The sequence below is a fragment of the Symploca atlantica LB2515 genome (genome assembly GCF_052546295.1).
Genome location: NZ_JBQWMT010000001.1, coordinates 2,972,744 through 3,088,086, shown reverse-complemented (window position 1 = coordinate 3,088,086; position 115,343 = coordinate 2,972,744). Strand labels below are relative to the sequence as shown.

The 115,343-nt window shown below is 43.9% G+C and carries 102 protein-coding genes, 1 tRNA gene, 3 pseudogenes and 1 CRISPR repeat array (1 of these 107 cut by a window edge); of the genes and pseudogenes, 57 read left to right on the top strand and 49 right to left on the bottom strand.

The annotated features are described in order from the left end of the window. On the top strand, nt 1-543 hold the end of the coding sequence (gene ftsH4 / locus ACT7WV_RS12860) for an ATP-dependent zinc metalloprotease FtsH4 (protein WP_445103269.1). Its footprint begins 1,341 nt before the window's first position; the window shows 543 of its 1,884 coding nt (coding positions 1,342-1,884); the start codon falls outside the window, past its left edge; it ends in the stop codon at nt 541-543. A gap of 236 nt (nt 544-779) precedes the next feature. Here the strand turns inward: ftsH4 and ACT7WV_RS12855 are convergent, their stop codons facing one another. Then, nucleotides 780-1,769, bottom strand: coding sequence for a hypothetical protein (locus ACT7WV_RS12855; RefSeq protein ID WP_445103268.1), 990 nt, complete (start codon nt 1,767-1,769; stop codon nt 780-782). Between the two features lie 197 nt (nt 1,770-1,966). After that, entirely contained in the window at nt 1,967-4,630 is a 2,664-nt protein-coding gene (locus ACT7WV_RS12850) for an endonuclease (protein WP_445103267.1), read from the bottom strand. Nucleotides 4,631-5,140: 510 nt separating this feature from the next. Between ACT7WV_RS12850 and ACT7WV_RS12845 the strand changes: the two genes are divergently transcribed. The 5 genes from ACT7WV_RS12845 to ACT7WV_RS12825 all read left to right on the top strand — a co-directional run bounded on the left by ACT7WV_RS12845 (nt 5,141) and on the right by ACT7WV_RS12825 (nt 12,343). Continuing rightward, on the top strand, nt 5,141-5,917 hold the full coding sequence (locus ACT7WV_RS12845) for an MBL fold metallo-hydrolase (protein ID WP_445103266.1): 777 nt from the start codon (nt 5,141-5,143) through the stop codon (nt 5,915-5,917). Between the two features lie 86 nt (nt 5,918-6,003). After that, on the top strand, nt 6,004-6,795 hold the full coding sequence (locus ACT7WV_RS12840) for a glutathione S-transferase family protein (protein WP_445103265.1): 792 nt from the start codon (nt 6,004-6,006) through the stop codon (nt 6,793-6,795). Between the two features lie 222 nt (nt 6,796-7,017). Beyond that, the gene (locus tag ACT7WV_RS12835; RefSeq protein ID WP_445103264.1) at nt 7,018-8,733 is read left to right on the top strand and encodes a helicase HerA domain-containing protein; all 1,716 of its coding nucleotides are present in this window, start codon (nt 7,018-7,020) and stop codon (nt 8,731-8,733) included. A gap of 613 nt (nt 8,734-9,346) precedes the next feature. Next, a complete protein-coding gene (locus tag ACT7WV_RS12830; protein WP_445103263.1) occupies nt 9,347-10,330 on the top strand; it encodes an RNA polymerase sigma factor, RpoD/SigA family in 984 nt (327 codons plus the stop codon). A gap of 1,419 nt (nt 10,331-11,749) precedes the next feature. Continuing rightward, on the top strand, nt 11,750-12,343 hold the full coding sequence (locus ACT7WV_RS12825) for a hypothetical protein (protein WP_445103262.1): 594 nt from the start codon (nt 11,750-11,752) through the stop codon (nt 12,341-12,343). A gap of 63 nt (nt 12,344-12,406) precedes the next feature. Here ACT7WV_RS12825 and fghA read toward each other — a convergent pair whose 3' ends face one another. After that, nucleotides 12,407-13,258: an S-formylglutathione hydrolase gene (fghA, locus tag ACT7WV_RS12820; protein ID WP_445103261.1), complete on the bottom strand. Its 852-nt coding sequence runs from the start codon at nt 13,256-13,258 to the stop codon at nt 12,407-12,409. A 597-nt stretch (nt 13,259-13,855) separates the two neighbouring features. On the opposite strand from fghA, the gene ACT7WV_RS12815 reads away from it, so the two are divergent. Continuing rightward, complete coding sequence (locus ACT7WV_RS12815; RefSeq protein ID WP_445103260.1) at nt 13,856-14,131, top strand: hypothetical protein; 276 nt, start codon at nt 13,856-13,858, stop codon at nt 14,129-14,131. 92 nt (nt 14,132-14,223) lie between these two features. Here ACT7WV_RS12815 and ACT7WV_RS12810 read toward each other — a convergent pair whose 3' ends face one another. Beyond that, a complete protein-coding gene (locus ACT7WV_RS12810; protein WP_445103259.1) occupies nt 14,224-15,333 on the bottom strand; it encodes an S-(hydroxymethyl)glutathione dehydrogenase/class III alcohol dehydrogenase in 1,110 nt (369 codons plus the stop codon). A gap of 448 nt (nt 15,334-15,781) precedes the next feature. On the opposite strand from ACT7WV_RS12810, the gene map reads away from it, so the two are divergent. Both map and ACT7WV_RS12800 read left to right on the top strand, forming a co-directional pair. Continuing rightward, complete coding sequence (map, locus tag ACT7WV_RS12805) at nt 15,782-16,570, top strand: type I methionyl aminopeptidase (RefSeq protein WP_445103258.1); 789 nt, start codon at nt 15,782-15,784, stop codon at nt 16,568-16,570. Nucleotides 16,571-17,665: 1,095 nt separating this feature from the next. Further along, the gene (locus tag ACT7WV_RS12800; protein WP_463424166.1) at nt 17,666-17,887 is read left to right on the top strand and encodes a DUF167 domain-containing protein; all 222 of its coding nucleotides are present in this window, start codon (nt 17,666-17,668) and stop codon (nt 17,885-17,887) included. Nucleotides 17,888-18,118: 231 nt separating this feature from the next. Here the strand turns inward: ACT7WV_RS12800 and ACT7WV_RS12795 are convergent. Continuing rightward, nucleotides 18,119-18,205: transfer RNA gene (locus tag ACT7WV_RS12795), tRNA-Ser, on the bottom strand. A 72-nt stretch (nt 18,206-18,277) separates the two neighbouring features. On the opposite strand from ACT7WV_RS12795, the gene ACT7WV_RS12790 reads away from it, so the two are divergent. From ACT7WV_RS12790 to ACT7WV_RS12730, 13 genes are all read left to right on the top strand, one after another. Further along, nucleotides 18,278-18,646, top strand: coding sequence for a 2Fe-2S iron-sulfur cluster-binding protein (locus ACT7WV_RS12790; RefSeq protein ID WP_445103257.1), 369 nt, complete (start codon nt 18,278-18,280; stop codon nt 18,644-18,646). 15 nt (nt 18,647-18,661) lie between these two features. Continuing rightward, nucleotides 18,662-19,231 carry a thermonuclease family protein gene (locus ACT7WV_RS12785; protein WP_445103256.1) on the top strand — a complete coding sequence of 190 codons (570 nt, stop codon included), beginning with the start codon at nt 18,662-18,664 and terminating at the stop codon, nt 19,229-19,231. A 149-nt stretch (nt 19,232-19,380) separates the two neighbouring features. Further along, nucleotides 19,381-20,205 carry an inositol monophosphatase family protein gene (locus ACT7WV_RS12780; RefSeq protein WP_445103255.1) on the top strand — a complete coding sequence of 275 codons (825 nt, stop codon included), beginning with the start codon at nt 19,381-19,383 and terminating at the stop codon, nt 20,203-20,205. Between the two features lie 212 nt (nt 20,206-20,417). After that, nucleotides 20,418-21,344: a J domain-containing protein gene (locus ACT7WV_RS12775; protein ID WP_445103254.1), complete on the top strand. Its 927-nt coding sequence runs from the start codon at nt 20,418-20,420 to the stop codon at nt 21,342-21,344. Next, entirely contained in the window at nt 21,344-22,576 is a 1,233-nt protein-coding gene (locus ACT7WV_RS12770) for an ATP phosphoribosyltransferase regulatory subunit (protein ID WP_445103253.1), read from the top strand. Before ACT7WV_RS12775 ends, ACT7WV_RS12770 begins: the two co-directional genes overlap by 1 nt. Nucleotides 22,577-22,716: 140 nt before the next feature. Then, the gene (locus ACT7WV_RS12765; RefSeq protein WP_445103252.1) at nt 22,717-22,941 is read left to right on the top strand and encodes an indolepyruvate ferredoxin oxidoreductase subunit alpha; all 225 of its coding nucleotides are present in this window, start codon (nt 22,717-22,719) and stop codon (nt 22,939-22,941) included. 84 nt (nt 22,942-23,025) lie between these two features. Further along, the gene (locus ACT7WV_RS12760) at nt 23,026-23,745 is read left to right on the top strand and encodes an ABC transporter ATP-binding protein (protein ID WP_445103251.1); all 720 of its coding nucleotides are present in this window, start codon (nt 23,026-23,028) and stop codon (nt 23,743-23,745) included. Nucleotides 23,746-23,945: 200 nt separating this feature from the next. Next, on the top strand, nt 23,946-25,121 hold the full coding sequence (locus ACT7WV_RS12755) for a protein kinase domain-containing protein (protein WP_445103250.1): 1,176 nt from the start codon (nt 23,946-23,948) through the stop codon (nt 25,119-25,121). A 227-nt stretch (nt 25,122-25,348) separates the two neighbouring features. Next, nucleotides 25,349-26,818 carry a GUN4 domain-containing protein gene (locus ACT7WV_RS12750; RefSeq protein ID WP_445103249.1) on the top strand — a complete coding sequence of 490 codons (1,470 nt, stop codon included), beginning with the start codon at nt 25,349-25,351 and terminating at the stop codon, nt 26,816-26,818. A 451-nt stretch (nt 26,819-27,269) separates the two neighbouring features. Beyond that, nucleotides 27,270-27,410 carry a hypothetical protein gene (locus ACT7WV_RS12745; protein ID WP_445103248.1) on the top strand — a complete coding sequence of 47 codons (141 nt, stop codon included), beginning with the start codon at nt 27,270-27,272 and terminating at the stop codon, nt 27,408-27,410. 312 nt (nt 27,411-27,722) lie between these two features. Beyond that, nucleotides 27,723-30,479, top strand: coding sequence for a response regulator (locus tag ACT7WV_RS12740; RefSeq protein ID WP_445103247.1), 2,757 nt, complete (start codon nt 27,723-27,725; stop codon nt 30,477-30,479). After that, nucleotides 30,476-31,720, top strand: coding sequence for a hybrid sensor histidine kinase/response regulator (locus ACT7WV_RS12735; protein ID WP_445103246.1), 1,245 nt, complete (start codon nt 30,476-30,478; stop codon nt 31,718-31,720). The genes ACT7WV_RS12740 and ACT7WV_RS12735 overlap by 4 nt, the downstream gene beginning before the upstream one ends. Before the next feature lie 143 nt (nt 31,721-31,863). Then, nucleotides 31,864-32,589 (top strand): gamma-glutamyl-gamma-aminobutyrate hydrolase family protein, encoded by a 726-nt coding sequence (locus tag ACT7WV_RS12730; protein ID WP_445103245.1) that lies wholly within the window; start codon nt 31,864-31,866, stop codon nt 32,587-32,589. Between the two features lie 125 nt (nt 32,590-32,714). Here ACT7WV_RS12730 and ACT7WV_RS12725 read toward each other — a convergent pair whose 3' ends face one another. From ACT7WV_RS12725 to ACT7WV_RS12705, 5 genes are all read right to left on the bottom strand, one after another. Next, complete coding sequence (locus tag ACT7WV_RS12725; RefSeq protein WP_445103244.1) at nt 32,715-33,182, bottom strand: phosphate-starvation-inducible PsiE family protein; 468 nt, start codon at nt 33,180-33,182, stop codon at nt 32,715-32,717. 1 nt (nt 33,183) lies between these two features. Continuing rightward, nucleotides 33,184-34,551, bottom strand: a complete 1,368-nt coding sequence (locus ACT7WV_RS12720; RefSeq protein WP_445103243.1) for a CmpA/NrtA family ABC transporter substrate-binding protein — start codon at nt 34,549-34,551, stop codon at nt 33,184-33,186. A 173-nt stretch (nt 34,552-34,724) separates the two neighbouring features. Continuing rightward, nucleotides 34,725-35,375, bottom strand: coding sequence for a hypothetical protein (locus ACT7WV_RS12715; RefSeq protein ID WP_445103242.1), 651 nt, complete (start codon nt 35,373-35,375; stop codon nt 34,725-34,727). Between the two features lie 55 nt (nt 35,376-35,430). After that, nucleotides 35,431-36,558 carry an MFS transporter gene (locus ACT7WV_RS12710; protein ID WP_445103241.1) on the bottom strand — a complete coding sequence of 376 codons (1,128 nt, stop codon included), beginning with the start codon at nt 36,556-36,558 and terminating at the stop codon, nt 35,431-35,433. Between the two features lie 652 nt (nt 36,559-37,210). Next, nucleotides 37,211-37,861, bottom strand: a complete 651-nt coding sequence (locus ACT7WV_RS12705) for an HAD family hydrolase (protein WP_445103240.1) — start codon at nt 37,859-37,861, stop codon at nt 37,211-37,213. A gap of 379 nt (nt 37,862-38,240) precedes the next feature. On the opposite strand from ACT7WV_RS12705, the gene ACT7WV_RS12700 reads away from it, so the two are divergent. Beyond that, nucleotides 38,241-39,476 (top strand): MFS transporter, encoded by a 1,236-nt coding sequence (locus tag ACT7WV_RS12700; protein WP_445103239.1) that lies wholly within the window; start codon nt 38,241-38,243, stop codon nt 39,474-39,476. Nucleotides 39,477-39,628: 152 nt separating this feature from the next. Here ACT7WV_RS12700 and moeB read toward each other — a convergent pair whose 3' ends face one another. Beyond that, on the bottom strand, nt 39,629-40,801 hold the full coding sequence (gene moeB, locus ACT7WV_RS12695) for a molybdopterin-synthase adenylyltransferase MoeB (RefSeq protein ID WP_445103238.1): 1,173 nt from the start codon (nt 40,799-40,801) through the stop codon (nt 39,629-39,631). 148 nt (nt 40,802-40,949) lie between these two features. Beyond that, nucleotides 40,950-41,423 carry a M67 family metallopeptidase gene (locus tag ACT7WV_RS12690; protein ID WP_445103237.1) on the bottom strand — a complete coding sequence of 158 codons (474 nt, stop codon included), beginning with the start codon at nt 41,421-41,423 and terminating at the stop codon, nt 40,950-40,952. A 125-nt stretch (nt 41,424-41,548) separates the two neighbouring features. Between ACT7WV_RS12690 and ACT7WV_RS12685 the strand changes: the two genes are divergently transcribed. The 3 genes from ACT7WV_RS12685 (at nt 41,549) to ACT7WV_RS12675 (ending at nt 43,635) form a co-directional block, all read left to right on the top strand. Then, entirely contained in the window at nt 41,549-42,460 is a 912-nt protein-coding gene (locus ACT7WV_RS12685; protein WP_463424165.1) for a helix-turn-helix domain-containing protein, read from the top strand. A gap of 92 nt (nt 42,461-42,552) precedes the next feature. Beyond that, complete coding sequence (locus tag ACT7WV_RS12680; protein ID WP_445103235.1) at nt 42,553-42,987, top strand: MAPEG family protein; 435 nt, start codon at nt 42,553-42,555, stop codon at nt 42,985-42,987. A 210-nt stretch (nt 42,988-43,197) separates the two neighbouring features. Next, nucleotides 43,198-43,635: a GNAT family N-acetyltransferase gene (locus ACT7WV_RS12675; protein WP_445103234.1), complete on the top strand. Its 438-nt coding sequence runs from the start codon at nt 43,198-43,200 to the stop codon at nt 43,633-43,635. A 99-nt stretch (nt 43,636-43,734) separates the two neighbouring features. Here ACT7WV_RS12675 and ACT7WV_RS12670 read toward each other — a convergent pair whose 3' ends face one another. Next, nucleotides 43,735-44,142, bottom strand: coding sequence for a DUF3037 domain-containing protein (locus tag ACT7WV_RS12670; RefSeq protein ID WP_463424253.1), 408 nt, complete (start codon nt 44,140-44,142; stop codon nt 43,735-43,737). Continuing rightward, nucleotides 44,135-44,908, bottom strand: a complete 774-nt coding sequence (locus ACT7WV_RS12665; RefSeq protein ID WP_445103232.1) for a HipA family kinase — start codon at nt 44,906-44,908, stop codon at nt 44,135-44,137. Before ACT7WV_RS12665 ends, ACT7WV_RS12670 begins: the two co-directional genes overlap by 8 nt. A 182-nt stretch (nt 44,909-45,090) precedes the next feature. On the opposite strand from ACT7WV_RS12665, the gene ACT7WV_RS12660 reads away from it, so the two are divergent. Next, entirely contained in the window at nt 45,091-46,599 is a 1,509-nt protein-coding gene (locus ACT7WV_RS12660; RefSeq protein WP_445103231.1) for an FAD-dependent oxidoreductase, read from the top strand. An 11-nt stretch (nt 46,600-46,610) separates the two neighbouring features. Here the strand turns inward: ACT7WV_RS12660 and ACT7WV_RS12655 are convergent, their stop codons facing one another. From ACT7WV_RS12655 to ACT7WV_RS12640, 4 genes and pseudogenes are all read right to left on the bottom strand, one after another. After that, nucleotides 46,611-47,081, bottom strand: coding sequence for an MEKHLA domain-containing protein (locus tag ACT7WV_RS12655; RefSeq protein WP_445103230.1), 471 nt, complete (start codon nt 47,079-47,081; stop codon nt 46,611-46,613). Between the two features lie 106 nt (nt 47,082-47,187). Then, complete coding sequence (locus tag ACT7WV_RS12650) at nt 47,188-47,883, bottom strand: peptidoglycan-binding domain-containing protein (RefSeq protein WP_445103229.1); 696 nt, start codon at nt 47,881-47,883, stop codon at nt 47,188-47,190. 278 nt (nt 47,884-48,161) lie between these two features. After that, nucleotides 48,162-48,550 (bottom strand): annotated as a pseudogene (locus ACT7WV_RS12645) (transposase); the annotation flags it as partial. An 8-nt stretch (nt 48,551-48,558) separates the two neighbouring features. Next, entirely contained in the window at nt 48,559-48,993 is a 435-nt protein-coding gene (locus ACT7WV_RS12640) for a helix-turn-helix domain-containing protein (RefSeq protein ID WP_445103228.1), read from the bottom strand. A 73-nt stretch (nt 48,994-49,066) separates the two neighbouring features. On the opposite strand from ACT7WV_RS12640, the pseudogene ACT7WV_RS12635 reads away from it, so the two are divergent. Further along, a pseudogene (locus ACT7WV_RS12635) lies at nt 49,067-50,330 on the top strand (IS701 family transposase). Between the two features lie 227 nt (nt 50,331-50,557). On the opposite strand, the pseudogene ACT7WV_RS12630 reads toward ACT7WV_RS12635, so the two are convergent. The 6 genes and pseudogenes from ACT7WV_RS12630 to cysE all read right to left on the bottom strand — a co-directional run bounded on the left by ACT7WV_RS12630 (nt 50,558) and on the right by cysE (nt 55,482). After that, nucleotides 50,558-51,784: pseudogene (locus tag ACT7WV_RS12630) on the bottom strand (RNA-guided endonuclease InsQ/TnpB family protein). A 76-nt stretch (nt 51,785-51,860) separates the two neighbouring features. Continuing rightward, nucleotides 51,861-52,109 (bottom strand): helix-turn-helix domain-containing protein, encoded by a 249-nt coding sequence (locus ACT7WV_RS12625; protein ID WP_445103227.1) that lies wholly within the window; start codon nt 52,107-52,109, stop codon nt 51,861-51,863. Nucleotides 52,110-52,514: 405 nt separating this feature from the next. Then, complete coding sequence (nifT, locus tag ACT7WV_RS12620) at nt 52,515-52,712, bottom strand: putative nitrogen fixation protein NifT (protein ID WP_445103226.1); 198 nt, start codon at nt 52,710-52,712, stop codon at nt 52,515-52,517. After that, nucleotides 52,709-52,981: a nitrogen fixation protein NifZ gene (locus ACT7WV_RS12615; RefSeq protein WP_445103225.1), complete on the bottom strand. Its 273-nt coding sequence runs from the start codon at nt 52,979-52,981 to the stop codon at nt 52,709-52,711. The genes nifT and ACT7WV_RS12615 overlap by 4 nt, the downstream gene beginning before the upstream one ends. Continuing rightward, complete coding sequence (gene nifV / locus ACT7WV_RS12610; protein WP_445103224.1) at nt 52,971-54,104, bottom strand: homocitrate synthase; 1,134 nt, start codon at nt 54,102-54,104, stop codon at nt 52,971-52,973. The genes ACT7WV_RS12615 and nifV overlap by 11 nt, the downstream gene beginning before the upstream one ends. A 649-nt stretch (nt 54,105-54,753) precedes the next feature. Beyond that, the gene (gene cysE / locus ACT7WV_RS12605) at nt 54,754-55,482 is read right to left on the bottom strand and encodes a serine O-acetyltransferase (protein WP_463424252.1); all 729 of its coding nucleotides are present in this window, start codon (nt 55,480-55,482) and stop codon (nt 54,754-54,756) included. Between the two features lie 1,237 nt (nt 55,483-56,719). Between cysE and nifB the strand changes: the two genes are divergently transcribed. From nifB to ACT7WV_RS12520, 17 genes are all read left to right on the top strand, one after another. Beyond that, nucleotides 56,720-58,333 (top strand): nitrogenase cofactor biosynthesis protein NifB, encoded by a 1,614-nt coding sequence (gene nifB / locus ACT7WV_RS12600; protein WP_445105638.1) that lies wholly within the window; start codon nt 56,720-56,722, stop codon nt 58,331-58,333. Nucleotides 58,334-58,335: 2 nt separating this feature from the next. Continuing rightward, a complete protein-coding gene (nifS, locus tag ACT7WV_RS12595; RefSeq protein ID WP_445103223.1) occupies nt 58,336-59,538 on the top strand; it encodes a cysteine desulfurase NifS in 1,203 nt (400 codons plus the stop codon). A 104-nt stretch (nt 59,539-59,642) separates the two neighbouring features. After that, on the top strand, nt 59,643-60,524 hold the full coding sequence (nifU, locus tag ACT7WV_RS12590; RefSeq protein ID WP_445103222.1) for a Fe-S cluster assembly protein NifU: 882 nt from the start codon (nt 59,643-59,645) through the stop codon (nt 60,522-60,524). Nucleotides 60,525-60,803: 279 nt separating this feature from the next. Then, nucleotides 60,804-61,667, top strand: coding sequence for a nitrogenase iron protein (nifH, locus tag ACT7WV_RS12585; protein ID WP_445103221.1), 864 nt, complete (start codon nt 60,804-60,806; stop codon nt 61,665-61,667). Nucleotides 61,668-61,895: 228 nt separating this feature from the next. Beyond that, complete coding sequence (nifD, locus tag ACT7WV_RS12580; RefSeq protein ID WP_445103220.1) at nt 61,896-63,350, top strand: nitrogenase molybdenum-iron protein alpha chain; 1,455 nt, start codon at nt 61,896-61,898, stop codon at nt 63,348-63,350. A gap of 438 nt (nt 63,351-63,788) precedes the next feature. Further along, a complete protein-coding gene (gene nifK, locus ACT7WV_RS12575) occupies nt 63,789-65,327 on the top strand; it encodes a nitrogenase molybdenum-iron protein subunit beta (protein WP_445103219.1) in 1,539 nt (512 codons plus the stop codon). 361 nt (nt 65,328-65,688) lie between these two features. Continuing rightward, nucleotides 65,689-67,059 carry a nitrogenase iron-molybdenum cofactor biosynthesis protein NifE gene (gene nifE, locus ACT7WV_RS12570; protein ID WP_445103218.1) on the top strand — a complete coding sequence of 457 codons (1,371 nt, stop codon included), beginning with the start codon at nt 65,689-65,691 and terminating at the stop codon, nt 67,057-67,059. Between the two features lie 9 nt (nt 67,060-67,068). Further along, nucleotides 67,069-68,403, top strand: a complete 1,335-nt coding sequence (gene nifN, locus ACT7WV_RS12565) for a nitrogenase iron-molybdenum cofactor biosynthesis protein NifN (protein WP_445103217.1) — start codon at nt 67,069-67,071, stop codon at nt 68,401-68,403. A gap of 36 nt (nt 68,404-68,439) precedes the next feature. Beyond that, the gene (gene nifX, locus ACT7WV_RS12560; protein ID WP_445103216.1) at nt 68,440-68,862 is read left to right on the top strand and encodes a nitrogen fixation protein NifX; all 423 of its coding nucleotides are present in this window, start codon (nt 68,440-68,442) and stop codon (nt 68,860-68,862) included. Then, nucleotides 68,859-69,335, top strand: a complete 477-nt coding sequence (locus ACT7WV_RS12555; protein WP_445103215.1) for a NifX-associated nitrogen fixation protein — start codon at nt 68,859-68,861, stop codon at nt 69,333-69,335. Before nifX ends, ACT7WV_RS12555 begins: the two co-directional genes overlap by 4 nt. Nucleotides 69,336-69,377: 42 nt before the next feature. Further along, the gene (locus ACT7WV_RS12550; RefSeq protein ID WP_445103214.1) at nt 69,378-69,599 is read left to right on the top strand and encodes a CCE_0567 family metalloprotein; all 222 of its coding nucleotides are present in this window, start codon (nt 69,378-69,380) and stop codon (nt 69,597-69,599) included. Beyond that, on the top strand, nt 69,596-69,913 hold the full coding sequence (nifW, locus tag ACT7WV_RS12545) for a nitrogenase-stabilizing/protective protein NifW (protein WP_445103213.1): 318 nt from the start codon (nt 69,596-69,598) through the stop codon (nt 69,911-69,913). Before ACT7WV_RS12550 ends, nifW begins: the two co-directional genes overlap by 4 nt. A 12-nt stretch (nt 69,914-69,925) precedes the next feature. Continuing rightward, the gene (locus tag ACT7WV_RS12540) at nt 69,926-70,714 is read left to right on the top strand and encodes a HesA/MoeB/ThiF family protein (protein ID WP_445103212.1); all 789 of its coding nucleotides are present in this window, start codon (nt 69,926-69,928) and stop codon (nt 70,712-70,714) included. Nucleotides 70,715-70,786: 72 nt separating this feature from the next. Beyond that, nucleotides 70,787-71,167: a HesB/IscA family protein gene (locus ACT7WV_RS12535; RefSeq protein ID WP_445103211.1), complete on the top strand. Its 381-nt coding sequence runs from the start codon at nt 70,787-70,789 to the stop codon at nt 71,165-71,167. Between the two features lie 138 nt (nt 71,168-71,305). After that, on the top strand, nt 71,306-71,626 hold the full coding sequence (locus tag ACT7WV_RS12530; RefSeq protein ID WP_445103210.1) for a 2Fe-2S iron-sulfur cluster-binding protein: 321 nt from the start codon (nt 71,306-71,308) through the stop codon (nt 71,624-71,626). A gap of 844 nt (nt 71,627-72,470) precedes the next feature. Then, nucleotides 72,471-72,833 carry a hypothetical protein gene (locus ACT7WV_RS12525; RefSeq protein ID WP_445103209.1) on the top strand — a complete coding sequence of 121 codons (363 nt, stop codon included), beginning with the start codon at nt 72,471-72,473 and terminating at the stop codon, nt 72,831-72,833. A gap of 743 nt (nt 72,834-73,576) precedes the next feature. Further along, nucleotides 73,577-75,178, top strand: coding sequence for a helix-turn-helix domain-containing protein (locus tag ACT7WV_RS12520; RefSeq protein WP_445103208.1), 1,602 nt, complete (start codon nt 73,577-73,579; stop codon nt 75,176-75,178). Nucleotides 75,179-75,255: 77 nt separating this feature from the next. Here ACT7WV_RS12520 and ACT7WV_RS12515 read toward each other — a convergent pair whose 3' ends face one another. Then, nucleotides 75,256-76,083: an SDR family NAD(P)-dependent oxidoreductase gene (locus ACT7WV_RS12515; protein ID WP_445103207.1), complete on the bottom strand. Its 828-nt coding sequence runs from the start codon at nt 76,081-76,083 to the stop codon at nt 75,256-75,258. A 953-nt stretch (nt 76,084-77,036) separates the two neighbouring features. On the opposite strand from ACT7WV_RS12515, the gene ACT7WV_RS12510 reads away from it, so the two are divergent. Then, nucleotides 77,037-77,543, top strand: a complete 507-nt coding sequence (locus ACT7WV_RS12510) for an orange carotenoid protein N-terminal domain-containing protein (protein WP_445103206.1) — start codon at nt 77,037-77,039, stop codon at nt 77,541-77,543. A gap of 110 nt (nt 77,544-77,653) precedes the next feature. Here ACT7WV_RS12510 and ACT7WV_RS12505 read toward each other — a convergent pair whose 3' ends face one another. The 4 genes from ACT7WV_RS12505 to ACT7WV_RS12490 form a co-directional block, all read right to left on the bottom strand. Next, nucleotides 77,654-78,139, bottom strand: a complete 486-nt coding sequence (locus ACT7WV_RS12505) for a hypothetical protein (protein ID WP_463424251.1) — start codon at nt 78,137-78,139, stop codon at nt 77,654-77,656. Nucleotides 78,140-78,273: 134 nt separating this feature from the next. After that, entirely contained in the window at nt 78,274-78,702 is a 429-nt protein-coding gene (locus ACT7WV_RS12500; RefSeq protein WP_463424250.1) for an FKBP-type peptidyl-prolyl cis-trans isomerase, read from the bottom strand. A 500-nt stretch (nt 78,703-79,202) separates the two neighbouring features. Further along, nucleotides 79,203-80,213: a hypothetical protein gene (locus tag ACT7WV_RS12495; RefSeq protein WP_445103203.1), complete on the bottom strand. Its 1,011-nt coding sequence runs from the start codon at nt 80,211-80,213 to the stop codon at nt 79,203-79,205. Between the two features lie 56 nt (nt 80,214-80,269). After that, the gene (locus ACT7WV_RS12490; protein WP_445101212.1) at nt 80,270-81,511 is read right to left on the bottom strand and encodes an IS701 family transposase; all 1,242 of its coding nucleotides are present in this window, start codon (nt 81,509-81,511) and stop codon (nt 80,270-80,272) included. 180 nt (nt 81,512-81,691) lie between these two features. On the opposite strand from ACT7WV_RS12490, the gene ACT7WV_RS12485 reads away from it, so the two are divergent. Then, nucleotides 81,692-81,892 carry a plasmid partition protein ParG gene (locus tag ACT7WV_RS12485; RefSeq protein ID WP_445103202.1) on the top strand — a complete coding sequence of 67 codons (201 nt, stop codon included), beginning with the start codon at nt 81,692-81,694 and terminating at the stop codon, nt 81,890-81,892. A 138-nt stretch (nt 81,893-82,030) separates the two neighbouring features. On the opposite strand, the gene ACT7WV_RS12480 is transcribed toward ACT7WV_RS12485, so the two are convergent. The 4 genes from ACT7WV_RS12480 to trpS form a co-directional block, all read right to left on the bottom strand. Next, on the bottom strand, nt 82,031-82,756 hold the full coding sequence (locus ACT7WV_RS12480; protein ID WP_445103201.1) for a Uma2 family endonuclease: 726 nt from the start codon (nt 82,754-82,756) through the stop codon (nt 82,031-82,033). A 567-nt stretch (nt 82,757-83,323) separates the two neighbouring features. Next, the gene (locus ACT7WV_RS12475; protein WP_445103200.1) at nt 83,324-84,916 is read right to left on the bottom strand and encodes a mucoidy inhibitor MuiA family protein; all 1,593 of its coding nucleotides are present in this window, start codon (nt 84,914-84,916) and stop codon (nt 83,324-83,326) included. A 151-nt stretch (nt 84,917-85,067) separates the two neighbouring features. Then, nucleotides 85,068-86,042: a methylenetetrahydrofolate reductase gene (locus ACT7WV_RS12470; RefSeq protein ID WP_445103199.1), complete on the bottom strand. Its 975-nt coding sequence runs from the start codon at nt 86,040-86,042 to the stop codon at nt 85,068-85,070. 81 nt (nt 86,043-86,123) lie between these two features. Then, nucleotides 86,124-87,134 (bottom strand): tryptophan--tRNA ligase, encoded by a 1,011-nt coding sequence (trpS, locus tag ACT7WV_RS12465; RefSeq protein WP_445105637.1) that lies wholly within the window; start codon nt 87,132-87,134, stop codon nt 86,124-86,126. A 240-nt stretch (nt 87,135-87,374) separates the two neighbouring features. Here trpS and psb28 point away from each other — a divergent pair, with 240 nt between their 5' ends. After that, a complete protein-coding gene (gene psb28, locus ACT7WV_RS12460) occupies nt 87,375-87,713 on the top strand; it encodes a photosystem II reaction center protein Psb28 (protein WP_445103198.1) in 339 nt (112 codons plus the stop codon). Nucleotides 87,714-87,830: 117 nt separating this feature from the next. Here psb28 and ctpB read toward each other — a convergent pair whose 3' ends face one another. Then, the gene (gene ctpB, locus ACT7WV_RS12455; RefSeq protein WP_445103197.1) at nt 87,831-89,150 is read right to left on the bottom strand and encodes a carboxyl-terminal processing protease CtpB; all 1,320 of its coding nucleotides are present in this window, start codon (nt 89,148-89,150) and stop codon (nt 87,831-87,833) included. A gap of 497 nt (nt 89,151-89,647) precedes the next feature. Between ctpB and ACT7WV_RS12450 the strand changes: the two genes are divergently transcribed. Beyond that, entirely contained in the window at nt 89,648-90,091 is a 444-nt protein-coding gene (locus ACT7WV_RS12450) for a YdcF family protein (RefSeq protein WP_445103196.1), read from the top strand. A 138-nt stretch (nt 90,092-90,229) separates the two neighbouring features. Here ACT7WV_RS12450 and ACT7WV_RS12445 read toward each other — a convergent pair whose 3' ends face one another. Then, nucleotides 90,230-90,379: a hypothetical protein gene (locus ACT7WV_RS12445; RefSeq protein WP_445103195.1), complete on the bottom strand. Its 150-nt coding sequence runs from the start codon at nt 90,377-90,379 to the stop codon at nt 90,230-90,232. 118 nt (nt 90,380-90,497) lie between these two features. Here ACT7WV_RS12445 and ACT7WV_RS12440 point away from each other — a divergent pair, with 118 nt between their 5' ends. Then, complete coding sequence (locus ACT7WV_RS12440) at nt 90,498-91,421, top strand: hypothetical protein (RefSeq protein ID WP_445103194.1); 924 nt, start codon at nt 90,498-90,500, stop codon at nt 91,419-91,421. 201 nt (nt 91,422-91,622) lie between these two features. On the opposite strand, the gene recJ is transcribed toward ACT7WV_RS12440, so the two are convergent. The 4 genes from recJ to ACT7WV_RS12420 form a co-directional block, all read right to left on the bottom strand. Next, a complete protein-coding gene (gene recJ, locus ACT7WV_RS12435) occupies nt 91,623-94,064 on the bottom strand; it encodes a single-stranded-DNA-specific exonuclease RecJ (RefSeq protein ID WP_445103193.1) in 2,442 nt (813 codons plus the stop codon). Nucleotides 94,065-94,551: 487 nt separating this feature from the next. Then, nucleotides 94,552-94,740 (bottom strand): hypothetical protein, encoded by a 189-nt coding sequence (locus ACT7WV_RS12430; RefSeq protein ID WP_445103192.1) that lies wholly within the window; start codon nt 94,738-94,740, stop codon nt 94,552-94,554. Further along, on the bottom strand, nt 94,733-95,569 hold the full coding sequence (locus ACT7WV_RS12425) for a hypothetical protein (RefSeq protein WP_445103191.1): 837 nt from the start codon (nt 95,567-95,569) through the stop codon (nt 94,733-94,735). The genes ACT7WV_RS12430 and ACT7WV_RS12425 overlap by 8 nt, the downstream gene beginning before the upstream one ends. A 20-nt stretch (nt 95,570-95,589) precedes the next feature. Then, complete coding sequence (locus ACT7WV_RS12420; protein WP_445103190.1) at nt 95,590-95,853, bottom strand: DUF2584 family protein; 264 nt, start codon at nt 95,851-95,853, stop codon at nt 95,590-95,592. A gap of 580 nt (nt 95,854-96,433) precedes the next feature. Between ACT7WV_RS12420 and ACT7WV_RS12415 the strand changes: the two genes are divergently transcribed. The 3 genes from ACT7WV_RS12415 to ACT7WV_RS12405 are packed head-to-tail and all read left to right on the top strand — an operon-like array spanning nt 96,434 to nt 99,527. Then, the gene (locus ACT7WV_RS12415; RefSeq protein ID WP_445103189.1) at nt 96,434-98,167 is read left to right on the top strand and encodes a Mu transposase C-terminal domain-containing protein; all 1,734 of its coding nucleotides are present in this window, start codon (nt 96,434-96,436) and stop codon (nt 98,165-98,167) included. Then, entirely contained in the window at nt 98,167-99,015 is an 849-nt protein-coding gene (locus ACT7WV_RS12410) for a TniB family NTP-binding protein (RefSeq protein ID WP_445103188.1), read from the top strand. Before ACT7WV_RS12415 ends, ACT7WV_RS12410 begins: the two co-directional genes overlap by 1 nt. Further along, entirely contained in the window at nt 99,015-99,527 is a 513-nt protein-coding gene (locus ACT7WV_RS12405) for a TniQ family protein (RefSeq protein ID WP_445103187.1), read from the top strand. Before ACT7WV_RS12410 ends, ACT7WV_RS12405 begins: the two co-directional genes overlap by 1 nt. Before the next feature lie 83 nt (nt 99,528-99,610). Here ACT7WV_RS12405 and ACT7WV_RS12400 read toward each other — a convergent pair whose 3' ends face one another. From ACT7WV_RS12400 to ACT7WV_RS12355, 10 genes are all read right to left on the bottom strand, one after another. Next, complete coding sequence (locus tag ACT7WV_RS12400; RefSeq protein ID WP_445103186.1) at nt 99,611-100,720, bottom strand: HigA family addiction module antitoxin; 1,110 nt, start codon at nt 100,718-100,720, stop codon at nt 99,611-99,613. Continuing rightward, entirely contained in the window at nt 100,713-101,048 is a 336-nt protein-coding gene (locus tag ACT7WV_RS12395) for a hypothetical protein (RefSeq protein ID WP_445103185.1), read from the bottom strand. The genes ACT7WV_RS12400 and ACT7WV_RS12395 overlap by 8 nt, the downstream gene beginning before the upstream one ends. Before the next feature lie 299 nt (nt 101,049-101,347). Continuing rightward, on the bottom strand, nt 101,348-103,720 hold the full coding sequence (hsdR, locus tag ACT7WV_RS12390) for an EcoAI/FtnUII family type I restriction enzme subunit R (RefSeq protein ID WP_445105636.1): 2,373 nt from the start codon (nt 103,718-103,720) through the stop codon (nt 101,348-101,350). Nucleotides 103,721-103,796: 76 nt separating this feature from the next. Next, nucleotides 103,797-104,198, bottom strand: coding sequence for a type II toxin-antitoxin system RelE family toxin (locus ACT7WV_RS12385; protein ID WP_445103184.1), 402 nt, complete (start codon nt 104,196-104,198; stop codon nt 103,797-103,799). After that, nucleotides 104,188-104,415: a hypothetical protein gene (locus ACT7WV_RS12380; RefSeq protein WP_445103183.1), complete on the bottom strand. Its 228-nt coding sequence runs from the start codon at nt 104,413-104,415 to the stop codon at nt 104,188-104,190. Before ACT7WV_RS12380 ends, ACT7WV_RS12385 begins: the two co-directional genes overlap by 11 nt. A 67-nt stretch (nt 104,416-104,482) precedes the next feature. Continuing rightward, complete coding sequence (locus ACT7WV_RS12375) at nt 104,483-105,529, bottom strand: PDDEXK nuclease domain-containing protein (protein WP_445103182.1); 1,047 nt, start codon at nt 105,527-105,529, stop codon at nt 104,483-104,485. Beyond that, complete coding sequence (locus ACT7WV_RS12370; protein ID WP_445103181.1) at nt 105,526-106,788, bottom strand: restriction endonuclease subunit S; 1,263 nt, start codon at nt 106,786-106,788, stop codon at nt 105,526-105,528. The genes ACT7WV_RS12375 and ACT7WV_RS12370 overlap by 4 nt, the downstream gene beginning before the upstream one ends. A 26-nt stretch (nt 106,789-106,814) precedes the next feature. Then, entirely contained in the window at nt 106,815-107,186 is a 372-nt protein-coding gene (locus ACT7WV_RS12365; RefSeq protein ID WP_445103180.1) for a GIY-YIG nuclease family protein, read from the bottom strand. Between the two features lie 91 nt (nt 107,187-107,277). After that, nucleotides 107,278-108,870: a class I SAM-dependent DNA methyltransferase gene (locus ACT7WV_RS12360; RefSeq protein WP_445103179.1), complete on the bottom strand. Its 1,593-nt coding sequence runs from the start codon at nt 108,868-108,870 to the stop codon at nt 107,278-107,280. Nucleotides 108,871-108,991: 121 nt separating this feature from the next. After that, entirely contained in the window at nt 108,992-109,216 is a 225-nt protein-coding gene (locus ACT7WV_RS12355) for a ribbon-helix-helix domain-containing protein (RefSeq protein WP_445103178.1), read from the bottom strand. 98 nt (nt 109,217-109,314) lie between these two features. Between ACT7WV_RS12355 and ACT7WV_RS12350 the strand changes: the two genes are divergently transcribed. The 4 genes from ACT7WV_RS12350 to cas12k all read left to right on the top strand — a co-directional run bounded on the left by ACT7WV_RS12350 (nt 109,315) and on the right by cas12k (nt 113,882). Beyond that, nucleotides 109,315-109,629: a hypothetical protein gene (locus ACT7WV_RS12350; RefSeq protein WP_445103177.1), complete on the top strand. Its 315-nt coding sequence runs from the start codon at nt 109,315-109,317 to the stop codon at nt 109,627-109,629. Next, complete coding sequence (locus ACT7WV_RS12345; protein WP_445103176.1) at nt 109,626-109,928, top strand: helix-turn-helix domain-containing protein; 303 nt, start codon at nt 109,626-109,628, stop codon at nt 109,926-109,928. Before ACT7WV_RS12350 ends, ACT7WV_RS12345 begins: the two co-directional genes overlap by 4 nt. Nucleotides 109,929-110,046: 118 nt before the next feature. After that, on the top strand, nt 110,047-111,891 hold the full coding sequence (locus ACT7WV_RS12340; protein WP_445103175.1) for a GmrSD restriction endonuclease domain-containing protein: 1,845 nt from the start codon (nt 110,047-110,049) through the stop codon (nt 111,889-111,891). Between the two features lie 47 nt (nt 111,892-111,938). Further along, nucleotides 111,939-113,882 (top strand): type V CRISPR-associated protein Cas12k, encoded by a 1,944-nt coding sequence (gene cas12k / locus ACT7WV_RS12335; RefSeq protein WP_445103174.1) that lies wholly within the window; start codon nt 111,939-111,941, stop codon nt 113,880-113,882. Between the two features lie 559 nt (nt 113,883-114,441). Continuing rightward, nucleotides 114,442-115,035: a CRISPR direct-repeat array (repeat unit 37 nt; unit sequence GTTTCATCAACCCTCCCGTCGTGGGGTGGGTTGAAAG). Between the last annotated feature and the right edge of the window lie 308 nt (nt 115,036-115,343).

Below are 115,343 nucleotides of genomic sequence, written 5' to 3'. Positions count from 1 at the left end.
AATAAAGTGGCGAAAATCTCCATCGTGCCGCGAGGTATGGCCGCGCTGGGTTATACTTTACAGCTACCCACCGAAGACCGCTTTTTGTTAGATGAAGCCGAATTGCGGGGTCAGATTGCAACCATGCTGGGTGGACGTTCTGCTGAAGAAACAATCTTTGGTAGCATTACCACGGGTGCTTCTAATGACTTGCAACGAGCTACTGATTTGGCCGAGAGGATGGTAACCACCTACGGTATGAGCAAGGTTCTCGGGCCATTGGCTTATGAAAAAGGCCAGCAGAATCAGTTTATCGGGGATGGCACGATGAATCCTCGCCGTATGGTGAGCAATGACACAGCAAAGGCGATCGATGAGGAAGTCAAGGAAATTGTAGAAACCGCACATCGGCAAGCCTTGGCGATTCTCGAAAAGAACCGAGATTTACTCGAAAAAATTGCCCAGCAAATCCTGGAAACTGAAGTGATTGAGGGTGAGATATTGCAAAATCTCCTCAGCCAGGTGCAACCTGTGGACGTAGATAAGGTGCCTGCTGCTGTCTAAGGCAAGTGCAATTTAGGAGGGAGACAAGGGGGACAAGGAGGATAAGAATCGCCAAAGATCCCAAGTAATCCCGTAATTAGGCAACGCTAAAATTTAAGTTTAAAAGTGCGATCGCTATCTTGAAGCGATCGCACTTTTTTTATACTGAATTACAAAAGGCTCAAGGCGAACTCCTGAACTTCTGTACTCTCTTTATTCACACAACTATGGTGAGCAATTTGGGAGAGAAGTAAGTATCAATCGTCAGTAGAGGCTCTCGGTTTTTTGCCTGTATTACGAACATTAATCACCTTACCGAGTAAATCAAACCAGAAAGGCGCACCCATCGAAATAGCGATCGCACTTAATAGCCAACCAACAATTGCTTCTGCCAAAGTTTTGATGTTGAACGAACTGAATTGCTTTTCAAATGGTTCGGCAAAATTCCAGCCAATGGGCAGAGGTGAGATATCATCGAGGATAAAATTAACCTCGTCTCTGATATCTGTAGTGCAAGCTTCCGTTTCTACTCTATTCTGAGCAGCTTGTAAACAGGATAAGGCTTCCGAATTAGGCGCTACTACCTGGTCAGCAATTTGAGTAACTGCAGAGCGAATAGTCTCTTCCTTAGCTAAACTTTTGATAATGTAAACACTATCAGTATTAGCTAGTAAAGTTATGACAAGAGCAATGATAAGGGCAACGCCTTTAGCATTTCGTGTATAGACTCCAGAAGCACGTTCCATTGAGCTATCAAACCACACCTCAATCTCTTGCTGTAGCTGTTGGATTTGTTCTTGAGTGTCCTGCACTTTGGCTTTCGCTTGTTTTGCCAATACAGCAAGATTGTATTTTAATTCCTTAGGTAAATTAGACTGCTCAAGTTTATTAACAAACTCATCTACAGTTTCTAATTTATTGACATCTATTTGGTATTTATCTGCAAGAGGTTTATCTTGTAAAATTTCTAGCAGTGCTGCAGAAAATATCTGCGAAGGAATGTAAGATGGCCCGGTAGATTCTTTTCTGGAACTACCTTTTTGATTAAGAGACTTAATCAGAGGATGCTGATAAAGATCTTGAGTAAGCTTACCTGACAAAAGATTGACAATAGCTCCCTTCAGGTGTTTAGCGCGCCATTCTAGAATCGTGGCAATCAATTCTTGGATTTGAGATGCTAGTAAGCTCAAAATCAAGTAAATCAAAATCAGACCAATGGCAATATCGAGAATAACAAACAAGTTCATATATTCATCCTAAAAAATTGTCAAAACTGCCTATTTTATCTGTGTGCATCTGTGGTTCATTTTCCTCCTGAATTTTTGAGCAACGCTGCAATATTTCACCACAGATAAACCAGGCAGGGAAGTAAAGAATTCCCTGCCACAGGGTCAGTGAAACCTATCGCTTATTCCTAGAAGGAACAGCATTACAAGTTGAAGTTTCAATCAGCAGTGCAATAGGTTCTTGCTGCCAAAGTAGTATCTAAAACGAAGGGATTCTCGTTACCTTGAGCAGAAGTAGCGATCGCATGAGAACGAGCCAATTCAACAGTATCTACTGGATCTTGGGTATTCCACTGACACAGTGTCTCTCGCTGTGGCTCAAAAAAGCCTGAATTTGCCAGATCACCGTGAATAGTGCGGAAGTAGAACATCACACGAGCAATATCTCCCGCCTTATTTTCTCTAGGTTCAAATCCCCCAGATTTGAATTCACTGTAATCATCAATGTTCTGCGTAGGAATAGTGTTGATTTCCTCTAATTCCCGGAACCATCTGGTAGTTTGGTTGTCAGCAATCTCAGCAAATGGCCAACTACTACGGGTGCTGTTAACCTTGATTCTGCTAGGAAAGAGATTGTGAATATCACTTTTAGCACCGCTTGCACCCTTGCTCTGAGGCCAAACATGTTCAGCATTAATCCCTTGGCGGTAGGCATCCTTTCTCGGAGCAACATTGGGATCTAATTTGACTTGATAACCTGTATAAACGCCAGTTAAAACGTTATCTACACTGTCAATAGTTCCATACATCAAATCTCTGGCATTTTCATAGCTAAGTAGACGAGTTGGCGCATATTGAGCAGCTAGTTTGGCAATCAGAGATTCACCTGTTTCGCCGGGGAAGATGATAGTTGTGGCTACCGAAGGTAAGGTAACTTCTGGTTCCGTTTCTGGTAAGGTAACTGGTGTTTCTGCTTCCGGAGGTGGGGTAACTTCTGGTTCTGATACCGTACCAACAACACGATTAAGAGTGAGACGTGCTACCAAAGGGTCATGATCACTCACTGGATCCGCAAACCCTGCGTTGAAGTGTAAGATATCTAGCTCAGGGTCAGCTTCATTTACTAGGTGCTTGCTAACTAAAATGTGGTCAAGTACCTGAGAATTGCCCTGATAATTAAACGTGTAGCGATCGCTTAGTGGTATCTTCGTTACCAAATCCTCAAGGACATCACCCTGTAACACCTGTAAAGGCTTCGAGAACTCGAAGTCGTTGAGGTCACCTAGTACAATCAGATTAGCCTCTGGATCTGCCTGCAACAGGTCATTGACAAATTTGTTAACTACTTGCGCCTGCTGAAGACGCTGCGCTTCCGACTTCAACCGTGGTGGTTGGTTAATTCCAAATAAAGGATCGTCACCGCCTTTAGAGTTGAAGTGATTAGCAATAGCAAACACTTTCTGACTATTAAAGAGAAACTCAGCTACTAGCGGCTTGCGACTTTCCCGAAAAGCTGTGTTGTTGGGGTCAATGCGACCAGGATTAACGGAGAGGTTAGGGCCAGTTGGGCCATTAACAACTGTAGTCGCCTCGGTTGCAGTACCCGCAGGAAGATCAACCAAGCTGACACGGTTAGGATTAAACAGGAAACCGACGCGGATATTGCCTCCCGGTTGACCCCCATCTTGGTCATCTACGGGAGCAATGTCTACAGATTTGTAGGTAGGGCCGCCAGCATCACGAATCCCTTTAATTAGTAAATCAAAGGTGGCATCAGCGTCAACAAGTTGGTCATCCTTGGGGCCGTTGTTGTCCTGAATTTCGGTTAAGCCAATAATATCTGGTGACTTGAGGTTATTCGCGATATTATTAGCTAACTTACTAAAGCGATCACCATCACCAGGATCCAGATTTTCGACATTAAAACTAGCTACTGTTAATTGGTTAGTAGCACTGACTAAGTCTGTGCTTTCTTGGGCAAGTTTACTGTCTATGACTTCGGGTAAAGCTTGAGTGTTGAGTAGCTTAAAATTGCCGAAGCTATAGTCTAAAACTCCCACAATTGGACTACTAAACTTGTCACCAACATTGACTTGCGGTTCCTGAAAAATAATCGCATCGTCAATGAAGATTCGTTCTGGGTTAAAGTCATCTGCCTCAATAACAATACCACCCTGTTTTGCCAGAGTAACAGCATTAGTTCCTTGGTCACCAAGAATAGTAATTTCCCCATTCTTGGTAGGGCCAACAACTACGGCATCATTGACCTGCACGAGCATTCCCTCTAAGCTTTCGTAGAAGTCGATGCCGTCATTGGTCGGATCAAAAATAGTTAGATCATCGTCATCAATTACTTTCTGGGGTGGAATTAGCCCCCCTTGACCAATGACAATTGGTTCCGGCAAAGTATTGCCACCAGACTGAAAAGTAATTTCTGCATCCCCACCAGAAGCATCAACTTGAGTAATTGAGAGGTTGCCAGTTGGTGCACCGCCGGGAATGAATTCTTTAACAATTCCATTAACTAAGACAGCATCACCTACTACAACCGTTGGTTTCCCACGGGTGAAGACAAATATCCCTTCTGATGTCGTTAAATCATTATCAGGTTTGGGGTCTTGTAGGTAAAAGCCATTATTCCGTACAGCAGTGACAACACCAGGAACCCCTGTAACTTTTTGGTCTTTCAGCTGAGAGTTATGAGTTGCCCCTTGTATATCATGGATGCGAGTTAATACAGACTCTAAACTATCACCTTGGGGTATGGGTATTGACTCTTGCTGAGCATAGACGGCAGCAGGAAGTATCAAGACTGCGATAGTTGCCGTCAAAATCAGAGTTTTAACGACTCTATTAACAAGCTTCGTTAACTGAAACTGCATGAGAAATTCCGATTTTAGGGGAATACAATGAGCTACCAATTCCAACCATAGCATTCCGGATTTTATCTAGATTTTTTTTGCAAAAAACCGCTATAAAGTCTTGTAAGCTTTTAATTAAGTCAATGTGAAAGATTGTTACGAACAACCTGACATTTTGCATAAAATTTAGTATGGAGACTGAGTAATCCTTGGCAACTCAAAATTAAAAACTTTGCAGTTTGCAGATATGACTTAATAGTTGCAATTATTAGAGAACTACCAGTCACACCAGAAATAATGTTTTCCATAACTTACCCTTCATCGGCGAAAAACCTACACCCAGGAGAGATATTTCTCTGGAGGGAGGGGAATCAGTACAGAATTGCCTATGTTCAATCATGAGTAAATGAGAGATACATATATTTGCAAGTATGTCAAGAAGTTCTCTGTCGATTGGCGAAAATTCTATCAGGCTGAATTAAGTTTAAGAAATATTAAAATTGTTAGAGTCACATTGAGTTTCTGGATTTTATGCGCCTTAATTACTTCGGAGCCAACAGTTGGCTACTGGAACTAGGACAACAAACAATCCTAATTGACCCCTGGTTAATCGGTTCCTTGGTCTTCGGCAATCTCCCCTGGTTATTCAAAGGTGATAAACCTCAAGCCCTAGACTCCCTTCCTGATAAAATCGACCTAATTCTCCTCTCCCAGGGTTTAGAAGACCACGCCCATAAACCAACTCTGGAAAAGCTGGACAAAACAATTCCGGTAGTTGGTTCGACTAGTGCGGCTAAGGTGGTGGAACAATTAGGCTATACCCAGATAACCACCCTCACTCCCGGACAAACCTTCACCCTCGCCAATCAAATTGAAGTCCGTGCCTTGCCAGGGGCACCAATTGGACCATTACAGCAAGAAAATGCCTATCTTCTAAAAGATGGGGAGAGTGGTCAAACTCTCTACTACGAACCCCACGGTTATCCTCCCTCGGAGGTGAAGGATTATGCACCTGTAGATGTGGTTATTTCTCCGGTGGTCAGTTTGGAATTACCTTTATTAGGGCCAGTAATCCAAGGAGATAAAACAGCGTTACAACTAGCCGAATGGCTGAAACCACAAGTTTTTCTACCTACAGCCGCAGGTGGTGGCGTGCAATATCAAGGATTGCTCGATTCTCTGCTGAGTAGCAAAGGCAGTTTAGAAAAATTGCGATCGCAACTAAGGGAAAGAAACCTGTCTACTCAAGTAATTGACCCTCAACCGGGAGAACCCTTGGATCTTACGTTAGCAACCCAAGTAGCCTGAATCTTTCTACCACTATGCCGAGGCAAGAATCAACTGGGAAGCGTTAGATTGGCAATGTTACAAAAGTAAACAACGAGGCGAGCCAAGTGTTAGAACTATATCAATTTGAATTGTCGCAGTACTCAGAAAAAGTACGCTTTATCCTAGATTACAAAGGATTAGCCTACCGCAAGATCGAGGTAAAACCGGGCGTCGGACAGCTAGAACTCTTCCAAATGTCTGGTCAACGACAGGTTCCGGTACTCAAAGACGGCAGTACAGTAATTGGTGATTCTACAGCGATCGCCCTGTATTTAGAGCAAAAGTATCCTGACAAACCACTGATTCCCCAAGATCCCAAACAAAAAGGTCTATGCTTGCTCATGGAAGAGTGGGCAGATGAGTCGATTGGTAATAAAAGCCGTAAGGTACTCTATGGGGCATTGAGCCAAAACCCCAGCTTCCGGACATCAATTTTGCCCAAAGAGACACCTGATTTTCTTAGAAATGTGGTCAGCGCGGTTCCCCCAGAATTCCTGGAAATTCTGGGTACTGGTGTCGGTTTTGGCAAAGAAGGAGTAAAACAGGCAAAAGACGCTCTCAAGCAAGATTTGGAGGCGCTGAGTTTGCTGTTATTAGATAGTCCTTATCTGCTAGGAGATACTCCTTGCTTGGCCGATTTTGCGGTAGCTGGCTTAAGTATGCTCATCAAGTTTCCCGATGGCCCTTACCTAGATTTGCCAGAAAACGTTAAGGGACAAGGGATTCCTGGCTTGGCCGATAACAGCCTCTACGAAATATTTTTCAGTTGGCGCGATCGCCTCTATGCTGATTACCGCAAACCTTTGCTACCGACAGGGACAAGCGATTCGTCACCAACATCGATTGAGATTGAATAGGTAAATTAGTGACTAGATATTAGGGCATCTGGCACTCTATTAGATTGATCAAGTGAGAGCCAGAAACCACCAATAAATGCAGATAAACACAGATAATTCTCAGTCCAGTTGGGATTTATTTGGGTGTATCTGTATTTTTTTAGAGATAAGATTGAAAGTCTTGCCGCAGATTAGCCAAAATTGAACGATAAGATAGGCTTGCATAGTTGAGCAGTTGTGGTGATGGATTTAGATAGCCCATTAGGCTCAGTAATTCAAGGCTCTCTTTCCGCTGGACTTGAAGTAAGATTGCATGCCGATGTCTTGGTGGAAGATATGCGAGTCGGCAAGTTTTTGGTAGTACAAGGAAGGCGATCGCGCTTTTTTTGTATGCTCACTGATGTCTCGTTAGGAACATCTAGTCAGCGGATTATTGCCAATCCTCCTGATCCCAACGACGATTTTCTACGAGAAGTTCTGGCTGGCGGTGGCACCTTTGGCACAGTGAATCTGACTCCCATGCTGATGTTTACACCCAATCTGGGAGCAGGGCAAAAAGAAAAGGGAGTTGACCTCAACGGCAATAGTTCACTCGCATCTTTCCAAGTGCAAAGCAGTGAGGAAATGGAATTGCTGCCGGTGAAAACTATCCCCAGCCATTTCTCTCAGGTTTACGATGCTAGTGAACGTGACTTTCGTGCTGTCTTTGGTTGGGAAGATGACCCCCGCCGCCGCAACTTTGCCATCGGGAAACCTCTTGATATGGATGTTCCCATCTGCATTGATTTAGATCGTTTCATCGAACGCAGCAACGGTGTTTTCGGTAAATCTGGCACAGGTAAATCTTTCCTGACTCGGCTGTTACTATCGGGGATTATTCGTAAGCAGGCAGCAGTGAATTTGATTTTCGATATGCACTCAGAATATGGCTGGGAGGCTGTTTCTGAGGGTAAGCAATTTAGCACTGTTAAAGGCTTGCGGCAGTTATTCCCTAACCAAGTGGAAGTTTACACTCTTGACCCCGACTCAACAAGACGCCGAGGGATTCGGGATGCTCATGAACTTTATTTGAGTTATGACCAGATTGAAGTTGAGGATATCATGCTGGTGCGGGGAGAACTCAATCTTTCTGAGGCCAGTTTGGAAAATGCGATTATTCTCCGCAACGAGTTTGGCAAAACCTGGATTACACAACTGCTGTCAATGACCAATGAAGAAATTCAGGAATTTTGTGAGCAGAAGCGGGGCAATAAGTCTTCGATTATGGCATTGCAGCGCAAGCTACTGCGGTTAGATGAACTCAAATACATGCGTAGTGCTTGTCCCCACAATTATATAAATCAGATTTTGCAATCCCTAGATGCGGGTAAGCATGTGGTGGTGGAATTCGGTTCGCAATCGAATATGCTTTCCTATATGCTGGCGACAAATGTGATGAGTCGCCGCATTCATGGCAGTTATGTACGTAAAGCCGAAAAGTTCTTGCAGTCGAAAAATCCTAGCGATCGCCCCCGCCCACTAGTGATTACCATCGAAGAAGCACACCGCTTTCTCGATTCTGCCACGGTTCGTCAAACCATCTTCGGCATTATTGCCCGTGAGATGCGCAAATATTTTGTCACCCTATTGGTGGTAGATCAACGCCCGTCTGGGATTGATAATGAAGTAATGTCCCAAATTGGTACTCGAATTACTTGTTTGTTAAATGATGATAAGGATATTGAGGCTATTTTTACTGGTGTCTCTGGTGGTCAGAGTTTACGTTCTGTCTTAGCCAAATTAGATTCTAAGCAGCAAGCTTTGGTGTTAGGTCATGCTGTACCAATGCCAGTGGTAGTGCGAACCCGTCCCTATGACCAAACCTTCTATGAAGAGATTGGGGATGTTTCCTGGGGAGAAATGTCTGATGAGGAAGTATTTACTGCGGCTGAAGCGGCTAAAGCAGATTTAGGTTTTTAACCTCAAATCTAGGGAAGCGCTTCTGGATGAGGATTTCTTGTTTGTGTTAATTTTTTTAAAGGCGGCTATACTAATCTTAGCCGAAGTGATAAAATCTCCTTTTCTAGAGATTACTCCACCAATGAGTTCGGTTATCTCCCTCAGGAATAACCACCCATTCCGGGCTTGCTGGGTGATTATTGTATAAGACGTGATTAGCTCCGGTTTGTCCTTGTCGGTGTCATGAGGAGGGTTTAGGAATTGCTACACCATCGTCCGAGTCAAAAATTGTTGAACCTTTTTGGGTTTACTGCCGTCTAAACCTGTAATACAATGAGCTGAAAGCAAACTCATAATGATTTTGAGTTATCGCTTTTTCCCACCTCATGAACCACCGATGTGCCGGTAACGCCGCAAACTAAAAAATAAAAATTTTTCTCAGTATCTAGCTTCAAATATATAGACGCTGTTAGATGCCCCGCCCCGAATAGATAGGGGTAGGAGGCTGATACACCCTTTGCTAGATGTGTTACAAAAGTTCGCGTAAATATCCTCAAAAGGAAAATGTCCAATTGCTCTTGAGGTAAAAATCCGCGAAAGATTTACAACTTGTTTACGGAGTGACCACTCAAAGATGCCCACCGCGAAAACCGAAAAAAAGACGAATAAGTCTATGTTATCAGCAGATATGGTTCGCACCTATCTTCACGAGATTGGTCGCGTGCCACTGTTAACCCACGAGCAAGAAATTATCTTTGGCAAACAAGTGCAGCAAATGATGGCACTGCTGGAAGCAAAAGAAGCCCTCTCTAAGGATTTAGGTCGTGAACCGACTATGGAAGAGTGGGCTCTAGAAACCAAACAAAGCGAAGGTTCTTTAAAGAAAAGCCTCAATGAGGGTGTTAGAGCTAAGCGACAGATGATTGAAGCTAATCTACGCCTAGTTGTGGCAATCGCCAAAAAGTACCAGAAGCGTAATATGGAATTTCTGGACTTAATCCAGGAAGGTACTTTGGGCTTAGAGCGAGGCGTTGAGAAATTTGACCCAACTAGGGGCTACAAGTTCTCGACTTATGCTTACTGGTGGATTCGCCAAGCCATCACTCGTGCGATCGCTCAGCAGGCTCGCGCGATTCGTTTGCCCATTCACATTACCGAAAAACTCAACAAAATCAAAAAGGTACAAAGGGAACTCTCTCAGAAGTTCGGTCGCAGTGCAACACCAGGGGAAATTTCCCAAGTGTTGGATTTAGAGCCAAGTCAAGTTCGAGAGTATTTGAGCATGGCTCGTCAGCCAATTTCCCTTGATGTTCGAGTTGGAGACAACCAGGATACAGAACTTTCGGATCTCCTAGAAGATCACGGTCCAACACCAGTCAACTACACAACTCAGGAATCCCTCAGACAAGACATAGATAACCTCTTAGCCGAACTAACCCCTCAACAGCGTGAAGTCCTCGCACTGCGCTTTGGTTTAGAAGATGGCAACGAGTTGTCTCTGGCAAAGGTAGGTCAACGACTAAACCTGAGCCGTGAGCGGGTGCGCCAGTTAGAACACCAAGCTTTAGCACACTTGAGGCGTCGCCATGGCAATGTTAGGGAGTACATCGCCAGTTAAGTTCCACCGTAGTTATCCTTCAGCCACAGTGATCCCCGCGCTACAGCCCGAAAGCAAGAGCGCGGGGTGATTTTAAGCGAAATTTGTGCTATCCTTAACCTAGGGAAGTAGAAGTATCTGTCCTGCTGGGCAGGGCTTCCAAATCCCAGCTTTTAACTTTCACCAGCCCTTAAAAAAACACTGGAAATTCCCTTGGCTATCTTGGTGGTTACCAGTTTTGTGTACCCTTGCTGCCAGGTAACTGGCTTAGCCCAAGGAAATTCTAAGTATTTGCACCTTAGTGACTGCTTATTGCACATCCTTTTTGAGTGAATAGCATCATCAAGGTTTCCTAAGCAAGTTGAAGTAGGTCGTGAGCATCCAACTTAATTGTGATGCAGTACCTCGGATTAAGTAAGTGTAATTGTCCCACCTAATGCCTTAAAGGTGGTCGTGGTGCTAGTCAATCAAGTTTGATCAATTGGACAAGCTGATTCGCTAGTGAAGGCGAAGATACGCTCTTAAAAAATCCTAGGAAATAATAACTGCTAAAACTCAGTTTTGCTAAGGTTGCATACTGCTGGAGTTAATGATCTGGAGATCGGCTTTTTTACCTGAGCAGCAGGCGAAACAGAAGTGTGGCCGACCAGAAACACAAGACCAAAAGCTAACTAAAAAATAAAAAACAAGGGAAGAGAAAAGCTAGTACTCTAGTCTTTCATTATATCCTGTTATACCCTTAGCAGTCTTGCTAGAGGAGGAAATTAAGCAGCACCCTTAGGGTGGGTGTTTAGGTTGGGAGAAGGGCAAGAGAAATGGTGGCACAGAAACAGCAAGTAGAAATGGTAGCTAGAGTAAGCTATCACATCTCAGGCTTGCTTGAAGATTTGTAACCATTGCCGAAACTGCCGCCTTTATCGTTGAAGCCATCTAATGTCGTAAACGGCAATCTGGCAAAATTAACAGTCTCTTACAGGATACAAAAAACCTAAGCATGAAATTACCTAACTAAGCAGGAAACCTCCCGCCGTAAAGGTAATTACCGGTTAACAAATCCTCAGAAAGGCTGGTTACCGCTCTTAATCAGCTAAAAATACAACCCTTGGATAGTACTAGCTCATCCATTTGAGGGACGTGCTAGCGCTGACTTCTTAGTTAACTTACTAATCAGGGGTAGTTTGACGCTAATGAAAGAGAACTCCAAGGAGTAGCTTACCCATCAAATCTCTTGTTGTGACGGTTCATAAACCGGTTGTAGCAAGAGCAAACAAAAGCATTTTTGTTGCTTTGATGTATCTATAAGGATGCTGGTCAACACAAGTCCGTTCTAGCTCGAAAAAGGCTTTTCTAGTTAATTCTGGTCTCTACCAGGTTTGCCTGCTCATCTTTCATTTGGGTTGGTAAGGGTGTTTCAACTTTTTTTCAAAGGAGGTAACCAAAGTGATTAACCGATTATTCTGGTTCTGTTGGTCGCAACGCCAACGGTTTAATCCATGGCAATTGCCGCTTACCGGGTTACTTCTAGTAGTAGGATTAGCATTTACTTCCTCAAGTTGGGCAACAACAACGCCTCAGCAGCAAGAGGCAAAAGCTAATTCCACTAAAGTAACCAAATCAGCAGCAGACAATACGATTCCTGACGGCACTTACCTCTATGGTGAGTCCTCACAAGCCAATGTCCTAGGCAATGAGTACATGGTATTTGAATCGCGTCAAGGTAAAGTCATAGGTGCTCTTTATTTGCCACAATCAGAGTACAGCTGTTTTTACGGCACTCTTGATGCAGATAAAATGAGTTTGACGGTAGTCAATCCCTATGACCAAACGGCCTTAGCTCACGTTATTGAACGTCAGCAGCGCTCGCCAATTGCCGCAGCCAGTAGTCAACTGACCCTAGACGATAGATACAGCTCTCTAAATTACCCTCACGCAGTCGGATTGGAAGGATACCAACCAATCGGTGAATTGAGTGAGCAAGACCAGCAAATGCTTAAAGAATGCCAGGGCAACTATCAAAATCATCTCGAAAATTAGGTTACGGGAAGTAGCAATAACTCTAGAATCGTGGATTTTTCTCAGCAGCGATCTTGTAATGCTTTAATCACACAAAGCATTAGCATGATGGCGAATATGGTCTTCGATAAAAGTGCTAATGAAGTAGTAACTATGGTTATAGCCCACCTGGAAGCGCAAGGTTAGGGGTTGACCTGCCTCCTCGCAAGCCTTCCTAAATTCTTCGGGAAGTAACTGTTGCTTTTTGAGAAAGGGGTCAGCTGTACCTTGATCAATCAAGATAGAGCGGTGATAGCCAGCAGTCAATACTAACTCGCTAGCATCGTAGCTGCGCCAAAGTTCTTCATCAGAACCCAGATAATTGGTAAAAGCTTTCTGACCCCATGAGCATCGCATAGGTGCTGCAATGGGCGCAAGAGCCGAAACTGATTTATATTGTTCTGGATTTCTCAGGGCGCAAACAAGCGCTCCATGACCGCCCATGGAATGGCCAAAAATGCTCTGTCGGTCGGCTTGCGCGGGAAAATGCTCGATAATCAGAGCAGGCAACTCTTGGACAATATAGCTGTACATTTGATAGTGTGAAGCCCAAGGTTGAGCCGTCGCATCAACGTAAAAGCCAGCGCCGCTGCCTAAATCCCACTCCTCATCCTCCTCAAGAATACCAGTATTTCGAGGGCTAGTATCAGGTGCCACTAGGATTAAGCCATACTTAGCCGCAAATTGTTGTGCTCCCGCCTTTGCCATAAAATTTTCTTCGGTGCAAGTGAGACCAGAGAGGAAATAAAGAACAGGAAGCAGTTTGGACTTTGCTTGAGGTGGTTGGTAAATGGCAAACCGCATTTCGCCATTACATGTCTGAGATTGATGAGTGTAAAAGCCGACTGTACCGCCGAAGCAATAACTTTCAGATACAAGGTTGGGCACTGTGGACATGAGCTTTCTGGGGATTGTCTAAAGGAGCGGTTTTATTGTAAAACTCGCTGTCTCACCACAATAAATTTCCTTTCAATCTAAAAGCAAATATCAGGTGCGCTAAGGGAGAATCAACTACCGTTAGTGGATTACAGCACTCATTTAAAAGCTAGACAGATAAGACAGACTTAACCTAGCTTAGAGCAATTTAATATTTATTTATCATAAGGTAACCTCCCGACCTTTAGGTTAGCAATAAAAAACCTCTATATCGAAATAAAGTAACAAAAAATACAAAATATTTAGAATTTTAGTTTACAATCTTAATCTCTTTAAGCTCGAATGTTGCCCTAAGAGTAGGTAAGCTGAGTATTTTTACTCAAGGAATGGTTTAAGGTAACCATGGGTCAAAAAGCTGTTCCGAGCAATCCTTTGCCTAACCTAGAGATTTCAAGAGGGAAACTGCTAAATCCATAGCCATCTTTACTAAATTGTTAGTCTTAAGCATGGTTGGCTTTTTCGCATCAATTACGGAAACTATTGGGTTTTGGTACTAAAGGGCAGTATTGAGGTTCACAAAACTACGTAACTAGGGGAATGACGCACAAAAGTTATCCAATGCGAAGTTTGATCAAGCACAAGGCGAAGCATCGACTTCAAAGTGAGCGTTTTATTGCTCACATCAGTAAACCATTGAATGAGGAGCTGCTTCTGGAAATAGCTGCAGTTTTATTTAATCAAGAAAAACTCCAGCTATTTGAGAAAGCTTGCAATTCCCGGGAAGAAGCTGCGGAGATTGAAGATAAAATGGCTACTGAACTAGTAGAAACTTACCAAAATATAGAATCTCAGCAGAGCAATCCAATTGTTGAAAAATTGAATGCCTTGTTGTAGAGATTAACCCCCAAAACTGCCCCAAGATAAATTACACCATAGCGGAGGGAAACGCAATATTGTGGTTGCTCCCTCCTCTGATACTATTTCTTTTAGAAGGTGATAACACTGCGAATAGATTCACCCTTGCGCATTAAATCAAAGGCATCGTTAATTTTTTCTACGGGCATTACATGGGTAATCATCTCATCGATGTTAATCTTTCCTTCCATGTACCAGTCAACAATTTGGGGAACATCTGTACGCCCTCTGGCACCACCAAAAGCCGTACCCTTCCAGACTCTTCCTGTAACTAACTGAAAAGGGCGAGTGCTAATTTCTTCCCCAGCACCGGCAACACCAATAATTACACTAACGCCCCAACCTTTATGACAGCATTCCAATGCTTGACGCATTACATTAACGTTGCCAATGCACTCAAAGCTATAGTCAGCGCCACCTTTAGTTAAGTCAATCAGGTAAGGAACTAAGGGAACATCAATTTCTTGGGGATTGACAAAATCAGTCATGCCGAATTTTGCCGCAAGTTCTTTCTTCGCCGGATTGAGGTCAACTCCTACAATTTGACTAGCACCAACCATCCGTGCTCCCTGAATAACATTTAAACCAATGCCACCGAGTCCAAAAACGACTACTTTTGCCCCAGGCTCAACTTTAGCAGTATTAACTACTGCACCAACACCAGTGGTGACACCGCAGCCGATGTAGCAAACCTTTTCAAAAGGGGCATCGTCACGGATTTTTGCTACAGCGATTTCTGGCAATACTGTATAGTTGGCAAAAGTGGATGTACCCATGTAGTGATGGAGCATTTTGCCACCAAGAGAAAAGCGGCTAGTGCCATCAGGCATTACACCGCGTCCTTGAGTCGAACGAATTGCCTGACATAGATTAGTTTTTCTACTCAAGCAGTATTCGCACTGACGACATTCAGGGGTGTAAAGGGGAATAACATGATCACCTGGTTTAACGCTGGTTACACCCTCGCCCACTTCTACCACAATACCCGCACCCTCGTGTCCTAAAATAGCAGGAAATAGCCCTTCAGGGTCTTTTCCAGAAAGAGTAAAGGCATCGGTATGGCAGACTCCTGTGGCTTTAATTTCAACTAGCACCTCACCAGTTTTTGGTCCTTCTAGTTGAACAGTTTCAATGCTTAATGGCTTACCTGCATCAAGGGCTACTGCTGCTTTGACATCCATTTATCCCCTCCTGCCTGAGTGCGTCAACAGACTCATTGTAAATGTACATCGAGTGCGTAGTAAAAAAAATTCTTGCCAATTTGAGCTAGCAATCAACAATTAAAATGGTCAAATTAACGCCTATCTAAAAGTTGTTAACTAGAATAAAAAATCGCAGCTCAATAGGAAAGGATAGCCTAGCAGTTTAAAAAAAGCACACAATCACCCTCTTCGCAGTCGTTTCTCCTCTATTAAAAAAAATTGATCCCCTGCCTCTAGTTAGCATTGAATGTCTAAAATAATTCCTCACCAAAAACTAATCCTCTACTTTCGCTAGAATTTTATTAGTGCGACGACTAGAAGAGCTGCAACAGCAAAGCCTAAGATTATTGGGTAATCACGGTAAAGTTAATTATTATAGATAGACTGCATTAAGTCTTGGGGAAATCAACGTAATCAATAGGAACTCATGGCACCAGAAACTCTTGTTCTCTTATCAAGTAGAGAAATAGCAAAGATGCGTCAAGCAGGACGCTTAGCAGCTGAACTCTTAGACCATCTAGAACCCATGGTTAAGCCAGGAGTAAGTACCCTGGAAATCAATGATGAAGCTGAGCGTTGGACACAGGCTCACGGGGCAAAAAGTGCTCCCCTTGGCTATCAAGGTTTTCCCATGTCCATCTGCACTAGTGTCAATGAGGTTGTCTGTCATGGTATCCCCAATGCCAAGCAGATTCTCCAAGATGGCGACATTATTAATATTGATGTCACACCTATTCTGGATAGCTACCACGGCGATACCTCTAAAACCTTCTTCGTCGGCACCCCCTCCCCCACAGCGCAAAAACTTGTGGAAGTCACGCGGGAGTGTATGATGCGGGGCATTGCTGAGGTAAAACCAGAGGCGCGGATCGGAGACATTGGTGCTGCTATTCAGGAATATGCAGAAGCCCAAGGCTTTTCTGTAGTGAGAGATTTTGTCGGACACGGCATTAACAGAATTTTCCATACCGCGCCTCAGGTTCCCCACTACGGCAAGCGTGGCAAAGGCAAACGAATCCGTCCCGGAATGGTGTTCACTATTGAGCCGATGATCAATGAAGGCGTCTGGGAAGTAGAGATTCTTGCCGACAAATGGACTGCTCTCACCAGAGATCGCAAGCTCTCTGCCCAGTTTGAACATACAGTAGCCGTCACTAGTGACGGAGTAGAAATCCTGACTTTGCGGGAAGAAGAAGCCTTGATTGAATCCGTTTAGCAGCGCCATGTTTTGGTGCTGTCTCTAATCTCCTTTTTAGAGACTAAATTGTCAACAACTCACGCCCAGAGGTATTTTGGGCGTGGGTTAAAAAGATATATCAAACTATTACTCTTTTTTCTTAAATTCAAATATTATTTATTGTCTGTATCTAAAAAACTCAACTGTAAATTATTCTGAAGTAAGCATCAAGCTAGGCAGAAGCTTTTTACTAAATTTACCAAGATTAACGGGTTTTAAGCCCCGTCCTTATCGGAGTGCTTTTTTTAATTTATAGCTATAGATTGCTATAAAAATGATAAAACATCCCCATAATCGTACTTGAGAAAAGGTAAGCCGCAGCAGTATTGGGTCATTGACGAGATGCTCCGCACCGCGCAGTTGAGCCGCAACAAAGCACTTAGGTACTACAGCCTTTTTCAAGCTGATGAGGCACGCATAGTATAATTTTAAAATTCAATTTTAGATCAATCAGGATGCAACCCTCCCCGCTCGAGCTTCACCAAAGGATAGTCGATACTTACATTGAGGAAAATACTTGACAAAGCCTACTGGCTAAAGGATTTCGAGTTGCTAAAAACTTTGTACAAAAAATAGTCAAGCAATATCGAGAAACAGGAAACTTTCAACCCAAACAAAGGTTGGAGCAAACACCGACAAAACTTAACTCAGTACAGTACAGTTAGATACTCTCTCAAGAATTGTGGAAGCTAATAATGTGTAACCCTAGCAGAATTGTATGCTCTCCTAGAACAGGAAACCAATATTTGCCTGGGAACATCTACGATATTTCCCCTGCTAAAGAAACTGGATGTGACTCAAAAAAAACACTTCATCCCATTGAAAAGAAACTCAAGAAGCACTTCTACAACGCTGGTAATTCTGGCAAATGATGCCAAGTTGATTGGCTCAAGACTTGATATTCGTTGACGAAACCGGTTTGGGATTGATAAATATTATAGCTCCGACCCCAAAATATTGCTACGCGTGTCCAGGGTTAATTGAGTATATAAGTCAGATACAGATGAATAGAGTTCAATTTTCCATTTTTCATATCCACTTAAAATATATTAAGCTTCAAGGATCGCGAAGATAGTGAAGAAACAAGTCAAAGTTAAACCCAATTCCAAAAAACAAGATATCAAAGAATTGGCAGACGGCACTCTTGCCGTGAATTTAAAGTCACCGCCTGTTGATGGTAAAGCGAATCAGGAGTTGATTGAGCTACTGGCAGAGAAGTTTAAGGTGTCCAAGTCCCAAGTCCGAATCAAGTTAGGCTTATCTTCAAAAAATAAGCTAATTGAAATAGATCTATAGCATTGTTAAATGATTTACAAGAAAATTTAACCACAGATGCACCCAGATAAAATAGGCAATTCCAGGAATTCATCTAGGATTGCTAGAGAAAATTAGAAATAACCTATAGACAAGTGGGATAAGGGCAAACAACTGACTCCACAGCCAGTTTGTTATCTAAAAACCAGTTCTTAAGTTTTTTATCTGAGCAGCTTCTAGCTAATGAGTAGAAGCTGAGTTCCATTAAAGGGACGGAGAAGGAGGGATTCGAACCCTCGTTAAAGTTACCCCTAAACAGCATTTCCAGTGCTGCGCCTTCAACCACTCGGCCACTTCTCCAGGGTATTTATTTCGCTCGGAGTTTTGAACTAATCTAATTCAAGACCCGATTTACAATTATACACTCAAGTAATGACTAAATCTCACAAAATTAAAATTTACGACTGCCAAGCTGGTACTGAGTATACCTTACAAGTGCCAGATGACCGCTATATACTGCATTTCGCAGAAAACCAGGGAGTTAAATTGCCTTTTTCTTGTCGCAATGGAGCTTGCACTACCTGTGCAGTGCGCGTGAAATCTGGCAAAATCTACCAACCAGAAGCCGTGGGACTTTCTCAGGAATTGCGAAATCAGGGCTATGCTCTACTCTGTGTAAGTTATGCCCGCTCAGATTTGGAAGTAGAAACACAGAACGAAGATGAAGTTTATGAACTTCAATTTGGCCGCTATTTCGCTAAAGGTAAGGTTCGGTTTGGATTACCCCTGGATGAGGATTAAGTTTAAGTACTTAGTATGCGAATACTTCTAGCCTCTCTGAGGGGATTAGGCATTTTGTGTTGCTGCTGTCTGTTGCTAGTCGGTTGCAGCTCAACCAAGGTGAATCAAGGTGTAACCATTCAGGTGCAGCGAGTGGTTAGCGGGCAAACTTTGGAGGTGTTGAACCCAGAATCGCGATCGCCTTTAATTGAGCGAGTAAGGTTGATTGGTGTCGATGCTCCAGACTTAAAGCAGCGTCCTTGGGGACCAACAGCTAAAAAACGCCTTGAGCAAATTCTCAGTAAAACAGGAAGCAACAGCGAGGGAGAGCAACCCCTTCTACAACAGGTTTTTTTGGAGTCTGATGCTCAAAAGAAAGACAGTTTTGGTCGCTGGTTAGCTTACTTGTGGAACGATGGCGTGTTGCTTAATGAGCAGCTAGTCAGAGAAGGGTATGTGTTAGCTGCACCAAGAGCACCTAACAACAAATACGATGAACGCATTGCCAGAGCACAGGAGTACGCCAGAATCATGGGATACGGTATTTGGAACCAAGACAAACCGATGCGTTCAACTCCAGCAGAATTTCGTCTGCAAAATCCTTAGCTCTCAACCTGCTAATTTAAGGCGAGTATAGGCAGTAAAACATAGGCCAGCTCAAATACTTTACCAGCTATTAACCGTGGAACTTTTGACGGTTTTAACCCACAACCTGCTGTAACCTGCTTTAGTGCCCTCTATCCAATTTCTCAAAGATGAGTCAACATACCCCGGAACAACTGCAAATTTTCCTAGACATTGCCACCGAAGCGGCAATGACTGCTGGCGCTATCTTGCAAGCCTACTGGGGTAAGCTGGATGGAGTAGAGGAAAAAGGAGGAGCCGGAAATTTAGTCACTGTAGCAGATAAAGAGGCGGAAGCCGCCATCCTCAAAGTACTACAGCGCCATTTACCAGAGCACCCTATCCTAGCCGAGGAATCGGGTAAACTAGGAGATCAAGAGAGTGAATACCTCTGGGCAATTGATCCCCTGGATGGCACAACTAATTATGCTCATCAATACCCCATTGCAGCAGCTTCTATTGGTCTTTTAATTAAGGGCAAACCTCAAGTTGGAGTGGTTTACAACCCCTTTCGTGATGAGCTTTTTCGTGCAGCCAAGGGTTTGGGAGCAACTTGCAATCGACGCCCAATTCGGGTTTCCCCGACATCAGATCTGAGCAAGAGTCTGTTAGTCACAGGCTTTGCCTACGACAGGCGAGAGACTCCTGACAACAACTATGCTGAGTTCTGTTATCTAACTCATTTAACTCAAGGTGTCCGTCGTAGTGGCTGTGCCTCCCTTGATTTGTCTGATGTTGCCTGCGGAAGACTTGATGGTTACTGGGAAAGGGGACTTTCGCCTTGGGATATTACTGCTGGTATAGTTGTTTTGGAAGAAGCTGGTGGCAAAGTTACAGCTTACGACGGTAGCCCGATCAGGATTGATTCCGGTCGTATTTTGGCGACAAATGGCCAAATTCACCAGAACTTGAGCAGGGAACTTTCACAAGTACCACCTCTATCTACTTGGGGATAATATTTTAGTCACCAACTCCACTTAATGTTTCCGATCAAGTGGGGTTGGTGATAATTAGCTTGTGAGGCTAGTAGCTATTGTCTAGAGTATAAACTCTACCTGTTGAAGGATTTGTGCGCTCTACTAAGCTGAAGCTAAATGGTCGCCAACTGTACCACAATCTGAGACATACTAGAAACAATTATTTCGGCACGGGTATTGGACAGCGCTCTATGTCTTTTAAAATCGAACGTGGACTCTTTAGATTTGAATTTACCGATCATCACGCTATTTTAGGAATTCCAGTTGATGCGAGCAAGAGTGAAGTCCGCAAAAGATATCTCAAAATTGCTCGACGTCTCCACCCTGATAGCAACAGATCAGCAAGTGAAGTCGATAAAGAACAAGCTAACCAGCTGTTATCCAAGCTGGTTAATCCTGCCTACGAACAGCTATCGCAGGACAAAGGCGAATATTTGCTAAGTTTGAAGCACTTAGGTAAGCGCCTCGCAACAGAAGGAGGAAAGCTTCCCGTTTCTGGCCAAACAGCTAAAAGATTAGCTCAAGCTGGTGCAAGTTTAGATAATCTTTATAAAAGCTCGGTAAAAAATCTGGCATCTCAACAATACGAATCCTTGGCTCAAGCCCTCGATACAATTGGCGAAATTAGCGAGTTTAATCTGATTTACTTAAGATTAAAAGGAGGCGAAAAAATTGGTCAACCGTCTCTTCCACAGGAAACTACTAACCAAAAGCAGCCAACTGAGAGCAAGCCAACCTCCCCTCCTGCTGCTTCTCCTCTAGAGAAGTATCTCCGTCGCGCTGAAGGATATTTAGCAAAGAACAATTTTGCCTCGGCTGTTTTAGAGCTGCGAGAAGCCCTCAAGTTAGATCCTAACAGTGGTAGCTGTCATAGCTTACTGGGTTATGCTTATTTGAAACAAAATCAGGCAGCAATGGCTAGGGTTCATATAAATAAAGCCTTACAATTAAATCCCAGAGAGGAAAGAGCTCTCAAGTGCAAAAAGTTTATTGAAAATATGGCTCAGAAAAACAGTGGAGGCAAGTCTAAGGTAGCTCCCAAGTCAGAAGGGACTCAACCACCAGACAAATCTGGCGGTGGCTTATTTGGTGGTATTTTCGGCGGTAAGAAAAAGTGATGGTTCATCAACCACCAGCGGGTGCCAGGGATCTGCTGCCCCTAGAAGTTACCCAAAAACGCTGGATCATTGATAATTTGCAGCAAGTATTTCATCGCTGGGGTTACCACCGGATTATCACCTCAACCTTGGAGTGGTTAGATACCTTAATGGCCGGTGGAGCAATTGAACGTTCTACAGTCATTCAATTGCAGGAGGTAGAAGAGGGAACTCTAGGACTGCGCCCAGAACTCACAGCTTCGATTGCGCGGGCAATGGCTACCCGGATCGCAGGTAGCACTGAAGCAGCCCTATCACTGCCAGAGAGACTATACTACGATGCCAACGTTTTCCGTAGAGCAACGGCTGCTCGCCACGGTCGCCAGGTAGAGTTCTATCAGTCAGGTGTGGAACTTTTAGGGGCAAGTGGACTGGTAGCAGATGCAGAAGTTCTTTTATTGCTGACCAATTGCTTAAATCAGTTAGGTTTACAGAAGTGGTACTTGACTTTAGGGGAAGCTGGACTGACGCGATCGCTTTTATCTCCCTTCCCGCCGCATCTTAAAGATCAAGTGCGCCAAGCAATTGCTCATCTTGACCGCGTGCATCTGGAAACTCTGCCCCTTTCTCCCGAATTACAGAAGCGGGCGATGTTTCTCTTTGATTTGCGGGGACGCCCTGCCGATGTTTTGCAAAAAGTGGCTAACCTGGATTTAGACTCATCAGAGTTAGCAATTGTTAATAATCTCAAATCTCTGGTGGAACTCCTGAATGAGATTACCCCCACTCCCTTTGAGTTAATCCTCGACTTGAGCCAAGTTAAAACCTTTGATTACTACACCGGAATCGTCTTTGAGGTAGTTAGTGGCACCCAGGCCAGTCAGCGAGTTTTGTGCAGTGGTGGTCGCTACGATCAATTGCTAGGGCTGTATCACCCTCAGGGAGAAACTTTTCCAGGAATTGGCTTTTGTCTCTATATCGAAGAGCTACACAATCTTTTGCTCTCAGAACCTCAGCTACCCCGCCAGATACCAGCGAGTGACTGGTTAGTAGTACCGCAGGGGCCTAATGCCGAAGCTGTTGCCTTTGCTTATGCCCAAAAACTTAGAGATTCTGAGCATTTAGTGCGAGTAGAACTTGAGTTGGGAGGACGCCAACCTAATGAAATTCGGGAATATGCTCGTCGCCGGAGCATTACTTACATTGCCTGGATTGAAGCTGATGGCACACCAGCAATTGAGAATGTTACTTAAAAGGTGGCAAGTGGCAGGTTGCCAATTTGAGCCAATGCTGTGATAAGCTGCTTACTCTTTAACCCTGTCTGCGGTTCCCAGCCAATCTTGGTAGGCTAAAAAAAAACAGATGTTGAAGATTCCTGAACAGAGAGAACACTGTGCCACACACGATTGTTACTAATACCTGCGAAGGTGTAGCTGATTGCGTTGATGCTTGTCCAGTTGCTTGCATTCATCCAGGTCCAGGCAAAAACGTCAAGGGTACTGACTGGTACTGGATTGACTTTGCCACCTGTATTGACTGTGGTATCTGTGTACAAGTTTGTCCTGTAGAAGGGGCGATCCTACCCGAAGAACGACCTGATCTACAAAAAACCCCTTAATAAAGATGACATTCGATTTATAGGCTACGAAGTTGAAGGTTGGAGTTTCCGACCTTCAACCCGCCAACCGTCAACCTTCAACCGATGACTTTACTAGTAGTAGAAGATGTACATGCAGGGTATATTAAAGACCTCAATATCCTGCAAGGCGTCAATTTTCAGATTAATCCAGGAGAATTGGTGGCAGTAATTGGCCCCAATGGTGCTGGAAAATCAACTCTCGTGAAAACTATTTTCGGGTTATTAACTCCCAACCAAGGCAGAGTTATTTTTAAAGGCAAGGATATAACTGGTCTGAAGTCGAATCAAATAGTGAAGCGGGGGATGTGCTACGTACCGCAAATTGCCAATGTGTTTCCTTCCCTTTCTGTAGAAGAAAATTTGGAAATGGGAGCATTTATCCGCCAAGAACCATTGCCACCTCTCAAAGAGAAAATCTACACCACTTTCCCGGTGTTAGCCGAACGGCGTCGTCAAAGGGCAGGTACTCTCTCTGGAGGGGAACGTCAAATGCTGGCAATGGGACGGGCTTTGATGCTTGAACCCGACTTACTACTCCTCGATGAACCCTCTGCAGCTTTGTCTCCCATCTTGGTTAACAGTGTGTTTGAGCAAATTAAAAAAATTAACCAAACAGGCAAAGCAATTGTTCTCGTAGAGCAGAATGCCCGCAAAGCTTTGGCAATGGCTGATCGAGGTTATGTACTCGACACAGGACGCGATCGCTTTGAAGGTCCTGCTCAAGACTTGCTCAACGATCCCAAGGTGGGAGAACTTTACTTAGGGATAAACGCATCACATTAATTGCAACCTATAAAGCAGCTAATTTATATAAGTATTTATTAAGTAATAACAAGCCAATTGCTACTATTGTTGCTATTTTTATGAGGATTGTGTAAACAAGACTAAGCTGAGAAACAAGATTTGGTAAACACTGGCGATCTGGCAAAAATTGCACTGAATAAAGGGGGAAAATATCAAAAAGACCTGAGATAACCAGGCTCATGAGCTACTGCCTGAACTCGAACTGCCCCAAACCCCAGAACCCAGAAGAGTCTAAGTTTTGCCTAGCCTGTGGTACAGAACTACTTTTAAAAAACCGCTACCGTGCGCTCAAGCCCAGAGGTTTAGGTGGATGTAGTAGAACTTTTAAGGCTTTAGATCAAGAGCGCAAACACCCTTGTGCAATTAAACTCTTTCTGCTCTCGCCTGAGCAAGATCAAGAAGCAACGGAACTGTTTAAACAAGAAGCCCTACAACTCTATGAATTGGGCAAGCATGAACAAATTCCCGAATTTTATGCCCATTTTGAGCAAAATCATCGACTGTATCTCGTGCAAGAGTTTATTGATGGTCTCAATCTCCGGGAAGAAATAGAACAACAAGGAACCAAAAGCGAAAGCCAAATTCGAGAGATGCTGGTCGATTTACTGCCAGTACTCCAGTTTATCCATCAACAAGGTGTGATTCACAGAGACATCAAGCCAGCCAACATTATGCGCCGTCGTAGTGACGGCAAATTTGTATTGATTGATTTTGGTGTAGCTAAACGCATAACAGCAACCGTTTTGCTAGGAAAAGAAACGATGATCGGCACGCTGGGATATGCACCAGCTGAACAACTAGAATCTGGCAATGCCTACCCTAATAGTGACCTCTACGCTTTAGGAGCAACTTGTATTCACCTCCTCACTGGCAAGCATCCTTTTGAACTCTATAACCCGATAAAAGGCTGTATCAACTGGCGAGAAAACCTGCCCCAAAAGCAAAAGATTAGTCCTAAGCTAGGTAAAATTTTAGATAAATTAATTCAACCTTTTACTAAAGACCGCTATCAATCAGCTAATCAAGTATTAGAAGATCTTAATCAACCTGAAATAGCTCCAAAAATTACCTTTCCTGTAATAATTCCTTACTCTGCTTCTGTGAGGTATCCTACTCAGAGTGTGCTTGGCAAACTGCTGATATCGAAAAGAGGAGTTGACTGTACAAGATTAAGAAACTTAATTGCAGCTAGGAAGCGAACAGAGGAGAAAACCCACAAAAAAATACTGGCAGTTCTGAGGCAAAAGCGGCAAGGCTATCTTAACAACGAAAACAGCAAAAAGTTTTCCTACCAAAAGCTCCACACCCTTAGCCGCAGATGGACGCGGTTTGGTCTGAAGACTTTTGCAGAGTAGACCAGATTAGATTTTGGGGCAGAATCCGTATAGGAACTTTGAGAACCGTAAAGGGTCAATTGAGCGCTAGTAGAGCTTTTCTGTGGTTCGTAGTGAAACTCTGGGTTAAGAATTGCTTAATTACTTCAAAGTAGGAAAAAGTTGTCCAAAAGTAGGGATGTTGTCAGAGGCGACAAGGGGAAGCAGTAAAGGTCACAATAAGTAGAAAGCCTGCCAGTGCCCTGACCATGAGCTACTGCTTTAACCCCAATTGTTCCAAACCCCGAAACCCTGACGACGCAAAGTTTTGTCTCACCTGTGGCACTAAACTACTGCTGAAAGACCGCTACCGTGCAATCCAGCCCCTCGGTCTAGGCGGATGTAGTAGAACATTCAAAGCAATAGATCAAGACCGTCTCCAGCACCCCTGTGTGATTAAGCTCTTTTTGCTGTCTCCTGAACAAGACCACAAGGCAACAGAGTTATTTAATCAAGAAGCCCTACGATTGTATGAATTGGGCAAAAATGAGCAAATTCCTGAGTTGTATGCTCATTTTGAACAAGATAATCAACTTTATCTGGTGCAGGAGTTTATCGACGGGAAGACCTTATTGGATGAATTACAAGACCAGGAAACACAAGTAGTTAAACCTTACAAAGAAAGCAAACTGCGGAAGCTGTTGGCTGATTTGTTGCCAGTACTCAATTTTATTCATGAGCAAGGTGTAATACACCGAGACCTCAAGCCAGCTAATATTATCCGCCGTTGTAGTGATGACAAATTTGTCTTAATTGATTTTGGTGGGGCTAAACAAGCAACAGGAAGAGTTCTCGCAGACCAGGGAACGATGATTGGTACGCTGGGATATGCACCTGCTGAACAACTACAGTCTGGCACTGTTCATCCTGCTAGTGACCTCTATGCTTTGGGTGCAACTTGTATTCATCTGCTGACTGGAGTGCACCCTTTTGACCTCTATAACTCCCTCGAAGGTAGTTTGAACTGGCGAGGAAGCTTGCCAGAAGAGACGAAAATTAGCCCTCAATTGGGGGAAATTTTAGATAAGCTGGTGAAAAATATGGTTAAAGACCGTTATCAATCAGCTACTCAGGTACTACAAGCTCTTAATCTATCTGATATAGCTACCAAAATTACTGCTCCTCAGATAAATCCTCAGTTAGCTGTTATTGACTATCTTCAGCAAAGCTTGTTAGACGAATCTCCTACTTCAGAAAGAGAGATTGACTACACAAAATTGCAAGACTTACTTTCAGCAAAAAAATGGCAAGAAGCAGACGAAGAAACTCGTCAGAAAATGTTGGAAATTATGGGTAAACAGCAACGAGGTTATTTAGATAACGAAGATATGCAAAAGTTTCCCTGTAAGGATCTATTTACTATTAATCAATTGTGGTTAAATTACACTAACGGCTGCTTTGGCTTCAGCGTCCAAAAGCAGATTTGGATTGAGGAAGGGGGAAAACTTGGAATATACGACTTGATGGCTTACGAAAAGTTTGCTGTTCGTGTGGGTTGGCGAGAAAATGATACCTGGAAATCTTATTCTGAGCTAACCTTTGTTTCTGAAAAACCTCCAGGACATCTACCTTTGAGTTTGAGTCTAGGGTGGGGTACTGGTGCTATAAAGTTAGTGGGAGTTGAAGGTGCGGTAGAGGCTGATTGTTTTTTCTCACGTGTCGATAACTGTAAACTCTAATAGGGAAGGTGGAAAATAGAAAATGGAAAATTGAGCTGTAAATATCAGTATCTGTCTGATAAACTTAATCTTCTATTGCTAATTTTCTATTAAGACTTACGACAATTTCACTCTTTCTTACTTAACTAACTCCAATTCTCTAAGTACTCTTGCTAGAGCCGCGGTTTTAAAATCAATTTTCAGCGCGCTATGAAAGTTTGGCTTTACAGTAACGTCGTTAATTGTGTAAACATTGACAAAGCCCCATTGGACAGCTTTTTTGGGAATTAATTCAACCTATTTTTTGAGGTGGACTGTACTTAAATTCAGCGCCATTTCAAGGCTCGGGTGCTCACCGTCACAGAAATTAAGGCAGAACGTGGATAAGCCTTAAATACTTCAAAACCCTAGAAGTCAATAACTGGGTGTTCGCGTTCTGTTTTGGAGAGCTGTAGAAGAGGCGACTCCTTCATTGAGTTTAATTATCTTGGCGAAAGCTTTGAGGCAGGCAGGAATTGATTTAAATACCGTGTGTCCTAGAGAAATTAACGCTTTCGGACAGAACGACCTCTACTCGCGGGCGCTAGCATCAACGGGCAAGCCGACTCAATGATCAAAGAATCCTCATGCGTTCACTCCGAGGAGTGTCAATACTCTTCATCAGTTCCTGGTGCGGCAGAGTTTTTTGCCTAAGCTATGACAGTAGCACAGTTGGTCTGAGGAAGTAGGGTAATTAATTGTCAAAAAGTGCGTGGATTTACGGGCAGGACAAGACTGCTGTTGAGAGTAAAGTTGATCTAGGCACGAACTTTCCCTAGGGCTGCCAAGAAAAAGATGTTGTTAGTTGTCGCCTAGGTGCCATAGCCTAATCTCAGATGCTTGGGCTTAACTGGGGTGATTTTTAGGATTTCCATATGTGCGTCCCATGCTCGCCAGCAATTTTATCGTCAGAAATTTCAGTCGAAAAGTCGTCCGTCTTAATCCGCGCCAAAGTCTCTCAACCCAAATCGGACTGGGGATAGCCCTACTTGCCCTAATATTCTCAACTTTAACCAGTCTGGCTATTGGTCAAAATACTGGTCAGCAACTCAGAGCGGATCGAGGACAATCCCTAGCCGAGCTATCCTATTTTCTCAGCGAGCGGTTAGATCGGAGTATGTTCGAGCGCTACCGCGAGCTCCAGATTGTGACGACACTGGAGAGTATTTACAATCCCAATACTCCTATCTCTGAAAAGCGCCGGATTTTAGAGAAGTTACAGAGCACCTATCCAGACTACGCTTGGATTGGATTGACCAACCCGACAGGCAGGGTTGTTGCCAGTGCTAATTCTCTCCTAGAAGGTAAAGATGTTTCTGCTAGGCCTTGGTTTCACAAGGCTTCAACCAGTCCCTATGTCGGCGATGTCCATGAAGCTGTAATACTAGCTAAACTGCTACCTAACTCGACTAGAGAACCACTGCGATTCGTCGATGTGGCGGCACCAGTGACAGATGATAATGGAACTTTTCGGGGAGTTTTAGGTGCACATCTGTCATGGAATTGGGCAAAAGAGGTAGAAGAATCTCTCTTAGAACCCATGTCAAAAGACTCCCAAATAGAAGTGCTGATTCTATCTAAAGATAATGCTGTACTACTCGGCCCTCCCAGATTAACCTTTAAAAAACTAACCTTCAATAGCCTCCAAGGAATTCCTATTCAGTCACCGAGTTATCAAGTTGAAACTTGGCCCGAAGGGAAAGCTTATCTTACCGGCTTAAGTCGTACTCAAGGACATGAAGACTATCCTGGACTAGGGTGGAAGGTTTTAGTGCGGCAACCTACTGCGATCGCATTTGCTCCAGTGAGACAACTGCGGCAGCAAATATTTTGCTGGGGATTACTTTTGGGCATCCTTTTTGCTGGCTTAAGCTGGATTTTTGTCGAACGCATTACTCATCCGCTACTAGCGATTGTTGCTGTTGCTGAACGCCTCCGTCAAGGCGAACCCAATGTCAAGATTTCGGTATTACCTGGCAAAGATGAAGTAGCGAGACTTTCCCAGTCATTAAACAAACTAGTAAATACTCTTCGTGACAAGGAACAAGCTTTACTGGCCACTAATACCCACTTAGAAACTGCCAAGCAGGAGTTAGAGGACTATTCCCAAACCCTAGAAATAAAAGTGGAACAGCGAACACAGGAATTAAAAGAAGCTAAGGAAGCAGCTGAGGTTGCTAATCGTGCTAAAAGCGAATTTTTAGCAAATATGAGCCATGAACTCCGAACCCCCTTAAACGGAATTTTGGGTTACACCCAAATTCTCAAACGAGAAAAATCTCTGCCCTCCAAGCAAGAGGATGGCTTGAAGATCATTCACCAGTGCGGTGAACACCTGCTAGACCTGATCAATGATATTTTAGACCTCTCTAAAATTGAAGCTAGCAAAATGGAACTTCGTCTCAGCGAGTTTGATTTTCCAGAGTTTCTTAAAGGTATTACTGAAATCGTCCGTATTCGTGCTCAACAAAAGGGCATTTCTTTTACTTACAAAACTCTTTCTCTTCTCCCCATTGGCGTCCGTGGCGATGAGACAAGGTTAAGACAAGTCTTAATCAATTTACTGGGCAATGCCATCAAGTTTACCGAAACTGGAGGAGTTGTGTTTACGGTTAGAACGGTAACATGTGTCAATAATCTCTCAATTACCTCACCTACTTTACCACCCACAACTAACTCATCTGTCATCAAAATTAGGTTTCAGATTGAAGATACAGGCATTGGCATAGAAAGAAGTAAATTAGCAGAAATTTTTTTACCGTTTCAACAAGTAGGCGGGACTCAAAATTTAGTGGAAGGAACAGGCTTGGGACTGTCTATCAGTCAGAAGTTAGCGCAAGTAATGGGTGGAGAAATCAAGGTAAACAGTATAGTAGGTAAAGGCAGCGTTTTTTGTCTGGATTTAGAATTGCCTGAAGTTTCGCAATGGCGTGCCCTAGATCAGGTTAACTCGCGTAACATTATTGGTTATCACGGGTCTAAGCAAAAAATTTTGATTGTAGATGACCAATGGCAAAACCGCTCGTTTTTGGTCAATTTACTTAAGTCTCTAGGGTTCAATATAGTTGAGGCTAGTGATGGTAGAGATGCTCTGAATAAAGCCGACGAGTTTGAGCCGGATCTAATTTTTATGGACTTAGTGATGCCAGTGATGAATGGCTTTGAAGCTACCCATCGGTTGCGACAAGAAACAAGGTTTAAAGACATTGTGATTATTGCTACATCTGCCAGTGTTTTTGACCGTCAACAATGGTTGGCTCACGAAGCCAATTGTAATGATTTCCTCTCTAAGCCAATCAACATAGACGAACTACTAAAATATTTGAAGTTCTATTTAAAAATGGAATGGATTTACCAAGAGTCAGATGAATTGAATATTGAAAATTATGCCTCGCAGACTACGGCAATGGAACAGGAACAAACTGCTACTGAAGTGATTGCTCCACCTTCGGAGGAACTTGCTGTTCTGTTTGATCTGGCAATGAGAGGAAATATGAACGGCATTATCGAACAAGCCAGGAAATTGGAACAGTTAGATACTCAATTCGTGCCGTTTGCCTTACAGCTGCGTCAACTTGCCAAAAAGTTTCAGATAAGAAGAATCCGTGAGTTGATCAAACACTATAGGGAGAGTCGTGAATGAGCAGGGAAACTTCAGAAAAAGGGAGCATTTTAATTGTCGATGACAATCCCACAAACTTGGGCGTGTTATCCGATTATTTCAGTGATTCTGGTTGGGAGATTTTGGTTGCTCAAGATGGTGAAGCTGCAATTGAAACAGTTGAATATGCTCACCCAGATATCGTACTCTTGGATATAATAATGCCGGTAGTTGATGGATTTGAAACCTGCCGTCACTTAAAAGCTAATCCCTCAACAAAAGATATTCCTGTTATTTTTATGAGTGCACTCTCGGAAACAGTAGATAAAGTCAGAGGGTTTCAACTGGGAGCGGTAGATTATATTTCTAAGCCAGTTCAGCAAGAAGAAGTTTTAGCACGCGTTAATACACATTTAAGTATCCGAAATTTGACCAGGAGGCTCCAAGAGCAAAATATTCGTCTACAACAAGAAATTCGCAATCGTCAGCAAGCGGAGGAGCAGTTGCTAGGATTGCAAGCTGAGTTATACCAAGCACTAGCTCAAGAAAAAGAACTTAACGAGCTAAAATCTCGAATCATCTCTACAATTTCCCATGAGTATCGCACGCCTTTGACAATAATTTCTTCATCAGCAGAAATTCTTGAAGCTTACCGTCATAAGCTAGATGAATCAAAGCAACTCAAACATTTGGAACGTATTAAAATTGCAGCTAACCACCTGACAGATTTAGTTAATGATGTCCTTTTCCTCTCCCGTGTTGAATTTGAAAAATTGGAGTTTCAACCAGAATTCATCGACTTAGTAAGCTTTTTTAGAGAATTAGTAGAGGAGCTACAAGTCGGAGTCAACGAGGCACATCAGTTAATTTTTACTAGCTCAGGCGAGTGTAGGCAGTTCTACGGAGATACTAAATTGCTACGGCAAATCTTCACAAATCTCTTCTCCAATGCCTTTAAATATTCTCCCAACGGCGGTAAAGTTTCCATCCAACTGATTTGTGAAACTCATCAGGTAATACTCCAAGTCGGTGATCAGGGAATTGGCATTCCTCCCGAAGATCAAGGCAAGTTATTTGATTCCTTCAATCGAGGTAAAAATGTGGGTACAATTGCGGGAACAGGTCTAGGGTTATCGATTGTCAAAAAGTGTGTAGAACTTCACAATGGTAAGATTTTGGTGGAGAGTGTCGTTGGTACAGGAACTACATTTACTGTTAGCTTACCTTTGAGAGAACCCATAAATCTTCCAATAGGGACTCACCAGCAGCAAAACTACGACTGAATTAAATCGGCTAAGAAAATCTCAGAGAATGCAGCAATGGTATCAGTTTGCGGACAAAAAAGTCCTTATGCTAACTGATTGAACTGTTATCTTAACTTTAAGTAATGATTTTACAAATACGCCCAAGCGCAAGTAAAACAGCGATGACTCTAACACCGCCGATTATCGGCATCATGAGTTGCAAACATCAGGAATACAAACATTTTTACTCACCCGTTGGTTATGCTCAAGCTGTACAACGTTCAGGCGGTATACCTGTCTTGCTGCCCATGGTTCAACAAGACCCAGCAGTGGTTATGGACATCGTAGATGGTATAATTTTCCCTGGTGGTGGTGATTTGCACCCATCTCTCTACAACGGAGTGCATCATCCGACAATTTACGGCGTAGACTCAGAAAGGGATACGAGTGAGCTGGCAATGGCTCGGCTAGCACTGCAACTAAACAAACCCCTGATGGGTATCTGTAGGGGTTTGGAAGTACTCATGGTGGCAAGCGGTGGTGACTTGGTTTCCCACGTGCCAGAAGAATTTGGTGAGGATGTGGCTCATCGCCTTGAGCAGTTGATACCTTCTAAGCACAGTGTACGGATTTTACCAGGAAGTCGGTTAGCAGCAATTATTGGCAGCCCAGAGGCAATGGTTGTGTCTTGGCACCATCAAGCCGTGCGTACAGTGCCACTAGGTTGGCGCATTACAGCACAAGCGGCTGATGGTGTCATCGAAGCACTCGAACACGAAGAGCATCCTTTTGCGATTGCACTTCAGTGGCATCCGGAACTCTCACTAGTTGATCCTGCTCATTTAGGCATATTCGAGGCTTTTATTGAAGCTGCTAGTCTCCAGAAAGCAGCCCCATGCAATTTTTGACCCTACTGGGTATATAGAAGCAGGGCAGAAACATCAGGGAGCAAACTGCTATTTCTTTTCTTCCCTGCGATTATCACAATATCAACGAAGGCAAACAATAACGACTTGATATAGTAACTCCCTAGTCAACTAGATTTATTTCTGTTGGCGCTGCGAATAATCCAGTAGCTGATTGATAAAGACAAAATCGCGATACCAAGACCAATAATATCTAGTCCAGAGGTTTTATCAATATCAAGAATAATAATTTTACGAGCAACGGCGATTAGAGAAGTAACGATTACCAACTCTACCTGAAGAACGTGTTTTTTGAGGTAGGCAGTAATATTTTCTAAAATTTCCAGAGCAATCAGGATGTTTAGAAATAAGCCAAAAATCTTGAACAACGTGGCTTTAAATAAACCTTCAGAATCAGAAAATAATTCATAAACAATGAAATATGTCAGGTCAATAACAGCAAACAGAATTACCAGCACCATCAAAAGGGATAGTACTTTGGAGACGACAACTTCAATGGATTCAAGAAATGCCAAAAAGTTCTCATCTTTGCTGAACTGCTGAATTTGCTGCGCTAGTTTTTTTAATTGCCTCATTTTAACTCAATGCTAATATTCGAGGACGTCCGGCACGAAGAGGAAAGCTGTTGAGATATTCGGTAGGTTTGCTGGGGTCAAATTCCTGCTTGTCGATGAAAACTTCAGCGGGCTCAATCTTGAGCTGATCGCTTGGTAAGGGTAGATTCAATTTCTCAGCAGCATCTTTGTAGATTTCAGTCGGATAAATGCGATCAATGATTTCATCTGCATCAGAAGGATAATCATATATGTCAATTTGACGCCATCGAATCATCTGAGTCAACAGCCAAATTCCGTGAGAACGCCAAGGGTAATTAGCATGCTCTGGCGACTGCAAATAATCAGTATCTTGATAATGGAATATGTAGTAATCAGGAATTTTTACAACCCTTTGTTGTTCATCAAAACCACCATAGTGATAGTTACCTAATAGAGATGCCTCGATATATTGCGCATCAGTATCAAGGTATTGACTTTGAGAGAGTATCTGGGCAATAGACTGCCGATTTTCTCGCTGATCGCAGAACCGACAAGCTTCCAGCAGAGCAGCTACTAAAGCTCTAGCTGTGTTAGGATTCTCCTCAATCCATGGTTGCATTGTTGCCAGTACAATTCCTGGATGACCTTTCCAGATATTGCGACTGACGTAACTGGTGAATCCTATATTTTCCCAAGCCGCCTGCTGATTCCATGGTTCGCTCACGCAGTAGCCATTAACTACCCCTGCTTGGATTTTGTAAATCATTTGGGATGGTGGAAACTCAACCATCTCAATGTCTTTTTCTGGATTAATTCCCATCGCCGATAGCCAGTAGCGACTGAGATAGTTTTCCATTGACGCGGAGAAATTAATGGCTAATTTCGGGGGTTCATCTAACCCCTTAACGTACTTCCTATAAGCGTCGGCAAACTCCTGAAACTGAAAGTATTCTGTTGAGGGACGAATTCCTGCTTCCCAGGCTTTTTTATCCAGAGTAATACTGCCACCATTGAGGTTGAGTACCATCAGAGAAACCATGGGAGCATCGGCTGAACCAAGCTGACTAAACATTGGCATGCCAAACAAGGCAGGTGAGGCGTCCAAATTACCTTCAACTAAACCATCTTGGACAGCTTGCCAGTCATTTTGCTTGCTGAGGCCGACATTAAGACCATAACGCTCAAAAAAACCTTGTTCTTTAGCAACAATTAGGGGGGCACACTCCGTTACAGGAATAGTACCAAGAGTGAGATAAGTTTTCTCCAATTTGCCAAAACTGGATGCTTGAGAATCTTTGGAGGAGCGATCGCCTGTAAGGAAATCGAAGAAATTGTTAGATTCACAGGCAGCGAGACTGAATCCTGCACTTGCAAGACTCAGATATTTGAGAAAATGGCGACGCTCCATGCTGCTTGTTGCCCCAAAACATAGATCTATATAGTCTCAGATTTTGCACCAAGACTACTTGATCTCATGTCCAATTCAATTTCAGGGCAAAACAGTAGGAGAAGAGGTAAAGAAAAAGAGACCAAGGATCATCTCGCCTCTTTACCCCTTTCCATTAAAATTTACCCACCTGACTAAAGTGGCCCGTTGATTTGAACCTCTGGCCCTGGTGTAAAGTCCGGCACAAAATCTGGCAGCGAGTTTGGTGGAGTCGATCGCACCGGGGTAGGGGACAATTGGCGAGTAAAACCCTCAGCCGCAATACAAGTGCTCATGGTTCTTGCCGTAGAGAAATCCGTCTGATTACTCAGACCAATAACGCAACTAGAAAAACGAAGAGGCAACAGACTACGATGACAGTGATCCAGCACTGAACTTATATCTGAGCTTTCGGTGCGTCTATTAATTTCAACTACACATTTCCCCAATTCTACAGGACGCCGTACTCGCGTACAAGAAGCCAAAGCTCGATCAGCGATTGCTGGTGTTACTGAAGCCATTCTCAGAACGCATTCTGACAAGTCCATTGGCTCAAGTGCCTCTGCACAGGCTGTAGAGGCTAAGCTTGGAGAAATATTAGCCCGCAATAATTCGGCAGAGCAAACGGCAAATTTATTCGAGGCGGCGGTAGCTTGACCACCGGGAATTGCCATAGCTAATAAGCCAGCTATTGCTAGTTGACCAGCACACCATTGGAAGTAAGGCGCGAGGCCACGATTTCGAGAACTCGAACTGTGTCTAGTGCTACTTTGTCTGCTCATAATTTTTCTATGCAAAGATTTCATAGGTCATCCTACCTGGTTGGGAGCTTTTACTAACTAGAAACGGGGTTACAGTCGCTCAGTTCTTTGTTCTCAAGTTTAGCTGCAAGCTTAGTAGATAAAGGATGAGTGCCACAACAACAAAGCCATAGGGTAAGTAAGCAGGATTGTTTAGCCAACCAAAAATTACCGGTATGGCAGTTTTGCCAATGTAAGCAGCGTAGAGAAAGTACGTCAGTGCTACATGACCGCAGCTCTCTTGAAGCAAAGCAAACAGCGTGGCAAACAGTGGACCATAAAAAAATGCAGCTAGAGGAAGCAGAAGAGCTAGCTGCGGAATTAGGGTTAGTGTGAGGAAGACTAAAGAGCCTCCTAACAAAAACGACAAGGACTTTGCTGGCTGCTTTCCTACCCAACCCCCTAAGGTTATCTTGCCTAGGGTAATGCAGCTCCAATATAGGGAGAGTAAAGTCCCCGTCAGCGTGACACTAACACCTCTATAGAGTAGGTAACTGCTGCTCCATGTTCCTAAAGCACTTTCTAAGCCCGTGTACAACATAATGAGCAACAAAAATATTGCAGCTCGACGCCAAGGCATCTTATCAGCTTTAGGCACAAAACCTTGCACTGCTGGAGCTTGCCAGACTAGGGCAACTGAGACTAAGGCGAGTATGGCACAAAGGGCAAAGACTGTTCTCCAAGGTAACAAAGAGTCCAGCAGGGGAGCGCTGATTGCTCCTAAGCCAAAAGTCGCATTTGCCCAATTAAGTAACTTGACCCTTCGCTTGGGATGAAGCTCGCCAACTAAACTATTGCATTGTAGACAGAGGATACCATCTCCCGATCCGCTCAAAACAGCACCAACCAAAATACCATTAAAGTTGGGGTAGCTAACGCTCATCAAAAAGGCAATTCCGATAATGCTCAAAGATAGAGCGATTAGGGGATGGCGCTGGCGACTCCTAGAGGCTAGGCTGATGCCTATTAAACTGCCTAGGAGAAACAAGTTATAAAAGCATCCCAGACAAAATTCGTCGCCAAACTCAGCTTGCCACTGAGGAAAAACAGCTCCAGGCAAAGCCACAATTTGACCATGCAAAAACAGTCCGAGAAAGCTGCCGATAGTCAAACGTAGTTTATTAAGTTTACTAACTGTCGGTATTTGTTGAGAAGCAGTTGTAGCAACCCACTGGGGAAGGCATTTCATATCATTTACCTTTGCCAAGGTATTGTGAAGAATTTCCAAAAAGAGAGAGATACTAGCTGGGTTGCTAAATTGTTCTATGCCGAAGCTATCTGACTCAATATCATTTTGGTATCCATCCTGTGGAGGAGTAAGAGTATATCTTTAAAGAAATGCCTAAATGCTCTCTTCTAGAGAGGAGAAGTTTCTTTCTCTGGTTCACAGTAAAATAGCTAGCAAAAAAAGGGGATGAGTCACACTTAAAATTACTTCCAAGTAGAGAAGAATATATAGAGCCGGAAGCAGACTACTTTTGTCTAAGGTAAAGTGGAATACACTGATCCCCACAGCATTCCGGATGTTATTCTAGACTTTTGATTAAGCTGATAAGTTGCTTAACTTAGTAGCAAAACTTAACTACTAAGTTAAGCAACGGCTAGGAGAAACATAGACTTTCCCTTTAAAAGGGAACAGGATTTTTATAGTGTTGTCCTAGGCTACGGGTAGCAGTAATAGGTAATAGCTTTTGGGAAAAAAACTTTGGACTCGCCAGGTGATTCAAAAAAAGGCAGCGTATTATTATTTATTACTTATTATTTATTACTTATTACCCTTCGCTCCGCTCAAGGGCATGCTTATTACTTATTTTGAAGTATCCTTCTTGGTGGCTTCTGATTTAGCTAGAAGACAGCCATGACCACAACTGTTTTGCCGTAAAATCAGCAACAGCCATTATTGCTCCAGCAGAACACAAATGCTCTGGTGGATGAGTTGAGGCGATGCCAATAGTGCGGATACCTGCTCCTACAGAAGAGTGAATTCCCGAAGGAGAGTCCTCAAAAGCAATTACTAACTCTGGAGTTAACCCTAGGCGATTGAGAGCTGACAGATAGGGGGCAGGGTCAGGTTTGCCTGCTGCTACATCATTTGCTAAAACTACTGTATCAAAAATATTCGTCAGGCCAAGTACTGACAGCATAAATTGAGCGTTTTTTGGTGGGGCATTAGTAACAACGGCTCGTTGTAATCCCAATTTATTTGTCCATGCCAGCATATCTAATAACCCAGGAAGAGGTTGGAGGGACTGGCTCAGTTCACGGAAACGACTTTCTTTTTTTTCAGCAAGTTGTTGACTTTCTGCTAATGTTAAATTGGGCAAAATGTCGGCAATAATCAATGAATTGAGACGACCGCTGATACGAGTTTTATAGAAAATTTCGTCAATTTCTATTCCGTAATCTCGCAAAACTTCTTGCCAGACCTGATAGTGGACTGGATCGGTATTAACTAAAGTTCCGTCTAAGTCAAATAAAATGGCAGCTAACATATTTTTCCAAAAATGTTAAAGTTGACTGATTATTAAATAACCAGAATTTAGGGGCAAAACTTCTGCGACATTTTCAGCATCAAATACATGCAATTAGATACAATTAAGTTTTATTAAGTTCCTCAAGTAAGATTACCAAAGAGTTGGATGAATTGCGGTAAAATCCCTTACATTAAGTAATTAAGTCAGTAAAAGGTTTTTCATAATACCACCAAGAAACAAATAATTACAGACTAAAAATCGGTAGTCGCAAATCAAGAAAAATATTACTTCTGATAACTCATGTTTCCCATATAGCTACAGATGCGACTGGTCTTCAGTCAGTATAATTCTCTGGTATAGGTGGATACTTATTAAAATAAATTGTGAGGTCAAGCTCATGAATAGCTCCGGAACCTCAACCAGAGTACTATGGCTACAAGTCTGGGGACTGGCTGCCGTGCAGGGTACGATCGCTTTAACTTGGGTAATTTACAATCTTTACCTACTAAAGTTACTGACTCAGTTTGGTTTTCCCGCAGGACTAGCTACTGGCCTGTTGATTTTAGAAAATATTTTGGCAGCCGTCATGGAACCCTTGATGGGGGGTCTTTCTGACCAATTTCAGCATTGGGTTGGCAGTAGATTTCCCTTCATTTCGGTGGGAGTTATCTTAGCCTCAGCTTTATTCATCGCGATTCCTGCCTTTGTGGTTTTTGGCTCAGCTACAGCCGCGTTGCGCTGGGTATTGCCCATACTGATGGTAAGTTGGGCTTTGGCAATGACGGTATTTCGCAGCCCAGCGCTGTCACTACTGGGGCGCTATGCTTTTGCCAGTAACCTACCCCAAGCAGCCAGCATCTTGACTTTAGTAGGGGGGTTAGCTGGAGCAATGGGTCCTTTGGCTAATCAATTTATCCTCAGCTTAGGACCAGTAGTAACTTTTTCTGTCGGATCCTTGGTGATGCTGGGATCAGCAACAGCACTGAAGTTTGTCAACCCTGACAGCAGCGTACAGCAACAAATGCCAGAGTCTGCTCCCAGCTCCAAACCGAAAAGTAGTTGGCGGCAAATTTCCTTGCCTCGACTGGGGTATGTCTTCGCAGCCGGGGTAGGAGTAGCCCTGGGATTTCGTCTGATGATGCAAACCTTTCCTCGAATTCTGAGTACTCAAGTTCCCGATGCTAATAAAGGCTTAATTCTGGGCGGCATTTTTATTGCTCTCGCCCTGACAGCAATTCCAGCAGGAAACCTGGCTACCCGCCTGGGAAACCGCCAAGCCATGAGCTACGGTTTATTTGCCATGGCTGGTTTGATGTTACTGATGATGTTAACTCACAATGGGGTAATTGCCTTCGGGGTAGCGATCGCACTTGGTGCCACTTTCAGCTTAGTTTCTAATGGCACGATTCCCTTTGCCCTCTCAATGGTGCCAATGGATAAAGCAGGCTTAGGTACTGGCATTTATTTTAGTGGTGGAGCCGTTGCTTCTAGTGTATTTGGTGCTCTGTTTAGCCAGCCGGAAAGTCTGACGCCGACTGCTGGTGCTTTGATTGGAGCAATGGCATTTTTAGCCGGTGGTCTTTTTGTCGCAGCTAGCAGTAAGCTCAAACAACCAGTATTTGAGGCTCACTGACGGACAAAATAGGCGTTGCACATGGGGCACAAAGGAGAGCGTGGGGACAAGGTGGGTAAGGAAGATAAGGTGGAGAGGAATTGCCCAAAAATAAACGCAGATGAACGTTAAATTCGATCTGCGCTTACAAAAAAAGAGGTCAGGAAAAGTCTTTAATACTCAGGTACGGAGGAGTCAACCTCCCGACTCCAAGCCGTAATCCCACCTTTAACATTAGTACCCTCAATACCCGCGTCCTTGAGAATTGCCAACGCCTTGGCGGAACGACCACCCATCTTACAATGAGCAATCAAGCGGTGACCATTGAGCAATTCCTTAACTTGTTCAACACCAGGGCCCTTTTCAATTTCTGGCAACGGCACAAGAACTGAGCCAGGAATCTTGGCAATATCGTACTCGTTAGGATTGCGTACATCAAGCAGCACAAAATCCTGAACACCGCTATCTAGTAGCTGCTTGAGTTCCTGCACATTGATCTCTTGCATTTCTTTCTGCCGTTTTGCTTCTTCTTCTTTAGCTTGAGTTATGCCACAAAATTGTTCGTAGTCAACCAACTCCTCAATTACTGGTCTTTCTGGGTTGGGTCGCAATTTCAGCTCACGGAAAGTCATATCCAAAGCGTTATAGAGCAACAAACGTCCACTGAGGGTGTTACCTTGACCCAGAATAATTTTGACGGTTTCCGTTGCTTGAATAACGCCGATAATTCCTGGTAGAATCCCCAGAACACCTCCTTCTGCGCAAGAAGGCACCATTCCTGGTGGCGGTGGTTCGGGAAAAAGATCTCGGTAGTTGGGCCCTTCTTGGTAGTTAAACACCGTTGCTTGCCCTTCAAACCGAAAAATTGAACCGTAAACATTCGGCTTATTGAGCAGCACGCAAGCGTCATTAACCAAATAGCGGGTCGGGAAGTTATCGGTGCCATCTACGACAATGTCGTAGGGTTCAATAATTTCTAAGGCATTTTCAGAACTTAAGCGCGTTTCATAGAGATCAACCTGACAGTTGGGATTAATTTCCTGAATCCGGGTTTTAGCAGACTCAATTTTCGGTTTGCCTACCCAAGATGTGCCGTGGATCACTTGGCGTTGCAGATTAGAACTGTCAACAATATCAAAGTCCACAATACCGATACGCCCGATCCCAGCGGCAGCTAGGTACAGTAATAAAGGTGAACCCAACCCACCAGTACCGACACACAAAACACTAGCAGCTTTGAGTCGTTTTTGACCTTCTAACCCTACTTCTGGCAAGATAATGTGTCGGGAGTAGCGTGCGTATTCTTCTTGGTTGAGCTGGACTTGATCCAGATTGGGATTTAACATGGCAATTTTGTAGGGAGCACAAGACTAATAGCCTATCGAGAAATTGGGAGTTGTGGAGATAGGCAGTTTTAGATCTTGGAGTTTGAGCGACATATACCACCATCAACGTTGAGCAGTTGAAGGCTACCGTGCCCAACTAAGCAAGATCTTAGGCTCTGATCGTGATCATTTCCTCTGGCTGGAACTGGTGCTCTTCATTTAGTACCCAGCTCTTGAGGTCACAAGCTTTACCTTGTTGAACGGAAACAATAATATACGAATATTGCTGCCAAGCGATCAACCGATCAAATTCTGAGGGAATAGCTGGGTGGTCGGGGTGAGAGTGGTAGATGCCGATAATGTCGAGGTTGCGATCGCGTGCGTCTTTTTGGGCTTTAAGCATTACCGCTGGTGCTATGCTGAATCTGCTACCTTTGCTAGATGGTTGCTGCCCTAAAGCATCAATTTCGCTAAAACCCTCAGCCACTTGATTATCCCAAGCATTTTTTATCGGCAAGACCTCAATCAGAGTTTTGACATCGCCACTAAGCTTTCCCAAGAGTAAACCACAGCACTCCTCAGGGTAAGTGCTTTCTGCATGGACCTGGATACTCTGGAGATGATAATTCTGTATTTTTAGCACTGCTAAGTTTGCTGAAGGCACTGTCAAAACAATCTTCTTCTCGGAAAAAAATCCAGTTGATACGACCTAATGATGTGCAATTATTAAAAAGTAAAGAGAAGCTCTCCCAATCTATTTCAGTGAGGATGAGGAGATTGTCAGCACCAAAGACTATAGTACTCGATCACCGCCAAGTAAATACTGCGAGTTCACTCTTACCCCAGCCTTCCATTCTCGCTAGTTCAGGATGGAGCGACATTCACCTTGAGCTTTACCAACAACCCAAATTTGCCACCGCCGAGCATCAGCATACCATGCATGTGATTGCTTATGGGCTTGCGGACTCATCAGGAACTTGCTCATCAGGAGAACGATGGTTGGATGGAAAGCACAGCAGAGAACAACGCAGTACAGGAGATATTGCTGTCATTCCGGCGGGTATTTCTCATCGCTGTAGTTGGAATACTTCAGCTCAGTTTATGATTTTGGCAATTGAACCCGCACTCCTCAAACAAGTCGGTCAAGATTGGATAAATCCTGACCAAATTGAATTGATTCCTTATTTTATGACCAGACAAGATACTTTAATCCAGGGTATCTTTTCAACATTGAAAGAAGAAGTAGAATCTGGCGGAATCGGTGGTCATTTATTAGTAGATAGCCTCAAAATAGCTTTGGTGATTCACCTGTTAAGAAAGTATTGCACCACACAAGCAAAGCTTTCTAGTTATACAGGTGGATTATCTCAAACTAAACTTACTCTAGTTAGAGAATATATCAACGATCATCTCCATCAAGACTTGAAGCTAGTTGATCTTGCTGCGATCGCTCAGATGAGTCCGTATCATTTTTTGCGTCTGTTCAAGCAGAGTATAGGAGTAACCCCACATCAGTACATTTTGCAGCGTCGGATTGAAACAGCAAAGTCTCTATTAAAGAAGGGTGAACTCAGTATCGCAGATGTTGCAGCTACCCTAGGTTTTTGCGATCAAAGTCACTTTACGCGATATTTCAAGCGCATTGTTGGCGTTACACCAAAGCAACTCCGCCAAGCTTAATCGCAATAATTTACTAAAATCCCGCAACTTTTTCCTAGAGTCCTGAGTAGCAAATTTTCTAATCTGTTAGCAGGTTCTTTTGGAGAAAGATAATGCACATTGAAAAAGCGATGATTTCCAGCACTTTACCGATTGAGATGACTTTTCCTCTCTGGGGTTTAGCCATTTTCATTGTGTGGACAATTATTGTTGTTGCCCTTCTACTTATAGTTCGGGTTCGACATTTATCTGCGGGTGGTTCTGTAAAAGATTTTGCAACACCTAACGATGAAAGCTTGCTTTGGCGACTATTTAGGGTACACTCCAACTTGATAGAAAATCTTCCTTTATATGTAGGAGTTGTGTTTCTCCTAACGGTTCGGGGTATCTCCGGAACTGTTGTAGATTGGCTTGTTGTTGTCTATATTGGATTTCGCCTGATACACTCGGTGATTCACATTGCTAGTATCGATCCAGGGTTTCGGCTTTTCAGCTTAATGATCCAATTAATTTGCTTGCTTGTCTTAACGGGAATGGCACTCTTTTAGTTGAGGAAAAGGAGTTATTAATTACCTATATTTTCTCTATGTAGAAAGACATAGGACTTCCGCACCCCAGAAGCCAGTTTAAGGAATTCAGATTCTAGCTCCTGCGGTGCCGCTACGCTATTGCTCAGAATGACATAATCTGATAATCAGTGCGTAAGTTCTAAGACGGTAAAACCACAACGTATAAATCATTAATAATTTAAGGAACAGATGAGCATAGAAGAACTGTTAATCACTCGCCTGACAACTGATGAAGGGGAGAAAGCACAAGCAAGCATTGCCCTGTTTTGGGATACGGTACCCAGAAAAGAAACCATTATCAAATTTCTGAACAATTCTCAAAACATTCTCTTATCGGCAGAGCTAGATGAGGAACTAGTTGGTCAAGTCATTGCTTATATTCTCGATTGCTGGGATAAAGATGAATCAATGTTATTTTTGTATTCAATCGATGTCGCCCAAGCTTACCGACGAAGAGGAATTGGGACAGCCTTAATCGCAGCCGTCAGAAAGCTTGGTCGAGAGCAGGGTTGCTCTGAAGCATTTGTACTCACGAATCAAAGCAATCTGGCAGGTATGCAGTTATATCAATCTACAGGTGGTAAAAAATCAAACCCAGATGATGTTGTGATGTTTGAATATGATTAGTTGTATCGCAGTTTGTGAAATTTTTATGGTTTGGAGAAGGTGCCATGTTGTGCTACCTAATTGAAGTCAATTTGTCCAAATAAGTTGCTTCTTTCACCTCTACCCAATCAGTTCCACAGCAGAAGGTTTGATCTGCGGCGGGCGCACTTTAGCCTCAAGTAGGTGCTCAAGAACGGTAGCGAGGTTTTTGCAAAAACCAGTATGTACCCTAGACGTCTGGATGATTGTGCTTCGGGGTGCCACGAGCCAATGGAAACGCTCTCGTTGTGGGAGTTGACCGATAGGGCCGGATTGCTCTCCTCCAGAACAAATGATGGGGATAGCTGCTAGGTGGTTGCGAACTATTTCCACATCTAAGGTTGCATCGATCGCGATTAGTCGTTGCTCATTAAGTTCAATACGGGCTTCGAGGAATCTTCGAGTCGAACAGGAGACGATCGCTCCAACGTTAACAAACTCTTCCCGCTCAACTCTGGGAACGACGCGGACGATGGCGTAATCATACATAAAGCGATCGCGCACGAATAGCCTCCTCTAGGAAAATATGCGGTGGCTCTAGCCGCTTCAGTAGGTACTCAAGATAAGCCTCTCGATGTTGAGTGTTCCCGTTGAAGGGAGATTCGACCAGCCAAGTATCAGGAATCAGTTTAATAATGCTGTCAATGATCTCTGGTGTAAGCCGCTCGGTCATCTTTGAGTCTACCGCTTGCAGTTTACTAGCAAAGGGGAGTAAAACGTGATCTTTAATCGCAGAGAAAGGTTCTCGGCTGCGGTCACGGTAATTTTTCCAGGTGTAGTGGAAGTAAAGCGTTGCGCCATGATCGATCAGCCAAAGTCGCCGATGCCAAATCAGCATATTTGTGTTGCGCGGCGTGCGATCAATGTTGGTCACGTAAGCATCGAGCCAGACTACACAAGAGGCCAGTTCTGCGTCAATCTTCTGTGCGATCGGGTCAAAAGTCACAGAACCGGGGAGGTAGTCGAGCGCAAGGTTAAGACCAGCACTTGCCCGAATCAAGTCTTGGATTTCTGGGTCAGGCTCAGTGCGAGCCAGTTCAGGGTCAAGTTCAATGAAGACGATCTCTGGCACCAGTAGACCTAATGCACGGGCGATTTCTCCGCCTACTAGCTCGGCAATCAGAGATTTGATCCCCTGACCCGCACCACGAAACTTAAGGACATACATGCCATCATCATCGGCTTCCACGATTGCCGGAAGCGATCCACCTTCCCGCAATGGCGTGACATACCTCGTAGCAATGACGGTTCGCACAATTGTTCTCGGTTAAATTCCCTACATTACAATAGTCTGTCCCACTTACCAGGTTTTGTTCAATTAGCTGTTTACAATCAGATAAATTGCTTTTCCATCGGGGGATAGATGAATACGAGCCAATTCTCTAATTCTATAGATTACATAGCTCAATAATCTATAAATCTCATATACAGCCCTGCATGATTACTTTACCTGGAAAAGCGGCATCATTTTGGATAGACTCAACCCCTGAGGCTAACTCTTCACCCTTTGTCGATAATGTACTAGTAGATGTTGCTATTGTCGGTGCAGGGATAGCTGGTCTGACAGCTGCTACACTTCTAAAACGAGCCGGTAAAACGGTAGCTGTAATTGAATCGAGGCGCACAGCTATAGGCGTAAGTGGTCATACAACAGCAAAAATAACTTCTCTTCATCAGTTAATCTACGCTGACCTAATTAAGGAATTGGGCGAAGCCAAGGCACGGATTTACGGTGAGTCAAACCAGGCAGCAATTGAACAGCTTGCTAAATTAGTTAATGAAGAACAAATTGACTGTGATTTTAGCCGCCAAAGTACCTACACTTTCGCTGAATCTGCGGCAAATTTAGATAAAATCAAAGCTGAAGCTGAAGCTGCCATCAAACTAGGACTTCCTGCCTCATTCGTCACAGAAGCTTCACTGCCTTTTCCCATCGTCGGTGCTGTTCGTTTTGACAACCAAGCTCAGTTTCATTCGCGTAAATACTTGCTCCATTTAGCTAACAATATTCCTGGCGAAGGTAGTTATTTATTTGAAGAAACGCGGGTAGAGGGTGTTGATGAAGGTGAGCCTTGTTCAGTTAAAACTAACAAAGGGTTAGTCAAAGCTAAAGATGTGGTCGTGACTACGAATCTGCCAATCCTTGACCAGGGATTATTTTTTGCCAAAGCCTATCCCAAGCGTTCTTACATTATTGGTGCACGCATCGAGCCTTCTCAAGCACCACAAGGAATGTTTATCGGTGTAGGGGAAAATTACCGCTCAATTCGTACTACCCCTTATGAGGGTGGTTTGTTGTTGCTCATCGGTGGTGAGGGTCATAAAACTGGCAGTGTTGATGATACCGAAGAACGATTCCTGCGCTTAGAAGAATATGCTCGTTCTCGGTTTGGAGTGGACAAATTTGAGTACCATTGGTCAACCCAAGATATGGTTTCTTTTGATAAGTTGCCCTATATTGGCAAACTAACCCCTCTAAATAACCATACTTATGTGGCAACTGGATTTAGTCTGTGGGGAATGAGCAATGGTACTCTGTCGGGAATGATTCTCTCCGATATGATCTTAGGCATCGAAAATCCTTGGGCTGAGCTTTATGATGCCACTCGCGCCACACCTTTTGTTTCTTCAACTTCCCTCAAAGAAAATACCGATGTGGCTAAACATTGGGTAGGAGATCGTTTGAAGGGTTTAACTAATTCCCTCTCGGAAGTGGTTAATGGTGAAGGAAAACTAGTCACAGTTGGTGCTCAAAAGGTAGCAGCTTATCGGGATCAGCACGGTGAAATGCATGCTGTCTCCGCCGTATGTTCTCATTTAGGATGCATTGTGGACTGGAACCAAGCTGAAAAGAGTTGGGACTGTCCTTGTCATGGTGCTCGTTATACCTACGATGGAGAAGTAATTCACGGGCCAGCTGTCAAAGACTTGGATAAAGTGCAATAAACTAAAGCTAACTAATTAAGGAAAGACCAACGGGGGAAAGTGGCGGCTTGACCGCAGTGCTTGCTTTTAGTATCAGTAAGGTTCCAGACGATTACTTCCTCAATCAGGAAACGGCGGTTTTTACTAGAAATACGCACGCCCCGATAATCATCAATGAATCCTTGCTCAGCTACTTGGGCTAGCATCTTCTCTCGTTCCTCACGCTGCACTGGTTCCACAGGTTGCTGAGAAGGGGTTCTGGTGAAATCCTCCCAGTTCATTTCCCAAAGGTCAAGAGCAGTCTGGTTACCGTAGTTGAAAATGGGATTGTCCTCTACCCCATGAGACACGACTACAAAAGGGGCAAAGAAAAGTGCTTTAGCCTCCTCTATGGCATTGCCTTTCCTTGCTATCAGTTCACAACCCAGCCGCTGCTGGTAATTATCTAGCAGCAGTTGACTCCAATTGATTATTGCTGGTTGTGTCCAGATTTCTTGAGGCATTCTCGACTATCTTCTTAGAAAAAATTTGACCCCAATGCCGGAAGCTTCAGACGGGAGTTTTTGCTCTAATTACTGCTGATTCCGGCATTATCGGATTAATAATAGCCTACAGGAATGAGGAGGCTTCTTGAAGTTTCGCCCAAGTTTTAGGGCCAACTACCCCATCTGTGGGAATGTTCTGTTTACGCTGAAACTCAATTACAGCTACTTTGGTCTTTGCGCCAAAGATACCATCTGCCACGCCGGGGTCAAATCCTAGGCGCTTCAATAGCTGTTGGAGGTTCTTGACGTTTTGCCCTTTCGAGCCGAGTTTTACAGTCTGGAGGGGATTGCTGTCATTGTCACTCTGAGGCTGTTGAGTCGTAGTTAGATATCTGGTTATTTCTTCTTCAAATCGCAAGCCGTTAGGCAATTCAACAGCAAATACTGGGTTGGGAATTTGAGACAAGGGGATTTGAAGAATATAATTGTAGCCGTTGTCAGGGTCTGGAAATTCAAAAAAGCGTAATGATCTGGGATTTTCTGCTCTGATGAAGATACCTTTGTCTGCAAAACGGTTCAATGCTAGTAGGTAACGAGGTTCTGTATATTCCTCTCGATCTGTACAAATGTAAACGCGGTTATTGGCAGTTTCAGCGTAGACAGCGGTTCCACCTGTTTTGCGGATACCGCAGCTAGCATCACCTTCAATTTCGCTGAGAGAACCAACTTCTAGGGCAAAGGCTTGTCCTGAAAACAGAAAAGCAGAAATTGCGATCGCGAAAACGATCAGTAAGGCTTTTAGTCGATTGAGTTTAGGCATAGGTTTAGTACAAAGAACTTTGCATCTAAAAAAAAAGCCCTCAGCTAACAGCCAAAGGCATTAATTAACAGGGTGCATCTACTGTTTCTTAATCCAGTCAGGTTTTCACTCCATCCGGAAAATAAAAGCTAAATTATCAATCCTACTCAAAATCAAATCCAGCTGCATCATCTGTGTTCACTAACGGGACTTAAACGAAAATAAAGAGTTAATAAAGGTATAATTTAGGCATGGCAGCCATTTTACATTAGACCTCTTGCAAAAGTAGCGGCAGCTAACTAATTTGAGTTCAAACGAAGTTCGTAATTATAGATGCCTGCAATTAAATTAAAGCGTAAACCAAACCTTTTTCTTCTGTTGCGATATCGCTCGGATAAAATTCTAAATATTTTGAGGCGACGGTAAACATGTTCAATCACTATCCTCTCTGAAGCTAATTTATGATTCTCTTTTTTTGTTCTTTTGATAGTTTGCTCTTCTTGGGTTTTTTATGGGGTATCCGACTTTGTTTGTGGATTTTCGCTATTCCCTGATATCCTCGATCTCCGAGACACTGTATCTCTGTCTTTAGATTGGTTTTACTCCGTTTAAACAACTTAAAGTCGTGTTCTTTACCCTTGCCGCATGCAATACAGATAATCTCTTTGCTGTTTTTTTCAACGATAAGTTGAGATTTTAAAGTGTGCTTTTTCTTCTTGCCACTGTAGAACTTTTTCTGTTTTTTTGAGGACGCTCTAGGGGAGTTTCAGTTACATCAATAACTGCTATCTCTATTGGGTTTCCCGATTTCAATAGTTGTTTCTTTCCCGGAATCCTTAATTCTTTTGACTTGATTAAAATATTTTCTATTTTACGAATTATTCGATATACTGTTGATTCGTTAAGTCCCCAATGTTGACCGATATGAAAGTAAGTTCTGTACTCTCGTAAGTATTCGAGCGTCATCAATACTTGATTTTCTGGACTTAATTTGGACGGTCTTCCGGTTTTTATCTTCTGTTTTTCATTTGTTTCCACTAACTCAACCATCTTAGCAAACGTCTCTTTTCTAACTCCACAAAGGCGTTTGAACTCTTGGGGTTTTAGGTCTTTCACCTTTTCATAGGTCATTATTTTCCCTCATACTGACCTATTTATCTCTTTTTTACTGGACTTTTGCAAGAGGTCTATTAGAGTGTAAGACATGAAAGAGACAACCCCCGCCGCCATGCCTCCTTGCTTCGATAGATGGTGCAAACGCTTTGATGATGTCTGGAGACATCAAGCGCAAAAAAGGGAGTTTAGGAACTATATTGGGGGATTATTAGGGGAAAGTGAAGGAAAAAACCTGTCTCAAATGGCGGATAACGCGGTGGGAGTGACTTACCACCGATTACATCATTTTTTAACGGAAGCCCCCTGGAATGCTCAACAGGTAAATGAGCGGCGTCTACTGGTGATGAATCAGTGTAGCCCAACCCGAATAAGTAGAGGATTCACGTTAATTGTAGATGACTCAGGACATAGGAAAAGTGGCAATTTCACGGCGGGAGTAGGACGACAGTACATTGGAGAAATCGGGAAGACAGACAACGGAATAGTAGTGGTAACAACTCATCTATATGATGGGAAAAAAGCCTACCGTTAGATATAGAGTTATCTCAACACGCTAGTTCTTTAGCTGAAGGAAAAAAGATATTGAATTCCAGAAAAAGCCGGAGTTAGGCTTAGCATTAATTGACCGCAGCATGAACAGAGGATATCGACCGGGTATCGTATTAATTGATGCTGGGTATGGAAATAACACAACGTTTTTGCTGGAACTGGAAAAAAGGAAACTCAAGTATATAGGAGGATTAGCCAAAAACCGTAAGGTGATAATTGAAATAGGGATAAGTCAACGAGAAGAGATTCGCCTAGATAAGTTAGCCGAATCCTTGTCGCCAAAAGATTTTACCCCTGTTCAAATCAATCTAGATAAACTGAAAACCGTTTGGGTGGCTCCTGTAGAAGTTGAACTCTCACAGCTTGAAGGAAAGAGAACAATTGCTATCGTCATGAATGCCTCAACCTTCGACCAAGCTAGTGATGTTGACTATTTTATTACCAATGTTGAATCAACAAAAGCCACAGCCGATTGGATAGTAACTACCTACTCTCAAAGAAATTGGGTAGAAGTTTTCTATCGGGAAGCCAAAGGCTGGTTGGGTTTATCTGAATATCAAGTCAGAGATTATAGAAGCCTGATAAGACATTTCATGCTTGTGTTTTGTGCCTATACATTTATTTTATGGCACACTTTAACCGGAGGATTAAGACGGCGTTGGGCATCGAAACCTTTAAACACCTTTACTGAAGCATTAGAGGCGTTTCGGACAGCGATGTCTTTCCGTTTTATGGAGTGGTTGAACCACAATCGGGACGTATTCTTTGCTCACAAAGCTGCTTTGGGCTTTGTTTGGGCTTGAAATCTGTCTAAGTCCCACTAAGACTAATTGGGCAGCACCATTAGTCACTGCACCTTCTGAACACCATAAATACACCTGGACTTGATATGCTGAATTATTTGACATTGCGCTTCTGCGCTTTGTTCTAGCTGAGCCATCACCTCCTTCTCGTTATTCGCAGTAAGTCAACATCGGCTTACTGCTTGTTTGACATCCTCCTCGACCTTTAGGTACGAGGATTCCAAAGATCACTCTGTGGGTTTCCTCTTTCCACGACTCGGCTTACATTGAGGAGTTTCCCCACCAATGCAGAGGTCGATGTCTCCAGAGGCGTTTAACCCTTCGACAAAGCTCAGGGCTGGCGTTCCCGTGCCCCACGGTACGTAGTGCTAGTTCCAAAATGTTCCGGGATGCATTCCAGTCTCGGTCTAAAACAAACCCACAATGGTGACAGCGATGTGTTCTTTGACTCAAAGACTTTTTGACGACTTTCCGACAGTTAGAGCAATTTTGGCTGGTGTAGTAAGGTGGCACAGCCACCGTAGCTACACCAAACACCTTGCCGAAATATTCCAACCAGTTACGGAAAGTCGACCAAGCAGCATCCGATATCGACTTAGAGAGCTTTCTATTCTTGACCATATTTCGTACCATCAAGTCTTCATAAGCAACCAAGTCGTTAGACTGGACTACGCATCTTGCCAACTTCACGGCAAAATCTTGACGCTGCCTACTTACCTTGAGGTGTTTTCTGCTCAAACGGTTTCGAGCTTTGGCTCTATTTTTCGAGCCTTTTTGGGTGCGAGAAAGCTTCTTACTCAATCGCTTAAGAGCTTTCTCGGACTTCCTCAGATGTCTGGGATTCTCAACAGTCTGTCCATCGGAATCGGTATAAAAGTGAGTCAAGCCAACATCTAACCCAATGGTCTTACCAGTCGGTTCTCGTTTCTCAACCCGCTCAACATCAAGACAAAACTGAACGTAGTACCCATCAGCACGACGAACAACTCGAACCCGCTTGATTTGACTCAACTGATAGAAATGCAAGTCACGGGTTCCCCACAGCTTGAAGCTTCCAGCTTTGAAACCATCGGTGAAGGTGATGGTTCTTCTATCTTCCGACAGCTTCCATCCCGTTGTTTTGTACTCAACAGAACCGTGAGTTTGGTGCTTTTTGAAGCGTGGAAAACCCTTTTTTCCTGGCTTGCCTTTTTGGCAATTGTTGTAGAAGCGGGTGATAGCAGACCAAGCTTTTGAGCGGAGGCTTGTCTAGCTTGAGAGTTGAGCTGAAAAGCGAAGGGAAACTCTTTGGCGAGAACAGCGCAATAAGCACTCAACTCGTATTTCCCAATTCCCTTGTTGTCCATCCAGTATCTGAGGCAACTGTTACCAACAAACCTAGCAGTACGAATGGCTTGATTAAGCCGCTCATACTGCCCGTTTGTTCCCTGAAGTTTTGCTTCAAATACCCACATGATTACGCTGACTTACTTAGGGTAAGTATAGCGCAGTTAAACAAAGCCGCGCTAAAAGCACGGGGCTTTAGACCCATTATTTTGGTAAATAACGATCTAGCAAATCTCGGCCGCGCTCGCCCATACGCCGCAACTGTACCTCAATCTTCTGGATGGCTAAAGGTGATGGTTCAGTATGTCCGTTTTCCCAACGGCTAATTGTGGGGTAGGTAACCCCCAATAAAGCGGCAAACTTTTCTTGTGTCAAATCGGTGGCCTCTCGGAGTTCCCGAACAAGTCTGCCAACTTCCGGTTGTTTAGTAGTTAAAGGTGTTTTAATAGCCATTAAACTTGATATAGCTTACGATTCAATACTTTAGTTCTTCTGGCAGCTCTTTGTAATCGGCAAATTTACGTAAAGCCCGTTCCCCTAAATATAGGCTATATCAGGAAAATCACTGTTGAGAATTTAGCTGTAATATCTTTCAACCTTCAACCTAGCTTTTGCAGAAGTTAGACAAATTGAGGTCAACTCAGAAACCTCAGTTAAGCTTAAACTATTTATCTCAAGTTTATTGATGATTACTAATCTTGGCTGAAAATCAGGATTAATTTAAGGTAGACTAAACGTCTAATTGTAAATACTAATTAATTAGTTGCTTTTGTTGCAGGAAACAATTGACTACATAATTTATAAATCAGTTTGCAAGGACTCACAAAAGTGCGTCCTTGCTTGATAAAAAACTCAACTCTAAAGCCGTTTAGCCTCTACAGTTTGTGGCAGTTTAAGTGGTTCTCCATTAGCAATACACAGTTTCCACCCATTTGCCAGAGTCAAAATCTTTCCCTCTTCTCCATCAGTTTGTTCTACAACTGGCTCTTCGAGGTCTTTCTTCGGGACATAGGCCATTAAATGCCCCGCATCGTTGTTGCGTAACATGACTTTCATTTAGCTTCCTCAACCAGTTCTATTTCTTCTTTACGGCAACCAACAATTATATTTTTACTCAGAAAATGTATCGAGTAGATATAAAACTTTTGTAAAAAAGTACCGATGCCGCAGACGTAGCCAACATCACCTTCTTCGAGCAGAATTGTACCGGTTTTCAGGCCGGGAAAAGTACCGTCGTTGCGGACTAATTTGGTAACTTTTACCTTTTGATCTAACTCGAATGTTGGTGGTCCATCTAGTTCGATTTCACTTTCACTAAGCGCCATGAGCTATCCTCCAATTTGGTATGAGACTTAGTAATTCTTCTTCAGTTAGAGAACGTTTTACTTGTACCGACGTGTGTCTGACAGCTTCCAAAACAGATTGAGTTTCTTCAGGGTCAAGTTTGACACCACGTTGCTTGAGAAAGTTGGACACCATGTACCTACCAGAATGCTTCCCGACAACACAACGGCGTTCTCCAGCTATCTCGTCGGAAGCAAATGGCTCATAGGTGACAGGATTTTTGATGAAACCACCACCATGAATGCCGGGTTCGCGACCAACAAAAGTGCTCTCGCCGACAATTGCCTTCCAAGGGGGTACGGCACAGCGTGAGGCTTTCGACACCACTCTTGAGAGTTCTAGCAAGCGCCTGGTATTAACGCCTACTTGCATGCCGTAAATCCTTTTAAGGGCCATAACCACTTCTTCTAAAGCCGCATTACCAGCTCTGTCGCCTAACCCATTAACTGTGGTGTTTACTGAGGAGGCTCCAGCTCTTATGCCACTGAGAGCGTTAGCAGTTGCCAAACCCAAATCATTATGGGTGTGCATCTCAACTGGAATCGATAGAGCCTGAACCAATTTGTGGACTTTGTGATAGGTATTTAAGGGGTCAAGAATTCCGACAGTATCGCAGAAGCGGAACCGCGAGGCTCCCCATCCTTGAGCAAGAAGTGCTACTTCCAGAAGAAAGTTTTCGTCAGCTCGAGAAGAGTCTTCTCCCCCTACAGTCACAAATAGACCTTCATCGAGAGCGAAACTGATACTCTCATACAGTCGCTGTAGCATTACTCTTGACTTGCCTTGGAACTTGGCGGCAATTTGGATTTTAGATACAGGAACCGAAATATGCACTCGCTTCAGACCGCAAGCTAGAGAAGCGCTAATATCTGATTTGACAGCACGATTCCAGCCTATAAGTTTGGCAGACAAACCTAGATCAGCAATAGCAGAGATCGCTTTTACTTCTTCGCTACCCATTGCCGGAATACCGACTTCTAACTCTTGGACGCCAATTGAATCCAGGAAAGCAGCAATTGCTACTTTCTCTTCAGCGCTGAAGGCGACTCCAGCAGCCTGTTCACCGCCACGAAGTGTAGTGTCATTAATTAAAACTTCATTCATTTCTTTTCTCCGTAACCTACAAGCTATTAGCGATCAAGCTATTGGCGAGTCCTAGAGTAGGTAAAAATTTGAAGTTATCGAACTCGGCTATTTAATCTGGTTGGTTATAAGCTAGTTAATAGGTAACCGCTCTATGTGCAAACCTAATCTATAGCAACCCTTGGAAAACCTTCTGTAGCGTAAGCATCAATGACGGTGTTTTTTTGGGTAAGATTCTTGCCTTATTTCAGAGGAATGCAAGCTGAACCAATTATTATTAATAATTTTTACCCATTTCCTTAGCAGGTTGTAACTAATCTTTAAAGAGGCATCACAATCTTTGTTTTCCAGACGCTCTCTATTATCAGAATCACCTAAAAGCAGCCAGACATAAAATCTGGCTAGTTTTCACGCATTAAGCCAGCAAACTCAGTAACTTAGAAAAAGGATAGATTCTAACGATTAGAGTTATTTTGACTGCGTTCCTGAGGTTGTTGTCCTAATTATTAGTTGGAGACAAGGTGAAGTCTCAAAAGCCCCTGTCTAGCTGCTGCCAATAGGATGACGCCTAACTATGATTAGAAATCTTAAATTTTCTTAGAGTTGTTACTCAGCAGATATTAGCCCAACTTATAGTTTAGCGGAGCGAGTGGGCTGACCCCCTACCCGCTTATTTACTCCTCAGGAGTCGTGTTCTAGAAAATTGCTCCTGAATTCGGTCAACATCCCCTTGACGAAGACCTAACTTCAAAACTTGTAACTGAGCTTCCAGTTTATCGAGACGCTGAACCAGAGCTTTAATTTCCTTGGCGGCTGTATCGGGTAGCTTCCCGTGTTCCAGGGGAGAAACCCGTTGCCCAGATCTACGGACAATTCGAGCAGGTATACCCACTACAGTACAATCAGCCGGAACATCCCGCAGTATGACCGAACCAGCACCAATACGAACGTTATCACCTATTTTAATATTGCCTAGGACTTTAGCACCTGCACTCACCACCACATTTTTGCCAACCGTCGGATGGCGCTTGCCACTTTCTTTTCCGGTTCCTCCAAGAGTAGCGCCTTGATAAATCAGCGTGTAGTCTCCGACAATAGCTGTTTCACCTATAACCACTCCCATACCGTGGTCAATAAAGACCCCCCGACCAACCACCGCACCAGGATGAATTTCAATTCCTGTTAAAAATCGCCCAATTTGAGAAATTAAGCGAGGGACTAAAGGAATTTGCCTTAAATGGAGCCAGTGGGCAAGCCGATATAACGCTAGTGCTTGTAACCCTGGGTAGCAGCAGAGTACTTCAGCCCAGTTACAAGCCGCCGGATCCCTTTCAAAGATGACGCGAAAATCGCTCAGCAATGCTCCAAAGCTAGCATTAGGAAGATTGTCTTCGGGGATATTAGGTTCGGTAGTTGCTGCGCTTTGTTGTACTTCTTGGTGTACTTGTGTGTCCAACAAGACACCAGAAGTCTGATGCAGTGACGGCTTAGCGGAAAGCTTTAGTGCCCCTTGCCTCTCGAGGGCAGAGGCATTACTCGAACCGGGCTTGCTGCTGGCCTTGTCAGTCTGAGAAATAGTTATGGGCTGTAGCATCGAATTCCGTGGTTCAAAGGGACCTATCCTGTTCTCCTTTTCCTGCTTATATCAGACAGGTGCACCCCACCACACTCTTGGTTTGTCCAACAGAATCTATAGAGCTAATTAAAAATGTACTCAGTAATCCTAAACCAAGAACCGAGGGGAATTAGACAGTTGTGGTGGGGTAGGGGTACGAGTATTTTTTGACCAATTGGAGAGAATTTTTGGGGGAGGGGGTTCAGTATTTTTGTACTCAGCATCAAACTTGAAGGGAGTTCAGAATTGAGGAGTTGAGGAGTTCAGAATTCTTGTCAGACGGTGATTCTGACCTCGCAAGAAAAGGAGCCATTGAAAGAATTTCACTGGGGGTTTGAGCAAAGCGAAAGGTTCTGAACTTCTGTATTCTTTTTGGTTGAGCACACTCAAATCATTTCAGTTATTCAAGTAAATAAAATATAAAAAAATACTTAATACAAGAAATAAGAAAAGAAAAGTGCTAATTTAGATACAGAACTCCAAGAGGTGAGCGCGCGGACTAGGATCCTCTGAGTTCAGTTGTAGAAGCAGTTACGTAGTGGTTGCCTCTTCTCTTGTCTCTGATAACTGCCTGAAAGCCAAGAAAATCAAGATTCCTATCGGCTTTGAGTACAAGTTTGGACTCAAAAAAAACAGCTAAAATCCCTCTCAAACCCAGACAATAAGTGGTTTTTGCATTGAGTACACGAATACTAGTACCCCTCCCCCAGAAATACTAGTACCCCTACCCCAGAAATACTAGTACCCCTACCCCACAACAAATTTTTAAGTCGCTTCAATTCTACTTTTGAGGCTCTGAGTACATTTTTAATTAGTTCAATAAATCTGATCCACATCTGACTAACCTCCCTGTTGAGAAACGACTGGTATAAAACAAATAACGCCACACACTTAACCCTCCGAACAACAGCAAATCCGGATTCCAGGTAAGTGTATTGACGCGATAGTTAAGCGAGGCGCGGTAGTGTCCTTTAATCGCGTTTCCCAAGGCGGCAGGCAGTTATCTGAACCAGGGAATTTGATGTCACAACCTAAACCACTAACCTCCAACCCCGAAGCGATAGCGTCTCTTGATGCCAACAAGTCGAGCAACTGTGCCTCCACAGGCTGTGGTTCTACCGCAAAAACTTCAGAAATTGACGAAAAACTACGCGAACGTATCGCTCAACATCCTTGCTACAGCGAAGATGCCCATCACCACTACGCACGGATGCATGCTCCTGTAGCACCAGCCTGTAATATTCAGTGTAATTACTGCAATCGCAAGTATGACTGTGCCAACGAAAGCAGACCAGGTGTGGTCAGTGAGGTCTTGACGCCTGAAGAAGCAGCTCACAAAGCTCTGGTAATTGCAGGCAAAATTCCCCAAATGACCGTAGTTGGCATTGCTGGTCCAGGAGATCCTCTGGCCAATCCAGAGAAAACCTTCCGTACTTTTGAACTAATTGCGGAGAAAGCCCCAGACCTTAAACTTTGTTTGTCAACCAACGGTCTGGCTCTCCCCGACTATATAAATCGGATTAAAGAATTAAACGTTGATCACGTAACCCTCACCATTAACATGGTTGACCCCAAAATTGGGGCGAAGATTTATCCCTGGGTTCACTACAAGCGGAGACGCTACCGGGGAGAAGAAGGAGCAAGGATTCTGCACGAAAGGCAAATGGAATCTTTGGACTTGCTTAGAGAAGCAGACATCTTGTGCAAAGTCAACTCGGTGATGATTCCAGGGATTAATGACGAGCACCTGAAAGAAGTCAACAAAGTAATTCGTGCTAAGGGTGCCTTTATTCACAATATTATGCCCCTGATTTCCGCACCAGAACACGGCACTTACTTTGGCTTAAAAGGTCAACGTGGTCCAACACCCTCAGAACTCAAAAAGCTACAAGATAGCCTACAAGACAACATGGAGGGCAACATAAAAATGATGCGCCATTGCCGTCAATGTCGGGCAGATGCTGTAGGGCTATTGGGTGAAGACCGTAGTAAGGAATTCACCAAAGAAAAAATCTTGGAAATGAAGCCGGAATACAACCTTGAGCAACGTCAAGAAATTCATGCTGGCATCGCTCACTTCAAAGCCCAAGTAGAGGCAGCTAAAACCAAGGTTACTGGCGAAGAACCTAGTCAAATTACAGCCGAATATGACACCCAGCGACGCCAAGAACTTAATGCTGGCAAGGAAAATTTCAGAGCGCAACTAGAAGAAGCCAAAACTAAAATCTCAGCAGCACCCAAGGTCGGTAGTACACCTCAAATCCAAGTCGCTGTGGCTAGCAAGGGAGGAGGATTAGTTAACCAACATTTCGGTCATGCTAAAGAGTTCATGATTTACGAAGTCGAAGGTAATCAAGTTCGCTTCACCGGTCATCGCAAAGTAGACCACTTCTGCCAAGGCGGTTTTAGCGAAGAAGGGACACTCGACAAAATTATTGAAACACTCTCTGATTGCCAAGCAGTTCTTGTTTCTAAGATTGGTCAATCTCCTCAAGAACGGTTACGCAAGGCTGGATTGGAAGCAATTGAAGTTTATGACGTAATTGAGAATGCAGCTTTAGAGTTCTACAAGCTTTATCTGCAAAAGCAGCAAGATCAGGCTCAAGCTGATGAGTTTCAAACCCAGGGAGTGTAAGCATGAGTGTAATTTATCTCGATAACAATGCCACTACACGGGTAGATGAGACAGTGCTAGAGGCAATGCTGCCCTACCTGAAAGATTATTACGGTAATCCTTCCAGTATGCACACCTTTGGCGGACAAGTGGCCGCTAAAGTTAAGGAGGCCAGAGCGCAAGTAGCAGCCCTCCTAGGAGCCGATGAATCGGAAATTATTTTTACCAGTTGTGGTACTGAAGGGGACAACGCTGCTATCCAGGGAGCGCTCTCAACACAGCCTAACAAGCGACACATCATCACTACCAAGGTTGAGCATCCGGCAGTACTCAATGTCTGCAAGCGTCTGGAAAAACAGGGCTATACCGTTACCTATCTTTCAGTGAATCGCTTAGGACAGATCAATCTTGATGAACTTGAAGCAGCAATCACTGATGAGACTGCCCTTGTTTCGGTGATGTACGCCAACAACGAAACTGGTGTCGTCTTCCCCATTGAGAGTATTGGAGCGATTGTTAAAGGTCGAGGCGCTCTCTTCCATGTTGATGCTGTGCAAGTAGTGGGGAAACTCCCCCTCAACATGAAGAACAGCACCATTGACATGCTCACCCTATCTGGTCATAAGATTCATGCTCCTAAAGGGATTGGTGCCCTCTATGTCCGGCGAGGAGTTAGGTTTAGAGGTCTACTAATTGGTGGCCACCAAGAACGAGGACGTCGGGGTGGTACAGAGAATGTTGCTGGCATCGTTGCCCTCGGTCAAGCCGCTGAACTGGCCAGGTTGCACTTAAAAGACGTTGATAGAGAAAGGCAGCTACGCGATCGCCTTGAACAAGGAATACTTAACTCTGTTAGTGATTGCTTTGTTAACGGTGATCCCGTTAATCGGCTACCGAACACTACCAATATTGGCTTTAAGTACATCGAAGGCGAAGCAATTCTGTTGTTACTTAATAAGCAAGGCATTTGTGCTTCATCAGGCTCTGCTTGTAGCTCTGGCTCTCTAGAACCTTCTCATGTGCTGCGTTCTATGGGTTTGCCTTACACCGTTCTTCATGGTTCAATCCGCTTTAGTCTTTCTCGTTACACCACAGAAGCTGAGATTGACCAAGTGCTAGCTATTGTACCCGGTGTTATAGAGCGTTTACGTGCTATGTCGCCTTTCAGCAACGACTCTGCTGGCTGGCTTCAAGAACAAGAGAAAGCAATATCCATTAACCATTAATCGCTTGTCATTGGTCATTGGTGAGCAGTGATAAGCATCAGACCAATGACCATCAATTAACTAACAACAATCCAAACTCTACAATCTACCAATTCTTAAAAATTATGTGGGAATATACTGACAAGGTAATGGAATTCTTCTATAATCCTCGTAATCAAGGAAAGATTACAGAGCAAGAGCAGAGTTCAGGCGAAAAAGTTGTTACCGGTGAAGTAGGTAGTATTGCTTGCGGAGACGCCCTGAGTTTGCACCTTAAAGTTGAAGAAGCCACTAATAAAATCCTTGATGCTCGTTTTCAAACTTTTGGTTGTGCTAGTGCGATCGCTTCCTCTTCTATCCTGACTGAGTTGATTAAGGGCAAGACCATTGAGGAAGCCCTAAAGATTACCAACAAGGAAATAGCTGAGTCTCTAGGCGGACTACCAAAAGAGAAGATGCACTGCTCAGTTATGGGCCAAGAAGCACTCGAAGCAGCAGTTTCCAACTACCGAGGCATTCCCGTAATTTCCCACGAAGATGATGAAGGCTCGATAGTTTGCACCTGTTTTGCTACTAGCGAGGCTAAGATTAAGCGGGTAATTCGGGAGAACAACCTCAAAACCACCGAAGAAGTTACAAACTATATCAAGGCGGGTGGTGGCTGTGGTTCATGCTTAGCAGATATCGATGAACTCGTAGCAGAAGCTAACAGTATGCCTATAGAGGCAGTGCAGAAGAAGTCGCTACCAGCGACAGCCGCCCCGAAGAATCTCACCAATCTGCAAAAAATTTCCCTCATTCAACAAATCCTCCACGACGAAGTAAGACCAGTAGTCGCCGAGGACGGAGGAGATGTCGAGCTCTACGATGTGGAAGGCGATATTGTCAAGGTTCAGCTCAAAGGTGCTTGCACCTCCTGCGCCAACTCTAGCGCCACACTCAAGCTAGCCATCGAAGCAACTTTAAGAGACCGTGTCCTACCCAGCCTAATCGTTGAAGCTGTGTAGCAGGGGTGGCCATAGAGTCACTCTGATTGACAGAAACTATATTTGTACCATTTATCTAGACCAAATTAACGCCATCTATCTCACTCAGTTGAAAGCATGAGAAGTCAGACATTTACCTTGCTGCTTCTACCTGCTTTGACTGTGGAGCGATCTCCCCCTCCCAGGGTATCGATCCATCAGTAGCAGGTTAAAGCGAGATACCAAGTCTCACCATCCAACAAGTCTCAACACACAACACACAAGTCCCAACACCGGAAAAACTAAGGAGAAACATTAATCATGCGTCAGATTGCATTTTACGGAAAAGGCGGTATCGGTAAGTCCACCACTTCTCAAAACACTTTGGCTGGTATGGCCGAACAGGGTCAACGCATCATGATCGTTGGTTGCGACCCCAAAGCAGATTCCACCCGTTTGATTCTACACGCTAAAGCACAAACCACCGTGCTACACATGGCTGCTGAAAGAGGCGCTATTGAAGATGTAGAACTTGAAGAAGTACTCAAATCTGGCTACGCTGGCATCAAGTGCGTTGAGTCCGGTGGTCCAGAGCCTGGAGTTGGCTGCGCTGGTCGGGGTATCATCACTGCCATTAACTTCCTCGAAGAAAATGGTGCTTATGAAGACCTAGACTTCGTTAGCTATGACGTACTTGGTGACGTTGTTTGCGGTGGTTTTGCTATGCCAATTCGCGAAGGCAAAGCCCAAGAAATCTACATCGTTGTTTCTGGTGAAATGATGGCGATGTATGCAGCTAACAACATTGCTCGTGGTGTTCTTAAGTATGCCCATGCAGGCGGTGTACGCTTAGGTGGTTTAATCTGCAACAGCCGTAAAGTTGACCGTGAAATTGAGCTGATTGAAAACTTGGCTTCTCGCCTCAACACCCAGATGATCCACTTTGTACCTCGCGACAACACAGTTCAGCACGCTGAACTGCGTCGGATGACGGTTGCAGAATACGCACCTGACCATCCTCAAGCTAATGAGTATCGCACTCTGGGTAACAAGATCATCAACAACACCAACCTCACCATCCCCACACCTCTAGAAATGGAAGAGTTGGAAGAGCTGTTGGTTGAATTCGGTCTCCTCGGTGATGACAAAGAACTGACCAACGTTGGCGTACCTGCTACTAAATAAAGGTTAATCGAAACTAGGGAGACGCATTCCCTACAGTTGAGCAGTACTCACTTTACCCCTATAAACAAATCTTGTGGGGTGGTAGTCCCCCCCCTGTCCACCCCATGAGATCCAAAAACCTAGGGTTTAGCAAGACAAAATCGAAGAGTGAGGGGAAAAAGCCAAGGCAAATATTTCTCCCACTCTCTTACCCTCCTAATAATTCCTACCAAGACGAGAGGAATACTTATGACATCTTCAAAAGTTGAAAAGAACAAACAAATAATTGAGGAAGTCCTCAAAGCCTATCCAGAAAAAGGCGCTAAAAATCGGGCTAAGCACTTAGGTGTTCAAGAAGAAAACAACGCTGATTGCGGCGTCAAGTCCAACAGCAAGTCTCTTCCCGGTGTAATGACCGCTCGTGGTTGTTCCTTCGCTGGCGCTAAAGGTGTGGTCTGGGGTCCTGTTAAGGACATGATTCACATCAGCCATGGCCCTATCGGTTGCGGTTATTATTCTTGGTCTGGTCGTCGTAACTACTACATTGGTACCACTGGTGTTGATACCTTCGGTACAATGCAGTTTGCTTCAGATTTCCAAGAGAAAGATATCGTTTTCGGTGGTGACAAGAAGCTTGCCAAAATCATCAACGAAATCGAAGAACTCTTCCCTCTCAATGCTGGTATCACCATTGAATCAGAATGCCCTGTTGGTCTGATTGGTGATGACATTGAAGCTGTATCACGCAAAGCTAGCAAAGAAACTGGCAAGCCAGTAGTACCCGTACGTTGCGAAGGTTTCCGGGGTGTATCTCAATCTCTAGGACACCACATCGCTAACGACACCGTGCGTGACTGGGTCTTCCCAATGACGGAAGAAAAAGTCAAGAGTGGAGAACTCAAGTTTGAGTCTACCCCCTACGATGTAGCCATGATTGGTGACTACAACATTGGTGGAGATGCTTGGTCTTCCCGTATGTTGCTCGAAGAAATGGGTCTAAGAGTAGTTAGCCAATTCTCCGGCGACGGCACCTTTAACGAGGTTCTGCACACCCCATTGGTGAAGATGAACCTAATCCACTGCTATCGGTCGATGAACTACATCTGCCGCCACATGGAAGAGAAGTACGGTATTCCCTGGATGGAATTCAACTTCTTTGGCCCAACCCAAATCGCCAAATCTCTACGGGCAATTGCTGCCAAGTTTGACGAAAAAATTCAAGAGGGTGCTGAAAAAGTTATTGCCAAGTACACAGCCGAAGCTGAATCAGTAATCAATAAATTCCGCCCTCGTTTAGAAGGCAAGAAAGTAATGATGATGGTCGGTGGCTTACGTCCCCGTCACGTCGTCCCAGCTTTCGAGGAATTAGGGATGGAAGTAGTCGGTACTGGCTATGAATTTGGTCATAACGACGACTACAAACGTACCAGCGATTACATCAATGAAGGAACAGTCATTTACGATGACGTAACTGGCTATGAATTTGAAGAGTTCGCCAAGAAACTTCAGCCAGATTTAGTAGCAGCAGGCATCAAAGAGAAGTACGCCTTCCAGAAGATGTCCTTGCCGTTCCGCCAAATGCACTCTTGGGATTACTCTGGTCCTTATCACGGTTATGATGGCTTCGCTATCTTCGCTCGTGACATGGACTTGGCTATCAATAGCCCCACCTGGAGTTTAGTCCGCACACCTTGGAAAAAGTAAGAGGTAGTGGGTAATGGGTAATGGGTAATAGGTAATCGGCTTTAGGGTCAACAATCAATTACCAATTACCCGGATCCCCGACTATAATGCTTATCCCGTCAAGCAAGTAAGATGTGTTTGGATTTTGAATTGTGTTAGATCACAAAGAAGAGAGAATTAAGCCAACCGAATGAACAGCTTGTTATCTAATTCTTCATTCTTTTTTCTTTTAATTCTAACCTTAAATCCTGTAGCCTTACTAATAGATGGGAAATGATTTAAAGGGTAAACAAGTATATCATTAGATAGGCTTTGCACCCATCTCACCTTAACTTAGTTGTTAGTTATTAGTCTTTTCAGGTTACAACAACTAGCAACTAAAAGCCAAGATTTTTCCTAAGCTGTCTGCTTACAAGCGTACTGCTAAAGGCAATTACTACACATAGAGGAATTGAAGTCATGAGCCAAACTGACGTAAATAAAATTAAAGACCACTTTAAACTCTTTCATGATCCAGATTATCAGGAACTCTTTAAGCTCAAAAGAGAATTTGAAGCGGCTCCCTCTCAGGAAGACATTGATAAGATTAACGAGTGGACTAAGACTTGGGAATATCGCGAAAAGAACTTTGCTCGTGAAGCCCTAACAGTTAATCCCGCCAAAGCTTGTCAGCCCCTAGGAGCTATCTACGCTGCCTCTGGTTTTGAAGGAACCCTACCCTTTGTTCACGGTTCTCAAGGTTGCGTCGCCTACTTCCGGACTCACCTTGCTCGTCACTACAAAGAGCCTTTTTCCGCAGTTTCTTCCTCAATGACTGAAGATGCAGCGGTCTTTGGTGGGCTGACCAACATGGTTGATGGTTTAGCCAACTCCTACGCCCTCTACAAGCCCAAGATGATTGCTGTGTGCACAACTTGCATGGCAGAGGTCATTGGAGATGACTTGGGTGCTTTCATTGGAACCTCCAAGAGTAAGGGTTCTGTCCCCGAAGACTTCCCAGTTCCTTTCGCCCATACCCCCAGCTTCGTCGGTTCCCATCTCACGGGTTATGACAGCATGCTCAAGGGCATTCTGGACAACCTGACAGCAGGCAAGAAGCAAGAAACCAGCAACGGCAAGATTAATATTATCCCTGGCTTCGACAGCTATGTTGGCAATATCCGTGAGCTGAAGCGCATGCTTTCTCTGATGGATGTTGATCACACCATTCTGGCTGACAACTCTGACACCCTTGATTCACCTAATGATGGCGAATACAAGATGTACCAGGGCGGCACAACTCTAGAAGAAGCAGCGGATTCGATCAACGCCAAAGCAACTATTTCACTGCAAAAATACACCACTGTTAAGGCTCTGCCTTGGATCGAAAAAGAGTGGGGTCAGCAAACCGCTACCCACCGTCCCGTTGGCGTCCGTGGCACCGATGAGTTCCTGATGGCCATCTCAGAACTGACCGGTAAAGCGATTCCTTGGGAATTAGAAAAAGAAAGAGGTCGTGCAGTTGACGCTATGACCGATTCCCAAGCTTGGGTACACGGCAAGCGTGTTGCAATCTACGGCGATCCTGACTTAGTGATGGGTCTGTTGAACTTTACCCTCGAAATGGGTATGGAGCCAGTTCACGTGTTGGTACACAACGGTACCAAGAAGTTCCAGAAAGAAGCTGAAGAACTTCTTGCTACCACACCAGCAGGAAAAGACGCAAAAGTCTGGATTGGCAAGGATCTGTGGCATATGCGCTCACTACTGTTCACTGAGCCAGTAGACCTAATCATCGGTAACTCCTATGGTAAGTACCTGGAGCGTGACACCAAAACCCCACTAGTACGGATTGGTTACCCAATCTTTGATCGCCACCACCTACACCGCTACTCTATCGTCGGTTACGAAGGTGCGATCAACCTGCTCAACTGGATTGTCAACAGAGTACTCGAAGAAGCAGACAATACCACTAACATTCCTAGCAAGACCGACATCTCCTTCGACCTAGTTCGCTAATTTAAGCGAGAACAGTGTAGAGACGTTGAACCATAACGTCTCTACCAACCACAGGTTTTATCCGTTTCCTGGTTTTATTTTACTAAAAAACGGTTCCTTAAAACCTGTGCTGCTCCCTTCGATTAAAAAGGCAAAATTGGAAATTAAACAACTCAGTCTGTGGATAATATAAACCCTTTCTTCCGAGATAGAAGTTAAACAAAAGGGTGCATCTTTTTTCAGGCTACTACTAGACGGAATATCCGCAATCACAGACAAGAGTTTAATTTTGAATTCCTCATCTTTAATTGTAAAGCCCTAGGGACACATTTAAACGTTGGATAAGTTTAATAAATAAGGCCATCTTCACAATATTTGAGCCATGAAGATTACCCAAGGTAAAATCGCTGAGCTACTAGAAGAGCCAGCTTGTGGACACAATAAAACTCAGGAAGGTAAAGCAAAGAAAACAGCTTGCCAGCAACAAGCTCAGCCGGGAGCAGCTCAAGGGGGTTGTGGGTTTGACGGAGCCAGCATCGCTTTAGTACCCATCACCGATGCTGCTCACTTAGTACACGGGCCACTAGGTTGCTCTGGCAACTCTTGGGGCGCTCGCGGTAGTCTCTCCTCTGGCTCTCATCTTTACAAGATGGGGTTTACCACCGACATGAGCGAAAATGACATCATCATGGGTGGTGAGAAAAAGCTTTACAAAGGCATTTTAGAAGTACACAAGCACTATCAACCCGCAGCGGTGTTTGTCTATTCCACTTGCGTCACTGCCCTAATTGGCGATGACTTGGATGCTGTTTGTAAAGCTGCTGCCAAAAAAACCGGTATCCCGGTGATACCCGTTAATTCTCCCGGCTTCGTGGGCAGCAAGAACTTAGGCAACCGCATTGCTGGGGAAACTTTACTAGAATACGTTGTCGGCACTGCTGAGCCGGAATTTACCACTCCCTACGACATCAACTTAATCGGCGAGTACAACGTCGCTGGCGAGATGTGGAGTGTCTTGCCTCTATTCGAGAAACTCGGCATCCGAGTCCTCTCCAAAATCAGCGGTGATGCTCGCTACCAAGAAATCTGCTATGCCCACCACGCCAAACTCAATGTGATGATCTGCTCAAAAGCGCTGATCAACATGGCGAGAAAAATGGAGGAGCGCTATGGCATTCCTTATATAGAAGAATCATTTTATGGGGTAGAAGATGTCAACAATTGTCTGCGGCATGTAGCCGAGAAGTTAGGTGACCCAGATTTACAGCGGCGCACTGAAGAGTTAATTGCCGAAGAAACAGCGACCCTAGAGAAACAACTAGCGCCCTATCGCGCCCGGCTGCAAGGCAAGCGAGTGGTACTTTATACCGGTGGTGTTAAGAGTTGGTCAATTATTTCTGCGGCAAAAGACCTCGGTATGGAAGTTGTGGCCACTAGCAGTAAAAAAAGTACTGAGGAAGACAAAGCCAAGATTCGTCAGCTACTGGGTAAAGACGGGGTAATCATGGAAAAGGGCAATGCTCCCTTACTGCTGAAGGTCATCGAAGAAACCAAGGCTGACATGCTGATTGCCGGAGGTCGTAATCAGTATACCGCCCTTAAAGCTCGTGTTCCCTTTCTCCATATCAACCAAGAACGCCACCATCCTTATGCCGGATATGCAGGGATGTTAGAAATGGCCCGGGAATTAGATGAGGCACTTTATAGCCCAGTTTGGGAACAAGTGCGCAAACCAGCACCTTGGGAACAGTAGGAGAAAAAAATGGCTACTGTTACAACTAGTAAAAAAGCGGTTAGTGTCAATCCCCTCAAACTCAGCCAACCCTTGGGCGCAGCCTTAGCCTTTTTAGGCATCAAGGGAATCATGCCCTTATTCCACGGTAGTCAAGGCTGCACAGCCTTTGCCAAAGTGATCTTAGTGCGTCACTTTTCTGAGGCAATTCCCTTGGCCACTACGGCAATGAATGAGGTGACCAGCATCTTGGGTGGTGAGGACAACATTGAACAGGCGATTCTCACCCAGATGGAAAAGTCTAAACCTGAGATTATCGGTCTGTTAAGTACCGCCTTAACAGAAACCAGGGGAGATGACGTTGAGCGTGTCTTAAAGAATTTTCGCCAGAATCATCCCGAGTTGGATGGACTGCCGGTAGTTTATGCTTCCACCCCGGATTTTAAGGGTTCTCTCCAGGATGGCTTTGCTACCGCAGTGGAGCAGATTGTTGAGGAAGTTCCCAGAGAAGGGGAAGTTAAGCCAGAGCAAGTCACAATTTTGGCTGGTTCTTTCCTCGGACCTGGGGATGTGGAGGAGTTGAAGGAAATTGTTGAGGCTTTTGGGTTAACTCCCATTGTCGTGCCTGATCTTTCAACTTCTATGGATGGGCATCTTTCAGAAGAGAGCTACAACGCCACAACTGCTGGGGGCACAAGCTTGGCCCAACTCTGGGAAGTGGGCAGTTCTGCTTTCACCATTGCCCTAGGGGAAAGTATGCGGGGTGCAGCAAAAATCCTGCAACGTCGCTTTGGCACTAACTATCAGATATTTAAGTCTCTGACGGGTTTAGAAGCCATGGACGACTTCTTACTACAGTTATCTCAACTAAGTGAGTGTCCAGTTCCCGAAAAATATCGGCGTCAACGTCGCCAACTGCAAGACGCTATGCTGGATAATCACTTTTTCTTCGGCCGCAAGCAAGTTTCCCTTGCCCTAGAGCCAGATTTGCTCTACTCAACTGCTTGGTGTCTGAAGTTAATGGGAGCTGAAATTCAAGCAGCTGTAACCACCACACGCTCTCCGATTCTGGAACAATTGCCAGTCGAAACAGTAGTAATTGGCGATTTGGGAGACTTTGAAAAACTAGCTGTCGGTTCTGACTTGCTAATTACTAACTCCCATGGGGTTCTAGTCTCGGAAAATCTGGGTATTCCTCTATATCGCCAAGGTATGCCAATTTACGACCGCTTGGGCAATGGTCAGCGCTGTTCTATCGGCTACCGGGGAACTATGCAGTTGTTATTTGATATTGGCAATCTGTTATTTGAGCAGGAGGAATCGAAGATTAAAGCTCGTCAGCTATCACTTGTTAGTCAGCAATAATGCTAGCTAAGCAATAGACCAATAAGGAGGAAACTAATGAAGATTGCTTTCGCTACTAATGATTTAGTTCACATTAACGGTCACTTTGGTTCTGCCAAGTATATGGCTATCTACGAAATTGATAAAGAAGGATATCAACTAGTAGAAAACATGGAGTTTCAGGGCAATCTTGCCCAGGACGGCAATGAAAACAAAGTAGAGCCCAAAATTAATGCTTTACTTGACTGCACCATTGTTTACGTCTTGGCAATTGGAGCTGGGCCAGCTGCACGTTTAATTAACAAGTGTGTCACCCCAGTTAAGTCCAAGGATGAGGAAGAAGAAATCAAACAACTCCTTGATAAGTTGGTAGAAACTTTGAATGGCAATCCACCACCTTGGCTCCGTAAAGCACTAAAACCAAAGACCAGTAATTTTGAAGATTTAGACGAAGAAATTGAGGAGGAAGTAACCGTATGACTAGCAACCATGTCGTTACTGAGAATACCGCAAATGGATGTTTAGAGTCGCCATTTCTTAACGAATTAGTGCGGCAAATTAGGTCACAAGATGCCTATGGAGTGTACAAGAATTGGTCAGATGAGTTAGTTCTCAAGCCCTTCATTATCGACCGCAAAGAAAAACGCAAAATCTCTATTGAAGGTGCTGTCAATCCAGTAACCAAGGGAAGAATCATCTTGTATTTCCATGCGATCGCTTCTCGCATCGAGAGGGAGACGGGTCAACTAGCCCAGGTTGTAGTGGATCTCAATCACGAAGGATTTGGCTGGTGTTTGGTCTTTTGCGGCCGTTTATTGGTGGTGACTCGCACTCTACGAGATGCCCATCGTTTTGGTTTTGATTCTCTAGAAAAACTAGCAGTCGAAGGAGAGAAATTAACCCAAGGGGGAATTGAGCTAGTAAAGCGCTATCACGAAGTTGCCAGACTGTAACTAATTAATCTTCTTTGACAACTGACCAAGAAGGAAATAGCTATGGTTCAAGTAGAAGAGCAAAGTCGCATTGACGAGCTAAAGACTAAAATTAAACGCCTCAACAGTAAAGGCGGTCAGCTAAAAATGGATCTTCATGATTTAGCTGAGGGGCTACCAACAGATTTTGAAAAAATTATGGAAGTTGCCTCTAAGACTTACGAAGTCTTTCATCAGTTATCTGAACTCAGGCAAGAGCTGAAGACATTGGAGCAAACCAAATGACATCGAGTTTAGCTGAATTCAATCAACTTGTGAACGCTGAGGATTATTTCAAATTTTTTAAGTTGCCTTATGATCAAGCGGTTCTCAATGTAAACCGCCTTCATATCCTCAAGCGCTTTTCCCTTTCCATTAAGGAAATTAACCAAGAATACTCTGACTTGCCAGATGGAGAAATTTTAAGCAAGTATCGCACTGCCTTAGAGCAAGCTTATCAAGTTTTACTCAATTCAAGTGGCGTAGAACAAAAGCTGTTTGAGGTATTTAAGAAACCGCAAAAGAATGTCGTCATGCTGACAGAAATTCATTCTGAGTAAGGAAGCCCTCAATTGTTAAACCTCACACCCATCGAATTAGAACGCTATAGCCGCCAAATCATGCTCCCTGGTTTTGGTGAGGAAGCACAACAGCGGCTCAAGTCAGCAACTGCATTAGTTTCGGGAGTTGGTGGACTAGGCGGTACAGCGGCTCTTTATTTGGCCGTAGCAGGCGTTGGACGCATCATCTTGGTACGGGGTGGAGACTTGAGGCTCGATGATATGAATCGTCAGATCCTCATGACCCACGATTGGGTAGGAAAGCCAAGGGTAGACAAAGCTAAGGAAACCCTAGAGCAAATTAATCCCGATATCAAAATCGAAGCGATCGCTGAGTACATCACTCCCGAAAATGTGGACTCTTTAGTACAACAGTCTGATATCGCCCTCGACTGCGCTCATAACTTTGACGAACGCAATTTACTAAATGCCGCTTCTGTGCGTTGGGGTAAGCCGATGGTAGAGGCAGCAATGAACAGTATGGAAGCTTACCTCACCACCATAGTTCCTGGCTTGACTCCCTGTCTATCTTGTCTGTTTCCAGAAAAACCTGATTGGGATCGTCGCGGCTTTGGGGTACTAGGTGCAGTTTCTGGCACACTGGCTTGTCTCACAGCGCTGGAGGCAATCAAAGTACTGACTGGGCTGGGTACACCTTTGTTCTCACAATTGCTGACGATGGATTTGAATTCTATGGAATTCGCTAAACGCCATCCCTACCACGATCCCAATTGTCCAGTCTGTGGTAGCAGTAGCGGTTCTCTTACTGAGCAGCCAATGACAGCATTCGTTGGTCACTAATATCCAGATAGCAGTTCCGCCAAAGGAATTGTTTCTCCCTGAAGTTATTGTCCTTCCCCATTGAGAAGTTTTATGGCTCTTACCTTTACAGAAAAAGCAGTATCTCGCCTCGGTAGCTTTCTTGAGAGCGATCAGGCTAGTTCCAGTTCCCCCCAGCAAGGCATCCGTGTCTCTGTTATAGATGGTGGTTGCAACGGTTACGAGTATTCCTTGAGTGTGAGTACTACCCCTAAGACAGATGACTTGTTACTAGAAAATGGCGGCTTACGCATCTATGTGGATGGGAAAAGTGTCCCACTACTCGAAGGAGTTGTTATTGACTATGTAGAGGGATTAACCCAAAGCGGGTTTAAGTTTAGCAACCCCAATGCAGCCGAAACCTGTAGCTGCGGTAAATCATTCGCCGCTGCTGGAGCCGCTGGATGTAAGCCATCAGCAGCAGGCTGTAGCTAAAGCATGTTCTTGATCCTCACTGCTCCCTTAGATTAAAAATCTGTCTCCCTCTGTCCTCTGTGCTGGGAAGAGGGAAGGGAGTTAAAAGAGGAAAGAACTTTCGATTAAGTACCCACTAAATTTTTGGAGCATACAAAAATGACTACTTACAAAGTTCGCTTGATTCACGAACAAGGCCCGAAAAAAAATCGGACTGTGGTCTTCGACAAAACGATTGAGATTGACGAAGACACTTACATTTTAGAAGCAGCAGAAGAAAATGACTTGGAGTTGCCCTCTTCTTGTCAATCTGGTGGTTGCTCTAGCTGTGTTGGTAAAGTTATCGAAGGCGAAATTGATCAAGATGACCAGTGCTTCCTGGATGACGAGCAAATGGATAAAGGCTTTGCTCTGTTGTGCGTAACCTATCCGAGATCTGATTGCACAATCAAAACCCATCAGGAAAAGTATCTCGTCTGAGGTTCTGGGGTACTCATTGCTCGGTCGAGAATACTAGATCATCAAGTCGTGGCTTTCTTCGGAAAGCTGCGACTTTTAGCATCAGCTTAAGTTGTGTCGCCTTGCCGTCACGAAATTAAATCAAAATAAATTAATTATCAACTCTCCCAAAAGCTCCTTTGTTATGGTATAATCTACCCTCGTATGTAAGATGATAATTTTCCCTGTTAGAGAGAAAAGTCACTGAATGCTAACTTATCCTCAGTTGGGATTTCCCTAAGAAGCGCTATTGCTGCTAAAATTGTGGCTTCCTTCCTGGGGACGAGTGTTACTCTTGTGATGCTAGGCTACCAAGGAAAAAAATTAAAGGGCTAGTTGATGCCTTGCTGAATTACCTCAGAGTGTTGCAGCCAACTGTGGTTGCTTTCTCGTTTTTGTTGATGTTAGCAAACATAACCCCATAGACTATGTATTGATGTCCGTGGAGATTGCTGTGATTTTTGTTTAACACAGTCGGGGAGTTGGGTTTTAAGTGTTCGTCATCTTCCTAGGGTTCAAAAACACACTGAGGCGTTGAGCCAATCAATGCCAACCGTCTTACTTGTGCCTACTGTTTTGGAGCCTTCTCAATGAAGCTTTTCTGGCTGCTTATACTGCGTCTGTTCAACTGGGAAAAAGTCTACAGACGACACTCACCTCGCCAAGAGGGATACTTTGGTTTGCTGCTACCCTGATGCTGAGCAGTATCATTCCAGAAAACAGACAGACAGCTATCTACACTTCCTTCTCTACTGTTTAAAGCAGCAGGTGGTGTAAGGCTTCTATGCTTTGTCTAGGCACTGATAATTTAGCAATTTCTCTTGCCGTGAGTATCGCCATCAATTTTGGATCTTCTAAGTATGATCGTAAGCGCCAACAAAAAAGGACAGAAGCGGAGAGCTTCCTGTCTGAGTCAGCGAATCCAAGTGTATCGGATAGAGGGGTCAAACCCCTTAATCCTTTATCTAGATTTAATGCTTTCCTAGAAGTAAGAGTAGACAGGCAGGAATTAACTGCCCTGTTTTGGGAGAATACCTACACTACTGCGAGCAAAACCCCAGGATGGCTAAGTATTTTTGACAGCGAGAACCTATTTTTATATTGCCTTGCTGCCAAAGGAACGTTAATAACGCGTAAATTTGTATCTGAAACTGCTTTCCCTTCATCAGCAGCAATGATTCCTTTTTAGCCGGCAATTCTTCTCTTCAAAGTGAACAAGACTCGAAACCTTACATTTAACCTGTCAATTTTGTATCTATTATCTACGGTAGCTACTGACATAAAAGTGATGAATCTGTGAAAAAACAACTGGATAGATCGAACATAACTGAGCAGAAAAAAGATGTAGTTAAAATACCGAGATGATGTTGAGTTAATCAATTACCCAAGGGGAAAGTTCTTTAGTATTAAGGAGCTTCCACTAAACTAACTAATAGTACAAACTACTGATTTATCAGCTTTATTTTTGTTGATTGCTGATAGCCAAATCTTCAAATTAGTAAGCTTTATCGACTAATTAGTTATTGATAATTGGTAAGAAAATGCTCACAATTTATCAAGACAAATTGATGTAATTTTAATCTGAAGAGGTAATCAGATGGAATCTTGTGAAAATCGAAATTTAGTAACATTGAATGCTATATCAATAGACAATATAGAAAATGTAAAAATAATCTTTAATTGCTCAATTTGAACAAACATCTAAATGCATATGTGAAATTCTTGTAAATAGAAGGGCCTTAATAAGGTTCAAGGAAAAACCTCAAATAAACAATAAAATCATTTGAGGATCAAGTATGAATCAGGTTGCATCCTATAAAAATCGAACTTCAATATTAGTCACCAATAAAGGAGGATTTAATAAGAAAAAGGGATGACAAATCTTTAAGACTTGAGCCAACCTTCTCCAAGTTAGAGTAATAGCGTTGTCTTATGGCTTATAAAATTTCCAGCAGTTGTGTCGGATGTGACACCTGCTTACCTAAGTGTCCGACGGGTGCAATTAAGAAAGACGGCGAAAAGTATGCAATTAACCCGGATCTTTGTAACAACTGCAAGGGTTATTATCCTGAACCACAGTGCATAATTCATTGTCCCCGCAGCTGTCCAATTCCTTCCCAGCCCAAAAAGGGTAGGTACAAAGTCGATGCCAGAACTGCTACTAGCCCTGACTTGTTCCTTAACGGTAAGAATAATCGATTTGCTTCCTCAATTGTGATTTGGGAAGCTTGCAATATTCTGACTCAAAGGCAATCACTTCCTTGGGAAACTGATACTTTAGGAAAGCTCTATTACCAACGGCAAATTAAGCAAGGTCAAGGAACAATTGCCTTCCAGATAACTGATAGTTTGTATGCAGAGCAACCCAAACCAATGGGAAGTGACAGCGCGCTCTCCACAATCGAGGCAATTGATATTAGAGCCGCTGGTATGCACCTCATTTATGCAGCCCATGCTACGGCCTTAGACAAGCCTTGGGAGCAGGAATTTATCATTGATGATCGACAAATTGAAAAATATCTCGGTCTAGACAAACGCAAAGACTTAAGCAAAGCTGCTAAGTTGACGTTGATCAAAGACATTGCTCAACAACCCTGCAAAATTATGACTACCGTTAACTGGCCAAGGCAGGGTAGAATTCCAGGATTCTCAGTTGTAGAAAGCCGCTTATGGCACTTACTAGAAATTGAGCATCACTTCCAGGAAGATGAGACTGGATGTAAACATCTGGTCGGTCTAACTTTTAGAATTAAGGCTGGTACTTGGGCACGGTATTTCTTGAACAAGCAAGGTCGTCAGGAAGGAAGAGCCTTCTACCAATATGGTCACTTACCTAAATCACTTTTATACGCGCTGATGAGCATTTGGCAGCAACATGAGGGCGCCGTTCGCATGATGCTTTGGCTACTCTTTAAAACCAAAATGGGAAAGCAGCAGCGAGTTACGGTACCAACTTTATTGCGCGTTGCCTATGGTGAGCAAAAAGTAATTCAAGCCTCTTGCCATAGAGAGGAAAGAAAACGGCGACTGCGTACTTTTGAGAGTGACTTAGAAATGCTTAGTCATTATGGACTTAAGCCAGTATTTGATCCAGTCACCTATCCACCAGAAATTCAGCCTCTTTGGGCAAAGTTGAGCGATATTCCCGACGATCCGGATGCCGAACTAGAATTTTGGATTAATGACGGCAGCAGCGAGACACCATTAACAGACTCCGCCCCTCGAGGTAAATGGAATCTACTCAAAAATGCCCGAATCTTGTGGTTTGAACTGCCACCTCATTGGGATCAGCAAGTAGTCGATTTTGAAAGTAAAAAGCCTCGAAGTACCAAAAAAACCACCAAGCAAAAAATACAGCCTGTACTTTCCGGAGAGCAGATTATGTCGGCTAGGAAAAACCGCAGACTCAGCCAGAGAGAGTTGGCTCAGATGGCCGCTAAAAGCCAGAGTTGGATTAGGGATATTGAGAATGGTCGCTTTCAGATTAAGATGAAAGACCAACTGCTATTGCAGAAGGTTCTAGATTTAGCCTAAGCAATTTGTCAATGGAAAACCCAGATTACCCAAACCATCCTCAAAGTTAGGGTAATCTGGGGGCAGCAAGTTGCAGATTACTTAGCAGAAAGATTAAGCGATCCAACAAACTTCTGATAGCGCTTTTGTCTCTCCCTAGACAAAGGAGCTGCCATGAGCAAAATTTTCTCTAGCAGCCAAGGGGCAAGGCGGTTAAACCACACGGCTAAATGACTTTGCCACCCTACCAAGATTTCCGCTGACTCTCTGCGCAGTCCATTGACAAGCACTTGAGCCACTTGTTGGGAAGTCATCGGCACTACCCAGCGAAATAACTTTAAATCTCGCGCCATGTCGGTATCAGTGAGAGACGGTAGCAACGCCATAACTCTGATATTGTGTTCAGCTAGTTCCCCACGCAAAGCTTGAGTAAACCCCAAAATGGCAAACTTGGTGGCTGAATAGGTAGCCATTGTTGGTGCTGCCACTTTGCCCATCAAGCTAGAAACATTAACAATTGTCCCTTCTCCTTGCTTTGCCATGCGTCGGGCTACTGGATGAGTAATCGTGTACATTCCCATTAAGTTAATGGCGATTTCTTCATGTACTTTTGGTAGTTTGGAATGCAAAAAGGGAGCCTGGTGTGCTACCCCGGCACAGTTGACTAGTAAATGAATGGGACCGTGATCCCGCCAAGCTTGGGCAATTGCCGTATTTATCAGTACTGGTCGAGTCAAATCTAATGGTAGGGAGACAACTTCTACACCTAGCGCTTTAATTTCGCCAGCCACTTGAGCCAATTTTTGGCGATCGCGCGCCACCAGCAACAAGCGTTTGACTCCTTGTTGGGCTAATTCTATAGCGATAGCACGTCCAATACCACGGGATGCTCCGGTAACCAGAGCAGTTTTTCCTTGAATATCCATAATTAAAATCTCCAGAGTTTAATTCTCACTTAAGTGAGGGTTTACTCATCAGTTGCCGACAGTGGAAGCGGGAGAAGCAAACTGTGAGTCAGTAACTCGCGATGTCAAAAAATTTTTCCGGCAATCCGGGAATTAGTGGATCGGTGAAGAGTCTCAATTGACGTAGAGCATGATAGTAAGTCTCCTTGATCCGAGTGTTTACCCTAAAAAAACTTCTTACTCACAAGCTAACAATGGCAGCAAGTACCTGCAACATTTATTAACCAAAAACAGCGATTGTTACTTTCTTACATACAGCTCTCAGGATCTTTTGCTTATTTAGGAGCTAAACCAATGGCTGTCTGAAGCGAGCAGTGAAGGGATAGAGTTAATTAATGGTCTTTTCCTTCGCAAGGGAAATTATGAGAAAGCTGAAGTTTTCTCCAAGATATCTGATATCAAGTTCTTAGCAAAGTTATTAATCCTTACCTCAGCTTTTCAGGGAAGCCAAGCTTCTGTCACGAAAAGATTTTCACTGCCTCTGCAATAAACGCTGATCTAGTCTTTATCTGCTGTGATACATTAGATGTCTTCTATCTTAAGTGTGGGGTATAAGACACATGAACGCAGTAAAACTAACCTAGAGAAACTGTTATTTAGAGTACATTTAGTTGAAACCTTCTCCGCTTACATGCAACTCACAGATCACCGAGTTTAATGAGTGAAGTCACAGCAATATATTTCAAGAATTCATTACACTGCCTGATAGTGAGCAAATAGTGACTTCTTAACCTTAAGAAGCTGCTGAGGTTTTCAAGAACTTAACTAGTTTTTTACAAATGACCTCTAAGCTAGTGAATATAACCATCTAGCTTAGAGGTCAGCAATTCAGACAAACAATTGAGCTTATTTTCTCTAACTCTTAAATCTCAAAAAAATTTGACGCCTAGTTAACTAACAGGGAAGGTCTACAAATGAGTTTCGCCAATTACCAAAGTTTCAATCCAACCCTGAACCAGACCAAAGCAGTTCCTAATACAGTAGCCGCCTTCAAGCGCCTCAATGGCGATGAACAACTAGGTCTACTGTGGCTAATTTACGAATACCTCGACAGGGGAGGTTGGAGTACAATTGCCTCTCCTGGGGTGGCACGGCTTCAGTTGACAGGAGGATTGCTCGATCAAATTAAAGCTATGTCTCACACTAAGCAGTCGCAGGTAATGCGAGATTTGCTTAATCAAGCAGATACTCCGATTACCCGCGCTTACGGAATCTTGAGTAATAATAATAAGCTAGCTTTCTGGTATCAGCTAGCTGGGTTAGTTGGTTCTGGTGAGTTTGTCCCAGTGCCACCAGACTATCAACTCTCACCAGCAGCAGCTGAGGTGTTTGATAAGATTGCACTACTGGACTTTGGTCGGCAAATTCAGGTTTTGCGCCAGGTTATGTTGACTATGGGTATTGATCCACTAGCCGTTTGACTTGTTCCCCGCATTTCAAGCAGCAGAGAAATCGAGAATAGAAAATGGTTAATTGAGCTGTACATACCAGAATCTAGCTCATAGTCTCAATTTTCTATTTTCCTTCTGCCTTACCTACCTAATAGTTGTTGCCGCCTGATTCTCAAATAAGTCCAGAGGGGGAATTGATAAAACTCCATCAAGAGCCAAAGTACAATAACCAAATGTGATAAAAATGTCAACCCGACCCAGACACCTGGTAACCAAGACAAGGAACTACCAGGATCTGGGGGAAAAGTATAAGCAGCCAGTCCAATCAAGGTAGTTGGCAGAGCCACAAAGCCGCTGGCTAATAACCATCCCACCCATCCCCACTCAAACCCTTCGGGGTGCGCCCCTACCCAACTCTTGCCATTCCAGCGCCAGAGTAGTGGGGGTTGCCGATCAGGCATTTTCAATAACTGCCCCTCTAAATCGGCGGTAAAAATGTAGCGATTACATTCACAAGCCATGGCTTCCATTAAAGGCATGGCTTGGATTTTACCAGCGCGACAGACTGGACAGGGGTAAATTTCTTGATAGTTTAGAGAGCTGAGTGCGTTTTTGGAACTTTCCATGCAACCAAGGAATCTTGTGAGCGACCAGAGGAAGAGGAAAGAACTCCCTTCCTCTTTATCGTTACTATAAGAGAGATAACTTGCCAGTTGAGTCTGACTCATTACTGGTCGCTTCACCCACCGGGTCGAAAATCCTAAGCAATTTCGACCAGCTGAATATCAAAGGTTAGGTCTTGCCCAGCTAGAGGGTGATTAGCATCTAACTTTACCATAGATTCAGTAACCTCTGTTACCAAAACTGGAACAACGCGTCCATTGGGTTGCTGGAGTTGTAATTGCTGACCTATTTCTGGTTCCAATTCTGGGGGCATTTGTTGTCTATTGACTTCCAAAATCATTTCTTCCCGGTGCGGACCATAAGCTTGATCCATGGGAATCTTTTCAGTTTTTGATTCCCCTGGAGTCATACCAACAACAGCTTGCTCGAAGCCTGGAATGACTTGCCCTGCATTGAGTTCAAACTCTAAAGGATCGCGACTAGTTGAGGAATCAAATACGGTGCCGTCTTCTAATTTGCCCGTGTAGTGAATCTTTACGGTATCACCCGATTTTGCTTGTGTCATTGTCATTGTCAATTTCCTGTGACGTTCTTTCCGGTTTACCCTAACAAATTGACGTACTCTCAACCTTTAAATCTTTGTAAGATTCTCCCTCTCATGGGCAGAGCTTTCTGCTTCTATGGATCTTGCTTAGACCAACAACAATCATCTGGTATTGATCCCCGGCACTACCCCCTCCGCAGGCAATTTGTTTGTTTAAAGACAGCCGTGCGTCCCACGGCAGTCCTAGGGATTTTTTGCCTAGGTGCGCTACCTCTAAAACCCGTCTTGTTTACTCCTGAACATTTAGCTTAACTAATGCTTTTTTGGGGATAGCAGTTGAGCGCTAAGCTAAGCTGTCAGGGGCTTTGAGCCGGCAAACATAGAAAAATACGTACCTTAAGCAATCCACCTCAGTAGGTGGAGCCTTAATTATAACCATAACCCCACTAGCGATTTATTTTTTGAAAAACCCTAGGTGTTTACTTTCGACTGAGGGAAATCACCTCTGCTAATGTACTGTCTCAGGAAAAATTTGGTGATCGCACAATCGATTTTTCCCAAGTTGCCCGACTCGGACAAAGTAAATTAACAATTTCTTGAGGAATCTCCTCAAAATGCTCAAAAAGAAAATCCATAAAAGCCAGATGATGTAAATCATGAGGCATCGGACGGCGATAGTTATTACCCCTCCTGAACCAACAGCGCACTGTAGAAATTGAGCGAGAGCAAATTAAGGCAATGACATCGTAAGTAACTTCCCACTTAGCATAGAATTGTTGCGGTGTCATCCCTAATTGACAATGGCTATAGAGGTTAATTAGATCGTGTTCTCGCTTAGTCAGAGTCCTGGGTTTACTACTTTTTGAGCCTCCGGGGTAGTAATTTCCCTCGGTAGTGTGTAGAGATTTCGCAAAAAAAGCCGTCTCGGTAGTCAAAGAGACAGGGAAATAGAACTCTTGTTCAACGTCTTCGGGATTAGAAGAGGAAAAGACTTCCTCTATTTCCATTTCTATGGGTTGAAGATCATCTTCCCAGGCAGTGTCAGCAACCAACCAGGTAGCACTGGGTGAGTCTTCATCGAGTCTGATTAAGTAGCGAACCGCCCACTGGTTGAGATGTTGGGCATAAGTAAAGAAGCGGCCAATGACAATACCCCAGTCAGTGGAGTTGTCGGGCGATCGCCACCTAACGCGATCGCCTTCTTGGTAGCAGGAAACCAAAGTAACGGGTAAGTTAATTGAAGCTGCTGGGATTTCTAGAGGAATGGGATCGCAAACTACATCCGAGTCGCCGTGACGAATGACGTTTAAATAACTAGCAATCAGCTTGCCTTTGAGATTCTGAGTTAAGCGCTGGATCAAAATAGCAGCTAAGCTTTCTAGTTCCTGTTGCTCTAAATTCATTTTCGCTGCACTGAAGTCAGCATCGGTGTAATTGCCCAGATACGATAGTAATTCTGCGATACCGAAATCTTCTAAGGCTTCTTGATAGGTAAAAGTGCGATCGCTTGTTTGGTTAATTGTTTTTACCATTCTCTCTTAGTTGGTGATGTATTGATGGTGTTTTCTTAATGGGACTTAGACAGATTTCAAGCCCAAACAAAGCCCAAAGCAGCTTTGTGAGCAAAGAATACGTCCCGATTGTGGTTCAACCACTCCATAAAACGGAAAGACATCGCTGTCCGAAACGCCTCTAATGCTTCAGTAAAGGTGTTTAAAGGTTTCGATGCCCAACGCCGTCTTAATCCTCCGGTTAAAGTGTGCCATAAAATAAATGTATAGGCACAAAACACAAGCATGAAATGTCTTATCAGGCTTCTATAATCTCTGACTTGATATTCAGATAAACCCAACCAGCCTTTGGCTTCCCGATAGAAAACTTCTACCCAATTTCTTTGAGAGTAGGTAGTTACTATCCAATCGGCTGTGGCTTTTGTTGATTCAACATTGGTAATAAAATAGTCAACATCACTAGCTTGGTCGAAGGTTGAGGCATTCATGACGATAGCAATTGTTCTCTTTCCTTCAAGCTGTGAGAGTTCAACTTCTACAGGAGCCACCCAAACGGTTTTCAGTTTATCTAGATTGATTTGAACAGGGGTAAAATCTTTTGGCGACAAGGATTCGGCTAACTTATCTAGGCGAATCTCTTCTCGTTGACTTATCCCTATTTCAATTATCACCTTACGGTTTTTGGCTAATCCTCCTATATACTTGAGTTTCCTTTTTTCCAGTTCCAGCAAAAACGTTGTGTTATTTCCATACCCAGCATCAATTAATACGATACCCGGTCGATATCCTCTGTTCATGCTGCGGTCAATTAATGCTAAGCCTAACTCCGGCTTTTTCTGGAATTCAATATCTTTTTTTCCTTCAGCTAAAGAACTAGCGTGTTGAGATAACTCTATATCTAACGGTAGGCTTTTTTTCCCATCATATAGATGAGTTGTTACCACTACTATTCCGTTGTCTGTCTTCCCGATTTCTCCAATGTACTGTCGTCCTACTCCCGCCGTGAAATTGCCACTTTTCCTATGTCCTGAGTCATCTACAATTAACGTGAATCCTCTACTTATTCGGGTTGGGCTACACTGATTCATCACCAGTAGACGCCGCTCATTTACCTGTTGAGCATTCCAGGGGGCTTCCGTTAAAAAATGATGTAATCGGTGGTAAGTCACTCCCACCGCGTTATCCGCCATTTGAGACAGGTTTTTTCCTTCACTTTCCCCTAATAATCCCCCAATATAGTTCCTAAACTCCCTTTTTTGCGCTTGATGTCTCCAGACATCATCAAAGCGTTTGCACCATCTATCGAAGCAAGGAGGCATGGCGGCGGGGGTTGTCTCTTTCCTGTCTTACACTCTAATGTCAAATGGCTGCCATGCCTAAATTATACCTTTATTAACTCTTTATTTTCGTTTAAGTCCCGTTAACTAATTTTATGGCAAAATAGCAAAACAGCACTAAAAATTGAAAAGATTTATAGCAATGAGACAATGGGAAGAGTAATGAGAAATTTGTCATCTATGTCTGAAGGGGAAAAGCCAGTATTTGTCAGGGGGCGAGTTCCCGAATCCCTTAGAGTACGTTTCAAGGCAACCTGTGCCTTAGAGGGGCGTGACATGGGAGATGTTTTGAAAGAATTGATTGAAAACTGGTTAGAAGAAAAGGAAAACCCCTTGCCTAGAAAAAGAAGTAGGGGGAGTTAGGCGAAATGGAAAATGAAAAATTGGTGACGACAAATAGAAAATTGAAAATTGAAACTATAAGTCAGATTCTGATCTGTGCAGCTCAATTTTCGGTTTTCAATTAACCATTTGCCGCCAAGCAATCATTAACTATTTTCATTACAGCTTATCAATATCAACTCCCAACTCATTAAGTCGTAACGCCAGTTTTTCGGCTCGTTCATCCGGAGTCAGAATTAAATTTCCTGAAGCATTTCTCCACCTTAACCACGCCCGATTAATATTGCGATAACTGCCTTGCCAGATGCCGATACTTAACTCTAATTCTGGCATCAGCAAGCGCCCCTCTTGGAGTTGTGCTGGTTCGTAGTGACCCCCGACAAGGCGAAATGCTTGGAAATCGTTGGTGTAACGATTAAAAACTATATAGTAAGGAACTCGCAGATACTGTTCATAAACTTGCCATTTGGTCGGTGGTTTTTCTAGTTGGTTCCTTACTTGACCCAAATCCTCTTCTGTCGTACCCGGAGAGGATAACTCCACCACTACAAACGGGCTAACCTGTTCCTGCCAAATTACATAATTCAAACGCAAGTCACGCTGATCATACAGCCGAGAGACGCCCACGATACCGAACCAATCTGGGCGTTTGTACCAACCGGGATGCCTGACATCGTAGTAAAGATTTAAATCACAAGCGCTGAACACCATGTCTGAGCTCCAGTTAGCAGGCTCAAAAGTGAACAACAATAGAGAAGATTGTAAAAAATGAAACTCGTCAGACAAACCAGGTTCCTCCGGATTTTCGCTTAGTAAGTCGTACATAGTCGGCAATGTTTGCCGAGGGGAAAGCGGTGGGTCAGATTGAGGGTTGAGGCGAGTCATAGTAGTTGGAGACTAGAAAAAAATCTCAATCTCAATCTAGAGGGTATTTGCTAGGCAGGGGACAGGGGGCGAGAAGTTAAATCAAGTATTACTAACAAGATACCAACGCTAATGCTGCGCTAGCCAAGAGACTTGTTGCATAAGTCAATAATTATCTGTATGTAAATCTTGTAACTTTTGCTTCACTTCCCAAGCGGTTGATGCCAATACTCAACTAGGAGGAGGCTAAAAACCATAGTTTTTAAAACACAAACTAACTTCAGCACCTGAGTTGCCATCGGCACTCTTGTCAAAATTTGGCTGTCATCTGCTGTGTTTAAGTTATTTTTCAGTATTTCTCGATGAACTTGTTCAACAAAGCAACATCACCGAATTTATCGCACTTTATTCAAAGTTATTGTGCACCAAGCAGTTCCCAATCACCCTGGCAGAAGTGAAGCAAGAGTTCGTAAACGCCGCCCGAAAGCTTACCCCTTAATGACAAAACCCGGACACGAATTACAAAAGCAGTTGCAAACTACTTAATCCGCAAGTCTTTCAGCTTTTCTTAGTGCCATTCCCCTAAAGCTAAATATCCATACCAACCACATTTAACTCCGCCGGATGCTCAACTTTAAACTGATAGTACAACTCTTGTTGGGAGTTAGAATCCAAGGTAAGTGACCATTGCAGCATACCCTTCTCATTCGTCTCTATCCGAGGACGGCAATCAGTCAAACTTACCTTGACTTGCTCGTGACGACTGACTGGTAACTGCTCAATTAATTGCAACTGAATAGTGTGTTGAGATAAATTTTTAACCATCAGTCTGTAAGCATAAAGCTTCTGATCTACCCAGCGTTCTACCAACTCACGGTCAATTTTCAATCCTTCATCAAGACCTAAGTTAGTCTTCAGTTCCTGACCTGGGGCAATTTTTTCTAGCTGAGTTGTACCCACAAAAGTATTATCGCAAAAGATATTCGCTTTGCCTGGTAACAGTGTTACTCCCGCCAGGGGATTATTGAGAGTTACCTGAAGATAGGCAAAATTCACCAACTGAGGCAAGGCAATGTACTCTGTCTGACAAGGGTAATCTTCTTGGAAAATGGTAGTTTGATGACTGGCATTATCACTGGGAATATGGCACAAACTACTTACCTCAAAACAAAGAATTCCTCCCTGTTGACAGATTTTGGCCATCGCCGCTTCAGCTTTGAGACGCTCTAAATCTTCTTCCGTTAAGGTTTCTTGTGTGAAGGCCATCCCGGCAAAAGGCATGGTGTTGGAGTAGTTTGAACTGACCAAGCTGTCGTAAACTGTCGAGGAATTTGTCTTTTTTTCTGACCAACTTGGTTCTTGCACATCGATATACCAGAGGGGTAACTTGGGCAATTTTTTGCCTAATTCTGGTTTAGCGGTGGCTAAAGTTAGAGTTACATCAGACCAATCTTCACCGCTGTTTTGTCTAACTTGTGCTAAGTAGCTGAGATTAATTTTGTTTCTACTAGGGTGTAACCGCAAGTCGTAGAGTGGCACCCAACTAGCGCCAGTTACCAAGTAAGATACCTCTAGCTCAAACTTACCAGCCGCCGAGGGTGCTAAACTAACGAAAATACTAAAACTTTCGCTAGTACGAGGCGTAGCCAACTCTTGTAGCCGCTGTCGCAATATCTGCAACTGCTTGTCTAATTGTTCTTGCTCTTTCTCCCGTTCTACCAGCGCCTCAGAAAACTCTATGTACTGTTGGCCGACAAAATCTAGTAATTCCCTAATTTGATTTAAATCCGTAGACTCAGGATGTTGAGATCTGATCCAACGCTCTAGGTATTGGTTGCTCAAACCTTTGACAAAATTGCGCTGTAGATTGAGTAGAACCAGCAAATTTTGCAGATGTCGTCTTTGCTCCTCTATCTGCTCAATTTTTTGAGATAGGGGAGCAATGTCTTGAACAAACGACTCAGTCGCCTGATTTCTTTGAGTTCGCACCCCAACTAAGCTAACGGCTGCTGTACCAGAAACTGACACCCGTACCGACTCACTCACTAGAGTTACTGGTAGTTGAGCAATCACCAATTCCTGCTCTTGGCCCGTTAGCTGTACGATACCCCGGCGAGTCACCAGCGCTTGTTTGTGGTACACTGTCACTTTATAAATTCGGGTATCTAGCGTTTTTTCCATCGCTTAACTGTCGCTAAATCCTAGGTATGAGAGATGGATTGTCGGAATTGGCTAATGTACTGCTCAACATTAGGTTCGGGTACAGAGTATTTGCTAGTCGAGAACTTGGGTGATTTTATCCCAATCCTCAGTTACCAGTTCCTAGTTTTACTTAGACTTTCACTGGTAAAACTCCAGCCAAATCGAGAATCTGCGGAATTAAGTCTTCTCGCTTAACTGCCATCAGATGAACTCCTTGGCAAAGTTGCTGTGCTAACTGGACTTGTTCAGCAGCAATTTTCATCCCTTCTTGTAAGGGTTCCTCCGCTGCTGCCAATCGGTCAATGGTGTCTTGAGGAATATTAACACCTGGTACGTATTTGTTGATGAAATTGGCATTTTTAGCAGATTTGAGCAAAAATATACCCGCCAGGATCGGTTTGTTTGTGCCAGCCGCAATGGTATTCATGAACTTTTCTAGGCGATCAAAATCGCTAATCAGCTGGCTTTGAAAAAATTGCGCTCCGGCTTCCAGTTTACGCTCAAAGCGGCGCTGCAACCCCGACCAACTTTTAAGTTGGGGGTCAACAGCGGCACCAACAAACAAGTTTAAGGCTCCATCTGTCAGAGGCTTGTCATTGAAATCACAACCGTGATTGAGTTTATTAATCAATCGCAGCAAGCGTACTGATTCTAGGTCAAATACTCCTTTGGACTGAGGATGATCACCCGCCTTGATTGGGTCGCCAGTAAGAGCGAGGATGTTATGGATACCCAAAGCTTGAGCCCCCATAAGATCTGCTTGCAGGGCGATACAGTTGCGATCGCGACAAGCCACCTGACATACTGGCTCAATTCCCTGCTGCGCTAAAATTGCTGAAGCCGCTAGAGAAGACATGCGCAGCACAGCCCGAGAGCCATCAGTGACATTGACGGCGTGAACTCTACCTTTGAGAGCTTTTGCCATTTCTAGCATATGCCTAGGGTCACCTCCTTTAGGTGGTGCCACCTCTGCTGTAATTAAAAATTCTCCAGCCTCTGCCGCAGTGCGCAATCTGTGGGCAATGGAGTTTCTTGAGGAGTTGCTGTGGGCGAGTGCAACTTGAGATTCGGCATTCAGTTTCAAATCGGGCAGGGAATTACTCATAAATTCAAGTAAAAACTGGTAAATAATTCATAGATTCCACCCTTCTCCCTTTTTTAGCTGACTAATTGCTGCTCAACGAAGTTAGCTTGGCAAGGAATAACCAAGAGCTTTTTTCACTCTCGCTAAGGTTTCATTAGCGATTGCTTCTGCTTGTTGACGTCCCTCTCGCAACACCGACTCCAGATAGCCTTTGTCCTGCATTACCTGTTGGTACTTAGTTTGAATCGGTTTGAGGGCGGTAATGGCTGTTTCGGTTAGTAGAGGCTTGAACTGCCCCCAGCCCATATCTTGACACTCTAGCGCCACTTCTTCTTTTTTCTTATCAGAGAGCAGCGTATACAAAGTTAGCAGATTATTACACTCTGGGCGTTGAGGATTGTCAAACTCTAGGCCTTTGAGGGGGTCTGTTTTACAACGCTTAATTTTCTTTTGAATTTCTTCGGGGGAATCTAGTAAATTAAGCCGACTCATCTCCGATGGTTCAGACTTTGACATTTTTTTCGTGCCATCTGTTAAGCTCATCACCCTGGCACCTTCTTTGCGGATTATTGGTTCTGGCAGTTTAAGTACTGGTTTTTCTGGATTACCAAACTGGTCATTAATCCGAACAGCAATATCACGGGTTAGTTCTAAATGTTGCTTTTGGTCTTCACCTACCGGAACTTTATCAGCATCGTAGAGTAAGATATCTGCTGCCATAAGTACTGGGTAATCTAACAAGCCGACACTAACATTTTCTCCCTGCTTGATGGCTTTTTCCTTAAACTGGATCATACGTTCTAGCCAGTTCAGAGGCGTGATGCAATTGAGTAGCCAGGTCAATTCACTATGGGCCGAAACATGGGATTGCACGAAAATTGTCGAGTACTCTAAATCAATTCCACAAGCCAGGTAGAGAGCGGCGATTTTATAGGTGTCAGACTTAAGTGTTGCGGGGTTGTGAGGTACAGTAATTGCGTGTAAATCAACTACACAGAAGAAATTATCGTACTGGCTTTGAGCTTCAACCCAATTACGGATTGCACCTAAATAGTTACCCAAGTGTAAATTGCCAGTTGGTTGAACCCCAGATAGAACGCGCTGCTTACCCATTGATTTTGATTGCATGATTATGGCTGGACTGTTAGCACAGTAACTCCAGCGTCTCTAGTGTGTATCAGTTTTATCAATTTTGCCATTCTCCAGTCCAGTTTTTCTTCCCTGGAAGAAGATTCACCCCAAGGCACCAGCTAGGTTTGCTTTCTGGTCAGTTTTCTGTAAACATGCTCTTTAAACTCACCTGATGAGAAAATAGTTTGATCGCTCCTATAAAAAATTTAATTGGACTGACTCATGGCTGAAATTCAGTTTTCTAGAGGTGTTAACGAAGAAGTTATACCTGATGTACGCCTAACTCGCGCTCGTGACGGTAGCAGTGGCACCGCAACATTTTATTTTGATAAGCCCAAAGCGATCGACACAGAAACCAACGAAGAAGTTACTGGTATGTACATGATTGATGAAGAAGGCGAAATTGTAACGCGAGAAGTCAAGGGAAAGTTTGTCAATGGTCAGCCTACGGCAATAGAAGCCATTCACATCATGAAAACTCAACCGGAGTGGGATCGTTTCATGCGCTTCATGGAACGATATGCGGAAACTCACGGTTTGGGCTTCAGTAAATCTGAATAGACTACGAAAAAAGTACTCTTTTTTAGTAAGCTTTTGTAGTTAGTTTCCAGGAAGTAAAGTCAGCAGCTTTTGTCTAATTAGCCGCTGACTTTTGGCTTAATTGAAGAGTTCTTCCCTTTACCTGCGACTAACTGGTTCACCAACTTGGTTAGGAGTTTTCCTGGTAAGAACGTTTGTTTCTAACACCGTAATCGCCTGCTTGTATTGAGGATCATCCGGAGTTCCACGTAATTCAGGTTGAGTCATCAGTAGTCGCCGTTGTGTATTACTCAATTCCAGCTTGATATCTGGTGTAATTCCTTTATGGTTGATATCTAGTCCACTAGGCGGATAGTAACGAGAAATTGTCACCGCTAAACCGGAACCATCCGATAAAGAATGGACAGATTGCACCACGGCTTTACCAAAAGTTTGAGCACCAACAACCGTAGCTCGTTTATTGTCCTTCAAAGCGCCAGTCAGAATTTCACTAGCACTAGCTGAGTTACCATCAACTAAGATCGCTAAGGGCAAATTTGTTAGGGCTCTGTGGTTAGCGACATATTCCTGTTTACCGCCAACTCGGTCTACTGTGCTAACGATTGCGCCGTCATCAAGCCACATCCGGGCTATTTCAATACTGGCGTGCAGTAATCCCCCCGGATTGCCTCGCAAATCTAAGACATAGGCATCCACTTTCTCATTATTTAGTTTCTGAATTGCCTGCTGCATTTGCTCTGCGGCATGAGAGCTAAATTCATCTAAGCTGATGTAGCCCACACGCATCTTACCTTCGTCCCGGAGGGTGTAATGGACAGAAGGTAATTCAATTTGAGCACGATTGAGAGTCAGATCAAAACTGCCTTTCCCCTGTCGAGAAAGCTTGAGGGTAACTGGTGTCCCAACATCACCCCGAATTTTTTCTGAGGCTTCTTCCAGACTCATACCAATCGTAGATGCACCATCAATCGCCAAAATACCGTCTCCTGCCTTGACACCCGCCTCAAAAGCTGGAGAATTCTCAATGGGCTCAACTACTCTGAGTGCTTTGCTTTCCTCGTGAAGTTCTAGACGTATGCCAATTCCAGAAAGCTCACCGCTAGTTTGGCTGGTGAGTTGTTGAAATTTTTCAGGGTCTAGAAAACGAGTGTAGGGGTCTCCCAGAGGTTCTAGAGCTTTTTTGATTGCCTCATAGGCTTGCTCTTGAGAAGTATAATCTTTGCTGAGAAGTTCTTGCCGTGTTGCTTGCCAATCAACTTGGTTAAAGTCGTGGTCAACGTATTCCCGATTAACAATTTGCCAGACTTCATCAACCAGGTTTTTCGGGCTATCCTGAAGGGCTGCAAAGACACCACGACTACCAAGTGGCAATAAAAAAGATAGAGTTGCTGTTGCGGTAAGTGTTCCAGTGAAAATTAGGTCTCTGAGCCAAGGGAATTGTTTTGGGGAATGATTCATAGAGAGTGCTTGAGACAGGGTTGGCGTTAATTTTTTTTGGACAATCAGTGACAATTACTGTTAGCAGAAGCAGTTAATAAAATAGTTGCCTAAACCATATTCTTATTAGTATAGTTGTTGGCAAAAAACTGTTTTTTTTGTGAATAGCGTTAAGATTAACGCCTCTATCCTTTGGCTAAAAGCGTCAAGGAATACTGTTATCAAGATGTTCATCAAACATGTGGCTTTGACTGGTAAGGTTTTACTGATCTTGGACTTGTGCCGTTTTTGTGGAAAATAACGCCCGCTAAAGTGGTTGCTAAAAATTAAAGTCATTGTTAGAGAAATGAACGAGCGTTTTTTCTAGAGTATGAGACGTAGGCTGATTCAACGCTACTTGATGAGCTTCAAAAACCAGTCGTGTCTCAAGGGGCTACCGCGTCTGCTGTGCTGGGGGTTATTAAGCTTTGCCATACTCCTGAGTAGCTGGGCTATTGCTCAACCTCCTGAGATTGCAGGTGGCGGCGTCAAGACCAGTAGATGCTTCCTTCGTACTGGGCGGCAGTATTCGTAGAGAAGTCTACGTTGCTGAATTGGTGAAGCAGCACCCGTTACCCCGAGTTTTAATTTCCCGTGGCTCACAAGACCCCTGTATTTTTCAGATTTTTCAACAGGCAAAGGCTCCCCTCCACCGCGTGTGGTTAGAAAAGTGTGCCGATTCTACCTCTAATAATTTCTATTTTAGTATCCCTATTCTGCGTAATTGGGGGATTCGTAAAGTTAAATTAATCACATCCCCTACTCATCTGCTTCGAGCCAAGTGGATGGCACAAATTATTTTGGGGGATCAGGGGATCTGGGTAGAAGCTGAAATCGTTGAGGAGTATGGCATTCCGGGCAAAACCGAGTTCCCTCTCAAGACTGGAGTTGAGCTACTCGCAGTTTGGTTGGGACATTGTTGAGTCAATTTATTTAGCCTCAATGTTCGTAGTTAGTGCCGCTAGAGTCTGTAGATATGGCACAATGGCGCCAATCTAGTTTTGATTGTGAGCATCAATGGTGGCTGAAGTTGGATCGAAGTATTTTTCTACCAACCACTTCTATTCCGTGCGCTGTACAGTCGTGTTGGGCTGCTGGCGCTGGGCAATCTGGATTAATAATCTCAGTGCGTCGTTCACTGCTTCGTCATTGGGAAAAGCTTGAGCAACATCTTGAGCAAAGTTGTACTCAAGACGTAATTTATATTCCATTTCGCTTATCTTTTCCTAAAGTTTAGCAAGCTACGAAAATACACAAAGAACTAGTTGGTCTGCTAGTTTGTAACATAAGAGTATTATATTGTTGTAGTTTATTAATTCGAGTGCAGAAGTGGTAGATGAAGTTGATTTACTGAAACTTGTCATTGAAGTTGATGATGAACTAATGCAAAAGGGAACAGAACCCTTCCAACGTCCTTTGGCGGCATACACCATAATTGCACAACGATTGAAACCTGGCAGCAGTCCTACTCTTGAGTACTATCCGCTCTTCAATGCCGTTAATCAGATATACAAAGAGCTGTACCGTCCAGAAGATCTGTACATGCCGCCTATGCATATCGGAGCGTTTATGTTTCGAGATGTATTTTTCCCACTACGGATTCCAGTCATTTGCGGCTCACCTGCAATTAATCCAGTCAATTTCTTAACAGGTGTACCTGATATACCAAAAACATGGCTGTTTAACGATCAGCAAACTGGCTTGATGTTTTTTGATCAGGTTATTGATCTTATGGATTTTGTGTATGGGCTTGACGATCTAGAAAAAAGGGGTGAATTACCAGCAAAGACTATTGAATGGTGGCACTTGGCAAAGCAACAACTTGAAGCAGCGGCGGCAACAGTTTTAGGCTCATTCAACAAGTACGCTGTAATCCAAAATTGTTGTATTTCGACTGAGTTATTGCTCAAGGGTGCTCTTCTAGCAAATGGGCTCGATGAAGATACTCTAAAGAATGAGAAAAAAGGCTATGGTCACAAACTTGAAAACTTAGTGAATAGAACAAGTGAGCTTCTGCCTAGTATAGACCAAGCAACCTTACTATTTGTAGTTCAGCAGCTTCCAAATTACGTCAAAAGTCGCTATGAAGCTATGCAAGTCTCACGTCTAGAACTTGGAAAATTTTTAATGAATACCCAATTTATCAGTGGTGAGATCTTGCGGCAGTTTTCTGAGCGTAATTTTAGATCGGACTTTGCTAGAACACCAAATGATCAAGGGGACATCACTCATCGGACATTTCCTCAAAAATAGTGAACTAAAACAGGTGGCATGAGGTACTCTTTGCGGGAGCATCGCATTTTTATCGTTTGTAGTGTGTTCGCGTAGCGTGCGCCTAAGCACAAACATCTTGCTCCCGTATAATCGCAAGCGAGCAAGATGCTCGCACTATCCATATTTTTGCAAAATTGAGATGCACCCCTCTTTGCACTCCGATCTTCCTAATTAGATGATTTATAAATTGCTAGTAGTTTCCGAGACAAGTCCTTGGATAGTAGACAAAGGTACTTGATAAAAATATTGACGCAAAAACTGCTCTTCTTCGATTGCTGCGAGAAAGGCATGAATCATTTCATGATCACTGAGATCGGTAGATTCAGAAGAAATAGAAAGTGAGTCCCAGCTAATAGTTATTGAGCAGTTTTGATGTCTCACTACAAAGCCAAGGGACTCTAAAGCTTCTAGTCCTAAACTGAGAGCGCGATCGCTTAAATCTAGCTTATTCTGAAGTTGCACTAAGGTAGCTGATTGACCAGTGCGGCTGAGAAATTTGGCAATTCCGACTAACTGTTTCCAGATTTCCTGGGGTGAGAGTTGTAGCGGAGGAGGATAAGCGATCGCTAAGGGACGTTCTGCCTTGATTGCTCGTCTTAACCACACTTGCAACTGATCCCAACTGGTGGGACACTGGTCAAGGGTTAAGGGAGCAGTTTGAGTTGAAGATGGCAGCTTATCTGTTGAGCTTTCTTTTTGTGGGTTGTTAACTTTTAATCTGGCAATTTCTGAGTCTTGTCCACGCCAGTCTAATATCCAACTTTGCTGCGTGGAGAAGTTGTAGGAAGAGGCTGCTTGGTGCAGATCAATTAGACGCACTTCGGGACGTTTTTTGTAGTTGTTATAATCTAATTCAACCACGCAAGAGCATCTACCCTTGGGCACTTCATCTCGATAGTGTCCCCACCAAAGGCCAGGAAATCCGCTAGTAGTAGCGTCATCCCAAATAATAAACTCTGTTTTGATGTACTGTACTTTTCCACCCTTAAAGTCTTGGGTATTGCGATTCCAAACCTCATCAAACCAGCAATTTTCAATTAGTAACTTAGGTACAGGATTACCCATACCGCAAGGTTCGAGTAACTTAAGTTCCTGAAACAGTTCTTTCCCTAACTGCGCGACTGTAACAACTAGATCAGCAGTGAGTACAGGTGCCGTTAAACCACCAGTCGCAGCCGATTGTTGCTTAAGCTGCTGATTAATTGCTTCGGTGAATAGAGGAATATTCTCTACTGGTAGACTTAATCCAGCAGCAAAAGGATGCCCCCCAAACCGATGCAATAAGTGTTCTTGCGACTTCACCAACTCGTAAAGGTCAATATTATTTACCGAACGGGCAGAACCTCTAGCAATCTTTACTAACAGGGGATTAATGGGAGTAGTTTCTACTGCTGCAACAGATTCATTCCCAATAACATCTCCCCCATCTGTACTCAACAAAATAGTAGGGCGTCCGTACTCTTGGGCAATTTGTCCTGCAACTAAGCCTAAGACACCGACAGGCCATTGGGGGTCTTGCAAAACAATTACACTAGTAGTTGAAAGGTCAAGCTGAGCTAATTTTGCTTTCGCTTGCTCAGTAACATCCTTTTGCAAAGACTTACGTCGGGCATTAGCTAATTCTGTTTCTAATGCTAATTGTTCGGCACGTTTTTCATCATTAGTTGTCAGTAATTCTACGCAAAAGGAAGCATCTCCTTGAATACGGCTGACGGCATTAATTCTGGGCCCAAGTCCGAAAGAAACATCAGTAGGACGGTCACCACTACGCTTACACAGTTCTAATAAACGAGCAACACCAGGACGAGAACGGGTTTTCAACTGCTTTTGTAACTGTTCAATTCCCCTCTGGGCCAGGTAACGACAATCGCCACTTAATTGAACTAAATCGGCAATTAAACCAATCGCGACTAAATCCAGTAAATCTTCTAAGGGTTGCTGGGGAATTTGGGGCATCATCTCGTATGCAGCTTCCACCAACTTATAAGCAACAGCCACGCCGGAAAGATGGAATAGGGGATGAGTGGTGGCAAAATAGCGGGGATTGATAATTGAGACTACATTAGGGCGTTCTTCGGGTAAGGTGTGATGGTCTGTAATAATCACATCTATCCCTAAAACTTGGGCGTAATCAATCTCGCTCAGATTAGTACTACCAGTGTCGCAGGTAACGATGAGTTTGGTGCCTTCTGCTGCCAGTTTATCGATTCCTGGGCAGTTAAGTCCGTGGGATTCTGTGAAGCGATTGGGAATATAGTAAGTTAGCTGCTGGTTTTGAGGGAAAAACTCTCCCAGTCCCTCCCAAAGGACGCTAGTAGCAGTGATGCCGTCAGCGTCGAAATCGCCCCAAATGGTCACCTTTTCACCAGTTTCATAGGCTTGCCGTAGTCTTTGCACCGCCCGCTTCATTTCTTGCCCAAACTCACAGGGACTAGTGGGTTGATAATCGTCTGGGTTGAGAAAGCCGGCTAATTGTTCAGGGTTACGGATGCCCCGTTGCCACAATAGCTGGGCGGCCAAGAGTCCGTCTGAGTTAGGGGTGTAGGGTTTTACTGCTTCAAGAAACCACTGTGGTACTTGAGGCGGTGAGTTGACTTGCCATTGAATTTGCGGCTGAGACATTGGGGAATAAGTAATAAGTAATAAGTAATAAGCATGCCCTTGAGCGGAGCGAAGGGTAATAAGTAATAAGTAATAAGTCGGGCATTAGAAAGCGCAAAGGTGGGACAATTACACCTTTTGGATTTAGGGTTGGAGACTTAGTTAAAGCTGATAAATCTAAGGAAACATACCTGGGATACATTGGTGGATTTACCAACACAGATAAGTCCAAGAATGTATCGGTTTACGACTACTAGTAGAAGAGAATCGGTCAATTTACACCTAGCAAAGTGAAGTTACTGAAATAATGGTTTGTGTATGCAAGCATAATGTGGACGGCTTCGTCCCTACGCCGTCCCGCTATCCCTCCCCACCTTGTAGCCGTTTATTCTCGCCTGACGGCTGCGAAAATCCGGCTACTGAAGGTGGGGACTCTCGCGTTCTCGTTGAAAACTAATAGTTGATAGTCAAAAACAGTCTTTATAGTCATAAAATTTACCCGCGAAGTTTAGCCTTGACCTTTTCTATTTTTTCCTAGCAGTTTTCTCCACAATTTTTCAGGTTTATCTTCTTCATTATGGTCTCGATAAACAAAAGTTTTTGAGCTTCCATTATCCTGAATTTCTACTAATTCAAATTCTTTATCTGCTGGTTGTTCTATTTCTTTTCCCTGTTCTTTTGCTAGGTTTTCAGACATTATTCATCATTCTCCAAAGTAGCTCTATTTCCTGCTTTCTATAACGCATCCAATTAAGGGCCTCACTATGAAGTCCTCGATTTTGTAGCGCTTGAAAGTCTAGGTCATCAGTTGTGTCGATTGCCAGCAAGCCAATAATAGAATTTCCTTGAGAAAAGGCTAGTACTGTAACAGCTTTAATTTCTTGCTCAATGAGGTTTCTATTATCTTGGCTCAGAGGAACATATGTACTAGGAATGTTCTGCGGAGTAGATACATCGACAAACTCTACATGATACTTTTTGACCCTTGCAAAAGTATAGCCTAGAACTCCTTCATTGAAAGCAAATAGAGCATCTAATTCTTTTTCTTTTATATTCTCAGTTCGGCAAACCATCTGTAGACGCCATTGAAAAAAGCCTATTCTAACAGGAAGGAAAATAGAAGCACGAATATTATCACTAAGACTGTACTTCTGCCTAAGATTTCTATTAATAAGACTTTTTAATTTATTCTCTGTCCAAGGAAGCACATAAGTTTTAACCGCCGATTCCAATTCACCAATTTCTTGGGACTGTTCAATACTATCAAGAAGCCAGGTAAATAAATATACGGCTACAACAAAAATAATAGAGATAAGCTTGACAGTAGTTGGATTTTTAAAAAAATGCCAATCATTAGGTATTAAGCTATTCTTGCTTAAGAAAAAACTTTGGACATCTCCAAAGCTAATGACAACAAACTGCATAAAAGATATAATTAGGAGAGAAAGCTTAAAGATTCTAAATTTTCTTTGAAAATATTTTATTTCAAGTTGCAGTCCCCTAGCCAGCCGACTCTGCAAAGTCATGATTTTACATGCCTCCCCAATCACTTAACTGAAAAAGGTATGTCATATACCCTTTTTATTTCAAAAATGAGAAGTGTTTGATTATTTTCCCAAGTCAATTTACTAATAACAACATCTGCGTGGGCAAACCAGTCTTCATCTACCAAAGGAATAGGAACATCTACTGGTACAATTCTGTAGCCTTCTTTAGATGCTTGATACTGCAAACCTAGGTGGAGCTTTTCTGGATACCCTTGAGAGGACTTTAGTTTTAAGATGCTGTTAACTTCACAAGGCATTCCCATGTTTTTACTCTACTAAATTTCTTAGTCATCTTTGGTTTATTTAGGTACAGCGCTTTTAAGGTGAGTGATTTACGGAGATCCCCGACTTCTCCAAGAAGTCGGGGATTTTGCTTGGATATACTGTACTTTATAAACCTGAAATATCCTGTAGGTAACTCTTCGGATCGTCTTGGCGATCGCTTCTATTGTTTAGTGTTGTTCGTGTCTTTTTTGTTGATGACAACACTAATCACTGAAGTGCTAACGGCGATAAATAAAGTGTTATTAGACAAATTTAATTGTACATTAACAAAATAAACGTCGCACTTAACAAATTGATGTCGCAATGCAAACATGCATAAATTATCGAATAGCGAGGGTTTCAAGATTTTTAGTCAACTCAACCAATTACTCGTCTTTAACACTTTATGAGTCGCAAGGCTAATTATTTAACTCTTTATACGTCGCTTATCAGCAAAATCCATTACTCACCTCGTTATTAACTTTAACAAATTAGGTGTCGTATGCTGAAGCAGACAATACTATAATAATCTATCAGTTCACACTTATTTATCCCTCACTGACAAGGGATAGGTGAAGAATGTCCCAAAACTCACGAGAATTTTTTCCCTCTCAGGAAGATGTCAGTTCAACTGAAGATAACTGCGCCCCAAAATATCGGCTTCCTGGTGATGAACTCATTACGGATGAAGTCAGGCTCAAGATGGAGGTAATTGAGAGCCTTACGTCCCCGTGCGATCGCCAAACCTACAGTACTAGAAAGAGAGAAGCTGCCGAAAAACTGGGTGTAACACTGCGTAGCATTGAGCGGTTACTCAAAAAATACCAGGAACAAGGACTAGTTGCATTAACTAAAACCCGCTCTGACAAGGGAAAACGCCGTATTAGCGACGATTGGCAACAGTTTATTATTGAGACTTACCAGCAGGGGAATCAGGGTAGTAAGCGCATGACTCGCTTACAAGTATTTAATCGGGTCAAGGGGAGAGCAAGGCAACTTAATTTACCAAAACAGGACTATCCGAGTCACCAAACGGTTTACCGCATCCTGGATAAATATATTGAGGAAAAAGAAAGAAAACAGAAGGCACGCAGTCCAGGTTACTTAGGTTCACGACTGACTCACGTTACTCGTGATGGTCAAGAGTTGCAAATCGAGGGTAGTAATGATGTTTGGCAGTGCGACCATACTAGATTAGATGTGATGCTGGCAGATGAGTACGGCACTTTAGCACGTCCTTGGCTGACAGTTATTATTGATTCTTACTCCCGCTGCCTGATGGGATTTCGTTTGGGATTCGATGCACCCAGTTCCCAGGTGGTAGCTTTAGCTTTACATCATGCCATTTTGCCCAAGTCTTACGGTTCTCAATATCAGCTCCGTAACGAGTGGGGGAGCTATGGTAAACCTGTCTATTTCTACACCGATGGCGGGAAAGATTTCCGTTCTACTCATTTATTAGAACAGATTGCTGTTGAGTTGGGATTTAGCTGCTATTTGAGACGACGCCCTTCTGATGGTGGAATTGTCGAGCGCTTTTTTAGGACACTCAATGACCAAGTTTTGCGACTTTTACCGGGATATACGGGGTCGAATTTGCAGGAACGACCAAAAACAGTAGAAAAAGATGCTTGCCTCACCCTCCAGGATTTGGAAATGGTTTTAGTGCGCTACATCGTTGACGAATACAATCAACATACCGATGCCAGGATGAAAAACCAGAGTCGGATCGGGCGATGGGAAGCTGGATTAATGGTAGAGCCATATCTCTACAACAAGCTGGATTTAGCGATTTGCTTGATGAAAGAAGCACGGCGCACGGTGCAAAAATACGGCTGTATCCAGTTTGAAAATTTAACCTATCGAGCAGAACATCTCAGGGGTCGAGCTGGAGAAGTTGTTGCACTCAGATACGACCCGGATGATATCACAACTCTTTTGGTTTATGAACGCAAAGCCGATGGTACTGAAGAGTTTCTCGATTATGCTCATGCTCAGGAGTTGGAGACGGAAAGACTTTCCTTAAGAGAACTCAAGACAATTAATAAAAAACTCAAGGATGCAGCCGAAGCCATTAATAATGACTCGATTTTGGAGGCAATGTTAGAGCGGGAAGCTTTGGTTGAGGAGATGGCTAAAGCTAATCGTCAGCAGCGTCGCCAAGTTGAGCAGGAACGAGTTAATCCGGTGCAGTCGGTTGCTGAAAAATTTGCAGTTCCTGAACCAGAGGAAATGGAGTCGATGGGGGAAAGTGAGTCTGAACCAGCACGGTATGAAGTTCAATACATGGATGAACTATTTGAGGATGAGTAGTGCAAAACAGCGAACAGGTACAAGCAATTGCCCAGCATTTTGGTTCAATTGAAACGCCGACACCAGAGATTCAGGCGGAAATTGAGCGTTTGAGTCGTCAGCCTTTTTTAGAACTGGAGCGGGTGAAGTTGTGCCATTGCTGGATGTATGAGTTATTTATCTCCAGGATGACGGGTTTGTTGGTGGGAGATTCTCGTAGTGGTAAGACTGTCACTTCTAAAGCTTTTGCGGCACGGTGTAATAAGTTGCATCAAGGCAAGGGCAAACGGAGCCAACCTGTTGTTTATATCCAGGTTCCCAAGGGGTGTGGTTCGAGGGATTTTTTCATCAAAATTTTGAAGGCAATCGGACATCGAGCGACTAAGGGAACGATTACGGATTTGCGTGAGCGAACCCTGGATACGTTGGAAATGTTTCAGGTAGAAATGTTGATTATTGATGAAGCAAATCACCTGAAGCTAGAGACGTTTTCCGATGTTCGGCATATTTATGACCATGATGAGTTAAATATTGCTGTGCTTTTGGTGGGAACTACTACTCGTCTAAGGGCGGTTGTTAAGCGGGATGAGCAGGTAGAAAATCGGTTTTTAGAATGTTATGAGCTAGATAAGTTAGAAGATAAGGAATTTAAGGAAGCCGTGCAAATTTGGGAGCGGGATGTTCTCAGGTTGCCAGAGGCATCGAATTTGGCAAAGGGGGAAAACCTGAAAATTTTAAAGAAGGTGACTCATAGATTGATTGGTCGGCTGGATATGATTCTGCGTAAGGCGGCAATTCGTTCCTTACTCAAGGGATATAAGCAGGTCAATCAAGAGGTACTTAAGGAGATTGCTAAATCGGTGCGGTAATGGAAGATAGGGAAAATGGGCTATGGCTGAATCGGATTGAGCCTTATGAGGGGGAAAGTATTAGCCATTTTTTAGGTCGTTTTCGACGAGCAAAGGGTAATAAATTTTCTGCCCCTAGTGGTTTGGGGCAAGTGGCAGGAATTGGGGCAGTTGTGGCACGGTGGGAGAAGTTCTACTTTAATCCTTTTCCTTCTCGGCAGGAGTTGGAGGCATTGGCGGATGTGGTGATGCTGGATGTAGATAGGTTGGTTCAGATGCTTCCACCTAAAGGGGTGACGATGAAGCTAAAACCGATTCGCTTATGTGGGGCTTGTTATGGGGAGTCTCCTTGTCATCGGATTGAGTGGCAGTTTAAGGAGGTTTATAAGTGCGATCGCCACAACTTACGCCTATTACTCAAATGCACGAACTGTGAGACACCGTTTCCGATTCCGGCGTTGTGGGAAAAAGGGGAGTGTCCTCGTTGTCTTTTGCCGTTTGCGACGATGGCGAGGCGTCAGAAACCTGGTTGATAAGCTCTCGCTCTCCTCAATCATGTCAGTGTCTAACCGTTAGACACCAATTTCACTTTATTGAACTCGAAGAGTTAGCTTTTTCACTCATCAGACACCCACTCCAATCGGCACTTCAGTTCATTACAATGGCTGGGCGGTAAGTGTCCATCATGCTGAAGCCTCCCCACTACAATCCCCGGTGCAATCCCGATTTCTGATGCAAAATGGCGGATACCCGCTTTACTACGATGTTGACCCGATGCCAGGAATCGCTTCAACTGGTCAGGGGGAATCAGTATGTCTGCTGCGAATTTGTTTGCTTCTTCTTCCTTGTCTTGGTCGTCAGCACCCTGAACGTTTTTCCCCTCCAGAAAGACATCGCGCTTGCCATGCAGCAGAATGTGACCCGCCTCATGGAAAAAGGCAAACCACAAGTGGTCATCTGTTTTGTAACGTAGGCTAAGTTGAATTAACGCTTTGTGGGAAGTTAACCAGCGGGTAGCTCCACAAGTCCGTGTCTTAGGGAGTTGAGGCACAAAGACAACGGCCACACCAGCCGCAGCACACAACCGCACTACTTCCGGCTGAAAAATCTCTGGCGGTTCAACAGTTAGATCACGAATCTGTTGCAGTGTCTCCTTAAATTTGTTGGTATCGTAGGCAGCACACTCAATTTCAGAAGCTTCAATTTCCCCGCGACGCAGCCAAGCGGCAACCGCACCAGGGTCACTTTGAAACGCAGGAGACTTCCGAAAGTTGACATGAATGCCGCCACCCCAGAACTCTTTCCATTGTTCAGGGGAGGCGACGGCGAAAAAATTTAGCACTTCCCGTAGCTGCTCAACCTGATCCTGATAGAACTGAATCCATTTCTGCTTGATCATGTCCTTCACAGGTATTTGCTCAAGCCACGCGACTTGCTCGGACAGACGCGCTTGCTCTTCTTGCTGCGCTAATGCCTCCCGATAGTCTCGTTCGCGATTGTTCCAAAAACTGGCTGGGATGCCTAAAACTCTTTCTAGCTGTAATGCTGTCTCTGGGGTAATTGCTGCCTTTCCATTGATAATTTCGCTAATTGTCTTTTTGGGTCTCCCCATCCGTTCTGCCAGTTCAGCCTGAGACATCTCACGCTCCTCAAGGATTTCCTCAAGGGTCTCACCAGGGGGGGAAACATAGTCTGGCGTGTATTGATTTTGAATCACGTTACTCATGAGTATCCTCCACGCCGAGAATCCTAACAGCAGTTACTTTAGTCCAGTCGATGCCCCCATCTGATTTAGTTGGGATTGGCTCATCGGCTGGCTCCAATATAAGCCGATAGGGGTGATCCAAATCCAGCGATAACTGTCCCGAACGGTTATGAAGTAATTCATGACATCGCCCTGGAAGTGATCGCATCTCTTCAAGTACATCGGCTGCACGGAGGTCATCGAGCCGTCGCCGAATGCGTTTAGCCCTTTTTTGACCGTGTTTTTTCTCTAGAAGCTTCAGGTTATTGCACTCTTCTTTTAATCTGTTGTTTTTAAATACAATATCCATTTTACTAGCTTCTATCAAAATCGTTAACCCCAGGGGTTAACGATTTTCCCCAAGGCTTAACAACATTTTATTCTCCGCAACAGGGATTGGGAGGAAAAACGCTAGCTATAGCGAGAAAATCCTAGAAAAAAGAACAAATGTACTATATATGGGGCAAAAACGAAGAATCAAACTTTGCTCAGCTCAACCGAGACCCGCTTTCGTTTGAAGCGAGTATCTCGTTATCCTGAGAAGCTGAGGCGATCGCTCAGCTTGCATTTTGGTATGCCTAGAGATTTGCAGTAGTAGGAGTGTTCTGATTACGCCGCTCTTTCCTGGAAATATAAATACTGCTGAAATTCGATAAATACTTCACGGATGTTGGCGACGCTTCCTAGTTCCTCAACAGCATCCCGAACCGTGTGATATTTTAACTCCAACAGTTGAGGTAATTTAGTGCGATCGAGTTCTCCTACCCCTGCTCGGATGTATTGTTCCAGCACAAAGTCCAGAAATTCTTGCTGTTTGTCGGTATACCGCGAGAAGATTAACGACTTGTGAGCCAGGACACGCTCTCGGCGGCTTATGGGTGGAGTGGCATAGGCGATATAAGCTAGCACATCATATAAATCGCTTTCTTTAGCCTCAATGAGGCGGCTGATTTCTGTGAGTTGTTCCTCCCCGTAGCCCCTCTCTGCCAGTCCTTCTAATAGGGCTTTACGGGTATCAGGACGGCTCCAGAGTTCCCTTAATGCGTCTTCATCTCTGAATAATTCAGGAATATCGCCAAACAGACGTTCCACAAATTCAGCCGCATTCATGGGTTTACCGTCTGGACTCCAGAAAGTAGTAGAACTCTGATGCTGAAGGGTGCGTTCTTTACCATCAGCTAGCTTGATTTTGATAACTTGGGGGCGAAGGGGTGGGGCTGTGCCTTCATTCCCTTCGTTCAGATTGCTGGTGTTTGTAGGATTGTTGTCTCTATCTCCTGGCTGACGAGTCCGTTGAGAGGTGACGCGCACGGGTTCTTGGGGTTCGCCGTCCCATTCCGGGTCGTTAAAGTGTTCGTAGGCTTTGACAAAATCATAGATGGTGAAGTAGTCTTTTCCCTCAAATAGGCGAGTCCCTCTACCGATAATCTGCTTAAATTCAATCATCGTGTTGATGGGACGCATGAGGACGATGTTACGAACGTTTCGAGCATCAACCCCAGTGGATAGCTTTTGGGAGGTAGTGAGAATGGTAGGGATAGCTTTCTCGTTGTCTTGAAAGGTGCTGAGGTGCTGTTCGCCGAGTTTCCCATCATTGGCAGTGACGCGGACACAGTAATTAGGATTAGTGCTAATCTTCATTTGGTTGATTAAATTCCGCACCGCCAGAGCATGGTCTTGGTTAGCGCAAAACACCAGAGTTTTTTGATTCTGGTTTATCTCTTCCATGAACAGTTGCACCCGATAGCGTTCCCGATCTGCAATTTCGATGATGCGGTTGAAGTCAGCTTCGGTGTAGGTTCTCGCTTCGTCTACTTCACCTTCGAGTAATTCATCGTCGGAGCTGTAAATATATTCATCCAGGGTTGTTTCGATTTGTCTGACTTTAAAGGGAGTCAGAAATCCATCGTTGATGCCGTCTTTGAGGGCGTAGGTATAGACTGGCTCACCAAAATAGGCGTAGGTATCGGCGTTGTTGGCACGTTTGGGGGTGGCAGTTAGTCCCAGTTGTACGGCTGGGGAGAAGTATTCTAAAATACCCCGCCAGGTGCTTTCGTCACTCGCTCCGCCTCGGTGACATTCATCAATGATGATGAAGTCGAAGAAGTCGGGGGGATAGTCACTGAATTTAGGGGTGGGATTACCTTCTTCATCTTTTCCAGTCATGAAGGTTTGGAAAATAGTAAAAAAGATACTGCCATTTTTTGGGACTCGGCCCCGTTTTTTGATAGCTTCGGGGTCAATACGGACGAGGGCATCGTCAGGGAAGGCAGAGAAGGAGTTATAGGCTTGGTTGGCTAAGATATTGCGATCGGCTAGAAACAAAATTCGAGGGCGACGGGTGGGTTTTCGGCTGATGTTCCAACGGCTTTGAAAGAGTTTCCAGGCGAGTTGGAAGGCGATGAAGGTTTTACCTGTGCCAGTAGCCATCGTTAATAGAATCCGGTTTCTTCCTTGGCAAATTGCTTCTAGGACGTGCTTAATGGCATTGTGTTGGTAATAACGGGCTTCCCATGTACCGCTTCTGTCTTCAAAGGGGATAGCAGCAAAGCGTTCACGAAGTGTCTCTGAAAGAGAATCGCGCCACTGGTTATCTTGGCTAAAGGTGGCTTCCCACAGTTGTTCGGGGGTGGGGTATTGGTTGATGTAGCCTTCTGCCCCGGTGTGCATATCGACTTGGTAGATGCCGATGCCATTGGTAGAGTAGGCAAATCGAGTCTCTAATTTTTCGGCGTATTTTTTGGCTTGTCCTAACCCTTCGGTGTCGGGTGAGTCGCGTTTTTTGGCTTCGATGACGGCGAGTTTTTCACCGCGATAAACTAGCACATAATCGGCGATGTCTGCTTGAGCACGTCTACCGTTGCCAATTAAGCGACCAGGGGCGATAACTTCGCGGCGAATACGGCTATTTTCAATGATTCCCCACCCTGCGGCTTTGAGTGCGGGGTCAATGAGTTCAGCGCGGGTATCGGCTTCGCTCAACCTAGAGGTTTCGGCTTCGTTCATGGGAAAGTTGACGATTGAGGGTAGTTCAGGAAATTTAACTTAATTTGTAGTGTTAGCTTGGGTTGTCTTCTGTTTGAATTTCTTGTTCATATTGGGCGATCGCTTCTTCAATGACTTCATTACTCACATCAGAAATATCGGATTTAGAATAAATGGTAGCGAGGATAATTGATTGCTCAGTCTTCACATAATAAATGACTCGATAGCCTCCACTTTTTCCTTTTTGAATGTTGCTATTTTTAAGACGAACTTTGAAAACCTGATATTTAACTCCAGTAATTCTATCTCCAGGGAGTTCACCGGCTTGAAGTTGCTCAATTAAGGGTTGGATATCGCTACGAATTGAACGATAGCGTTTAGCCAGTTCTCGTAGATCTCTTTTAAACCGAGGAGTAAGAGCAATTTGGATCGGTGATGGTTCGGCTGCGCTCACCATAAATGGTTCACTCTGCATCAATACCTTCCCACATTTCTGAAAGAGGTATAGTTTGCCCACTTAATGCTTCTCTGATGCCTTGATGAATACCTTCAATCACAATTTCAGTGGGTGTTTCCTCAGCAGATAACTCTCTTTCTAAGCCGATGCGAAAGTAGTGAATTATATCATAAATTTCTGCTAATTTATCTTCGGGAATGTCTCGCAGTTCTTGGATAATTTTATCAATCAGCATAAATCAAATTCTCAGTTGATTGGTGTTTATTCATCAATAAATTCGGCTCTGGTTTCCGCTTCATTCATTATGGCTCATCTCTGGAATATGGCAGTCGGCGGCGGGCAGATGCGATCGCTTCTTGCAGTTTAGCCTGTAACAATTCTTTAGGTGGTAATACGGTGAGGTATTCGGCAACGTGAATACCGCTTTTATCTAGTTCTAATAATTCAATTTGCTCTTGCTTTTTACCTGCACATAAAATAATTCCTAGTGGTGGCTGTTCGTCAGGCTCTTGGTCGTATTTGGCAAGCCAGCGCAGGTAAAGTTCCATTTGGCTTTTGTATTCGGGGTGGAAGCTACCTAGTTTGAGGTCAATAGCTACAAGGCGTTTGAGTTTGCGGTTATAAAATAGCAGGTCAATATAAAAATCATCGTTGTCGATTTGCAGGCGTTTTTGACGGGCGATGAAGGTAAAGCCTGCACCGAGTTCTAGTAAAAATTGCTCAATTTCTCGCAGGATTGCATCTTCGAGGTCTTTTTCGAGATAGCGATCGCTCAATTCCAGAAAATCTAAAATATAAGGGTCTTTTAGTAAAATATCGGGTGATACCTGTTGAGATTGGCGCAGTTGCTCTAAATCATGGCGGATGGTTTCTTCGGGTTTGCGGGATAGGGCAGTGCGCTCAAATAGCATAGAGTTAATACGTTCTTGCAGTTGGCGGACGCTCCATCGTTCCAGTTGGGCAATTTCAATATAAAATTCTCGTTTTAGGGGATCGTCTATTGCTGTTAAAATTCGCAGATGTGACCAACTCAATTTGGAACACAGTGTGTTCACAATCTCGATATTTGGAAATGTTTCGGCAAACTGGAGGCAATGTCGCAGTTGTCTTTCACCCCAGCCTTTACCATAGGTTTGGGTTAGCTGCTGAGATAAAGAAACAATGATTTGTTTGCCATATTCAGCCCGTTGACCTTGTAAAACTTCGGTTTGGATGCGTTTACCAACTTGCCAATATAACAAAGTTATTTCTGCATTGATGGCAACGGCGGCGCGTTGTTTGGCAGTGTCAATCAGTTGACGGATTTCTTGAAATAATAGATCGTTTGGTTGTGTCAGGTCATCACTCATGCTGCAATTTCCTGTTTAGCAGTTTTTGGGGTATCTGCGGTGAGTTCACCAGTGAAGGCTTTTTGCAGGATGGATTGTTTGAGTTCGTTGAGGGCGGCGAGTTTTCGGCGGTAGATGGTTTCGAGGCGTTGGGTTTCAAATGATAATTCTTTTAATTGACAAGCAATTATTTTTTGTGTTTTCACATCAGGGAATGGAAATCTCTCATTAGCAAATGTGCCAAGGTTAATATTATCTCGCGCAGTTCCCTTACCCTTTTCTTTTAGCTCTGTTTTAAAAGATTGGAGAAGATACTCTACATAATCACTATCTGCAACTTCCTCATTTACGACAATGCCAATAACGCTATCTGGGAAGCAGGCATCAAAATCGAGAATAGCTGTCTCAGCAACGTTAGCTCCAACAATCGCAATGCAGACTGTTCCTTGAGGCCAAATTTCACTCTGTGCCAGCCCTAATTCATTATAAGTTTGAGAATAAGTAGTTATTCGATGCTTGGCATTGCTGATGTCACCAGTTTGTATTAAGGGGTATTTTCCCCCATATAGTTTCTTGTCACCTCTAGGTCTATGCTTTGATTTACCCCTAGTAAATTTAATTGAAATTTCCTGAAGTGTTTTCTTTTTCCACCCGTCGCCTTTCTGGGTGAAGATGGCGTTTAGATAGCTTTCAAATAGTTCGCGGGAGTTGGCGAGGTTCTTTTCGGTGTTTGCGATCGCTCTATCAATCCCCTCAAACGCCTCATCCAAAATCGCCACAATCCGCTTTTGTTCAGGAAGTGGGGGAAGAGGAACAAGAAAGTTACGAACAGTGCCAACATTTAAGTTGCCAACTCCAGAGCCACTGATGCTATTCTTTGCAAGAATTTTAACTGAATGTGAATTTAAGTAATGTTTTAAGAACGAATTAATAATTTCTGCTTTAGTTTTTATTAAAGTCAAACTCACAAATATACTAAATTCATTATCATCATCAATAATCGCAGCTTCTCCAAAGCTTCCAACTCTAGTGTATAAAATATCTCCCTTGCTTGGCTTATTATTTTTCGTTAGTTCCCTGTGTGTTTCTTCAGAAATATATTTATATTTCTCCCAAATAACTTGCCCATTTTTTACGTTCTTGGCAGATAAAAAAGGAATGCCTTTATCAACGTAGTTTGGTCTTTTAGCTACGCCACAGGTTATTAAGTCAGTGACTTCCACGAGCTTTTTGATTTTCCATCCCACTGGCAACTGTTTATTATCAATTGTCAACTGCATACCATCCCCTAATTATCATCATTCCTCTAATCCTCTGCTGGTTCAACTTCATTTGCTGGTTGAGCGACTTGTGCCGAGCGCAGCCGAGGTAAGCCGAAACCAGCATTTTTATAATGTGAATCATTCTGACACTCCGCCAAAACATGAAGCCGATCCCAGTTACTCTCCATCAGAGCAATTTTTTTCCTTCGACTCCAACCCTGAACCTGCTTTTCCCGATAAAAAGCATCCGCTACATGATCAAAATACTCCGCATAAACTAACTTTACAGGCAGTCGTTTTTGTGTATGATTAGCCCCCAGCCCATTTTCATGCTGCCACAAACGACGCGGCAAATCCTTTGTACTTCCCGTATAGAAGGAGCCATCAGCACATTCCAGAATATACATATATGGCATGGTTAACTGTCTCTCGTTTACTAGAGATCGGGCTTCGACTTCGCTCAGCCCTCATCTTCTTTGCTGGTTGAGCGAAGTCGAAACCAGCTTCTTATAACATTCCCCCAATTCCTGCCAAAATCTCAGCGCTCTCCGCATCTAACGCAGCAATTTCATCTAAAATTTCCTGTGGTTCTCGTAACGTAGATTCCTCAGCCTTATTCGGATTCTTCACCGACAAATCGAACGTCTCTCGATCAACATCAGCAATATCCACCAGCCAAGCGTTTTTACACTGAGCGAAGTCGAAGTGTTCCGACTCGGCAAACGTAGCCTGTAACTCTACAAACTCGCGCAAGTCATCATCATTCAGCGCATTCGTTTTCCCCAAGCTACGCCCTGGATCGAGTTGGTAATACCAAATTTTCTGAGTTGCCATCCCCTCAGTTAAAGGGTTTCCCTGAGAAAATAAAGGCATTCCCGTTCCCTGAGCGAAGTCGAAGGGAAAGCCCTCTTCGGCTTCGCTCAGAGGACGTTTCTCAAAAAACAGCACCACCGTTTTCACTCCCGCCCCGATAAAAGTCCCACTTGGACAATCCAAAATCGTGTGCAGATTGCAACTACTCAAAAGCTCTTGGCGCAAAGCCCGCGAAGCATTATCAGAATTTGACAGGAACGTATTTTTGATTACCACTCCGGCTCTACCGCCGACTCTCAGCATTTTGATGAAGTGCTGCAAAAACAGAAACGCTGTTTCCCCAGTCTTAATCGGGAAATTTTGCTGTACTTCCTTGCGTTCCTTCCCCCCAAATGGCGGATTAGCCAAGATGACATCAAAACGATTCTTGTCTTGAATATCACTGAGATTTTCTGTCAGCGTGTTCGTGTGGATAATATTCGGCGCATCAATGCCATGCAAAATCATATTCATGATGGCTATCACATACGCCAGACTCTTCTTTTCCTTACCCGTAAAGGTATGTTTCTGAAGAATCTCCAGCTCTTTTGTCGTCAACTTCCCGCTCGGTTGAGCGAAGTCGAAACCCCGACGTAAATAGTCGTAACTCTCGCACAAAAACCCTGCCGAACCACAAGCACCATCATAAATGCGATCGCCAATCTTGGGCTTCACCACCTGAATCATGGCTCGAATCAAGGGACGTGGCGTGTAATATTCCCCACCATTGCGCCCCGCATTGCCCATGTTTTTGATTTTGGCTTCATAAAGATGGGATAGCTCGTGTTTTTCCTGTTGCGATCTAAACCGTAGCTCATCCACATATTCCAAAGCATCCCGCAAGCTGTAGCCGCTTTGAAACCGATTCTTAATCTCGCCAAAAATTTCCCCAATCTTGTATTCGATGGTGTCTGGACTAGTAGCCCTCTGCTTAAATCCCTGTAAATAGGGAAATAGCTGGCGGTTGACATAATCAATCAAATCATCGCCAATCAGGGCATTATCATGATCTACCGTACCATCCGCCTTTTTTGGAGCTGCCCAAGATGACCAGCGATGCGCCTCATCAATAATAAATTCATAAGATTTCCCAACCAGTTCCGCCTCTAGTGCCCTTTCCTGCTCCAAATCATCCAAATACTTCAAAAACAGCAGCCAAGACGTTTGCTCCGTATAATCTAGCTCTGTGGTGCAGCCCGCCTCTTTCCAGAGAACGTCATCAATATTTTTAAAAGTTTGCTCGAACATCTAATCGTCTATGAAAACTTTAGTCAGGGTAGTTAAAAGTTGAAAAGGGGAGAATAATCCAGTCAAAGTTCCCCTTAAAACGGGAAATGCGAGGGGGAGTTCCGGGGCGAGAAAACACACCCTAACCTTTCTCGCTTGGAGGTTCCTTTTTTGGTGGTGGCGGAATCTTACCCTCTGCCTCTGCTTCCTCCATAGCCTTCTCCACAATGTAGGCAGCCAAATTGGCGACGGGTCTTCCTTGGTAATTCGCCCACCGCTCCAACTTTTCATAAACCAAATCAGGCAGAGTTAGAAAAACTCTTTTGCTCACAAGTTCCATTTCATCCAAACCGCCTTGATCGTACACTTGAGCCTCTCTCCTTTGAAGATTTTTAGCTTATATGTAGCTTATTAGTAGCTGATATGCTACTTTGACAAGAAGATGGACTTAATTCTCCTCTAATCGTGAGTCTCAACTTGCCTCTAATCAGTCTGGATGAACTACCGCCATCGGTCAGGCTTCCCGCTGACTTTCCAGATGGCGCAGCAATGCCCAAATTTCTGTATGGCGATCGCGTCGAGTGGAAATCTCTATCAGACACAGACAACATCGATACAGGTGTCATCATTGGGCGCTTTTATCTGTTTGCTCACCACCAAAATCAGTGGGCATGGAAATACCTAATTTTTCTCGATTCCGACTCCTACAGCCGCCGTTTTTGTAGTGCTGATACCGCTTGGGAACAAGACCTCACACCCCTAGAAGAGAGGAACTCATGAATAATCCCCGTCCTTTAGAACAGCGTGAACAAGAGTTAATCAACCGCCTCTGTCAGGTTCAACTAGGCATTTCCCCCCGACTCTTTCGCTCTAAATGGGACGTAAATTATGAACAACTAGCCGCCATTTGCCACTGCACTATCGGCACAGTAACCCGTTGGTTTGCCAGAGGCGATAACTATCGCCGTCCCGGTACTTATCCCTGCCTTAAGCTAAAACTGGCAGATTTGCTCTTAGAACACTATCAAGAGATTCCAGAAAACTGGTTTAACATCATTTTTCCACCAGAAAATCAATAGACATTTAGAAACCTTTACAAAAACCTATCCCCAGGCTAGGTTTTTTCGTTGGAATTAGTCCTAAGAAAATAAAGAGCTTTATGGTTGGTAAAAGCTGCAATTACTTTTGAGCTAGACGATGAACTCGATTAGCACCTTTGACATCACCAAATACCCTCTACTCGACATCCTCAAAGACATCAAAATCGGACGCATCCAACTACCAGATTTTCAACGAGATTGGGTTTGGAATGATGCTCAAGTGCGCCGTGTCCTCGCTAGTGTCTCACTGGCTTATCCCATTGGGGCAGTGATGATGCTTCAACAAAGCAATCATCAAGTCCAATTCAAACCCCGTCTCGTTGATGGTATTACTTTGCCAGAACCCTTACTGCCTAACTTACTGATTCTCGACGGTCAGCAGCGCTTAACAACCCTATTTATGGTGCTCTTATCTGAGCAACCTGTATGGGTCAAAGACTCAAAAAGTAATAAACTCTCTCGCAAATGGTATTACTTAGATATTGAAAAAGCCCTTGACCCCAATACTGACCGAACAGAAGCAATTTTTGCCTTACCCGAATCAAAAATCCTACGCAGTTTCAATGGTCATATCATCGACGCTTCTACCCCACAGCAAGAATTTTTAGCTGGACTGTTCCCCCTATCCAAGGTATTCTTTTTGTCGGAATGGAGAAGTCACTATTCCCAATTTTGGCAATATGACCCAGAAAAACTCAAACTTATCGATACATTAGAGCTAGAAGTCCTCAAAAAATTTGAGCATTATCAAATGCCCGTCATTCAACTGCGGGACTCCTTGCCCAAAGAGGCGGTTTGCCAAGTCTTTGAAGACACTAATACCTCCGGGTGTGACCTCAATTTTTTCGACCTGATGACTGCTAGCTACTGCGCCGATAACTTCAGCCTGCGCGATGATTGGAAGCACAGAGAAGCCTCTCTCAAGTCCTTCAAAGTCTTGCGCCTGTTAAAAAATACCGACTTTATGCAAGCTGTGACTTTAGTTGCCACCTATGCCCGTCGCCAATCAGCTATTGAGACAGGCTCAAAATCAGAAAAGCTACCCGCCGTCACCTGTCGCCGTTCGGACATCTTAAAACTGTCAAAAGAAGAATACCAGAGATGGGCTCAACCCGTTACCAAAGGCTTTGAAGAAGCTGCCCGATTCCTGCACACTCAAAAAATCTTTGATGCTAGCCACATTGGCTACCCCATCCAGTTAGTGAGTTTGGCAGCAATTTTAACCATATTAGGAAAGCGCAAAAGCTCCGAACAAACTCGTTCTGCCTTAGCACGTTGGTTATGGTGCGGAATGTTTGGCGAAATGTATACCGGAGGACATGAGGCACGAGCTGCCCATGATGTACTAGAAGTAACCCAGTGGTTATCGGGCGGTTCATTACCTACAACCATCACAAGTGCCGATTTTTCAGTGCGGCGGTTAGTGGGAGTCAGAAAGCGTTACGGTGCTGTGTATCAAGGGCTATCGGCTTTGTTACGGCGTTCAGGAGCGATTGATTGGAGTACGGGAGAAGAAATTAACGATGTACTTTATTTTGAACAAAGGGTCGAATCTCACCACATTTTTCCTGTAGCTTGGTGTAAAAAACAAGGCATCGAACCAAAAAAATATAACTGCTTGGTCAATCGCACTCCCCTATCAGCCAGCACTAATAAAAAAATTGGCTCAAAATCCCCAGAGGTTTATCTGTCCCAATTTGAAAAATTAGGAACATCCTCAGTCAAACTTGATGAGATGTTACGCTCTCATGCCATTGACCCAGCTACATTGCGCCACAATGATTTTGAGGCATTTTTTACCGCACGGATACTCACTTTAATGGATTTAATTTCTATGGCAATGGGTAAGAGTTTCACGATTGAATCATTTGAGGGAACTTATGAGGAGTATAAAAACAGCAACGGCAATGGTTGGCATCAGTCGCTGGCAGTTAATTATTGAGCAGTTGCTTTGACAGTTTTTCTGGAATATTAGGGCTGCGTAATTTTATGAGCATCATCACTATCCAATGTCGCCTAGTTGCAAGAGAAGAAACTCTGCGTTATCTGTGGGACTTGATGGCTCAGAAAAACACGCCTCTAATTAATGAAGTATTAAATCAGATTGGACAACATCCTGATTTTGAGACGTGGCTGCAACAGGGTAGATTGCCAGCAGGATTTGTCAAGACACTGGTTAACTCCCTGAGAACAGAACCCCCCTTTGTTGGTCAACCTGGTCGTTTTTACTACGGTGCGATCGCTCTTATCGACTACCTCTACAAATCCTGGTTTGCTTTGCAGCAGCGAAGACAGCGCCAAATTGAAGGAAAAGAACGCTGGCTTTCAATGCTCAAAAGCGATGCGGAGTTAGAGAAAGAGTGTAACTCTGACTTAGAAATGATTCGGGCTAAAGCGGCGGAAATTCTTTTTGCAGTTACCGACTCCTCTCAACCCGTTCAAAATCAGCCTAGCAAAGGGAAAAAAGGTAAGAAGTCTAAAACTCCGACTACGAGTCGAGATGCTCAATCCGGCAAACCGAACAAGCAAAACCAAAAACTCTTTAATTCCCTATTCGACTCCTATAGTAAGGCAACTGACTCTCTAGAACAATGCGCCCTTGCCTATCTGCTCAAAAATAACTGTCAGCTCAGTGACAGTGAAGAAAACCCAGAAGAATTTACTCAAAAGCGGCGCAAAAAAGAAATCGAAATCGAACGTCTTAAACAACAGCTTCAAAGTCGGCTACCTAAAGGTCGGGATTTAACAGGGGAAAAGTGGCTGGAAGTTTTGGATATGGCTACCAATAGTGTGCCTCAAAATGAAGGCGAAGCGGCAGCTTGGCAGGCAGCTTTATTAAGAAAAACTCCTTCCGTACCCTTTCAAGTGGCTTATGAAACCAGTGAAGACATGACCTGGTTTAAAAATCAACAGGGGCGCATCTGCGTTTGGTTCAATGGCTTGAAAGAACATGCCTTTGAAGTGTGGTGCGATAAACGACAACTGCACTGGTTTCAACGCTTTCTAGAAGACCAACAAACCAAGCGCGACAGCAAAAATCAGCACTCCAGTGGCTTATTTAGCCTACGTTCAGGGCGGCTCTCTTGGCAAGAACGTCAGGGAAAAGGCTCTCCGTGGCAGGTAAATCGCCTGATTCTCTACTGTGCAGTGGATACCCGTCTTTGGACAAAAGAGGGAAGCCAACAGATTGCTGCGGAAAAAGCGGCAAAAATTAGCAAAATTATCAGCAAAACTGAAGAAAAGGGTGAGCTTAACCCAAACCAGCAGGCGTTTCTCAAGCGTCAGCAATCTACCCTAGCTCGTATTAACAACCCCTTTCCCCGTCCTAGTAAACCCTTGTACCAAGGTCAATCTCACATTCTGGTTGGTGTAAGTTTTGGTCTAGATAAGCCAGCTACTGTCGCGGTGGTGGATGCTCTTAAAGGTGAAGTGCTAACCTATCGCAGCATCAAACAGCTACTTGGTGATAACTACAAGCTCCTGAATCGTCAGCGACAGCAACAGCAAACGCTAGCTCACCAACGACACAAAGCCCAAAAACAAAATGCACCCAACCAGTTGGGAGAATCTGAATTAGGGCAGTATGTTGACCGACTATTGGCAAAGGCAATTGTGGCGATCGCAAAAACGTACCAAGCTGGCAGTATCGTCCTACCCAAACTCAGCGATATGCGGGAAATTGTGCAGAGTGAAGTTCAAACGAGAGCCGAACAAAAAGTTCCCGGTTTCAAGGAAGGACAGCAACAGTATGCCAAACAATATCGGGTTAGCGTCCATCGTTGGAGTTATGGAAGATTGAGTGAAAGTATTAGCCAAAGCGCTGCAAAAACAGGAATTCCCGTTGAAGTTGGACAACAATCAATTCGAGGTAGCCCCCAACAACAGGCGCTAGATTTAGCAATTACTGCTTACTACAGTCGCACTTTGTGTTGAACTCAACAAAATCTTGAACCTTGACAATGTAATATGTGAAGTTAACAGCGCCGCTGTTCTGGCTCAATCGAGCCTCTGTACAGTGCCAAATCTGGGTTAGTTTGACTATTGGAAGATAGTCTTGCTTTCTGACCCTGGTAGCTGCCCGCTCCTGATGCTGCCGTCTATTGTTTTGTGTCGAGACGGGAAATCTTACTTCTAACTATGGCTAGAGACAATTTTATCTCTAAATACGAGGAAGTAGGAAAGGTGCGCTCCCAGCAATAAGGAGTAATGTTTGACAAACACTAACCCTTGGTAACAAGGGTGCGGACAACCGCAGTGGTGGCTACTGAATCACCCCCTTCGTCGGGGGAACCCTCCTTAATTTTTTGACGGCCCAAAGCGGGGGCAAAAACCCTAGGGAGCCGTCAAAAGTTTAAAACCTTTGTCTAGTCTTGGTTTTAGGTTTTCACAATCGTCAACTTTCTCTTGGAGAAAGTGCTGAATTGAACAATTTTAAATCAGCCGTCAAAAATGTATTTGTCTGTTGGTGTAGACAAGGGTTTCAGCGGATAGGGTTTCATCAACCCTCCCGTCGTGGGGTGGGTTGAAAGAAGGGAAAATTATTTTGATTGGCGGCATTGAAAATTGTTTCATCAACCCTCCCGTCGTGGGGTGGGTTGAAAGGTTGGCTGTTCGCTCCAGGAAGCCGTGCAACGGTTTCATCAACCCTCCCGTCGTGGGGTGGGTTGAAAGTATTAACAAATTGCCGCGATATTTAATTGGCCAACTTGTTTCATCAACCCTCCCGTCGTGGGGTGGGTTGAAAGGTTGTTTCTGGCTTTGGCTTAATGATTGCTCTGGTGTTTCATCAACCCTCCCGTCGTGGGGTGGGTTGAAAGGAATATTTGAGTCTCTATAGCAAAAGCAGTTGGTTTCATCAACCCTCCCGTCGTGGGGTGGGTTGAAAGCTTCAAGGATATGAACCTCATGAATACATTGAGCATGTTTCATCAACCCTCTCGCCTCTGGGTGGGTTGAAAGTTGTCTAAGTGCGCGATCGCGTCCCAATCCGGGAAGTTTCATCAACCCTCTCGCCTCTGGGTGGGTTGAAAGTAGACGGAGGACGGAGAAGTTTCATCAACCCTCCCGCAGTAGGGTCGGTTGAAAAGCCAAGAAGAGACTTGTGCTGCTTGCTATGCAAAGTATGTTAATGCTACTTAATGTAAGCAAACGATTTAAAAATTTGAGAATTGACAATATTTTTAGGAAGGGTTGAAAGGAGCGCCTGCTTTGCACCCCAAAAATTGGGCAAGCACTGGATAGTAGCTCATCATTGTCATCGTGCAAGTTATGATGAGGTCATACTTTAGTGTCGGTCATATCGTTCTACTGGTTTGGGGTTATCTAGACGACATTAATTTGTTATCAGCCATTGGAACAAATTGCATGACAATAATTTGTTAATGACGACACTAA

What these genes read in the sequence shown, in the direction of transcription:
- ACT7WV_RS12855 (WP_445103268.1), bottom strand. Translation starts at nt 1,769, where the DNA reads ATGAACTTGTTTGTTATTCTCGATATTGCCATTGGTCTGATTTTGATT.
- ACT7WV_RS12850 (WP_445103267.1), bottom strand. Translation starts at nt 4,630, where the DNA reads ATGCAGTTTCAGTTAACGAAGCTTGTTAATAGAGTCGTTAAAACTCTG.
- ACT7WV_RS12845 (WP_445103266.1), top strand. Translation starts at nt 5,141, where the DNA reads ATGCGCCTTAATTACTTCGGAGCCAACAGTTGGCTACTGGAACTAGGA.
- ACT7WV_RS12835 (WP_445103264.1), top strand. Translation starts at nt 7,018, where the DNA reads ATGGATTTAGATAGCCCATTAGGCTCAGTAATTCAAGGCTCTCTTTCC.
- ACT7WV_RS12830 (WP_445103263.1), top strand. Translation starts at nt 9,347, where the DNA reads ATGCCCACCGCGAAAACCGAAAAAAAGACGAATAAGTCTATGTTATCA.
- fghA (WP_445103261.1), bottom strand. Translation starts at nt 13,258, where the DNA reads ATGTCCACAGTGCCCAACCTTGTATCTGAAAGTTATTGCTTCGGCGGT.
- ACT7WV_RS12815 (WP_445103260.1), top strand. Translation starts at nt 13,856, where the DNA reads ATGCGAAGTTTGATCAAGCACAAGGCGAAGCATCGACTTCAAAGTGAG.
- ACT7WV_RS12810 (WP_445103259.1), bottom strand. Translation starts at nt 15,333, where the DNA reads ATGGATGTCAAAGCAGCAGTAGCCCTTGATGCAGGTAAGCCATTAAGC.
- map (WP_445103258.1), top strand. Translation starts at nt 15,782, where the DNA reads ATGGCACCAGAAACTCTTGTTCTCTTATCAAGTAGAGAAATAGCAAAG.
- ACT7WV_RS12790 (WP_445103257.1), top strand. Translation starts at nt 18,278, where the DNA reads ATGACTAAATCTCACAAAATTAAAATTTACGACTGCCAAGCTGGTACT.
- ACT7WV_RS12785 (WP_445103256.1), top strand. Translation starts at nt 18,662, where the DNA reads ATGCGAATACTTCTAGCCTCTCTGAGGGGATTAGGCATTTTGTGTTGC.
- ACT7WV_RS12780 (WP_445103255.1), top strand. Translation starts at nt 19,381, where the DNA reads ATGAGTCAACATACCCCGGAACAACTGCAAATTTTCCTAGACATTGCC.
- ACT7WV_RS12775 (WP_445103254.1), top strand. Translation starts at nt 20,418, where the DNA reads ATGTCTTTTAAAATCGAACGTGGACTCTTTAGATTTGAATTTACCGAT.
- ACT7WV_RS12770 (WP_445103253.1), top strand. Translation starts at nt 21,344, where the DNA reads ATGGTTCATCAACCACCAGCGGGTGCCAGGGATCTGCTGCCCCTAGAA.
- ACT7WV_RS12760 (WP_445103251.1), top strand. Translation starts at nt 23,026, where the DNA reads ATGACTTTACTAGTAGTAGAAGATGTACATGCAGGGTATATTAAAGAC.
- ACT7WV_RS12755 (WP_445103250.1), top strand. Translation starts at nt 23,946, where the DNA reads ATGAGCTACTGCCTGAACTCGAACTGCCCCAAACCCCAGAACCCAGAA.
- ACT7WV_RS12750 (WP_445103249.1), top strand. Translation starts at nt 25,349, where the DNA reads ATGAGCTACTGCTTTAACCCCAATTGTTCCAAACCCCGAAACCCTGAC.
- ACT7WV_RS12740 (WP_445103247.1), top strand. Translation starts at nt 27,723, where the DNA reads ATGCTCGCCAGCAATTTTATCGTCAGAAATTTCAGTCGAAAAGTCGTC.
- ACT7WV_RS12735 (WP_445103246.1), top strand. Translation starts at nt 30,476, where the DNA reads ATGAGCAGGGAAACTTCAGAAAAAGGGAGCATTTTAATTGTCGATGAC.
- ACT7WV_RS12730 (WP_445103245.1), top strand. Translation starts at nt 31,864, where the DNA reads ATGACTCTAACACCGCCGATTATCGGCATCATGAGTTGCAAACATCAG.
- ACT7WV_RS12725 (WP_445103244.1), bottom strand. Translation starts at nt 33,182, where the DNA reads ATGAGGCAATTAAAAAAACTAGCGCAGCAAATTCAGCAGTTCAGCAAA.
- ACT7WV_RS12720 (WP_445103243.1), bottom strand. Translation starts at nt 34,551, where the DNA reads ATGGAGCGTCGCCATTTTCTCAAATATCTGAGTCTTGCAAGTGCAGGA.
- ACT7WV_RS12715 (WP_445103242.1), bottom strand. Translation starts at nt 35,375, where the DNA reads ATGAAATCTTTGCATAGAAAAATTATGAGCAGACAAAGTAGCACTAGA.
- ACT7WV_RS12710 (WP_445103241.1), bottom strand. Translation starts at nt 36,558, where the DNA reads ATGAAATGCCTTCCCCAGTGGGTTGCTACAACTGCTTCTCAACAAATA.
- ACT7WV_RS12705 (WP_445103240.1), bottom strand. Translation starts at nt 37,861, where the DNA reads ATGTTAGCTGCCATTTTATTTGACTTAGACGGAACTTTAGTTAATACC.
- ACT7WV_RS12700 (WP_445103239.1), top strand. Translation starts at nt 38,241, where the DNA reads ATGAATAGCTCCGGAACCTCAACCAGAGTACTATGGCTACAAGTCTGG.
- moeB (WP_445103238.1), bottom strand. Translation starts at nt 40,801, where the DNA reads ATGTTAAATCCCAATCTGGATCAAGTCCAGCTCAACCAAGAAGAATAC.
- ACT7WV_RS12685 (WP_463424165.1), top strand. Translation starts at nt 41,549, where the DNA reads ATGAGGAGATTGTCAGCACCAAAGACTATAGTACTCGATCACCGCCAA.
- ACT7WV_RS12680 (WP_445103235.1), top strand. Translation starts at nt 42,553, where the DNA reads ATGCACATTGAAAAAGCGATGATTTCCAGCACTTTACCGATTGAGATG.
- ACT7WV_RS12675 (WP_445103234.1), top strand. Translation starts at nt 43,198, where the DNA reads ATGAGCATAGAAGAACTGTTAATCACTCGCCTGACAACTGATGAAGGG.
- ACT7WV_RS12670 (WP_463424253.1), bottom strand. Translation starts at nt 44,142, where the DNA reads ATGTATGATTACGCCATCGTCCGCGTCGTTCCCAGAGTTGAGCGGGAA.
- ACT7WV_RS12660 (WP_445103231.1), top strand. Translation starts at nt 45,091, where the DNA reads ATGATTACTTTACCTGGAAAAGCGGCATCATTTTGGATAGACTCAACC.
- ACT7WV_RS12655 (WP_445103230.1), bottom strand. Translation starts at nt 47,081, where the DNA reads ATGCCTCAAGAAATCTGGACACAACCAGCAATAATCAATTGGAGTCAA.
- ACT7WV_RS12650 (WP_445103229.1), bottom strand. Translation starts at nt 47,883, where the DNA reads ATGCCTAAACTCAATCGACTAAAAGCCTTACTGATCGTTTTCGCGATC.
- ACT7WV_RS12640 (WP_445103228.1), bottom strand. Translation starts at nt 48,993, where the DNA reads ATGACCTATGAAAAGGTGAAAGACCTAAAACCCCAAGAGTTCAAACGC.
- ACT7WV_RS12625 (WP_445103227.1), bottom strand. Translation starts at nt 52,109, where the DNA reads ATGGCTATTAAAACACCTTTAACTACTAAACAACCGGAAGTTGGCAGA.
- nifT (WP_445103226.1), bottom strand. Translation starts at nt 52,712, where the DNA reads ATGAAAGTCATGTTACGCAACAACGATGCGGGGCATTTAATGGCCTAT.
- ACT7WV_RS12615 (WP_445103225.1), bottom strand. Translation starts at nt 52,981, where the DNA reads ATGGCGCTTAGTGAAAGTGAAATCGAACTAGATGGACCACCAACATTC.
- nifV (WP_445103224.1), bottom strand. Translation starts at nt 54,104, where the DNA reads ATGAATGAAGTTTTAATTAATGACACTACACTTCGTGGCGGTGAACAG.
- nifB (WP_445105638.1), top strand. Translation starts at nt 56,720, where the DNA reads ATGTCACAACCTAAACCACTAACCTCCAACCCCGAAGCGATAGCGTCT.
- nifS (WP_445103223.1), top strand. Translation starts at nt 58,336, where the DNA reads ATGAGTGTAATTTATCTCGATAACAATGCCACTACACGGGTAGATGAG.
- nifU (WP_445103222.1), top strand. Translation starts at nt 59,643, where the DNA reads ATGTGGGAATATACTGACAAGGTAATGGAATTCTTCTATAATCCTCGT.
- nifH (WP_445103221.1), top strand. Translation starts at nt 60,804, where the DNA reads ATGCGTCAGATTGCATTTTACGGAAAAGGCGGTATCGGTAAGTCCACC.
- nifD (WP_445103220.1), top strand. Translation starts at nt 61,896, where the DNA reads ATGACATCTTCAAAAGTTGAAAAGAACAAACAAATAATTGAGGAAGTC.
- nifK (WP_445103219.1), top strand. Translation starts at nt 63,789, where the DNA reads ATGAGCCAAACTGACGTAAATAAAATTAAAGACCACTTTAAACTCTTT.
- nifE (WP_445103218.1), top strand. Translation starts at nt 65,689, where the DNA reads ATGAAGATTACCCAAGGTAAAATCGCTGAGCTACTAGAAGAGCCAGCT.
- nifN (WP_445103217.1), top strand. Translation starts at nt 67,069, where the DNA reads ATGGCTACTGTTACAACTAGTAAAAAAGCGGTTAGTGTCAATCCCCTC.
- nifX (WP_445103216.1), top strand. Translation starts at nt 68,440, where the DNA reads ATGAAGATTGCTTTCGCTACTAATGATTTAGTTCACATTAACGGTCAC.
- ACT7WV_RS12555 (WP_445103215.1), top strand. Translation starts at nt 68,859, where the DNA reads ATGACTAGCAACCATGTCGTTACTGAGAATACCGCAAATGGATGTTTA.
- ACT7WV_RS12550 (WP_445103214.1), top strand. Translation starts at nt 69,378, where the DNA reads ATGGTTCAAGTAGAAGAGCAAAGTCGCATTGACGAGCTAAAGACTAAA.
- nifW (WP_445103213.1), top strand. Translation starts at nt 69,596, where the DNA reads ATGACATCGAGTTTAGCTGAATTCAATCAACTTGTGAACGCTGAGGAT.
- ACT7WV_RS12535 (WP_445103211.1), top strand. Translation starts at nt 70,787, where the DNA reads ATGGCTCTTACCTTTACAGAAAAAGCAGTATCTCGCCTCGGTAGCTTT.
- ACT7WV_RS12530 (WP_445103210.1), top strand. Translation starts at nt 71,306, where the DNA reads ATGACTACTTACAAAGTTCGCTTGATTCACGAACAAGGCCCGAAAAAA.
- ACT7WV_RS12520 (WP_445103208.1), top strand. Translation starts at nt 73,577, where the DNA reads ATGGCTTATAAAATTTCCAGCAGTTGTGTCGGATGTGACACCTGCTTA.
- ACT7WV_RS12515 (WP_445103207.1), bottom strand. Translation starts at nt 76,083, where the DNA reads ATGGATATTCAAGGAAAAACTGCTCTGGTTACCGGAGCATCCCGTGGT.
- ACT7WV_RS12510 (WP_445103206.1), top strand. Translation starts at nt 77,037, where the DNA reads ATGAGTTTCGCCAATTACCAAAGTTTCAATCCAACCCTGAACCAGACC.
- ACT7WV_RS12505 (WP_463424251.1), bottom strand. Translation starts at nt 78,139, where the DNA reads ATGGAAAGTTCCAAAAACGCACTCAGCTCTCTAAACTATCAAGAAATT.
- ACT7WV_RS12500 (WP_463424250.1), bottom strand. Translation starts at nt 78,702, where the DNA reads ATGACACAAGCAAAATCGGGTGATACCGTAAAGATTCACTACACGGGC.
- ACT7WV_RS12495 (WP_445103203.1), bottom strand. Translation starts at nt 80,213, where the DNA reads ATGGTAAAAACAATTAACCAAACAAGCGATCGCACTTTTACCTATCAA.
- ACT7WV_RS12490 (WP_445101212.1), bottom strand. Translation starts at nt 81,511, where the DNA reads ATGCCTCCTTGCTTCGATAGATGGTGCAAACGCTTTGATGATGTCTGG.
- ACT7WV_RS12485 (WP_445103202.1), top strand. Translation starts at nt 81,692, where the DNA reads ATGAGAAATTTGTCATCTATGTCTGAAGGGGAAAAGCCAGTATTTGTC.
- ACT7WV_RS12480 (WP_445103201.1), bottom strand. Translation starts at nt 82,756, where the DNA reads ATGACTCGCCTCAACCCTCAATCTGACCCACCGCTTTCCCCTCGGCAA.
- ACT7WV_RS12475 (WP_445103200.1), bottom strand. Translation starts at nt 84,916, where the DNA reads ATGGAAAAAACGCTAGATACCCGAATTTATAAAGTGACAGTGTACCAC.
- ACT7WV_RS12470 (WP_445103199.1), bottom strand. Translation starts at nt 86,042, where the DNA reads ATGAGTAATTCCCTGCCCGATTTGAAACTGAATGCCGAATCTCAAGTT.
- trpS (WP_445105637.1), bottom strand. Translation starts at nt 87,134, where the DNA reads ATGGGTAAGCAGCGCGTTCTATCTGGGGTTCAACCAACTGGCAATTTA.
- psb28 (WP_445103198.1), top strand. Translation starts at nt 87,375, where the DNA reads ATGGCTGAAATTCAGTTTTCTAGAGGTGTTAACGAAGAAGTTATACCT.
- ctpB (WP_445103197.1), bottom strand. Translation starts at nt 89,150, where the DNA reads ATGAATCATTCCCCAAAACAATTCCCTTGGCTCAGAGACCTAATTTTC.
- ACT7WV_RS12445 (WP_445103195.1), bottom strand. Translation starts at nt 90,379, where the DNA reads ATGGAATATAAATTACGTCTTGAGTACAACTTTGCTCAAGATGTTGCT.
- recJ (WP_445103193.1), bottom strand. Translation starts at nt 94,064, where the DNA reads ATGTCTCAGCCGCAAATTCAATGGCAAGTCAACTCACCGCCTCAAGTA.
- ACT7WV_RS12430 (WP_445103192.1), bottom strand. Translation starts at nt 94,740, where the DNA reads ATGTCTGAAAACCTAGCAAAAGAACAGGGAAAAGAAATAGAACAACCA.
- ACT7WV_RS12425 (WP_445103191.1), bottom strand. Translation starts at nt 95,569, where the DNA reads ATGACTTTGCAGAGTCGGCTGGCTAGGGGACTGCAACTTGAAATAAAA.
- ACT7WV_RS12420 (WP_445103190.1), bottom strand. Translation starts at nt 95,853, where the DNA reads ATGGGAATGCCTTGTGAAGTTAACAGCATCTTAAAACTAAAGTCCTCT.
- ACT7WV_RS12415 (WP_445103189.1), top strand. Translation starts at nt 96,434, where the DNA reads ATGTCCCAAAACTCACGAGAATTTTTTCCCTCTCAGGAAGATGTCAGT.
- ACT7WV_RS12405 (WP_445103187.1), top strand. Translation starts at nt 99,015, where the DNA reads ATGGAAGATAGGGAAAATGGGCTATGGCTGAATCGGATTGAGCCTTAT.
- ACT7WV_RS12400 (WP_445103186.1), bottom strand. Translation starts at nt 100,720, where the DNA reads ATGAGTAACGTGATTCAAAATCAATACACGCCAGACTATGTTTCCCCC.
- ACT7WV_RS12395 (WP_445103185.1), bottom strand. Translation starts at nt 101,048, where the DNA reads ATGGATATTGTATTTAAAAACAACAGATTAAAAGAAGAGTGCAATAAC.
- ACT7WV_RS12385 (WP_445103184.1), bottom strand. Translation starts at nt 104,198, where the DNA reads ATGCAGAGTGAACCATTTATGGTGAGCGCAGCCGAACCATCACCGATC.
- ACT7WV_RS12380 (WP_445103183.1), bottom strand. Translation starts at nt 104,415, where the DNA reads ATGCTGATTGATAAAATTATCCAAGAACTGCGAGACATTCCCGAAGAT.
- ACT7WV_RS12375 (WP_445103182.1), bottom strand. Translation starts at nt 105,529, where the DNA reads ATGAGTGATGACCTGACACAACCAAACGATCTATTATTTCAAGAAATC.
- ACT7WV_RS12370 (WP_445103181.1), bottom strand. Translation starts at nt 106,788, where the DNA reads ATGCAGTTGACAATTGATAATAAACAGTTGCCAGTGGGATGGAAAATC.
- ACT7WV_RS12365 (WP_445103180.1), bottom strand. Translation starts at nt 107,186, where the DNA reads ATGCCATATATGTATATTCTGGAATGTGCTGATGGCTCCTTCTATACG.
- ACT7WV_RS12360 (WP_445103179.1), bottom strand. Translation starts at nt 108,870, where the DNA reads ATGTTCGAGCAAACTTTTAAAAATATTGATGACGTTCTCTGGAAAGAG.
- ACT7WV_RS12345 (WP_445103176.1), top strand. Translation starts at nt 109,626, where the DNA reads ATGAATAATCCCCGTCCTTTAGAACAGCGTGAACAAGAGTTAATCAAC.
- ACT7WV_RS12340 (WP_445103175.1), top strand. Translation starts at nt 110,047, where the DNA reads ATGAACTCGATTAGCACCTTTGACATCACCAAATACCCTCTACTCGAC.
- cas12k (WP_445103174.1), top strand. Translation starts at nt 111,939, where the DNA reads ATGAGCATCATCACTATCCAATGTCGCCTAGTTGCAAGAGAAGAAACT.